Genomic DNA, 113465 nt, shown 5'->3' on the forward strand with positions numbered 1-113465 from the left:
TCCGCTGCTGCCCCCGACGCGCCACCGCGATCGTCAAAGCCATCCTCGCCCTACATCACGTCCAGACCAGCCAAAACCCACGATGAAAAGCGCTCAAGGTTGCCAAGGACTCGGCGGTCAAGGCTCGGGTGCAAGCCACGAACCAGCTCAAGTCCCTGCTGGTCACTGCCGAGCCCGCCGTGCGCCAGCCGCTGACCGGTCTATCGACGAAGGCACTGATCGAACGCTGCGCCGAACTCGACAGCCGGACCGCAGGTGATGACAACGCCGTCTTGTATACCCTGCGTACCCTCGCGCGTCGGATTCAGCACCTGGCCGCGGAGATAGCCGAACTCCTCGCCCGGATCACCTCCATGATCAAGGCCTGCGCGCCGGCGCTGCTCGATCAGTACGGCGTCGGCCCGGACAGCGCCGCCGTCCTGCTCGTCGCCGCTGGCGACAACCCCCACCGGCTTGGCAGCGAAGCCGCCTTCGCGGCGCTCTGTGGCGTCAGCCCGATCGAGATGTCCTCGGGCAAGACCAGCCGACGACGGCTGAACCGTGGCGGCAACCGAGAGGCGAACGCCGCCCTCTTCCGCATCATCCTGACCCGGCTTCGAGTGGAACAACGAACCAAGGACTACATCGCCAGACGAACCGCCGAAGGCCGCACCAAACGCGAGATCATCCGATGCCTCAAGCGCTACGCTGCCCGTCAACTGTTCCGAATCATCCACACGGCGCTCGCGCCGGCCACTTGACACCACATAGGGGCTTCTGTGAGTATGAGGATGTCACTCCGTTCCAGCGGCTTGGCCTTCACCTGCCCTGGGTCGCCACCCAACAGGTAGCCGCGCACTGGCTACGCCACACCCTGACCTGGGTCGAGCGGAACTTCGGCTACGCCGTCGCGCGAGCCTTCGCCGGGCATGACGGGAAAAGTGACGCCGGCACCACGCCTGAGCGCCCGACGTCATGCACACTGATCATCCCGCAGCCCTTGGTCCTGATCTTCTTCCCTCGACAAGAAGAATGATCAACCAAGGGCTGCGGCAATGATCAGCCAGGGTCGATACGGACCGACCACAGGTTAAAAATCAAGTTAGTGCTGGGGTAGACGTAGGTGGACGGTGCGGGCGCGGTGCGCGAGGCGGGCGGCGAGGTTGATGAGCCGGTCCGGATCGTGGTGGTTCGGGCCGCTGGCCAGGCCCGGCTGCGAGGTGCCCGACGGCGCGGGTGAGCCTGTGTGGGACCTCAGTGGTCAGGACGAAGTCCTGACGCTTGAACCGCGCCGCCTGGTTGTGTTTCGGAGGATTTGCCAACGAAACGCCCGTTAGGCGTGTGGAGAACGGCTGTCAGCGATGCCAGGACAAGTCCGTACGACAGAGCGGACGGGCAGCGAGATTGCCGGACACCGGCGGTCACCGCTGAGCAGCCCAGACGTAGGCATCCGGAGTGGTTTCTGGTAAGGGTTGCCTACGCGCCAACGTGAGCCGGATGGGCGCGGACACGGCCGATGAACTCCTGGCTGAGGTGTCCGACTAGGTCAGGCGCGAGTGGGGCAGGGTGCCTCAAAGGGGGTGTTCGAAGCGTAGTTGGACCACTCCGACGGGGTTATCAGATCTCCGATGGTGGCGCATATTTCGGCGGCGACGCGCTCGGCGTCAATTTCCCACAGCCGTACTACTTTGTCGGCTCCTGCGCTGGCGACGACGGTTGCCCGGTCAGGATGGAACTTGACGTTGTAGAGCGGGTCTGTTGACGCGTTGATCGCCGCCAGAACCTGTGGCCTGGCGGGCTCGGTGGTATCCCAGAACCACAGGGTGCCGTCGCCGCCAGCGGCGGCGAGCGTGCGCGAGTCGGGGCTGAACGCAACGGCGCGCACGTAGTTGTGTGGTCCCGCAAGTGGTGAGCCCAGTCGTCGCGGGTGTGTCCGATCGGTCGTGTCCCATAGGTGGACGGTGTTGTCCGCGCTACCAGCAGCGAGAAGGCGCCCATCCGGACTGAAGTCTACTGAGGTGATGTAGTTGGCCGCGGCCGCGAGGGGAGGCCCCAGGAGAGTCGGGGACTGTGGACTAGTGACGTCCCATAGCCGGACTGTGGTGTCGACGCTTCCGGATGCGAGGGTGCGCCCGTCGGGACTGAATGCGACGCTGTAGACGTAGTTGCTGTGGCCAGTCAGGGCACGGCCGGGCTTTGTCGTGTCATCGGTGTCCCACAGCCATACGTTGTGGTCATCGCTTCCGCCGGCCAGCGTGTGTCCGTCTGGGGCGAAGTCCAGCCACTGGACCAACGCCGTGGGGCCGGTCAGCACTGCACGCAGCGTCGGGGAACGTCCGCCCTGGTCGACGTCCCAAAGCTGAACCGTTCCATCGACAGAGCCGATGGCAGCTGTGTGTCCGTCGGGGCTCAATGCTGCCGCACCCGATGCTCGGGCCAAGTCCGCCGGTCCGACGATGGTCGACCGTTCCGAAACGGGCGCGCGCGGATCGGTCACGTTCCAGGCCGCTGTGGTGTTGTCGCTGCTGGCGAAGATTAAGCGGTCCCGGGGGCCGAACATGACTGTGAAGATCGTCTTGTCTGGTCCGGAGATGGCCGGTTCGGTGAGCCGCCACAGCCTAGCTGTCCCATCGGCGGCGGCGGTGGCCAACGCGCCGCCGTCTGAGGTAAAAGTCAGGGACGTGACCGGCGCAGGGTGCGGCATTTTCCGGATCGGTTGGCGCGTGCTGATCTGCCAGAACCAGACGTGGGCATCGGAACTCCCGGCTGCGAGGGTGGCCCCGTCCGGGCTGAACGCGACGGAGTTGATCCAACTGGATGCGCCGGTCAGCGGTGGGCCGAGCGTTCTGGGCCGGTGCAGATCGCTCGTGTCCCACAGCCAGACGTTGTAGTCCTTGCTGCCGGCTGCCACAGTCCGCCCGTCCGGGCTGAATACCACCGAAAAGACGGTTCCGGTGGGTCCGGTGAGTGGACGGGCGACGGGTACCGGCTGGTTTCGGTCGCTGATGTCCCACAGACGGACCGTGTTGTCCGCGCTTCCGGCGACCAACACGCGCCCGTCCGATCGGAATGCGACGGACTGCACGGCATCCATCGGTCCGGTCATTGGGGTGCCCAACACGATCGGCGCCGCGCGGTCGGTTAGATCCCATAATTGGATCGTCTTGTCGGCACCGCCAACTGCGAGGGTGCGTCCGTCCGGGCTGAACGACACACTGTAGATCGTGCCACCCGCCCCGGTCAGCGGCGGAGCCAGTGACTTGGCGGTATCGGGCACGGTTACATCCCACAGCCGGACGGTCTTGTCCTCGCCACCGGTCGCGAGCGTCGTGCCGTCTGGGCTGAACGAGAGGCCGTACAGGGGCCCGTTGTGGCCGGTAAGCGGCTGCGCGATGCGGGACGGTGGCGCGACGGTGAGATCCCAGAGGTAGACGTATCCATCCGGACCACCTGTGGCCATGAGGTGACCGTCGCTGCTGACCGCGACCATCTGTAAGTAGCCTCCGGGCGTCGTCAGACGGGTGACGGTCGGCATTCCATACGACTCCAGCAGGCTGGAGCGGGCCTCCATGGTTGGCGCGATTCGGTACGCGGCGAGGGACAGCTGTGCCGCGAGCGCGACGTCTTTGCTGCGGAGCTGGTCGGCCGTGATTGCGATTTGGCGCGAGACCGCCAAGTCGCGTTCGTGGGCGGCGGTTTGGCCCTGCTGCACGGCATATCCGGTCAGGCTCGCGGCGACGAGAAGAAGCACGACGAGTGACGCGACGAGCTGGTAGAGGCGGCGGGTCTGTCGGCGGGCAGCGTCCTGCTCCGTCGCGTCATACACGACGCTGGCGTCTAAGAACTCTCGCTCCAGCGTGTTCAGCAACGCATTGTGGCCCGGTTCGCCGACCCAGTCCTGTGTGACCGCAAGGCGCGTGCCGCGGTGGAGGCTGCTCACGTCCCGCGCGGTCTCTTGCCAGACGCGCGCCGCCTCGGTCAGCTGCCGGTGGATCCGGATGCCGGCGCGGTCCGCGTCGATCCAGGCGCGAAGCCGTGGCCATGCGGTAAGCAGCGCCTCGTGGGCGATCTCGACGTGTTCGATATCTGCAGTTAGTAGGCGCTTGTCGATAAATTTATCGACAACCGACTCCACTTCGTCGTTCTGCGTGCTGTCCGCCAGATGCTGGAGTTCGGATAAGGGCACGCGACGCCGTGTGTCGGAAATGTCCGGCGCGACCTGGACAAGGCGCAGGAAGAGCTGACGGGCGAGTTCCTGCTCATGCAGGCTGAGCGCCTCGTGTACTTCCTCGGCAGTGTGTGCAACGGCGTGGCTGATGCCGCCGGTTTCGCGATAACCGGCAACGGTCATCTTCCCGCGTTGTCCCCGCTCCCACGTTACGAGTAGGGCGTGGGACAACAGTGGCAGCGTCCCGGCGTCGTGCGCCGCTCCGGCATCAGCGGTCGTCGGTGCCAGTTCGCTAAGCAGGAGTGCGACTAGTCCGTCCTCTATGTCTGCCTTGACGCGTTTAGCCGGCTCGCTGATCGCGCGCTCGATCTCTTCCACACTCATTGGGCCGACCACCACCTGGCTGTCCTGCAAGGCAGGCACGAGCTGCTCGTACCGCAGCGCGTGGCCGTAAAAGTCTGCTCGCATACCTACGGCGATGAGAACTGGCATGGCGGCCGTACCGGCCTCGGCCAGTCTATATAGCGCCGCGATGAAGATCCGCCGCTCGTCTTGGTCCTGGCATACGGCGAACACCTCCTCGAACTGGTCGACGATGAACACGAGCCCGGACCGGGTAACAGATGCCACGCCAGCTACGGAGGGACACGGCGCCTCGCGGGTGGCTGGTACAGCGGGACTGTCCGGGTCAGCCGCGGCTGCGGCAAGCACAGTTTCCAGGCCGTCGCCTTTTCGGAGTGAGTTCTCGACTTCTACAGGGTCCGCGTTCGCGACGGCGGCGAGTCGCTCCGTCAGCTCGGCCAGTGGCTTCTCGCCCGGCGTGAAGAGGACCGTCGCCCACCGTTCTACGTCCGCCAACGAAAGGCGCCCACCGTGAATCGCAGGAATAAGGCCCGCACGCAGCAACGACGACTTACCCGAGCCCGACGGCCCAACCACCGCAATGAGATGCCGGCCGGCACGATGGCCGTCGCCAAGGCTGGTTACCAGCAGATCAGTGAGGCGCTCGCGGCCAAAGAACCAGTCGACGTGCTCGGGCTGAAAAGAAGACAGTCCCATGTACGGGGTGGGTGTGGTGCGAGCTCGCGGGCCAGGCTCGCGCCACACCCGCCGCAGCGCCTGCGTCCATGACTGGATCACCGCTGGATCGCCCACTCCGCAAGAACGCAAGATGCCCTCGAGGATGTGTGGCTGGTTCGTGGGTGGCAGGTGGCTGCCGCTGAAGTAATCCCCAACCGTGCTTGCGGGGAGCCCGGCCGCCTTGGCGACCTTCCGTATCGTCAGGTTGGCGCGCTTCCTGAGGCTCGTCAACTCGCCCGCGAAGTCCTTACGGGTGGAGATCCGGGTTGGATCGGATGAATCACAGCTGTCGTGGTCACTAGGGACCATGGGTCAGCACCTCCCTTGCACGCGAGGATAAGGCATTCATATCCTCAAACCTCGAACTAGACTCGTAGAGTTTCAGCCGTGGACGGTGGGCCAAGGTCTCTGCAAGGTAGGGAAATGGCCGGATGGCAAGGTTTGTCGTAGTCACGCCGGTATCGGGCGGTACGTAGAAGAGCGCGGTCTTCGATTGATCATTTAGGTGTCTAAAGGATGTCTCGTAACTCGGTGATGGCGTTGCCGCGCAACGGTTCCTGGATCAGCCGGCCAGGATGATGTTGTGGAGGTGGGCGATGCCGGATGCGGTGTCGGTCAATGTGTGCGGCGCGGTGGTAGTCGCGCAGGATCTTGAAGCACTTCATGCGGGCCAGGGTGTGTTCGACCTGCGCTCGGACCGTGCGATGCTGCTTGTTCAGGTCCGCCTTCCACTCGGGCAGATCACTGCCGTCAGCGGGCTTGCGGTACGGGATGATCACCTCAGGGTTGCCGCGGTAGGCGCCGTCTGCCATGACCGGTCGGCCGGCCAGCTTCTGGTCGATGCCGCTGGTGCGGTAGACGATGGTGTCGTTGCGGTTGCCGGGTTGAGGATCGCCGAGGGCCACGACGAGGCGGGTGTGGGCGTCGATGGCGACCTGAAGGTTCGTGCTGTAGCGGTAGTTCTTGCTTGGGGCAGCCAGGCGGTGGTCTCGGGTCGGGATGAGGGTGCCGTCGACGATGGTGATCTGGTCGACCCGACGTCGGCGCCCCGGCACGAGAGCGAGCAGGGGGCCGACGGTGTCGATGACCCGGTGAGCGGCGGAGTGCGACACCCCGAACAGGGGGCCGATCTGCCGCATCGTCAGGTTCGTACGCCAGTACGCGGCCACCAGCAACACTCGATCGGCGAGGTCGAGAGACCACTGCCGGCCGGGCCGGCCGTCAGCGATGGCGTCCCCGCCACGCTCGGCAACCAGCCTGACGAGGCGGCGGAACTGGGTGGGCTGCAGCCCAGTGAACGGGAAGATCCACTCCTGGCGGGCCGCCGAGATCACCTGCACGCCGACATGATCCACCATGGACCAACCGCCGAGCTACGAGACGTCCTTTAGGCCAAATGATCGAGTTCTGAAGGACCGCGATCGTGGCGTCATCATCGTTGATCGGGAGTCTGTCTGCACGTCTGCCGGGCGTGTCGGATGGTTTGTGTCGCGTTCCCGCGGGGCTGTTGCAGGCTTTGGCTTAGTACTCCAGCCGCACTTGCCTGATCTGGAGTTTCGCCAGGTCATCGGCGCAATCGACGCGTGAGCGGCGCCGGCCGTGCAGCTGCGCCTGTCGATGCTATTCGTGCAGTGATCCAGGGGATCGCACTGTCTGTCTGGTGTGGTCGATCACGGGCGGGCAGGCTCCCGGGCTTGTGTTGATCGATGAGATCGTGGGCTGGCGGGCGGGTCTGGATGATCTGCTGGCGCGGTTCGCGCACCGGTTCGGGCGGGCGGAGCCGCGCCGGCAGGCGCTGACCTACCTGGTCGGGCTGCTGTCGCCGTTGGGACCAAGAACGGCTGGACCTTGGCTGAGGCCGCCGGAGATACCACGCCGGACCGGATGCAGCGCCTGCTCAACAGGTCCGCGTGGGACCCGGACGCTGTTCGTGACGACCTGTTTGCCTACGTGTCCGAGCACCTCGGTCACGACGACGGGGTGCTGATCGTCGACGAGACCGGGTTCCTGAAGAAGGGGGTCAAGTCGGCTGGGGTGCAGCGTCAGTACTCGGGCACGGCCGGGCGGACGGAGAACTGCCAGCTCGGGGTGTTCCTGGCCTATGCCAGCCCGGTCGGGCGCACGTTGATCGACCGGGAGTTGTATCTGCCCCGCCGCTGGTGCGACGACGCTGCCCGCCGCGAGGAAGCAGGCATCGCCGCCAGCGTCGGGTTCGCCACGAAGCCCGCGCTAGGTCTGCGGATGCTCGAACGCGCCGTCACCGCCGGCCTGCCAGCGAGATGGGTGACCGCCGACGAGGCATACGGGCAGGACTCGAAGTTTCGGACGTGGCTGCAGCAGCAGCGCATCGGTTACGTCCTGGCCGTGCCCTGCAACCAGCGTGTCCCGACCTCGATGGGCAGTTCCCGTCCTGATGTCCTCGCCGCCGCCGCGCCGGCACTGGCGTGGAAGCGTCGCAACTGCGGCGACGGCGCCAAAGGACCACGGCTCTATGACTGAGCCGTGGCCTCCTTGCCCGGCGCGGTCGGCGGATACGGCCACTGGCTGCTGATCCGACGTAGCATCACCGACCCCACGGATCTGGCCTACTACTTGTGCTTCGGCCCCGCAGGCACCCAAGACGAGCAGCTGATCCGGGTCGCCGGGACCCGTTGGGCGGTCGAGGAGTGCTTCCAGACCGCCAAGACCGAGGTTGGTCTGGATCACTACCAGGTGCGTCGGTACGACGCCTGGTACCGGCACATAACTCTCGTTCTGTGCGCCCACGCCTACCTCACCGCCACCGCCGCGCAGGCCAAAAAGGGGGCACCGAATCCGATTACGGCCTCATTCCTCTCACCCTCGGCGAGGTCCGCCGTCTCCTGGCACACCTGATTACCACCGCCCGCCCCTTCGACCACATCCATCGATGGTCACAATGGCGACGGCGACACCAATACCGCGCCAGAACAGCCCACTACCAGCGAAGACTCCAGCTTCATCAGGTGCGGCTGGAGTATTAGCTCTGGCAGGCCGCGGACAACCTGTTCACCGCCGGCTGACCACGGCACACAGACCACAACCAGGCGGCCCGACCACAGGCCACGAACCTCGTCCCACCTCGCAACGACCACCCCCGGAGCATGCCGATCACGTAATCGGCGATCTCGCCGTGCCCCGAAACCGAACTCAGACCGAACCGCGTCGGTGGATCGAGGCTTAGCACTCGCATCGCCGCCTTCAGTGAGGCGCACCCGTCTGCACCTCCCAGTTGCGTCAACGACTGAGCCTCGATCCACCGGCGCAGTTCGGCGTTACTGTTGGTTGATCAACTCTCGTTTCGGGTGGTCTCCACTACTTGGTGGGCAGCGCTTCGGAACCGGCGCCAATCGGCGATGACATCGGCGTGCATCCGGAGGGTGGCGTAAGCGGTGGGGGGAAAGCTTTCCTCATACGCCCCCGTCAGTCCGGCCAGGCGTCGACAACCAGCGTCTGCGGGTGCCAACGCGGTGGTCGACGGGTAGGTCCTCGGCAGCGCGACGGCGTGGGGCAGATCCCGGCCCACGCATTCACGCCAGCGCCCGGCGGCGGCCTGCACCTGGTCCGAGGTGATGGTCAACTTTACGATCATCGGTAGAAGATTGGTGACCACCATGTCGGCGCGAATAGCAGCCGCCAAGTCGTTGCCGTAGATCTCGTACAGGCTCTCACCTAGACAGCCGCCGGTGGCCGATCCACCCTGTCCACCGCCGGGAAGGGAAAACAACACCTCCGTGCTGTTGTTCGAGTAGGCAACCTGCCACTCGTCCTGCTCAAATCCGCTGGCGTTCCGGTCGCTGCTCACCCCCTCCGGTGCTCGGGTCGCTGGCACTTCGGGACCTGGCCTGGGTCCGTAGCCGCCGGTGAGATCCACCGTCAGAGGCCTGTAGGGCACCCGGTGGTAGCGGAAGCCGGCTCGCCGCATGCATTCCTGGATGAGACGCTGCTGCAAATCCCAGAGCGCACCTCGGGGCGATTGTGGGTTGCTGAGGTAGTCATGGATGTCAAGGAGGGTGGTGCGGTCGGCCGGCGCCATGGACGAAAGCAGCCGCTGCACAAAATCGGAGGGCTTCGGCGGTATCGATTGGCCAGCGTCGCCGCTGGCCAGGATCAGGCAGGTTGCGATGGCGGTCAGCAGCCCGAGGGCCCGCCGCGCCGGAGCACGACGGACCCGCACCGCTCGAGCAGATGCTGTCATCCCCGGCAGACCGAGCTGGTTTTGTCGTTGTTGAACCACGACGCGTTTTGCCAGGTCCCCGAGCTCAGGACCATGGCGACGTTGCCGCTGCACCCGGCGTTCCAGTACCAGACCACGTTGCCGCCAGTGTTGTTCTGGAAGGAGGACGCCTTGTCGTTGTAGGCGGATGGCACGCCGTTGCTGAAGCTCGAGTACACCCAGTTCCCACCTCGGTCGGCGTCGTCCCAGAAGCAGGGGCTGTTGCTTGGGCAGGAGACTGCGGAGGCGGGTGCGGCGACGATTCCGGCCCCGGCCAGCCCGAGTGCGATGGCCATGACGCGGAGGATCAGTCGGCGGTTCGTCATCTTCGAATCCTTCCCGGATGCCCTCGTCCGTGTGACGAGCGCTACGGCAAGACAAACCGGCAGGTACCCACTGTTACAAGAGAGCTCGAATTAGTCGTACGTGTTCGTACGCGGCGCGACGAGAACGACGAGTTCCTCGTACGACCTCGGACAGCCCGACTCTTGACTCGTGCCGCGAGTACGAGAGCCGACCAGAATCCTCGGTGTCACGAACGTTGTGGGCGTCGACGGCGAACATTGTGCGGCGGCTGACCGGGACCAGTACACCCTCTTGGCGGCGCCGGTGAACCTTCCCACGGTCCTCGACCTGCTCGCCGACCGCGAAGCCACCGCGCGTCAACACGCCGACCCGTCACGCGAGCAGATCACCACGCTGACCGGCGAACTCTCCCACCTCCCTACCATCGCCAGCGCTCCCTACCAGCAGAACCTGGCCGTCCTTGGTGCCGAGCCCGCCGGGATGCGCGCCAAGTGCATCTGCCTCGCCTCGGCGTCGAACCCTCACCAAACACATCGAAGGCACCCGCGCGAAGCTGAAGCGCGTGGTCAACCGCCACGTCCTCACCGAAGACGAGCCCGGAGTGTTCACCCCTCACCCCGAAACGGACCTAACACTCCGAACCGCCCTCTTACTGGACGTTTGTTTCATCTTCGCGCCGGTAATAGCTGATTCGCGCCTCGACCTCGGTATCGCGAGATGTCCGACCCAATCCAGAAAGAGGCCATATCAGCGGACATAGACCTGACCGAGTTCAGCGGATATCGCCCCAGGATCGTGTCTGGTTCACTTCCGACCCCGCATCGACGGACATGACGTTCGCCGCACCGGGGCCGCGACACCGTACGCCTGCTGCATGACCGAACGACGCCCCTACCCGTCCGACCTGTCCGACGCCCGCTGGACCCTGATCGCACCCCGCCTGACCGCCTGGCGACAGGCCCGCACCGACGCCGGCGTCAGCGGACGCACCCCCACCCACGACCTACGCGACATCTTCAACGCCATCCTGTACGTCAACCGCACCGGCATCGGCTGGCGCTACCTACCCCACGACTTCCCACCCCACGCCACCGTCTACGGCTACTTCGCCAAGGTCGCAGCCTCTGATCCTGCTCTCGCGATCACCACTCGAACAACCAATCGGAAGCCTGCCGTCAGGTCCTCTAAGCGTCACCCAACAGCAACGGACACCGTTCCGCTACGCGAGTGGGTGTGACTCGTTGGTCAACGCCGCCAGGGCACGCGCCACCTCGTGCAGCGTTGCCCGCACGTAGGTGGCCGTCGTACCGGCGCTGCTGCCACTGTCGGAGTGGCCGGCGTACTCGCGGGCTACCGCGTAGCCGAAGTTGCGTTCCACCCACGTCAACGTGGTGTGCCGCAGCCAGTGGGTGCTGATCTGCTGCACATACACCCACGGCAGGTGCTCACCGATCCGCACCCACAGGTGGTCGTAACGCCGTCGGGTGATCGGTCGCCCGTCGCGGTACCGCAACAACTGCCCCGCAGGCGGGGCGTGTCGGTCGGTGACGTGCCGTTGCAGGTGCCGCATCAGCGTCGGTGACACCGGCTGCCACCGCGTCGTGTCGCCTTTCTCCCGCAGCAGGATCAGGCACTGCTCCGGATCCAGGTCCACCGGCCTCAACGCCAACGCGCCACCCCGCCGACACGCCGTCTCCGTGTGCAACCGCAGCAGCAGACTGTCCAACACCGGATCATCCCCCGTGCTGGCCGCGACCTCGTTGATCTCCGCCAACCGGCTGTCCGCCACCGCCCGCCGGGTACTCGGCAACCGACGCGGCTTGGCCACCTTCGCCGCCGGATCATCCGCCGCCGCGATGTAGCCGTCGGCTACCGCCCGCTTGTACAGGCACCGCAACGCCGCGATCAGATGTTCCACCGCACTACGCCCACCCCGCGCATTACGGCGAGCCACCACGTGCGCCTTGACGTACTCGCCGAGCTGCTCGATCTCCGACGGCGTCGGCTCATCCAGCCGACGCTGCCCCCACTGCTCCACCACCCGCTTCCAGTACGAGCCATACGCCCGCTGCGTCCCCACACTGACCGCCGCCGACACGACCGGCACATACTCCGCGAACGTCGGCGCCAATGGACGGTCCGCCGGGGCCCCCACGAGGTCCGCCGCCGAGATGCCCATACGCGCCAACAACAACCGCGCCGCATCCAACTCGTCCCGACTCGCACCACTCACGACACACCGCCAGCCAGCACAGCGGCGTGGGCCTGAGTGACGATCTCGTCCAGCGTCGCCATCGGACACACCAGCAGCAGCCCCACCGGTGGATCCGCCATCAGAAGGAGCCGGTCGCCCGGCGTCAGAGCGCACCAGTGCCGCACCGCCGCGGGAAGACGTACATGCCCCTGACCGGTCAGCCGGAACACACCCTGATCATCACCGCGCACGACGACGATCCCGGCGCGCTCCCGAATGTCCAACCGGGTACCCGGCCGCCACCCCAGGGCACCCACCACGAACCGATCCCGCAGCCGGCCACTGCCCTCCAACGCGGCCACACCGTAGACGCGGGGACTCGTACGAGGCTCCGGCAGCGACGACATCGGCAACGGACCACGACGCAACCCACCGCTCATCGAGCGCTCGGCCGCCGGCCCCAGGTCAGACAGGACCACCGGTGGAATCACCGGGCCTGTCGAGGTGTCAACCACGGCCACCACCACCCGGAACCAACCGAGCAGCCACCGTGAAGAAGAGAAGATTCGCGTGGTCAAGCATGCTTGACCACCAGCACGTAGAACTGGGCGCAAACGCCGCGTTTTTGTGTCCGAGGGGGGACTTGAACCCCCACGCCCTATACGGGCACTAGCACCTCAAGCTAGCGCGTCTGCCATTCCGCCACCCGGACTTGCTCTGTCCAGCCTACCGTGTCGACCTCGGTGATCCATCACCAGGAGGCCGCCCGGCGGGCCGCACGGGGAGTTACTGTACACGCCGCCGGTGGATCATGCACATCAGCATCCCGCGACCGATTCCGGCCGATCTGACCAGCCCTGGCGTGGCCGTCGGTGCGGGTCCGGCTGGCGTCGCGGTACCCGTACCCGGCAGCATGGCGGTGTGTCCCATGCCTCTCCCTTGGCCCTCGCCCAGCAGCGGGCTCTGGCGCTGCGCGGCGCGGGCAACCTCGCCGCCGCCCGTGAGCTGCTCACCGACGTGGTCGAGTCCGTGCCACCGTCGCTCGGCAAGGATCATCCGGACGCACTGAGCACCGCGCACCTACTGGCCAGGTTGCACCGGGAGGCCGACGATCCGAGCGCGGCGCGGCGGGTGCTGGAGGAGGCGTTTGCGGCCGGGGAGCGGCGGTGGCCGCACGCTGACCCTTTGATGTTGGCGTTGGCCTTCGAGCTGGGGTCCGTCGCGGACGAGCTGGGCAACCGCCACGAGGCGCGACGCAACTACACCCGCGTGGCCGCTGCCGGCCCCGCGGTGCTCGGTGCCGACCATCCGGCGGTACGTACGGCACGCGAGTATCTCGGCGACGCTGCTCCGGCTCCGCAGCCGGCGGTGCCCGCTCCTCGCCAACCGGAACCGGCGCCCACGCCGACGCACGGGGTCCTGAACGAGCCGACGATCTCGCTCGCGGTGCTGTCGACCGCCTGGAAGCCGCACGACGCCTCGACCGCCGCCGGGTCCTTCCGCCAGTCGACGTCCCCGTTCGGCGAGGGTGCCGCTGCCTCGTCCGCCCCGGCCTCGGCACCACCGGCGCTGGCCGTGCCGCACCCGCGCGCCGTACCGGGCTCGCATGCCCCTGGCGTGCCGCCGGCACCGCCGGTCGTGCCTCCGCCACCGCGCATTCCGCCGCCTCCGGTCGTGCCGGAGCCTCCAACGGTGCCGCTGGCCCGGACGGCCCTCCACGACCAGGCCGCTCCCCCGGTCGCGTCGCCGGAGGCAGCCGAGCCGACCATCGCGTTGAGGCTGCCGGTCGGCGAGAGCGAGGTTCCACCACCGCCGGTACCGCCCACCGTTGTTCACCCGGCACCATCGGCCGCACCGACGGCGCGCCTTGCGCCCGTCGAGGCCGACGAGGAGACGAGCGTTCTCCGGATACCGCCGGCATCTGACGCCTCGACGCCGGACGATGCCGACTCGGCCCCGTCGAGCAAGTCGGCAGCGCCAACCGAACCGGGAGCGGTGGCAACCGAGCCGGTGTCATCGGCGTCGCCAGACGCATCAGGCGAGGCCGACGGCTCATCGCTTGCAGGGATCCCGGCCGAGCCGAGGACGCCGGTCGGGCCCGGGTCCTCAGACAAGGAAAGGTCGCCCGACGGGCAGGCGACGCCGGAGGGGAACGGCTCGCCCGGTGGGCCGCAGTGGACGCGCCCGACCGTTCGGGTTCAGCAGATCGGCCCGCTGTTGGCCGAGGAGGCAGCGCGGGCTCGCCGCTCCCCCGAGACGGCATCGCCAGCCTCGGACGCGAACTCGGACGATGCTCCGCCGAGCGACGCCCCGGTAAGCGGAGCGCCAGCCAGCGGACCCCCCTCACCACCGACGAGTGCGGTCCAGACGAACAGTCCGTTCACCGGCGGACCGCCAAGCAACAATCCGCAGATCAGCGCACCACCGGTGAGCGGACCACCAAACAGCAGTCCGTCGATCAGCGCACCACCGACCAGTGGACCACCGACGAGCGTACCGCCGACCAGCGTGCTCCCGGTCATCCCGCCGCAGGTGAGCACCTCACCGACCAGTGCGCCGCCGACCAGTGCGCCACCGGCTGGTGCAATACCTGTCAGCGCGCCACCCACCAGCGGTGCGCCGAGCAGTTGGGCACCCGTGAGTGCGCCGCCGCCCCCTCCCCCGCACCACGGTTCAACGCATCAGCCGCCGGCACCGGGATTCCCCGGCATGCCCGCCACGGGCTCGACGTCCGGGCCGCAGGATCTGACCGCGCCGCTGCCCCAGCCGGGTCCGACCAGCGGACCGACCGGTTACCCGTCGCTCAGCTCCGCGCCCCCCGGTTATCCGCCCGCGAGCGGACCGCTTGGCTATCCGAGCATCAGTGGGACGACCGGCGACGGAGCGGCCCACGGCCCAGCCGGCCATTCACCGGCCGACTATCCGGCGACGGGTGGCTCACCTGGCTACGCCCCGGTCAGCGGAGCTCCGACCTACCCGCCGTCTGGCGGGCCCTTCAGCCACACCCCCGCTGTCGAGCAGTCGGGCTACCCGCAGACCGGCTACCCGGCGACCGGCGGACCGACCGCCCCGGGGCCTGTCAGCGGCCCACCCGGCCAGGTCCCCGCCAGCGGCCCGCCGGGTTACGCCCCGACCAGCAGTCCACCGGCTGGTGGGCCCGGATTCGCCCCGACGAGCAGCCCGCCAGCAAGTGGCCCCGGGTACGCCCCCACCAGCAGCACACCGGCGAGCGGGCCGGGGTTCGCTTCCGCCAGCAGCCTGCCGGCCCATGGCCCGAGCCACTCCCCCACCAGCAGCCCACCGATCAGCGGACCCGGATGGGCTCCCGCCAGCAGCCCACCCGCGAGCGGACCTGGGTACAGCCCCACTACCAGCCCACCGGTGAGCGGACCCGGGTACGCCCCGACCAGCAGCCCATCGACGAGTGGGCCCGGATACGCCCCGACCAGCAGCTCCGGGTACGCCCCCGCCAGCAGCCCACCGGCCAGCGGTTCCGGCTACGCCCCGGCAAGCAGCCCTCCGGCGGGCTACGGGCCGCCCGGCTACCCGGGTACCAGCACCGCGCCGACGGCAGGCACCGCCGGTTACGGTCCCGCAGGCGCACCGGTCCAGCACCAACCCCACCAATACCCGCACCAGCAGCATCCGCAGGCCGCTGGCGGGCAGCAGCAGTACGACTCAGCCGGGCAGGCGGTATACCCAGCAGGGCAGAGCGGCGCGTACCCGCCGCAGGCCTGGGGGCAGCCGGGTGCCGGGCAGCCCCCGTCGGCGGGGGGCATGGCGTTCCCGGTGGCACAGTCGGGGTCGGGGCGGAATCGGGCGGCGATCGTGGTGGCGATCGTGGCCGTAGTGGTGGCGGTGGTCGCGGTGATCGGGCTCGGGGTGTTGATCGTGAACGATCGGCGGGCGGCGTCGCCGACGGCGCCGGCCGAGTCGGCGGCGGCGGATCCGGGTCCGCCGCCGACGGGGTTGGAGTTGCGCGATGATGCGGCCACGATCAGGTTGACGTGGACGGATCCGTCGGACGGGTTGGTGCCGTTCATGGTGGCTGGTGGGCGGGCCGGGCAGGCGTTGGGGGTGCTGGCCACGGTGGGTCAGGGGCAGACCAGTTACACGGTGAACGGGTTGAATTCGCGAGTGGACTACTGCTTTACGGTGTTGGCGGTGTACGGGACGAACGAGTTCGCGACGTCCAGTCAGGTGTGTACGACACGGGAGTCGGGCGCGGGTCAGAACTGAGCGTCGCTCACGGTCGGTGGGCGGGCGGGTCCTGGTGGGACAGTCGGGGCGGGACACGCCGACGACACGCCACGCTGGGTGTTCATCGGCGGACGGTGTGGGTTCCCGGGGTGCGTGGCGTGACCATATGATGGCTCCCGGTTCAGGGGAGGGGTCGCCGTCTGGGGGCGCCACCGGCCAGGACGATACGAGAGGCAGCCGGTTGTGGCGAGCACCGACGAGGCCGTTCCGACCCGTACCGCCCGATCCCGGTCGCGGGTACGCGGTGGTCTGGTCACTGTGGGGACGGTGCTGGCGTTGCTGGCGGCGATGGGTCTGACCGTGCTGGGTCTGGGGTCGGCGGACAACGCGGTGGCCAGTTTCGACGCGAGTTCGTGGTTGTGGAGTTCGGCGCGTAGTGAGTTGGCGCGGGTCAACGGGGTGACCGCGCGGGTGGACACCCGGGTGGAGGTGCCGGCGGGTCGGCGGCACCCGATGCAGGTGACGCAGACGGACCGGGTGTTGGTGCTGCGGGATCTGCACACCGGTCAGATCAGCGCGTTGGACCTGGCGACGTTGCAGATCACGGCGACCACGCCGACCGCGCCGGGGCTGGGTGTGAGTGTGGCGTTGCACGAGGACGCGGCGTTCGTGGTGGACGCGGTGCAGGGTGTGGTGCGCCAGTTGGATCCGCGGTCGTTGGCGCCGGTGGGTGAGCCGGTGCGGTATCCGCCGGGGATTACCGGTGGCGCGTTCGACGGTAAGGGTCGGTTGTGGATCGCGGTGCCGGCGGAGGGCACGGTCTCGGCGATCACCCCGGCGGTGCTGCCGTCGAAGTCGGCCGGCGACGCGCAGGTGGGGCCGCAGCGGGTGGAGACGTACGACGTGGCGGGGGCCAGTCACGAGTTGGTGGTCTCCACGCTGGACGACGGTGTGGCGGTGTTGGACCGTACGGCCGGGGCGTTGGTGACGGTGGTGCGCGGTGAGACGCGGCGGACCGCGTTGGCGCAGACGTTGACCGGGCCGGGCATGATGCCGGTGCGCACGAGTGGGCCGGTGGTGCCGGTGACGGTGGCCGGACAGCGGCAGGTGCACGCGATCACCGATGCCGGTGAGGTGCGCTCGTTCACGGTGCCGGGCGAGGGTGACCGGTTGAGTCCGGCGGTGGCCTGGGCGGGCCGGTTCTACTGCGCGGACGAGGCGTCGGGCACGGTGTACGCGTTCGACGCGGCAGGCACGTTGGTGGACACCATCCGGGGCCGGTGGCGGGGGCCGCTGGACCTGGAGGTGCGGGAGAACCACCTGTTCATCAACGCGCCGGAGGCGGCGACGGCCCGGGTGGTGGACGATTCGCACCTGGTGCGGGAGGTCGACAAGTACGCCAACGACGTGCTCGGTGGTGATCCGCCGGCGGAGCCTCCGCCGCCGCCTCCGCCGCCGAAGAAGCCGCAGGTGGGTAAGCCGGGTGCGCCGCGCAACGTGAGCGCGGCGGCCGGGAACGCGCAGGCGCGGGTGAGTTGGCGGCCGGCGCCGGCCAACGGGGCGGAGATCATCCGGTATGTGGTGGAGGGTGCCGGGCAGCGTCGTGAGGTGGGTGCGAACCAGCGGTCGGTGCAGATCAAGGAGTTGACCAACGGGGAGACGTACCGGTTCGCGGTGCATGCGGTCAACGCCGAGGGTGCGGGTCCGACGCGGACCAGTAATCCGGTGACGCCGACGGCGGCGGTGCCGGACGCGCCGGCCAGTGTGTCGGCGCAGGCCCGCGCGGACGGCACGGTGGTGGTGAGTTGGCCGGCGGCGAACGGGCAGGGCAATCGGATCGCCCGGTACGCGGTGACGGCGATGTCGGCGGGGACCAACGCTCCGGTCGGTGAGGCGACCGGTGAGGAGTTGGTGGTCAAGGCCGGTGAGTTGGAGTACGGCACGCAGTACGCGTTCACGGTGGTGGCGGTCAACGACAAGGGTGCGGCGTCGGAGTCGTCGCCGGTCAGCGACACGGTGGTGCCGTTCACGGTGCCGGGTGAGCCGGTGGAGTTGCGGGCCGGCACGGTCGGGGACCGGTCGGGGACGGTGTCGGTGCAGTGGGCGCCGGCGGCGGCCAACGGTCGGCCGGTGAGCGGGTACGTGGTGGAGGTCGGTGAGCGGCGTACCGAGGTGACCGACACCCAGACCACGGTCAGTGACCTGGGTGACGGGCAGAACGTGACGGTGCGGGTGCGGGCGGTCAACGAGGCCGGTGAGGGTCCGCAGGCCACGACGACGGCGCGGACGGTGGCGCCGCCCCGGGTGACGGTGACGGGGTCGTCGGCGACCGCGACGTCGGCGACGGTGACGTTCACCGTGGACGCCGGTGGTGGGCAGGCGACGTGCACCCTGGCCCGGTCGGGTCAGACGGCGCGCAGTGGTCCCTGTTCCAGCATCACGATGAACGGCCTGTCGCCGGGGACGGACTACACGTTCACGGTGACGGCGACGAACGCGGCCGGTGAGGGTACGGCCCGTCGGGCGCAGGAGACGGACGCGTTGTTCGGGATCGCCACCTGCAACAACGGTCCGGAGCCAGAGCAGCGGACGTACTGCGATCGGGACCGGGACGGCCGCAACGGCAACGAGATCTTCGCGGTGCCGAGGCAGGACAACGACCGGCAGGTCGGGTGGGCGCGGCCGGGCACGCGGTTGAAGGCGTACTGCCGGGAGCGGGGCACCAACATCGACTCCTGGATCTACAACGACAACAAGCAGAGCACCTGGTGGGTGCAGGTCGAGTACAGCGGACGTAACTACATCCCCTGGGCCTGGCTCAACCTGGAGGGTGGGGACGACATCGCCGTCCTGCCCACCTGCTGATCCAATTCGGCCGAGGAGCACCACCGTGAACAGCCACGAACCGCTCACCCAGCAGGAGGTGCAGGGTTTCGCCGCCCTCGCTGCGCGGCTGGCCGAGAACGTCAACTCGGTGGTGCTCGGTAAGCCGCAGGTGGTGCGGCTGGCGCTGACCGCCCTGTTCGCGCAGGGGCACGTGCTGTTGGAGGACGTGCCGGGGGTGGGTAAGACGACGTTGGCGCGGGCGATCGCGGCGACGGTGAAGGGGCAGTGGCGGCGGATCCAGTTCACGCCGGACCTGTTGCCGTCGGACGTGTCCGGCGTGACGATCTTCAACCAGGCGACCCGGGGGTTCGAGTTCCATCCGGGGCCGGTGTTCGCCAACATCGTGATCGCCGACGAGATCAACCGGGCGTCGCCGAAGACGCAGTCGGCGTTGCTGGAGGTGATGGAGGAACGCACGGTCACCGTCGACGGGGTACGCCATCCGGTGCCGCAGCCGTTCCTGGTGGTGGCCACGCAGAATCCGGTGGAGATGGACGGCACGTACCGGTTGCCGGAGGCGCAGTTGGACCGGTTCCTGGTGAAGCTGTCGGTGGGGTATCCGGACGAGTCGGTGGAGGTGGAGGTGCTGCGCGGGGCGACTGTGCGCTCCCCCGAGGCGCTCGCGGCGGTCACCGACACCGCCACCCTGGGCGAGATGGTGCGGATGGCCCGCCGGGTGCACATCGCCGAGCCGCTGTACGCGTACGCGGTGCGGTTGGCGGCGGCCACGCGTACGCATCCGCAGGTGCGGGTGGGGGTGAGCCCGCGTGGGGTGATCGCGTTGACGCGGGCGGCGTGCGCGTACGCGTTGATCGACGGTCGGGGCTGGATCATGCCGGAGGACCTCAAGACGTTGACCGAGTCGGTGTTCGCGCACCGGCTGCTGCTCACCCCGGACGCCCAGGTGCGTGGCGTGACCGCCGCCGACGTGTTGCGTCAGTCCGTCGCCTCGGTGCCGGTGCCGCTGCCGTCGGGGCAGCCCGCCCCGGCGACCCCCTGACCGGCGGGCGCCTGTCGTGCGGATCACCGCCCGGGGAATCGGGCTGCTCGTGGCTGCGGTCGTGCTGGCCGGCGCCGGTTTCCGGTTCGCGTACCCGGAGTTGGCGCTGCTGGGCGTGGCGGCGGGCGGCGCGGTCGCGGTCGCGACGGTGACCGCCGCCCGGCGGCCGCGACTGGAGGTGCGGCGGGAGGCGGACCCGGATCGGGTGGGTCGGGGTGACCCGGCGTCGATGACGGTGACGGTCCGCAACGCGGGGCGGTGGGGTGCGGCGAACCTGCTGGCCACCGACCGCTGCGGTGACCAGGTGGTGCCGGTGCCGGTGCTGCGGCTGCGCCCCGGAACGGACACCGTGGTCCGCTACGACGTCCCGACCGTACGGCGCGGGGTGGTGCCGGTCGGACCGCTGCGCGTCACCCGCCGTGACCCACTGGGTCTGGTGGTGCTGGCCCGCTCCTACGGCGACAGCGTGCCGGTCTGGGTGCACCCACGGATCCACCCGCTGTCGGCGGTACCCACCGGCGCCGGGCGCAGCCTGGACGGACGCGTCGACGCCGTCCCGCACGGCTCGATCACCTTCGACTCGTTGCGGGAGTACGTGGTGGGCGACGAGTTGCGGCGGGTGCACTGGCGCACCAGCGCCCGGGTGGGTGAGCTGATGGTGCGGGAGAACGTGGACACCAGCCTGCCGCGAATCGTGGTGCTGGTGGACAACCGCCTCGCCGCCCATCCGGACCGGGTGGACGGGGTCGCCGAGTCGTTCGAGTCGGCGTGTGAGGCGGCGGCGTCGGTGGTGGCCGCCGCCGTCCGGGAGGACCTGCCGGTGGTGCTGCTCTTCGTCGCCGCACCACCCTCCGACCACGTCGAGGACGAGGGTGCGGTGGGGCCGCTGGACCGGTTGGCGGCGGTGTCGCTTGCGGCCGAGGGCACGGTGCAGCAGGCAGCGGCCCGGCTGCGCCGCGACCGACTCGGCGACACCCTGGTCGTCCTGACCGGCCCGGGTGGCCGTGAGGACCTGGGGCACGTCGGCGCGCTGCGTGGGGCGTACCCGTCGGTGGTGGTCGGGGTGTTCGGCGCGGCGGAGGCCACGCCGCCGGGCGCGGCCGGGCTGGTGGTCGTCGACGCGGCCGACGGCGCCGCATTCGCCGCCGAGTGGGACGGGGTACGGCGGTGGTGAGCCGGCTGCGGGCGGTGCCGGTGCCGCTGGCCCTGATCACCATGGTCACGCTGGCCGGGATGGTGCTCGGCCGGGTGTACGCCGACACGCTGCTGACCCTGCTGGTGGCCGGTGCGGCGCTCGGGTCGGTGCTGGTCAGCGTAGTGGCGCGGCGGTTGCCGTCGTGGCTGGTGGCGCCGGTGTCGGTGCTGGCGATGGCCGGATACACCGCGTGGTGCCTGCACCTGTCGGCAGACCGGGCGCAGCTTCCGGGCGGTTTCGCGGAGATCGTCGGCGACGCCGCCCGCAACGCGATCCCCCGGTTGTTGACCGCGATGATCCCGGTGGAACCGACCCCGGACACGGTGCTGCTGCCGGTGGTGGCCGCGTGGCTGACCGGGCTGGCCGGGGCGGAGGTGGCGGTGCGGGCCGGACGGGTGCTGCTGGGCTACCTGCCGCCGGTGCTGCTCTACGCCGGTGCCGTCTACGTGGTGGGGCCCAACGCCGCACCGGCGATCGGCGCCACGGTGGCGCTGGTGGCGGTCGCCGCGCTCGGACTGGCCGTCTCCGGCAAGGAGGCCGGCCCCGACCCGGTGGCGGCACTGGCCCCGGAGGTACGCGACCGGGTGCGGCTCCGGTTGGCCGCCGCCTCGGCGGCCGGCACCGCAGTGGTGGTGGCGATGGCGGCGGTGCTGGGCCCGGCGGTGGCGGCACTGGTGGACACCCGACCGGTGGACCCGCGCCGGTACGTGGAGCCGCCGCAGGTGCAGACGTTGGACGAGAACCCGCTGATTCGCATCTCCGGCTGGGCACTCAACCCGGACCAGCAGTTGTTCCAGGTGTCCACCGACCGGCCCGACGCCACCCCGCCGCCGGAGGGGGTGCGGATTCGGTTGGCGGTGCTCAGCGACTACGACGGAGTCACCTGGCGCGTCGGCGCCACCTACCGCAACGCCGGACGGATCCTGCCCGCCCCCGATCCCTCCCCGGACACCACCGTGGACACCCTCCGGCAGGACATCACCGTCGGTGAACTCAGTGGACGGCTCCTGCCCGCAGTCCCCACACCGGTGGAGGTGTCCGGGGCGCGGGTGGCGTACGACCCGGCCACCGGCACCCTCATCCGTCCCGACGGGCTCTCCCCCGGACTGCGGTACACGGTGACCTCAGCGCGGGAGATCCCGGATGTGAACCTGCTGGCCACCGCGAACACACCGGCCGGAGACGAGGTGGCACGGGTGCTGCACGTCGCCGACGGAGTACCAGAGCAGCTGCGGCGGTTGGCCGCCCAACTGGTGGAGGAGAACGGCGCCCCGTACGCGCGGGCGGCGGCCATCGAGCAATGGCTCGCCGAGCACTACCGGCTGGTCGCCGACGCCCCCAGCGGGCACGCGTACCCGAATCTGGGGTTCTTCCTCTTCGGGCCGCGCAACGCCGGTGGGCAGCGGGGCACCTCGGAGCAGTTCGCCGCCTCCTTCGCCGTGCTGGGCCGGTTGGCGGGGCTGCCGACGCGGGTGGTGGTCGGGTTCGCCGCCCCGGGTGCCGGTCCGGTGCGGGCCGCCGACGCGTACGCGTGGCCGGAGGTGTTGTTCGAGGGGTTGGGGTGGGTGTCGTTCGATCCGCTTCCCCGCCCCGACGAGGAGCCCCGGCCGGTGGAGGAGGACTTCCGGCCTCAGCCGGAGGATCCGCCCCCGTCGGAGCAGCCGGAGCCGACGCTGGAACCGACCGCCTCACCCCCCGCGCAGGCGGCCCCGGGCGGCCCTGAGGACTCGGGTGGGGTGCCGAGGTCGGTGCTGGCCGCCGGGACCACCGGTGGGCTGCTGCTCGTGGTGGTGGGCGTGCTGGCCACGCTGGCGGTGCTGCGGCGGGCGCAGACCCGGGACCGGTTGTCGCGGGGTGACCCCGGGCAGCGGATCGTCGGCGCCTGGCGGGAGCTGACCGACGCGTTGCGGCTGGCCGGGCAGCCGGTGCCCGCCGACCTGTCCGCCAGCGAGGTCGCCGCACGGGCCCGCCAGGCCCTGACCGACACCGAACCCGGTGCTGACAACCGATCCAGGGCCGACACCACACGTGGGACCGACACCGAACTCGGGGCCGACATCGCGCGGGTGACCGGCAACGGGACCGGGACGACCGGGGCCACCGGCGTGGCCGGGGATATCGAGGGCGGGCCGACGAATCTGGCGTACGTCGCCGTCGACGACCTGGCGCGGCTGGTCAACCAGGTCGGGTTCGCTCCCGGTGCGGTCACCGAGGAACAGGCCGCAGCCGCCGCCGGAGCGGCCGGGACCTACACGAGCCGACTACGGGCCGGGCGGTCCCGGTGGCGACGGCTGCTCTGGTCAGTGCACCCGGGGCCGTTGCGCTGGCACCGGTGACCCTCGACCCCACCTCCTAGCATCGAACCATGGATATGTGGCTGGTGGTGATCGGCACAGTCGTCGCGGTGACCGGGGTCGCCGTCGCATGGCAGATAAGGCGTCGGCGGCGGGCCGCGCGGCCGACGACGCGCGACCAGCGGTTGGCCGCCGCTGCGGTGGCCACCCGGCAGTTGCGCCGCACCGCACCGCCACGGCGCGTCGGCGGAGGCACACGGGTACCGGACCGCCACTCGGCGGCCATCGCCGAGAACGCCACCTACGGCGACGCGGCCGGCTTCGGCGACAGCGGCGGAGGCCGGGACACGGGCGTCGGTGACAGCAGCGGAGGCGGCGGCTACGGCGGCGGAGGCGACAGCGGCGGGGGTGGAGGCGGGGGCGGCGACTGATCGGCGGCCCGCAGCCGGCGCACCAGTTTGCGCAGCCCGGACTGCCAGCCGTCGGGGTCCTCGGCGCGACGGCGGGCGTAGTCGGCCACCTCGGGGTGCGGCAGGATCAGGAAGCGCTCCTCGGCCATCCCGGCCACCGCCGCCGCAGCCACGTCGTCCGGGCTGAGCACCACACCGGAGGCCGCCGTCACCCGCGCGCCCAGATGTCCCGCGGCCAGCCCGTCGGCCAGCATCGGCGTGTCCACGCCCTGCGGGCACAGGGCACTGACCCGGATGCCCTGGTCGCGGTAGGTCACCGAGAGCCACTCGGCGAACCCGACGGCGGCGTGCTTGGTCACCGAGTACGGTGCGTCGCCGACCGCCGTCAGCAACCCCGCCGCCGAGCAGGTGTGCAGCAGGTAGCCGCTGCCCCGGGCCACCATCGCCGGCAGCACCGCCCGGGCCGCGTAGACGTGCGCGAGCACGTTGACCTGCCAGGCCTGCTCCCAGACAGCGGTGTCGACCTCCACTCCCCCGCCGGTGGTCACCCCGGCGTTGGCGCAGAACACGTCGATGCGGCCGTGGCGGCCCTGCACGTCGGCGACCAGGGCCCGCACCTGCTCCTCGTCGGTGACATCGACGGTCACCGCGTACGCCTGCGGGCCGACCGACGCCGCGACGGTGTCGGCGGCGGCGCCGTCGACGTCGGCCAGCACCAGCGCGGCGGCGCCCTCGGCGGCGAAGCGGCGGGCCAACGCCGCCCCGATCCCCCCGGCCGCGCCGGTGATCACCGCGACCCGGTCGGTGAGGTTCACACCGCCTCCGCACCCGCGTCGGGGCCGAGCCGGGCCACCAGCGTGGCCAGCGCCGCCGGGTCGCCGGCGGGCACCTCCGGGGTGGGCAGCAGGGCCAGCACCGGTACCTGCACCCCGGCCTCGGTGTAGCGGCGTACCTGGGCGCGGCACCGCTCGGGTGAGCCGTGCACGATCAACGCGTCGACCACCTCGTCCGGCACCGCCGCCAGCGCGCCACGCCGGTCACCGGCCGTCCAGGCCCGCCACATGCCCTTCAACGCCTCCTCGCGGCCGAGCCAGCGATGGAACGCCGCGTACGCGGGCACGGTCAGATAGCTGGTGATCATCCGCCGGCCCAGGGCGCGGGCGTAGTCGACGTCCTCGGTCGGGCAGACGAAGATCCGCGCGACCACGTCGAACTGCGGGCGCCGCTCACCCAGCTCGGCCACCGCCCGGGGCACGTCGGTGGCGGCCAGCCAGTTCAGGATCACCCCGTCGGCCTCGGCGGCGGCCAGCCGCAACATGCCCGGCCGTAGCGCGGCCAGCAGCAGCGGCGGCGGCACCAGCGGCGGCCGTTCCAGCGTGAACCGGCGGACCGCGAAGGTGTCGAAGTCCCCGTCGACGGTCTCCCCGCGCAACGCGGCCCGCAGGAACGCCAGCACGTCCCGGGTCCGCCGCAGCGGCTCGGTGAACTCCACCGCGTTCCAGTCGGTGACCACCACCGGCGACGACGCGCCGATGCCGAGGGCGAACCGGCCGGGAACGACGTCGGCGAGCGCGGCGGCGCTCATCGCCAGCAGGCCCGGCCCTCGGGTGAACACCGGCGCGATCGCGGTGCCCAGCCGCAGGCGGGGCTGCCACGCCGCGGCGAGCGCCAGCGGGGTGAACGCGTCGGCGCCGTTGACCTCGGCGGACCACACGTCGGTGAAACCGGCGTCGGCCAGGGCCGCGTACATCGCGGCGTGGTCGGCGAGCGGGATAGCGCCCAACGGCACCGTCATTGCCCATCGCGTCGTCATCGGTCGATGGTGCCCGCTGCCGCGCCCACCGAGCAAGATCTGATCGGCTTCCCGGAATACCCCGCTGAGCTGCCCCGCACGATGCTACGACAGCAGGATGAGCTGGACCGGCGTACGGGGCAGCCGACCGTGACGCGTTTCGCCGGTCGGCTGGAACCGGTCTCCCAGCCGGGCCGGGCCACGTTCCTGGAACTCTTCTTCGACCTCGTCTTCGTCTTCGCCCTCACCCGCATCTCCGCCCGCACGTTCGAGGACCTGGCACTGGAACCCGGAGGCGCCTCCGGCTGGACCCCGGTGACCGGCGGGCTGAAGACCCTGCTGTTGCTGCTGGCGCTCTGGGCGCTGTGGCAGAACACCGCCTGGGCGACCAGCCGCTACGACCCGTACCACGGCGGGGTGCAGGTGATCGTCATGATCGCCCTGGTCTGCAGCATGGTGATGGGCGTGGCGATCCCCCAGGCGATCACCGCCACCGGGCTGGCCTTCGCGGTCGCGTACGTGGTGGCGCAGGTCGCCCGACCGCTGATCCTGCTCGCGTACGACACCCCCGAACGGGCCCTGAAGGCCCGCACCGCGATCACCTTCACCGCCTCGGGCGTGCTGTGGATCGTGGGCGCGCTGCTCCCGGTCAACCCGCGGGTGATCCTGTGGACCAGCGCGCTGGGCCTGGAGTACCTCTCCGGCCGGTACGGCTACCCCGTACCCGGGCTGGGTCGCTCCACGGTCTCCCGCTGGGACATCTCCAGCGAACACCTGGCCGAGCGCTACCAGCAGTTCTTCCTCATCGCCCTCGGCGAGACCGTACTGGTCGCCGGCTTCTCCTACAGCGGCGGCCCCTATCCCCCGTCACAGACCCTGGCGTTCGCGCTCGCACTGGCCACCTCCATCCTGCTGTGGCGCATCTACGTGCAGCGCGCCGGTCAAATCCTCGGCGAGGCCGTCGCCCGCGCCCGGCAACCGGCCGGGATCGGCCGTTCCGCCGCCGACACCCACCTGGTCATGGTGATCGGGCTCACCGCCACCGCCGTCGGCTACGAACTGGCCATCCAACACCCGCTCTACCACCCCGAACCCGCCTGGATCGTCATGATCCTCGGCGGGCCGGTGGTGTTCCTGCTCGGCCGGGCCCGCTTCGAGTACGAGGTGTTCCACCGCGTCTCCCCACCCCGCTGGATCGCCGCACTGCTGCTGGCCGCCGCCGTGCCGGTGGCCGTACACCACCCGCCGGTCTGGTCTCAGGTGCTGGTCCTCGTGGTGCTCGGCGTGGTCGCGCTCACCGACTCCCTGCGGGCCCGCAACAAGGCACCCGAACCGGCCGCCCCGCCCTTCTGACACCCCCGGTCCGGCATCGGCAACACGGCTCTGACCAGCGCTAACCTGGCTGTCGTGACCTTCTCGCTCGTCGCCCGCTCCACCGACGGCCGCACGCACGGCATCGTCGTGGCCAGCCGCTTCCTGGCCGCCGGCGCCCTCGTCCCGGCCGCCGAGGCCGACCTCGGCGCGATCGCCACCCAGGCACACGTGAACCTCGCCTACCGGCCGCAGGGACTGGCCCTGCTACGCACCGGCGTCCCCGCCGGCCACGTCGTCGCCGGCCTGGTCGCCGCCGACCCGGAACGCGACCACCGGCAACTCGGCGTGGTCGCCGCCACCGGCCCCGGCGCCACCTGGACCGGCCCGCACTGCCGCGACTGGGCCGGCGGCCAGGCCGGCGACGGCTGGGCCGCCCAGGGCAACATCCTCACCGGCCCCGAGGTCATCGACGCCCTACGCGACACCTGGCTCACCGGCACCGACCTGCCCTTCGCGCAACGCTTGGTCGCCGCGCTGCGCGCCGGCCAGACCGCCGGCGGAGACCGCCGCGGCCAGCAGAGCGCCGCCCTGCTCGTCGTCCGAGAAGGCAGCGGGTACGCCGGCACCGGTGACGTCGCCATCGACCTGCGCGTCGACGACCACCCGGACCCGATCACCGAACTGGAGCGGCTGCTCGCGGTGCACACCCGCTTGTTCAGCCGCCCCGACCCGGCCACCCTGCTCACCCTGGCCGGTGCCCTCGCCGCCGAGGTGGCCGGACTCCTCACCGCGCTCGGGCACCCGGCCGACCCGACCGAGCCGGAGGACGCCCTGGTCGCCTGGGCCGGGATGGAGAACCTGGAGGAACGCCTGGTGCCCGGCCGCATCGACCCGGTCGTGCTGGCCCACCTGCGTACCGCCGTCCCGCACGTCCCGGCCCCCCGCTCCCCCGCCTGACCGCGCCTCGCCTGGAACTTGTATCGACGCGCACAGTTGTCGCATGCTCCAGCGATGGACTTCCTTGCCGGCGGGGTTGTTGCCCTTTTCTTCTACGCTCTTGCATTCCTCGTGCTTTATGCAATTATTCGAGCGGCGGTGCACCACGGGATCCGCGATGCCGAACGCGATCGCGAGAAGCGGTCAGAATAGCCGACGCCACTGCTCACCGGACACCCTTTGTCTCAGTAGAAGGTGTTCATCTAGAAGATCGCGCTCGATCCAGGATCGAGTGGTCTCCTAGCGCGACGACAACCACTCGATCCTGGATCGAGCGCGATCATGCAATGAAGGCGAGAGCATGGACCTGGGCATCGATCACATCTGCCCCCGGGCCCGGCCGCGACCTCGCCGCCACCGATCCGGCGGTTGTCGGCGGCCAGCTCACCATGACCACCCACCCGTTCCACCGCGTCGAGCCGCAAGAATGGCGAGCGTGACCATCGATCTACTTGCTGACGTGGCCGAGACGTTCGAGAGAACCACCCGGGTCCGCATCTTCGACTCGGCCGGGCCGGGTGAACCTCATCGCAAACGGCATGGTCGTCGTCCCGTCCTCGCCGACCAGCGTGACGCAGAGGCGCTGACTCAACTGCGGACGGCACTGGCGCTACGGCCCGATACCGAGGTCATGGACTGGATGCAGTGGCCCGATCTCTGGCTCGAACTGCTCGGACCCGACGATGGGCGGTTGGCGGTGATCGGATATCTCCGCCCCGACTGGCTGAGGTGGGAATCCGACGGTGACCTTGAGCTGCGAGACCCGACTGCCTTCGTGCAGTGGTTGACTCACTGGGCCCCCGGAGCAGCGACGATTACCGCCGGCTGACTCAGCACCTCGCGCCTTGATCCGAACGGGAGACGACCACCCGCCATCTATGTAGACGGAGTCTACGTAGATTCAATCTACGTAGATTGAATCTACCTAACTCCGGCTGAAGGACAGCAGCCGCAGCCCCGCGCTGTCGAGCAGGGCCTGTTCGGCGGCGCTGCGCGGGCTGCGGCCGGTGGCTTTGGCGATCAGGGTCAGCCGGTCCCAGCCCAGCTCCGCCGGTACGTCCCGCCCGCCGGTGAGCAGGTCGGCAATCACCTGTGCGGCGGCCGGGGTCAGCCAGGCCGGTCGGTCCAGGGCGGCGGCCAGGTCCAGGCCGTGCACCCCGACTTCCAGCACCCGGGTACGCAGGAACTCGGTCACCGTCATCGCGTCACCGTGCCGGGTGCGCACCACCCGGTCCGGCGGGTACGCGTCCACGGCTGCCACCGTGGTCCGCCAGGCGCGGTCGAACTCGGCGGCCGCCCGGGACGCGCTGTCGACCTCTCCAGAAGCCTGCGCGGAGGCGATCCGGTCGGCATCGACCTGTGGGGTGAACTTGGCCGCGCCGAAGTACTCGGCGGCGTCGACCCGCGCCTGGGCGGGTGCCGGGTCGGCGAGCATGTCGGCCAGCCTGCCGACGCCGGTGTGGACGTGTGCCAGCAGTTGCGCCAGGTTCCAGGGCGGGCAGTCGGTGGGGCGGGTCAGGTCCGCGTCGTCGAGAGTGGTCAGCACCTCACCCAGTCGGGTGCACTCGTCGGCGAAGGCGTCGCGAACGCGCTCGAACGAGTCGGTGGGCACGGGTCAGCCCTGGTGGCGGGGGACGATGCGGTGCACGGAGGCCAGTACCAGTGCCATCACCACGCCCATCGTGCCGACGATGCCGGCGGCGCTGCCGGCGTACCCGAGGAACAGGGGGCGGCGGCCGAGCGCCTGTGGGGGTGTGCCGCGGACGCCGATCAGCCACCAGAGGGCCAGGGCACAGCCGGCGATCACCAGGAGACCGCCGACGCCGAGCAGGGTGGCGGTGAGGCGGTGTGCGTCGCCCGGTTCCACCTCGGCCTGTTCGCGTTGGGTGATCAGCAGCAGCAGTCCGGCCAGGGCCGCCCAGACGCCGACGACGAGGTAGGCCGCCGCCGCGTCGCTGGGGCGGTGCCAGCCGGCCGACAGGGTGGCGACTCCGGCGGCGGCGGCGTAGGCGGCGCCGATGACCGCGCCGAGGGCGCGGACCCGGGGTGGCAGCACCAGCACCAGGGCGACGGCCACGGAGGCGGCGACGGTGGTGTGTCCGCTGGGCAGGCTGTTGCCGACGTACGCGCGTTCGGGGTCGATGCCGTAGTCGGGGCGGGCCAGGCCGTACTTGAGCAGTTGGGTAGTGACGTTGGCGCCGGCGATCAGGGCGGTGGCGGCGACGGCGAGGGCGATCCGGCCGCGGATGAGGGCGATGAACCCGATGGTGATGGTGACCGCGAGTAGGGACACCACGGACATGGCGTTGAGGATGTGGTCGACGGGTTCCTGGATGTGGTCGCGGCCGATCCGGTTGCCGGTCAGGGCCACGGTGTCGATCCACTGGCCGAGCCCGGTGTAGAGGGCCAGGCGCCACACGGCGATGAAGGCCGCCACCTGGATGAGGACCAGGACGACGAGCCAGACCGCAGTCCCACCCCGGGGCGTCACGCGCACCCGGACAACTTAGCGGCACGGTGGGGCGGGATGACCGGTGGCCCGCCGATGTCGCGGGGATAGGTTGGGGCGCAGGTGAAGGAGGAGATGGTGACCGGTACGTCGGAACGCGACCCGGCGGCGGTGCAGCGGCCGGAGTCGTTGGCCGACCTGCTCGGTGGGCGGCAGGGGGCGATCGACGCCACGGTGCCTCCGCTGGCTTTCACTGTGGGGTGGCTGGTGGCCGGTCAGTCGGTGCACGTGGGGGTGGTGGCGGCGCTGGTGGCCGGCGCGGTGGTGGCCGGGTGGCGGCTGCGGCGTGGTGACCGGCCCCGGTCGGTGGTGATCGGGTTGTTGGCCGTCTGTGTGGCCGCGCTGGTGGTGGTGCGTACCGGGCGGGCCGAGGATTTCTTCCTCGTGCAGTTGCTGGCCAACGCGGCCAGTGCCCTGGCGTGGGCGGCCAGCATCGTGCTGCGGTGGCCGCTGCTGGGTGTGGTGGTGGGGACGGCGTTGGGTCAGCGAGGGCGGTGGCGCCGTGATCCGGCGTTGCTGCGGGCGTACGGGCGGGCCAGTTGGGTCTGGACGGCGACCTACGTGCTGCGGCTGGCGGTGTTCGTGCCGCTGTACCTGGGTGGACAGGTGCTGGGTCTGGCGGCGGCCCGGGTGGGGATGACGTGGCCGCTGGTGGCCGCGGCGTTGGCGGTCAGTTGGGCGGTGATCCGCCGGTCGCTGCCGGCCGGCCATCCGGGGGTGCGCCACCCGGTGGTGTCGGAGGCGGTGGCGTCGATTGCCGGGGCGGACGGTAAAGAGCCCGCACAATAAGGGAGAGGCCGCCACGGGGGGAGCGGCCTCTCCGGTGATGTACGTTACTCCGTCCCGGGCCGGGTTGTGATCCCGGGGCGGTCACTTTTTTCCGCGATCTGCGTACCCGCCCTCACGATCGGGGCGGTGGGGTGGGTCGACCGCTCCGCTGCGTCGGCCAGAGGGGCCGACCCACCCCGGCCTGACCGTGGGTGTCAGGCCGTCATTCGGCCGGTACCTGCCTCTACCCCCGAGGCCCGGCCGAAGCCTCCGGGTGGGTCACCGCCCACCCGGAGGAGTCTCGGTCAGCCGTTGGGGAACAACTTCCCGTAGTCGGCGTACGCCATGGCGACGTCCGCCTGTGCCCAGAACCGGTGGTAGCGGAACTCCGGCTCCGGCCCACCGTCGAGGTAGGCCTGGACCTTGGGCCATGCCGGGTCGTTCTTGTAGAACGACCGGATGTCGAGGAAGCTCTTGCCCGGGGCGATGACGTCACCGTTGGGCATCCGGCCGGTCCATCCCTGCGGGATGTAGAGGCCCTGCCCGGTGGAGGCGTTGTAGACGTCGTCGAAGCGGCGGTAGTCGCCCCGCTTCTCCACCGTCGAGACACCCTGCGCGTCGCTGTTGGCGTGCAGGGCGTCCAGCAGACCCTTGGCGGTGGTCTTCGCCGCCGCGTTGCCCGACTTCGCCGCGTACGCGATCAGCGTACGGGCGTAGGCGGCGGCGACGCCGACGTCCTGGCCCTTGACCGTCACCTCGACGTGCAGGTTGGTGTTCGGCTGCGGGTTGGTCGGGTTCCAGGTGGTCGGCTGTCCGGTCCAACGCATGTCCGACGGGATCGACCAGTTGGTGCCCACCGTGGTGTTGGCGATCGCCCACGGCACCCACTTGTCCAGCAGCGCCTTGGCCTTGGCGTTGCCGCTGACCAGGTACAGCTCGGCGATGCGCTGCATCGACCAGACCTGCATGCCGAACCACTGGTTCGACGGCGGGTCGTTGTAGACCGGGTCCTCGTCGTAGAACATGCCGTAGAAGGTTGACGTACCGGCCGGCGGCGTGCCGTAGTGCCCGCCCCAGCTGTTGGTCGCGCCACCGGCGATGCCACCCTCGGCCGACTGGAGCCAGGTGTAGAACTCCAGCTGCCGGTTGAGGCTGTTGGTCCAGTCCGCCGCCGCCGTGGACGAGCGCGGCTTGAGCTCGTTGACGTTGGTCAGCGCCCACGCCGCGAACGGGTTCTGGTAGCCGAAGTGGCTGTGGCTGGAACCGATGCGCCACGACCAGTTCTGGCCGGCGTCGTACGCACCGCCCCAGGCGTAGTACCAGGACAGCAGGTAGTGCGCGGAGTCGCGGCCGTTGCCGGCGGGGCACTGGCTGGCCCCGACGCAGTTGCCGATCCGCTTGAAGTACTTGTCGAACATGGCGTACCGCAGGTAGTCGCCCATCTTGGCGGCCTTGGTCACGGTGGCCGCCACGTCGGCCTGCTTGTTCTGCTCCTTGGCCCAGGTCAGCGCCCAGTAGGCGGCCTGCACGGCACGGGCGTCGGCGTCCGGGGCGTTGGTGTACTTCCACTGCCGCGCCGGTGCGTTGGACTCCTTGACGAACAGGTCGAGGTAGCCGTACTGGCCGCCGTGGCGGAACGTGTCGCAGGACGGCTGCGGCACGGTCTCCCAGACCGACTCCTGGGTGCCCCGCTGGAAGGTGTTGATGTAGGCCGGCCGGGTGGTGCCGTTGCCGCAGCGCCCGAAGCCGTAGGTGTTGTCGACGTCGAGCAGCCAGTGCATGCCGTAGATGTCGCCGGTGCCGTAGGTCTGCTGCAGCTCCGAGCGCAGCGGGTCGCGGCCCACCGGGACCGACGTGTCCAACTGCGACGGGTACTGGTTGGGCAGGTCGTGCTCGGCGGCGTAGCTGGCGTCACCGGCGGCGCCGGCGGTCGGTTGGTCGGCCGAGGACGGGATGATGTACTTCTCCATCACCGTCCAGGCGTTGTTGAACGGCGCCCAGTTCTGGGTCACCCGCCCGTAGTACGCCTCCAGCCACAGCCAGAAGCTGAACGCCTCGGAGGTGGTCTGGTGGCCGTGGTCCGGCGCCTCGACGATCAGCGTCTCGATCGAGTGGTACGGCACGCCTTCGGGGCTGAAGTAGCCCGAGTTCTTGATCTTGCCGTACTGGGCGAGGAACCGCTCCACGTACTCGCCGTCGCCGCCACCGGGCACGTCGTTGTCGATCTCGGTGACGGTGATCGCCAGCGGCGCGTAGCCCGTGGCCGAGGCGGTGATGGTGGCGGTGCCGCCGACGGTGTCGGCGTCCTCCGCCGCCGCGACGGTCACGTTGACGCCGGTGCTCCAGTTGCTCGGAGTCAGCGTCAGCGTGGACGGAGTCACGCTGATGTCCGAGTCACCGGTGCGCGCCAGGCTCACCGCCACGTTCGAGGTGGGTGCCCGGTCCAGCTTGAGGTTGAACGTCGAGGTGCCGCCCTCCGGCACGCTCACCGAGGACGGGGTGGCGACCAGCGCCGGCCCGGTGGCCGCGGTGACGGTGAAGGTCCGCTCGGCCACCGCCGAGAGGTTGGCGTTGTCGTACGCCCGCGCCTGCACCGTGTACGCACCGGCCGGCAGGTCCTCCAGCGTGTACGCGTACGGGGCGGTGGTGTCGGTGTTGACCAGCAACCCGTTGCGGTAGAACTCGACCTTGGTGATGGTGCCGTCGGCGTCGCTGGCCGTGGCGGTCAGCGGTACGTCGGCCGGGGCCACGAACGGGCCGGCGGGCACCGACAGGCTCACCGTCGGCGGCTGCTGCGGCACGCCGCCGCAGGTGACCCCGTTGACCGAGAAGGACGTCGGCTTGGGGTTGCTGCCGCTGTAGGAGCCGTTGAAGCCGATGGTGGTGCTGGCGCCGGTGGCCAGGTTGCCGTTGTACGACTCGTTGACGGCGGTGACCTCGTTGCCGCTCTGGGTCCACCGGGCCGACCAGCCCTGGGTGACGCGCTGGTTGCCGGGGAAGGCGAACTTCAGCGTCCAGCCGGTGATCGGGTCACCGAGGTTCTTGACGGTGACGTTGGCGGTGAAGCCGTTGCTCCAGTCGTTCGTCGCGTAGACCACGTCGCAGGCCGGTGCGGCCTGTGCGGCGGCGGCGGGGACGGTCACCCCGCCGATCGCCAGCGCCGCGGCGGCGAGCCACGCCATGCGCCGACGTCTTGCCAGATTCTTCATCTGCGCGGTGTCTCCTCGGGCAGGCCGGGGACGGTGCCGCCCCGGCGCGACGCCACGCCGACAGGGTGTCCGCGAAGCGCCAAGTGGATGGTGGTCTCTCTGTCGGCACGAGGCCGGGGGCGGCGGGGGCGCCGTCGTACGACTGCTGCTCCCCGCTGCGATCAGGACGCCGGACCGGACAAGCCGGGCTGCCCTCGGCAACCTGCACTCACGCGTATCTGGCTCCACGCGGTCGATCGACAGTGTGCCATGGAAGCGCTCCCAGATCCAGCACAGGAACTTCCGGAAACACCGGCTTGTTTCGATCTCGTTTTGGGGCTTTCACAAAGCCGTGACGGGCGTTACAGTCGCAACAACGTCGATGGGAGCGCTTCCATCGACAAGGTTCCAAAAAGAAGATCACCCGGGGCTGTGCCCACGGCGCCGGGGAGTAGACCAGAGGCCGACGGCGGGCCAGCCCGGACACCGCCGTCAGCCGCCGCCCCACCACAGTGGAGGGAGGTGGACCTCAAGCCACTCGCGTGGCCCGGCTCCCGCGCGACACGCACGACTGGGACGCCAAATCCGCCCGTGCGTGTACCGCAACACAGTGGGGACGGGGGTTGCCCTCCCCCGTCCCCACACTAAACCCCCGTTCACGATGGGAAAAGAGGCCGACGGGTCAGACGCGCGTCACACGCGCGCCCCGCAACGGCAGTCGACCCGCCCGCCGACCGTGCGACGCCCGCCGACCGCCCCGGGCGCGCCACCCCGGTCCGCGCCCTGCGGAGCTCAGCGCACCCCGGTCCCGCCGACCCGATGCCCGACCGGCCGCGCCATCTTTCCCACCCCCAGCCGTCCCCGCCGCCAAGGCAGCCCCGACCTGCGACGATCCGGCCCTTGGCGGGCACCGCCCACCCTTTACCCTGTATTGGGAGCGCTCCCGAGGGCTCAGGCGGTCAACCATCCACGAGGAGAACTCATGTCGATACTCACCCGGCGCGACCTGCTGCGCCACGCGGCGCTCTCGGCCACGGCCGTCACCCCCGCCGGCGCCGCCATCGGCACCACCGCCGCGGCCGCCGGCGCCGCGACCCTCGCCGGCTGCCAGCCCGGCGACACCGACCGCACCGCACCGGACACCAGCCCAGCGGTCCGGCTGCCCTTCCCACAGAACTTCGGCTGGGGCGCGGCCACCTCCGCCTACCAGATCGAGGGCGCCGCCAAGGAAGACGGCCGCGGCGAATCGGTCTGGGACACCTTCAGCCACGCACCCGGGCGCATCCGCAACGGCGACACCGGAGACGTCGCCGCCGACCACTACCACCGCTACGCCGACGACCTCGATCTGATGCGCGACCTGGGGCTGCGCAGCTACCGGTTCTCCATCTCCTGGCCGCGCATCCAGCCCGACGGCACCGGCCCCGCCAACCAACGCGGCCTCGACTTCTATCGCCGCCTCGTCGACGGCCTGCACGACCGGGGCATCTCCCCGATGGCCACGCTGTTCCACTGGGACCTGCCTCAGGCCCTGCAGAACACCGGCGGATGGGAGTCCCGCGACGTCGCCCAGCGCTTCGCCGACTACGCCGCCATCCTCTTCGACGCCCTCGGCGACCGCGTCCCGGTCTGGCTGACCATCAACGAACCCAAGACCGTGGTGCAGAACGGCTACCTCACCGGCCACCACGCCCCCGGCCTGCGCGACCCCGACGCCGCCTACCTGGTCGCCCACCACCTGCAGCTGGCCCACGGCCTCGCGGTCCGCGCACTCCGCGAGACCAGCAGCACCGGCCGCATCGGCCCGGCCTTCAACCTGCACCCCTGCTACCCCGCCGACGACTCCCCCGCCGCCGCCGAGGCCGCCCGCCTCTACGACGGCTACGAGAACCGCCTCTACCTCGACTCCGCCCTCAAGGGCAGCTACCCCGAGGACGTCCTGGCCGACCTCGGGCCGGACAGCCGCATGGTGCGCGGCATCCGCGACGGCGACCTGGAGATCATCTCCTCCCCCATCGACCTGCTCGCGGTGCAGTACTACACCCCGATCTACGTCACCGCCAACGGCGGCACCGTCAGCCGCTGGCCCACCTCCGAAGCGGAGTGGCAGCAGATCTATCCCGACGGCATGTACGACATCCTGACCCGGGTCACCCGCGACTACGGCCCCATCCCGCTCACCGTGACCGAGAACGGCCTGCCCACCCCCGACGTACTCGCCGCCGACGGCACCGTCGAGGACACCGGCCGGGTCACCTTCCTGCGCGACCACCTCGCCGCCGCCCACCGCGCCGTCACCGACGGCGTGCCGCTGGAGAGCTTCCACGTCTGGTCGCTGCTCGACAACTTCGAGTGGGCCGAGGGCTACGACCAGCGCTGGGGCCTGATCTACGTCGACTACGCCACCCAGCGCCGCGTCCTCAAGCGCAGCGCCCACTGGTACCGCCAGGTCATCGCCGACAACGCCCTCTGAGGTGTAAGGAGGGGTCCCCTGCTAACGCCTCGTGCATAGCAGGGGACCCCTGCTAACCGTCCACCTCCGGCCATGACCCGCACCGTTGCGGCAGCGACGCGGGACCGCGCCCGCCACCGGCCCTGCACTAGGGTCGGCCGCATGGTCGATCGCGCCCCGTTAGGGCGTCCGTTCTGGACGTTCTGGAGCGCCGCCGCCCTGGCCAACCTGGGTGACGGCATCCGCGTCGCCGCGTTCCCGCTGCTCGCCGCGGCACTCACTGACGCCCCGTTGGCCGTCGCCGCCGTCGCCGCCGCCCAGTTCCTGCCCTGGCTCGTCTCCGGGCTGCTCGCCGGCACCCTCGCCGACCGCCGCAGCGCCCGCACCCTGCTCGCCGCCGCCGACACCGCCCGGGTCCTCGTGCTGGCCACCCTCGCCACCGCAGTGGCCCTGGGCGGGGCCACCATCGCCCTGGTCGTCGTCGCCGCGTTCCTGCTCGGCATCGGCGAGACCATCCGCGACACCGCCGCCCAGACCGCCGTACCTCGGCTCGTCGCCGACGCCCACCTGGAGAAGGCCAACGGGCGGCTCGTGGCCGGGGAGATCGTCGGCAAAGAGTTCGTCGGTCCCCCGGTGGGCGCGATGCTGTTCGTCGTCGGCGCGGCCATCCCCTTCGCCGTCAACGGCGCCACCCTCGCCCTGGCCGTGATGCTCATGCTCTCCCTACCGCTGACCCTGGCCCACCGAGCCACCAGCGCGCCCACCACCGACGAGACGGCGAACGCCGAGGGCGACGGCATCCTGGCCGGCCTGCGGTGGCTGCTCCGCCAGCCGATGCTACGGACCCTGGTGCTGGTCACCGCCGCCGTGGCCGCCGCCGACACCGCCTGGTTCGCGATCTTCGTGCTCTACGCCCGCGACGCCCTCGGCCTCGGCGCGTTCGGCTTCGGCCTGCTGCTGGCCACCGGCGCCGCAGGGGGCCTGATCGGCTCGTTCGCCGCCGACCGGCTGGTCGCCCGCTTCCGCCACCGCCACGTGCTCACCTGGTCGATGGCCGTCACCGCCGGTGTCCCGGTGCTGCTGGCCGTCACCCCGCACCGCGCCGCCGCCGTAGCCGTGGTGGTCACCACCAGCGCGGCGTTCGCCGTGCTCAACGTGGCAGCCCTGTCCGTCCGGCAACGACTCGTGCCCGGCGGCCTACTCGGCCGGGTGATCGCCGCCTCCCGCATGCTCACCTACAGCTGCACCGCGCTGGGCGCACTGGCCGGCGGCGCGCTCGCCGCCGGCGCCGGCATCGAGGCACCGTTCGTGTTCAGCGGGGTCATCGCCGTCACCGCCACCGTCGCCTGGTGGCTCGCCTCCCGACGCGGCACCCCCGGCGCCCTCGGCCTGAGGTAGGCCGACGGGGCGCATTCGGGGCCCGGTCCTCAGCCGTCGTCGACGAGCCCGGCCTCGTAACCGGCGATGACCAACTGCGCCCGATCCCGGGCCCCGAGCTTGGTCAGCAGCCGCCCGACGTGGGTCTTGAGCGTGCCCCGGCTGATGTGCAACGCCGCCTCGATCTCGGCGTTGGACCGGCCCCGCGCGACCAGGGTCAGCACCTCGCGTTCGCGCGGCGTCAGGTCGTGCACCGGTCGCACCGCCCGCCGGCGGGTGAACTCGGCGATCAGGCGGCGGGTGACGCTCGGTGCCAGCAGCGCCTCACCGGCGGCCACGGTACGGATCGCGTCGACCAGCCGCGCCGGGCTGATGTCCTTGAGCACGAACCCGCTGGCACCGGCGCGCAGCGCGCGGTGCACATGGTCGTCGAGATCGAAGGTGGTCAGGATCAACACCCGGGCGGCGCCGGGCAGGGCGGTGATCTGGGCGGTGGCCGCGATGCCGTCCAGATCCGGCATCCGCACGTCCATCAGCACCACGTCCACCGGCCACCGTCGGCAGAACTCGACGGCAGCGGCACCGGTGCCCACCTCACCGGCCACGGTCACCTGCGGGGTCGCCGTGATCAGGTCCCGCAGCGCCTCGCGGAACAGCGGCTCGTCGTCGGCGATCAGCACGCGCACGGACACCCCGGTCATGCCGCGAACGGCAGGGTCGCCCGGACACCGAACCCACCGGCCGGCTCCGGACCGGCCGCGAACACACCGCCATGACCCGCGACCCGATCCCGCATCCCCGTCAGCCCCCGACCGGGCACCACGGACGGCTGCCCGGCGGCCCCGTCGTCCACCACCTCCACCCGCAGGACACCAGCATCGGCCGTCACCGCGATCCGGCACCGCCGGGCGTCGGCATGACGCCGAACATTGGTCAACGCCTCCTGCACGATCCGGTACGCCGACGCCTGCACACCCGCCGGCACCGCCGACAGGTCACCACGGTCGACCACGACCTGAAGACCGGCCGCCCGCGCCTGCGCCACCAGGGCGTCCAGGCCGGCGAGGTCCGGCAGGTCGTCATGTCCGTCGTCGAGCACGGCCCGGACGTCGTCCAACGCGGTCCGGCTGATCGTCTCGATCGTCTGCAACGTCGCCTCCCGGTCGGCGCCCACATGATTGGCGACCGCCGCCTTCATCGCGATCAGGCTCAGGTTGTGCCCGACCACGTCGTGCACCTCCCGGGCGAGCCGCAACCGCTCCTCGGCCACCGCCTGGCGGGTGCGGGCCTCGGCGAGTTGCGCGGCGTACCACCGGCGGGCGCCGACCCAGCGGCCCAGGGCCCAGGCGCCGACGATGACCACGAGCGCGTACCCGATCGCCGTGACCGGAGTGCTGCCGAACGACTCGACACCCGGCTCGGTCTCCCCGTACAGCGGCAGCCGCGTGCTGACGGCGTCGAGCACCCCGACCAGCAGCACCCCGGTCAGCGCGCCGGCCAGACCGATCACGGCGCTACGCCCTCCGGCGAGCGCCACCGGGTACAGCGCGTACGCCACCGCCCAGATCACCGCCTCCGGCCGCAGGCCGACCACCAGCGCCGCCGCCCCGGCCGCCGTCACCGCGACCAGCACCGGCACCGGGGCGGCCCGCCGCAGTGCGAGCGGCAGGCCGACGCACCCGGCCGCCACCCCGGCGACCAGACCCGCTCCGGGCGGCCGCATCAGCACACCCGCCGCGACCACCGCGACGGCCACCGCGAGATCGGCCACCACCAGCGACAGCCTGGTCGTCGCCTCCCCCACCCATCGCCGGTACGTCACGCCCTCACGGTAATCCCGCCCCCGTCGTCGGCGGATCGGACCACGGTCCGATGCGCCCGGGGACCGCCCGGCGGCAGTCTCCATCCCATGCTCGCCACCATCCTGCTCGCGGTCGCCCTCGCCGCCACGCCCACCCCCACCAGCCCGTCCGGCCCCGTCACCGGCCCGGTCGACGCGGCGGCCATCGACACCGTCGTGACCCGCTGGCGCGAGGCCACCGGCACTCCCGGCGTGGCCGTCGCCGTCACCCGGGGTCGGGAGGTGGTGCACACCGCCGGGTACGGGCACACCGCCGAGGGCGACCCGGTCACCGACCGCACCGTGCTGGCGGTGGCCTCGGTCAGCAAGGCGTTCACCGGCCTGGCCGTGGCGCAACTGGCCGACGCCGGCCGCATCGACCTCGACGCGCCGGTGCGCCGGTACCTGCCCGACTTCACCACCCGCGACGACCGGTCCGACCGGATCACCGTCCGGCAGTTGCTGCACCACACCTCGGGCCTGTCGGACACCACGTACCGGCCGTTCAGCGGTCCGGTCCCGCAGACGCTGGCCGAGGCGGTCACCCTGCTGCGCACCGCCGACCTGGCCGCCGATCCCGGTGCCCGCTTCGACTACCACAACCCCAACTACCAGCTCGCCGCCCGGATCGTCGAGGTCGTCAGCGGCGAACCGTTCGCCGACTACCTGCGCCGACACGTGTTCGGGCCGCTGGGCATGCACGACAGCAGGTCCGCCAACGTCTCGGCAGACCTGCCGACCGGCAGCCGTGGACACATCAGGATCGCCGGACTGTCGGTGGCCCTGCCCGAGCCGCCGGCCTTCGGCGCCGGCTCCGGCGGCGTCCTCAGCACCGCCCACGATCTGTCCCGCTGGCTGATCTTCCAGCAGGACCCGCAGTCCCATCCGGTGCTCTCGGCGACCGGCCTGACCGAGACGCACCGTCCGTCGCACTTCGGCCACGGCTTCGGGTGGTACGTCGGCACCACCGCCTCCGGGGCGCCGCTGCGCCACCACAGCGGGCACATGCTCACCTTCACCGCCTACCACGCGGTGCTGCCCGCCAGCGGATACAGCATCGCCGTGCTCAGCAACGCCCGCACCGGACACGCCGACGCCCCCGAACTCGGCGACCTTCTCGTGGATCTCGTCGAGGGCCGTCCGGTCGGGCGCCCCGGTCCGTCACCGGCGTGGATCGACGTGCTGCTGCTGGCCGCCGTACCGGCGGTCGTCCTGCTCGCGGCACGCGGCGTGCGGCGGGCCCGCCGCTGGGCCGACCGGCCACGACACCGTCTGGGCACCACGCTGCGGCTGCTGACGCTGACCGCGCCGATCGCGCTGCTGGTCACGCTGCACCGGATCGCCGGCTTCCTCTACCGGGGACGAGACATCTCGTGGTGGCAGACCACGTACCTGTACCCGGCGTTCGTCGCGCTGCTCGCCGTCACCGCCGCTGCCGGCCTGCTCGTGCTCGCCGCCCGGCTACGGCAGCTGCGCACGCGACGCGGCCGCACCTCGTGACGGGCCGTCGCCGCCCGCCGGTACGCCGGCCGCAGCCCGTCGGCCTCGGACCACGTCGGGCCGCCTGGCCCGCGAGCGACGCGAACAGAGCAGGTCAGCGCGGCAGGGCCTGCTGCAACTCGGCGCGCAGCGCCGGGGTCAACATGTCCCCGGCCTGCTTGGCCAACCGCGCCATCTCGTAGCCCACCACGCCGATGTCGGCGTCCGCCGCGGCGAGGGTGGCCAGGATCGACCCATCGCGGACCTGCATCACCAGGAAGTAGCCCCGGCCCATCTCGACGACGGTCTGCTTGACCACGTCACCGTCGAACATCTGCGCGGCACCGGCGGTGATGCTCATCAGGCCCGACGTGACGGCGGCGAGTTTGTCGGCGTGGTCCCGAGGCAGGTTGTCCGATATCGCCACCAGCAGCCCGTCGGAGGACACCACGATCGCGTGTGCCACTCCCGGCACCCGATCCGCGAATGCGCTGACCAGCCAGCTCAGATCCCGAGCCTGCTGCGACAAGGTGGTCACCTTCGTCCCCCTTCGTTCCATACGCCTGACGGTTGCACGGGAATCTGCATGGTCTCCTCGGCCTCGGCCCGCCGCACACCGCTGTACAACTTCGACAACATGCCGCCGACCGCCTCCGGGTCGGGGTCGTGCCGGACCGGCCGCTGCTGCTCCGGGCGGGCCGGCTGGGTCACCGAACTCAGTTGCGCCATCGGCACCCGCATCGGCAGGCCCTGGGCATTGGTGCCGGCGGTCACCGGCACCGTCGGCGGGGCCGGCTGCCCGACCCCCGTCGTCGGCACGGCCCCCGACGGTCCCTCCCGGGACCACCAGCCACCGCCGCCGGCCGGGACGGCCGCCGCCGGGGCGAGCACGGTCTCGGCACGTACCGGATGGGTCTGGCGGGGCACGGTGGTCGGCCGACGGCCGGCGACCGGCAGCTCTACCGGGCCCGGCCGTCCGCCCTGGTGGGCGGTCATCCCGGCCGGGATCCGCGGCGCCGGCGCCGGGTCGACGCTCGGTGCCGGGGCCGCCGCCAGCAGCGCGCCGGGCAGTCGGATCCGGGCCACCAGGCCACCGACACCGCCGTGCAGCCGCACCTCGATGCCGTGCCGGGCCGCCAGGTGACTGACCACGAACAGACCCATCCGCTCCACCGTCGCCACGTCGGCGGCTGGCGGGCTGGCCAGGACGGCGTTGGCCTCGGCCAACGCGCTCTCGGTCATGCCGATGCCCTGGTCGGCGATCTCGATCACCGCGCCGTGGCCCTCGACCCGGGCCATGACCTGCACGACGGTGTCGGGACGGGAGAAGGCGGTGGCGTTCTCCAGCAGCTCGGCCAGCAGGTGGACCAGTTCACCGACGGCGTGCCCGACCACGTACAGGTCCGCCACGGCCTCGTGCCGCACCCGCTGGTACTGCTCGATCTCCGCGCTGGCCGCCAGCAGCACCGCGCCCAGCCCGATCGGCCGGTTCCACCGCCGGGTCGACTCGGTGCCGGCCAGCACCAGCAGGCTCTCGTCGTTACGCCGCATGCGGGCGGCCAGGTGGTCCAGCTTGAACAGGTTCTCCAGCTGGTCCGGGTCGCCTTCCTCGCGCTCCAGGTCGTCGAGCAGTTCCAACTGCCGCTCGACCAGCACCTGACTGCGTCGGGCGAGGTTGACGAACATCGCGTTGACGTTGCGTCGCATGTTCGCCTGCTCGACCGCCACGCCGACGGCGCTGCGGTGCACGGCGACGAACGCCTCGGCAAGCTCACCGATCTCGTCGAGCGAGCGGACCACCGCCGGGGACACCTCGATGGGCGGCACGCCACCGGAGACCGACCGTAGCCGGGACAGCGCCTCGGGCAGTTCGACCTGGGCGATCCGCAGCGCCTGTGAGCGCAGCAGCCGGATCGACCGGGCCAACGACCGGCCGACCAGCACCGAGATCAGCACCGCCACCAGCAGCACCGTGATGATCGCACCGATCAGCAGCAGTGTCTGACGTAGCTGGGTGCTGCTGGCCGCCTGCGCCTGCTGCACCGCCTCGGCCAGCACCTCGGCCTCGTACTGGCGCAGCAGCTCGTGACGGTTGTCGCTGGCCTCCCACCACTGCCCGCCGGTCAACACCAACCGACCGGCCGCGATCTGGGCGATCGCCCGATCCTCCAGCTCACTGGTGGCGGCGAAGAGCGGGGTCACGGTCATCTCGTCGTAGCGGGCCACCTGCCCGTTGGTCGCGGCGATCCGGAACACACCCAGCGCGGTCAGCTGGCGGGCCCGCAGTTCGGCCAGCCGCGCCCCGCCGTCGGCGCTGTAGCCGCTGTCGCGCGCGGCGGCGTACACCTCCGCGCGGACCCGCGCGGACATGTCCTTGGCCCGGGCGAACTGCACGTACCGCAGCACCGCGTCGGCCAAGTCCGGGCGGTCGTTGCCCGGCGCCGGCTGGGCGAGCAGGGTCAGCAGCCCCTCGATGGCCCGGTGGTAGTTGCCGAGGATGGTGTCGTCGCTGAGCACCACGGTCGCCATGACACCGCGGATGTACTCGACCTGCTGCACCGCCTGCGCGGCCACCGAGTAGGTGTCCCGCCAGGCCGGGTCGGCCTCGGCCACCGGCTCGGCCACTTCCCGCAGCGCCCGCATCGCGTCGTCGGTGGCCTCCCGGTACTGCTGCAACGAGCCCAGCATCGCGGCGCGGCCGGCCTCGTCGGCGCTGGCGCGCAGCACGGGCAGCTCACCGGCGGTACGGTCGCGTTCTTGCTGCAGCATGTGCACCAGGTAGGTGATCTCCTCACCGACGGTGACCTGCGCGGCGAAGTCACCGAGGGTGCTCGCCCGCCCGACCAGGCTCTGGGTCTGCACCCCGGCCATGACCAGGAACGCCACCGACGGGATGACCAGCACGGCGGCGAGCTTGGTCCGCATCCGCCAGTCCCGCAGCCGGAACGCGGAACGACGCCGGTGGGGCACCACCCGGACGTCGAACCGCCGTCGGCGGTGCGCTGACACCTCGGGCGTCTGATGTGCTGCACCCACAGGGTCCTCCTCCCCACGCGTCCGCCGCGACCTCGGGGAGCGCGGTCCATCCAACCAGGCCCCCGAGCAGTGTCAACGCCCTGCCCTTACGAGGGGTTCAGGACGAGACCGCCGGTCGCCACCCTATGCCGGGGTCGCCGGAGCTTGATCATCCGTCCGGCTGATGTCGGCCACCACCACGGCATCGGTGATCCGGCCGGTCGCCACGAGCGCCGCGCCGGTGGCCCCGATCTCCGGGTGGCGTCCGAAGTCGACCCGACGGGGAGTGAGCACCTGGGCGAAGGTGCGGCGCCACCAGGGTGAGGCGGTCATCGCGCCGCCACCGAGGACCACGTCGGTGGGCCGGCCGACCATCGACTCCAGCCGCACCAGGTCGTCCACGACCTGCTCGCACACGCCGTGCATCAGCCCGGCCAGGATCTGCACGGAGGTGGTGCCGAAGCCGAGTCCGCGCAGCTCACCGGAGCCGGCCCGCCGGTCGCCCGGGGGACGGTCGCCACCGAAGCCGACGTTGACCGGTACGCCCTCGCCGGGCGGCAGCAGCGCCAGGGCCTGCTCCAGCGCCGGGCCGGTGGGCAGCCGCAGCACCCGGTCCGCCCAGGCGAACAGGTTCCCGCCCGAGGAGTACGCCGCCCCGGTGACGACGTGGTCGTGGTCGACGCGGTAGCGCCACAGCCGCTGCGGCAGCGGCGACTGCGGAGCGTGTGCGGGCATCCGCTGCAACAGCCGTACCGCCGAGGAGGTGCCGACGGTCACCGCCGCCCGACTGTCGTCGATGCAGCCGGAGCCGACGTTGGAGGCGGCACCGTCGCCGACCGGGGCCGTCCAGGACGCCTGCGCCAGGTCGGGCCAGCGGCGGGCGTACTCGCCGCGCAACCGACCCCGCCAGTCCCGACCGGCCAGGTCGGGCAGATCCTCGCCGCGGGTGTCGGCCAGCGTGCACGCCTCGGGATCCCAGTCCAGGGTGCCCAGGTCGAGCAGGCCGGTGCCGGATGCCTGCGACATCGACATCGGCGCGTCGGTGAGCAGCCGTCCCAGCGCGTACTCGACCAGGCCGGTGAAGCGGCCCACCCGGGTGCCGGCCTGCTCACGCAGCCACGGCAGACGCACGGACCAGTAGCAGCGGTGCCACCAGGTGCCGGTGCGCTGGTGGTAGTCGACCGGATCGACCGGCCCGCCCAGCGCCGACGACGGCTCGGGCCGGGTGTCCAGCCAGGTGAGCACCGGGCCGAGTGGTTCGTCGTCGACGCCCAGCGGCAGCACCGAGTGCCACTGGGCACTGACCGCGATCAGGTCCACCTCGCGCAGGTGACCGTGTTCATGCAGCTCGTCGAGGCACTCGATCAGGCAGGCCAGGTACTGCCGAGGGTCCAGGGTGCCGGCACCGTCACCGTCGACCGTGAGCACGGTCTTACGCCGCGCCAACGCACCCGGCAGGGGACGGATGTCGGCGTCCATCACGAGCCCCCGCACCGAGGAGGTTCCCAGGTCCAGCGCGAGAATGTTCATCGCGGTCAACGTACCCGCTGACGTCGCCGCCCGGCGTCACCGCCCACGCCAGTCCGCCGAACGGCTTCCCCACCTCTCGGACCGCGCGTAGGGTGTGCGCATGCCTACGCGCCTGTCCTGCTGGTGGCCCGCCGACCCGGCGGCCCTCCTGCACGCGTAGCGTCACCCACGCGGCCGCCCGACGAGGCGGCCGCCGGTTCTGGTTTCCGGCCCGTGGGCCGCCGCAACGGCGGCTCCCGGACCCAGGAGAGACCGATGAACCCACTGACCGACCTGCTCGCCGACGGCGCCGACCCGGGCCCGTTCGCCCTGGTACGCCGCGACGACGCCCCCCACCTCGACCTGTTCACCGGCACGGTGGACACCGCCGCGCGGCTGGCCGACCTGCCGCTGCCCACCGGCGTTCCCGGCCCGGCCACGCTGGCGCTGGTGCCGTTCCGGCAGGTCACCGAGCGCGGCTTCGCCTGCGTGGACGACGGCGTGCCGCTGGAGTTCCTGCGGATCGGGCAGCATGTCCGGGTGCCGCTGGCCGATGCCCTCGACGCCTTACCCGAGGGGCCGGTACGCACCACCGGCGCCGCCTTCGACGTCACCGACGACGCCTACGCCGCCGTCGTCGCCCGGGTGCTGGCCGAGGAGATCGGACGCGGCGAGGGCGCCAACTTCGTCATCCACCGCACCCTGCACGCCCACGTCCAGGGTGCGCCACTGACCGCCGCGCTGGCCGCCCTCCGGTCGCTGCTGCACCGCGAACGCGGCGCGTACTGGACGTTCGTGGTGCACACCGGCACCCGCACGCTGGTCGGCGCCAGCCCGGAACGGCACGTCAGCGTCGACGACGGGCTGGTCATGATGAACCCGATCAGCGGCACCTTCCGACACACCGGCGCCACCGCCGACCGGGCCGCCCTGCTGCGCTTCCTCGCCGATACCAAGGAGACCGAGGAGCTGTACATGGTCCTCGACGAGGAACTGAAGATGATGGCCACGGTCGCCGAACACGGCGGTCAGGTGGTCGGGCCGTACCTCAAGGAGATGTCGCACCTGGCGCACACCGAGTACCTGCTGGCCGGGCACGGCAGCCGGGACATCCGCGAGGTGCTGCGGGAGACGATGTTCGCCCCCACGGTGACCGGCAGCCCGATGGAGAACGCCTGCCGGGTCATCGCCCGCCACGAACGCACCGGCCGCCGCTACTACGCCGGAGTGCTGGCGCTGCTCGGTCACGACGACAACGGCCGGCAGACCCTCGACGCGCCGATCCTGATCCGCACCGCCGAGCTGTCCCCCGCCGGTGAACTGCGGGTACCGGTCGGAGCGACCCTGGTCCGGCACTCCACGCCCGCCGCCGAGGTCGCCGAGACCCACGCCAAGGCCGCCGGGGTGCTGGCCGCCCTCGGCCTGGGACCGCAGGCACCGCAGACCGGACCGCAGCCACCCCGCCGGCTGGCCGACGACCCCGAGGTACGCGCCGCGCTGGCCGCCCGCAACGCCCCGCTGGCCCGCTTCTGGCTCGACCAGCGGCCGACCGGCGCCCTGGCCCTGCCCGGCCTGACCGGCCGCCGGGCCCTCGTCGTCGACGGCGAGGACACCTTCACCGGCATGCTCGCCCACCAGCTCGGTGCCCTCGGCCTGACGGTGACCGTCCGACCGTGGCACGCCACCGGCCCGGTCCGCGCCGACGACCTGGTCGTCGTGGGCCCCGGCCCCGGCGATCCCACCGGCGACACCGCGAAGATGCACCGACTGCGTGACCTGCTCACCGAGCTGCTCGACGCCGGGCACCCGACCCTGGCGGTCTGCCTCGGCCACCAACTGCTCGCCGGCCTGCTCGGCCTGTCCGTCATCCGCCGCGACGCTCCCTACCAGGGGCTGCAACGCACCGTCAGTCTCTACGGCACGCCCCGCCGGGTCGGCTTCTACGCCACCTTCACCGCCCACGCCGACACCGACCGCCTCGACAGCCGGTACGGGCCGGTCGAGGTGGCCCGCGACGAGGTCGACGGCGCGGTGCACGCGCTACGCGGCCGGGGCTTCGCCGGGGTGCAGTTCCATCCCGAATCGGTACTCAGCCCGGACGGGGTCGCGGTGCTGGCCGACCTGCTGACGGAGCTGCTGCCGGCACCGGCCGGCGAGTTGTCCACCACCGGGCAGGCATAGCCGGCCCGATCCGGGGTAGCGGTGTTCACGGCCGGCGGTCCGGGCGGGTATGAGAGCCCCCGCCCGGACCGCCGGTCCCTGGGTCAGCCGGCCAGGCCCTGCTTGAGCGCCGCACCGATGCGTACCGCCCGCTTGGCCGTCAACGCCGTCGCCTCCAACGCCACGTGGTCCGGCGCGGTCTCACCGTTGTTGCTGGTGTGCGACGCGCCGTACGGGTTGCCGGAGACGAACTGGCTCGGCTCGGTGTAGCCGGGGGCGACCACGATCCCGCCCCAGTGATAGAAGACGTGGAACAGCGACAACAGCGTCGACTCCTGCCCACCGTGGTGCGTCGCCGTCGAGGTGAACGCCGAGTACACCTTGTTGGCCAGTGCGCCCTGCGCCCACAGCGGTCCGGTGGTGTCGATGAACTGCTTGAGCTGCGCGGCGATCAGACCGTACCGGGTCGGCGAACCGAAGATCACGACGTCGGCCCAGCTCAGGTCATCCGGCTGCGCCTCGTCGACGTCCTGGGTCTCCAGCCGGTGCGCCTCCCAGCCCGAGTTCGACCGGATCGCCTCGTCCGGGGCCAACTCGCGCACCTTGCGCAACCGGACCTCCGCACCGGCCTGCTCGGCGGCCTCCCGGGCCGACTGCGCCATCTGGTACGTGATGCCGGTCGCGCTGTAGTAGATCACCGCCACCTTGACCTGTGCCGCCATCGCCTACGTCCTTCCTGCCGTGATCGTCGGTAAGCTCCCGCGACTACCCGATGTTTGCGTCGACAAACATTCGTCGGACTCGACCGATCCCCGCCGACGCCCTGTCCACCGGTCGACGGACACCACGGTTCCGTCCACCGGTCGTCCCGCGACACCCCCGCGTCGACCGACGATCAGGACATGACCGACACCCCCGCCATCCGCGTCCGCGGACTGCGCAAGACCTACGGCGACACCCACGCCGTGGCCGGCGTCGACCTGGACGTCGCCACCGGCGAGGTGGTGGCCCTGCTCGGACCCAACGGTGCCGGCAAGACCACCACCATCGACATCCTCCAGGGCCACCGCGACCGCGACGCCGGTGACGTGCAGGTACTCGGCCGCGACCCGGCCCACGTCGACCTCGACTGGCGCGCCGGCATCGGCGTCGTCGCCCAGGACAGCGACGACCTGACCGAACTGACTGTCGCCGAGGCGGTACGCCACTTCGCCCGCTACTACCCCGCGCCCCGCGACCCGGCCGAAGTCGTCAAGCTGGTCGGTCTCACCGACAAGGCCACCGCCCGGGTCCGTACCCTCTCCGGCGGCCAACGCCGCCGCCTGGACGTGGCCCTCGGCGTCATCGGCCGCCCCCGGCTGCTCTTCCTCGACGAACCGACCACCGGCTTCGACCCGCAGGCTCGCCGCCAGTTCTGGACGCTGATCCGCCGACTCGCCGGCGAGGACACCACCATCCTGTTCAGCACCCACTACCTCGACGAGGCCGAGGCACTGGCCGACCGCGTCGCGGTCGTCGTCGGCGGCCGGATCGTCGCCGACGGCACCCCCGCCACCCTCGGCGGACGCGCCACCGCCCGCACCGTCGTCCGGTGGGCCGACGGCCGGCAGGAGACCGACGACCCGGCCGCCCTCGTCGCCGACCTGACCCGCCGCTACGGCGGCACCGTGCCCGGCCTGACCGTCAGCCGCCCCAGCCTCGAAGACGTCTACCTCGACCTGATCGGAGCGACCCCGTGACCGCCACCGCCCACCGCGCCGCCAGCCGCCGCCCCACCGCACTGCGGCTCGGGCTGCACCGCGCCGGCATCGAACTGCGGTGCTTCTTCCGGGAACGCGACGCCGTGGTGTTCACCTTCGCCATGCCCGCAGTCATCCTCGCCCTGCTCGGCGCGATCTTCGACGGCGTCTACGAGGGCAGCGACGTCACCTCGGCCCAGTACCTCGCCCCGAGCATGATCGCCGCCGGCATCGCCTCGACCACCTTCGTCAACCTGGGCACCGGCATCGCCGCCGACCGCGACGACGGCACCCTGCGCCGACTGCGCGGCGTCCCGATGCCCCCCTCGGCGTACATCGTCGGCAAGACCCTGATGGCCCTGGTGGTCAGCATCGGCGAGACGATCCTGCTGCTGGCCATCGCGGTGCTCGCCTTCGACCTGAAGCTGCCCACCGACCCCGGACGCTGGCTCACCTTCGGCTGGGTGTTCCTGCTCGGCGCCACCGCCTGCGCCCTGGTCGGCATCGCCGCCAGCAGCCTGGCCCGCTCGGCACGCAGCGCCGGGGCCGTGATGAACCTGCCCTACCTGGTGTTGGCCTTCATCTCCGGCGTCTTCTACACCCCCGTCGGGCAACTGCCCGAACCGCTGGTCACGATCGGCTCACTGTTCCCGCTCAAATGGATGGCCCAGGGCTTCCGCTCGGTGTTCCTGCCCGACACCATCCTCCCCCAGGAGGTCGTACCCTCCTGGGAGCACGGCCGGATCGCGCTCGTGCTCGCCGCCTGGTGCATCGGAGGAATGGTGCTGTGCCTGACCACCTTCCGCTGGCGAGGCCGACGCACCCGATGACCCCACCCACCGACACGTGGAGCGCACGCTTCCGGCTCTGGGACGGCTACTTCGCCCTGGCCACCGTCGGCGTCGCCGTGGCCGTGGCCGCCGACGGCAGCCGTACGCCCGCCGCCCGCCTCGGCTGCCTCGCGCTGTTCCTCGCCCTGACCGGCTGGTACCTCGGCGTCGGCCGCCGACTCATGCGCGACTCCGTCGAAGACTGGCGCAGCTACCTCTACCTCGCCGGAGTGGTCCTGCTCTACGTGCCGGCGGTCCTGCTCAGCGGCACCGCCTCGTTCCTGCTGTTCGTGCTCAACCCACAGATGTTCATGGTGCTGCCGGCCGTCCCGGCGGTCGGCGCGGTGCTGCTGCTCAACTCGGTGCACGTGATCGTCCTGGCCGTCCGCCTCCCGGACCTGGGCGACGTGCTCCCGCCGCTGCTGATCGCCCTGATGACCGTCCTCGTGGTCAGCGTGCTGGGCGTCTGGGCCCAACACACCGTCGCCGAGAGCGGCCGACGCGCCGAGCTGATCGCCCAACTGGAACAGACCCGGGCCGAGCTGGCCGAGGTGTCGCACCGCGCCGGGGTGGCCGCCGAACGACAGCGACTCGCCGCCGACATCCACGACACCGTCGCGCAGGGCCTGTCCAGCGTGGTGATGCTGGTCCAGGCCGCCGACGCCGACCTGGACCGCGACCCGGACCAGGCCCGCCGCCACCTCGACCTGGCCCGGCAGACCGCCCGGGAGAACCTGCTCGACGTCCGCACCCTGGTCGCCGCACTCACCCCGACACAGATCGACGGCTCCCCGCTGGAGCAGGCGCTGCACCGGCTGACCGACCGCTTCACCCGGGAGACCGGGGTCCCGGTCACCTGCACCGCCGACCTGACCACCGGCCGGACGCCGGGCACCGCCGTGGAGGTGGTCCTGCTGCGCGCCGCCCAGGAGGCACTGACCAACGTCCGACGGCACGCCGACGCCACCGCCGTCGCCGTCCTGCTGCACGGCGACGACGACCGGGTCACGCTGGAGATCGGCGACGACGGCGCCGGATTCGACCCCGCCGACGCGTACCCGGCCGACGACGGCGGCTACGGACTGACCGGGCTGCGCACCCGGGTCGAGCAGGTCGACGGCACCGTCGTCGTACGCTCGGCCCCCGGCGAGGGGACCACGATCCGGGTGGAGGTGCCGTACCAATGATCACCGTGCTGCTGGTGGACGACCACCCGGTGGTCCGCGCCGGAGTCGCCGGCATGCTCGCCGGCACCGACGACATCACCGTCGTCGGCGAGGCCGCCGACGCCGCCGAGGCACTCGCGGCCGTCCGCGCCCGCCACCCCGACGTGGTCCTGATGGACCTGCGGCTGCCCGGCGACGACGGCGCCACCGCCACCGGCCGGATCCTCACCGAACGGCCGCAGACCCGGGTGGTGGTGCTGACCACCTACGAGACCGACACCGACATCCTGCGGGCCGTCGAGGCCGGCGCCGCCGGCTACCTACTCAAGGACACCTCCCGCGCCGACCTGATCACCGCGATCCGCACCGCCGCCCGCGGCGGCACCGTCCTGGCCCCCTCGGTGGCCACCCGACTGCTGCACCAGGTACGCCGCCCCACCGCCCGCGACACCCTGTCACCCCGCGAGGTGCAGGTGCTGCGGCTGGTCGCCCGAGGGCTGTCCAACGCCGAGATCGGCCGCGAGCTGCACATCGGCGAGGCGACCGTGAAGACCCACCTGCTGCGGACCTTCAACAAACTCGACGTCTCCGACCGCACCGCCGCCGTCACCACCGCCATGGCCGCCGGCCTGCTCTGACACCGCCCCCGCCGACCGGCCCGGCAACCTGGCTGGCATGCTCGCGAGCATGCAGATCCGGACCGCGACCGCCGGGGACTGGCCCGGCATCTGGCCCTTCCTGCGCGAGATCGTCTCCGCCGGGGACACCTACACCTGGCCCCGAGACGTCGACGAGACCCGCGCCCGCGACATGTGGCTGGTCCCCCTACCCGGGCGCACCGTCGTCGCCGTCGACGACGACGGCACCGTGCTCGCCTCGGCGAAGATGACCCCCAACCAGCTCGGCCCCGGCGACCACGTGGCCAACGCCAGCTTCATGGTCGCCCCGGCCGCCGCCGGACGGGGAATAGGCCGGGCCCTCGGCGCGTACGTGCTGGACCTGGCCCGCGCCGACGGCTACCACGCGATGCAGTTCAACGCCGTGGTCGCCACCAACACCCGCGCCGTGGGGCTGTGGCGCTCGCTCGGCTTCGACGTGGTCGGCCGCATCCCCGACGGCTTCCGCCACCCCACCCAAGGCCACGTCGACCTGCTCGTCATGTACCAACGCCTCTGAGCCGCCCGCAGCGACCCCCGCCACCCCGGATAACCTGGGCCGGTGATGCTGCCCCTGCCCACCGGCGACTTCCAGGCGTACCTGTTCGACTGCGACGGCACCATCGTCGACTCCATGCCCCAGCACTACACCGCCTGGCGGCAGGCGCTCGACGAGTGGGAGTGCGCCTTCCCCGAGGAGCTGTTCTACGCCTGGGCCGGCCGCCCCACGCTCGACATCGTCGCCGCCCTCAACCAGCAGCAGGGCCTCAACATGCCGGTGGAGACCGTCGTCGCCCGCCGCGAGGAGCACTACCAGCGGCTGCTGCCCACCGCCGCCGGCATCCCCGGGGTGCTGCACCACATCGAGGACGCGCACGGACGCATCCCCTTCGCCGTGGTCTCCGGCAGCACCCGGGAAGCCGTCACCGCCTCCCTCGGCGCGCTCGGCATCCTCGACCGGTTCGACGTGCTGGTCTGCGCCGGCGACTACACCCGCCCCAAACCCGACCCGGAGCCGTTCCTGCGCGCCGCCGAGCTGCTCGGCGTACCGCCGCACGCCTGCCTGGTCTTCGAGGACGCCGACCTGGGCATCGAGGCCGCCGTCGCCGCCGGCATGGCAGCGGTACGCGTGCCCCAGCCCCGCCAGGGCGACTGACCCGCCGAAAAACCGCGCCCGTCTGTCGGTGCCCGGGCCTATGCTGCGCTCGACCGACGACGGAAGGCGACGCAGTGGCACCTACCGGCACGACGCTGACCGGATCTCCGGCGCTGACCGGCACCGAAGCGCTCACCCTGCGGATGACCAGCCTGCTGCTGAGCCCCACCCCCGCCACCACACCACACACCGTGACCGAGGTCGTCGAGTGGTTCGGCGCCATGCAGGCCCAGGAGATCAACAGCGGCCTGTGGTCGCTGGGCGTACGGTTAACCGGCGCCACCCAGACCGACGTGCACGCCGCGCTGGAGGGCCGGGAGGCCCTGCGGACCTGGCCGATGCGCGGCACCATCCACCTCGTCCCCGCCCGCGACGCCCGCTGGATGCTGGAACTGACCGGCGTACGGGCGCTGGCCGGCGCGGCAGCGCGCCGCGAGTTCCTCGGCCTGACCGAGGCCGAGGCGGACCGCGCCGCCGACGTGCTCGGCACCGCCCTGGCAGGCGGCGGTCGGCTGACCCGCACCGACTGCGTAGCCGCCCTGGTCGCCGCCGGCATCGACGGCGCCGGTCAGCGCGGCTACCACCTGCTCTGGTACGCCAGCCAGCGCGGCGTCACCTGCATCGCCCCCAACATCGGCACCGAGCAGACCTTCGCACTGCTCGACGAGTGGGCGCCCGGCCAGCACCGACCCGACCGCGACGAGGCGCTGGCCACCCTCGCCCTGCGCTACTTCCGCAGCCACGGCCCCACCACCCGGCAGGACTTCGCCGGCTGGACCGGCCTGACCGCCACCGACGCGAAACGCGCCATCGCCGCCGCCGGGGACGACCTGACCACCGTCCAGGTCGACGGCACCGAAGCGGTCCTGCCGCCCGCCCTGCTCGACGCACCCCGCACACCCACGCCCGACGTGCTGACCCTGCCCGGCTTCGACGAGTACCTGCTCGGCTTCAAGGACCGCACGCTGATGCTCGACCCCGCCCACAAACAGGCCATCATCCCCGGCGGCAACGGCGTCTTCCAGGCCACCGTCGTCATCGGCGGCCGGGTCGTCGGCACCTGGAAACGCACCCTGGCCAAGACCCGGGTCACGTTGGCCGTGAAGCCGCTGGTCCCGCTCGACCCGGCACAGCGCACGCAGGTCGAGCAGGCCCTGCACCGCTACGCCGACTTCCTCGCCCTCCCACCCCGCGTGACCTGGCCGGACTAGGCCGGGGCCGCCGCCACGGCGGCGTGCGGCCGACGGTCGCCCTCGCCAGGCCGTTGAAGGCGCTCGACCTCCGTGAAGCCGGCTCGCACCAGCCGCCGCGAGAACTCGTCGAGCGGCCAGCGGTAGGCGGTCAGGACCTTGTGATCGAAGGCCACGACCTCCTCCCCCACGAACAGAGCGGTCACCAACCGGCCGCCCGGGGCCACCACCCGCCGGAACTCGACCAGCACCGCGTCGAGGTCGGGCGGCGGCAGGTGGATCAGCGACCCCCAGGCCAAGATGCCGGTAACGGAATGATCGGCGTCATCGAGCTCCGCCATCGACCCCAGCCGGTACCGTCCGCCCGGGTGAGCCGCCCACGCATGCGCGATGAACTCCGGCACGATGTCGATCCCCGTGGCTTCCACGCCCGACGCGCGCAGGTGATCGGTGAGATGGCCCGGACCGCACCCCAGATCGAGCACCGGGCCGGCGCGGCCCGACAGGTGCCGCCCGATGAAGGCCAGATCGTCGGCGTGCACCTGCGCGCTCGTCCCGAACAGCTCGATGTACCGCTGCGCGACGGACCCGTACGCCTGCCGAACCTGCTCCAGATTCACCCCGCGACGATACGGGGCGTCGGACCCTCCGGAACGTGCACGCGCAGGTACGGGGACAGGGCGTCGAGGAAATCCGGGGGGTCGAAGACGGCATGGGCACCGCGACGACGCTGCGCCGCCACTTCCACCGCACCGTCGGCGTACCACCGGACACCTACCGCCGCACGTTCCGGACCTGACGCCGCCCGGCGGCCTCGCCGAAGGCGGCTGGCGGTGACCTACCGGCAGTTCCGAGCGAACAGACCTCAGGCGCGGGCGAGGTCTCGGCAGGCGGCGGCGATCAGCAGGCCCAGCCCGACGGCCATCAGCGGCAGCCCCAGCCCGAAGGGCAGTTCCGCGACGGAGTTCAGGTTGTCGCGTCGCCCGATGTTCCCGAAGCTGGCCGCCACCACCGCTACGGTCATCACCAGGGTGCCGATCCCGGCAGCCAGCGCGGCCATCGCCGCCTCGACGACGGTCCGAGCCCAACCCCCACCGGTGCTGCGGCTGGCGTACTCCCAACCGGAGTACCACCACTGGTGCCGTGGCGACTGCCGGAACCACGGAAGCAGGTACCCGAAGAGGGTGAGCATCGTCGCGAAGAGCATCACGCCGTCGAGACCGGCGAGCCTGCCGGGGCCGTCGACACCCTTGTCCTGAGTCACCTTCGGGATGCTAGCCACACCTCGCCAGGACCTCGGCGGTCAGAGCAACGAGTCGTCGTAGACGGCAGTCAAAGCACCACCGGCATCGCCGGTGTTCACCACACCGGTCGGCTCGATGAGAATCGCGTGCACCTCTCCGTCGGCGACCGGGCAGTGCTCGACGCCACGAGGCACGACGAACAGCTGTCCCGGCCGCAGGACCACGTCGCCGTCGCGCAACTGGATGGTCAGCTCCCCACTCACCACGAGAAACAGCTCGTCGGTGTCCTCATGCGTGTGCCAGACGAACTCCCCGCGCACCTTGACGACCTTGACCTCGTAGTCGTTCAGCCGGGCCACCACCTTCGGTGACCAGTGCTCAGAGAAGCGGGACAACTTGTCAGCGATGTCAACAGCCTCATGCGCCACGCCCACCATCCTGACATGGACGAACTCGCCTCACTGATGTCGTCACGATCGGCCTGATCGCGCATTCTTCCTAGGGGTGGGACCAGTCAGCCCCGTCATGTCGGGTCGGGTGCGTAGAACTTCGTGGTGGCCTGCACTGCGGCCGTGACGTGCTCCGGTTCACCACCGGCGGCCAGGTGAGCCTCGCCCCAGGCCGCGGCGCTACGCCGGATGAACTCGCGCCCTTCGGGCGACTTCTGGACCGCTTCGTGGTCGGCGGCGTCGCCACCGGCCAACAGTCGGGCAAGGGCGAGGAGAGCCAGGTCCCAACCCACGCCGCCGGCACCGGGGCCGTACGTCGGGAAGAGGGGCTCCTCGACGACCGCTGCGTGGATCAGCGCGAATTCGGTGTCGCCGGTCGGGCCCGGGGCCAGGCGTACCTCCACCTCGCTCGTGCCGGGCCAGGCGTCTGCGTCCGGCCCGTAGAGCCAGGACACCCGGAGCAGGCGCGGTGGTTCGCACCGGAGGATCTCGCCGTGCTCACCACCGTCCAACTCGAACTTCCCGCCGAGCCGCAGATCCCCGGTGACCGGTCTCAACCAGCGGCGCAGCCGCTCGGGGCTGGTGATGGCGTCCCAGACGTCGTCGATCTGCGCGGCGTATCGCCGCCGCACCTCGACGGTGTACGCGTCACCTGCGGGCAGGCTGCCCTTGCCCATCGTCCGCTGGGCGGCGGCCAGTTCATCCAGTACGTCTCTCATGTCCCGTTCCTTTCGCAGAGGGATCGATCGCGGCCGCACCGGGGCCGGACCCGGCCGGTCGGGTGGAATCCCCACCAGCCGAAGTGCGCGCTGCGCGCCTGCCCCGGGCCAGCTCGGTTCCCAGCGCGTCGAGGCGCTGTTCCCACAACCGGCGAAACCGGTCCAACCACGCGTCGACCTCGCTCAGTGGCGCGGGCTCGACGGCATAGAACCGGCGAGCACCCTCAGCCCGCACCGAGGCGAACCCGCTGTCCCGCAACACCCGCAGATGCTGTGAGACACCCGGCTGGGAGAGCCCGAACTCGGCCCGGATCACGTCCGTGACCGCGCCGGAGGTCTGCTCACCGTCGGCGAGCAGCTCCAGGATGCGCCGGCGTACCGGGTCGCCGAGGATGTCGAAGGCGTGCACGAACAAGGATCATGCCAGTCTTCACTTATATAAGCCAGCGCTGGCACATTCGACTCAGGTCCGGCCTTGGCCACGCCTCGCCCGACCCCGGGTTCGGTGACGCCGAATGGGTTCAGTGCGAGAACGGCTCCAGGCACCCGAATTCGGCAGCCGAGCCGGTGACCTCGACCATGACCCGCTCGGGACGCACGTCCCCGATCACACAGCCCACCTCCGCGAAGCGAACCGCGTACACCGCCCCCGGCGGGGGTTCGTCCTGCCCGATCGGCGCCCGCATGCCGGTGACCTCGATGACCTCCGCCTTGATACCCAGGTCGAGCAGCGCCCGCCGGGTGGACGCCGGGGCGAAGTCCCCCGCCGTGCGTAGCGCTTCGAGCTTGGGCCGGATCCGCGCGGCGAGCTTCTTCCCGGTGCGCTGGTCCGCCTTGGAGAGCTCGTGCCGTCGCTTCCAGCCGTTGTTGTCGCCATAGTGGGGAGGTGCGTCTGCCTGCGGACCGGTCGGCTCCGCCACCACGTCAGGCGACGCCGACGCACTCGTGGGTATCGCCTCCACGTCGCCGGCCCTGGTGCCGGGAGTCGCGCAGCCGAGCGGAAGCAGAACAAGCGAGGCAGCAGCCGCCAACCAACCGATCTTTCCTGCTCGCATCAGTGACCCCCGTCTATCAGATGCCGAGGACGTGATCGTACGACGTGCCCCCGCTTCAGACGCGGCCTCGAAGTCCCGCACGACGTAGCCGTGATGCTGTTGGCCGCCCTCCGGATGCTCGGCGAGATAGTCCCGGAACATGTTGTCGTCTCCGCAGCATTGAGATCCGCGGTGACCACGCACCAGTGCAGGACGCCGTGGACCCCGGAGGCGGGTTCTCATGGCCACGACGCTACGGGTTGTAGTTAACCTTGAAGTCAAGGGTTGTCGGGCCACGTCAGTGCCAGGCACAGGCGATCAACTGTCCGCGGAGTGGGTGTCGGCAAGGGCCTCGCCGAAGAGCCGTCCGGCGAGTTCCATGCAGCGCATCCGGGCAGGAGAGAAGTCATAAGGCATCTTGGTGATCGCCGTCGCGGCACTCATCTCTGTGCCCTCCTCCCCTTTCAGGTCGGCGTCGTAGATCTCGAAGATCTTCTCCTCGGCCGCGTCGAGACCAGCTGCCTCGATGGCCTGATTCAGGGCCATCAGGTGAGCGCATCGCTGTACGGCGAGCTCTTCGACGCGCGGGTCGTCGGGTTCGACGCCGTCGTCGAGGGCGGCCTCGGCCGCCTCAAGACGGTCCTCCTCGGCCCGCAGGTCGGGGTGGGTGGCCAGCACGATGAACGTGCCGGCCTGGATGGCGGCGCCCAGCGGCCCGAAGATCCGTTCTGTGACCAGCAGGGCGTCCAGATCGGAGGGGCGCAACGCGCCCGGGGGCAGGTGGCTGAGCCGGTCCGTGACCAGTTCAGAGAGCAGCCCCAGCGGGCTGCCCACCGCCTGCAGGCGCTGGACAGCCGCGCGCCGACATTTGATGACGGCCTCCTGTGCCGCCAAGTTTTCCTCCAGCCGGCTCAGGACCGACTCGATATCCGGGGCTTGGTCCAGGGCTTCGTCTCCAGCTTCGTCCCGGGCTTCGCCGAAGGCGGCCCGCATGTCGTCCAGGCTGATACCGGCATCAGCCATCTTGCGGATCCACAGCAGGCGGGTCATGTCGTCATAGCCGTAGCGGCGGCGGCCGTCCCCGCCGCGCTCGGGCTCCGGCAGCAGACCGATCTCGTGGTAGTGGCGGATGGCGCGTGGGGTGATCCCGGCGAACGCAGCGGCATCACCGATCTTGACCTGCCGGGGAGGCGTGAGAGAGGGGTACATCGCAGACAGAGCCTTTCGTGCTGTGGTGCCCCGACCTCACCACATGCCGCTACGGCATGTGCAACAACCTGATCCAGGTGCCACCGGAGCCAAGTACTAGACCGGTACGAAGGTGGCGGCCAACACCCGCCAGTCGCCATCCTCACGCACCCAGAGTCGGGTGTAGCGCAGCCGCGCGGACATCACGGCACCGCCCTGAACGGCATCCACCGCAGCGACCATGCGAGTCACCCCGGTCTGACCGTCTTCCTGGACGTCGAGCGACTCCTCCACCAGGCTGGTGATTCGCAGTGCACCGGAGCGGTAGCTCGCCAGGTCGTCTTCCTTCGTGAAGACCGCGCCGTCCGGTCCGGCACCCACGACCTGCGGGTGCAGTAGCGCGTCGAGGGACTCGACATCGGCGGCGCGCTGGGCGGCTTGGAGTCGCCGTTCCGCGGTGAGGAGATCCATCCACCGATCCTCCGCAGCGCGCCGCAACAGGACAAGCGGGTTCGCTCGCGGCAGAAGGATGGGAAGGACTCAGAGTGCTCGGGCCAGCATGATCGCCTGGTCGTCGCGTTCCTTGCCCTGCGCCCGTCGCACCAGGCGGCACACCTCGCGGAGACCGACGGCCTCGATGTACGAACTCAGTTCGTCCGCCGACAGAGAGCACGCCGCCTGAGTAGGTCTCGTCACGAGATCAGTCCGCCCCGCTGACCCGCCTGCGTGTGCGACAGTGATTCATGCCGTTGAGCGAGCATCACCTCAGGACGTCGATCGCCGTGTCCGACATTCAACGGGCGGTCGCGTTCTATGAAGGCAAACTCGGCCTACAGGCATTGCAGTCGGGCCCCAGCGCGAATATCGCCGACGGCAGCCGCGTCTATGGTGCCGGCGGCGTGGCGGCCCTGAATGTGTACCAGTCGGTCACTGCTGGAAAGAGTCCGGCGACACTGGCGACATGGTACGTCGACGACATCGACCGAGTCGTCGGCGAGCTCGTCTCGTCCGGCGTCGATTTCATCCGGTATGACGGCCTCGACCATGACGCCAAGGGAATCACCGCTCGGGCCGGCGGTGGACGCATCGCGTGGTTTCAGGATCCGGACGGCAACACCTTCGCCCTCGAATCCGATGTCTGACCGCTGGGCGTTCACCCTCTTCTGACCGGCGGGGTCCGGCGCCCCATAGCTCCGGATCACCGGCACCACTCCCCGAACCGGCGAGCCAGCATCCACTCGCACTACCTTGCCGCCAGGTACCTTGTCGTGGCAAGGTAGCTTGCATGCAGACCAATCCCAAGCTCGTGGCGTTGCGGCGCGGCCTGCTCGAGCCACTCGTCCTGGCCGCCGTCGAGACCCGGCAGCGGTACGCGGCGGAGATCCTCGCCGCGCTTCAGGAGGCGGGCTTCCCCGCCCAGGAAGGCACGCTCTATCCGCTGCTGAGCAAGCTCCGGCGAGACGGACTCGTCCACCACGAGTGGCACGAGTCGCCGGCCGGACCGCCCCGGAAGTACTTCTCTCTGACAGATGCCGGCAGAGACCAACTCGCCGCGTTCCGCGAGCACTGGGACGAGCTGACCCACATGATCGACACGATCGGACGCTGACCCATGGACGATTCGGTGGTCATCCGCCTTACCGGGCACACTGCGGCCTTTCCCGCCACCCCTGACGCACGCGACGCCCTGCGGCTGTACCTCGACGAGGCGCACCGCGCGCTGCGCGGCGACCCGGACGCCGACGAGATCGTCCGAGATCTCGAGTCCGCGATCGGTGACCGGTTGAGCACCCACACGGGCGACGGCCCGGTGACCAGCGCCCGGATGGCAGCCATCCTGGCCGAGTTCGGGCCGGTGAGCCCGGCACGCCCCGCGCCACCGCCCGCCGAGGGCAGGCCGCGTGGCCGATTCTGGTGCCGGATCAACGAAGGCAAGTGGTTCGGCGGCGTCTGTCTCGGCATCGCGGCGTACGGCGAGTTCCGCGTCGACTGGGTACGCACCGTCGTGCTGCTGCTGACCCTGTTCACCGGCGGACTACTCGCCGTGGCGTACCTGGTCCTGATGCTCGTGCTCCCCGTCGTCCCGACAGTCGCCGAGTATGAGCGCCGACGGGACGCCCCGCGATACCCCTGAGCCGCCGGGCGTCCGCGACGAACTGATCCTCTACCGGCAGAGGTCCCCGAAGCGGTGGAGAAGACCGTGAGCTTCCGGCTCCGCCCCACCCTGTACTGACCGGCACCTCGGCGTACCGGCTATCGGAGGGACCGCCGCCGATGCGCCGTACGCACATGCGGCAGACGGTCAAGGCAGGCAGCGCCCGGCGGCCTCAGTTCCGGGCCGAGCCCGAGGCGTCGGGCGCCCACCAGCGGGCCGTGCCGGGCGGGCCACCCTGCTGCGCCTCGATCGCCCGGATGTGCCGGTACGCGATCCACAGCGGCGGGAACGCCCCGACCGCGAAGGACAGGTCCACCACGGTCCAGAACCACGGGATCTCCCGCAGCGGCCCACAGATCAACGCCAGCGGCACGATCCCGACGCAGGCGATCATGCCGAGTTGCACCACCCAGACGTTTCGCACCGGGTCGCGCAGCGGTCCCCAGAACGCCACCGCGAGCACCAGGTGGGCGAACGCGAGCCAGTCGGTCCCGTATCGCATGAACGGATGGCGCTCGCCGGTCTCGACCAGCCCCACGTGGACCCGCTCGATCCAGCCGACCAGTGCCGGAAGCTGGTCGGCGAAGGGGTCGGCCGCCCGCAGCAGCCAACGCACCTCGATTTCGAGCGGGAACGCGGTCACCCCGCTGAGGAATAGTCCCACCACCACGACCCACAGCCAGCCACGAATTCGCCGTAGACGCGTCTCGATATCCACACCGTCAGGTTAGTGGGGTGCAGGAACGTCGGCGGTGCCGCGGCGAGGCTCAGGCGGCGACCCGGATGCTGAGCTGAACGCCGAGCTGACGGAATCCCAACGCCTGCGCCACCCGGCGCGACGGCTCCGGTCGCGCCCGCCACTGAGGCAGCAGACGGTGGTGCAGAGCGTCCGCGACTGCCGCCGAGGCGACGGCACGAGCCAGCCCTCGCCCACGATGATTCGGGAGAGTGAGGACGCACATGTGGGCCGCAGTCCCCGGCCAGCGACGGTAACCGGCCGCCGCGACTGGGCGGCTCCCGCGACGCACCACGAACGCGCGAGAGGTGATGTCGGCCAACCCGCATTCGTCGGCGTCGTTCACTGGGGCAGCGGACAGAAGCTCGGCCAGGTCGTCATGCCCACCGGAGGCCACCTCCACGGTACCGAGTCCGGCCGGCCGGAACTCGTCCTCGTCGAGATAGGCCAGGCTCGCCGGGCCCAGCACCTCGGCGACCGGCAGGACGGCGCGCAGCCGGTCAAGGTCGGTCAACACCTTCACGGGTACGACGCGCAGCCTCTCCCGTACGGTCCCGGCCCTGCTGTCGGCCGGCACCGTGACGATGCCGGCATCGCCCAGCCCGACGATCCCGATCCAGCCGGGTGGGCAGAGCCGCGATCCGGCCGAGACCGCTATCTCGACGCCGCCGTCAGCGGGGAACGTGATCGGAACGCCGGCCATCTCGTGCCAGACATCCCGAGCCCGGACGAGCAGCGGAACGCGCAACATCACCGCATCCTCACGCCTGGCCCGACGTTCACGCCACCGAGTTCACCACCGGCACGCCGTTCGTACTCCGAGAAGCCTGATCGCGGTCGGCGCGCGGCGATTCCTGATCGACGAGGATGGACCCATGCCCCGCCTTGTCGGCCCCGCTCTGCCCGCAGGCCTCCTCCGCGACACCGGACAGCCCCGCCTCGACGCCGGTGAGGGCATGGTCCTACGGCCGTGGCGCGACACGGACGCCGCCACGGTACGGGCGGCGTTCGCCTGTCCCGCCATTCAACGGTGGCACATGCGCCGAATGGACAGCGACGACGAGGCGCAGGAGTGGATCGCGGACTGGACCCGACAGTGGGCGGACGAGTCCAATGCGAGCTGGGCTGTGACCCGCGGCAGTGATGATCACGTCGTCGGTCAGGTCGGCCTCCGCACGATCCTGCTGTCGCAGGCGTCGGCGGAGCTTTCGTACTGGGTCCTGCCCGCTGCTCGCGGAACAGGTATCGCCGTGGGTGCGGTCCAGGCGCTGACATCGTGGGCGTTCGGCACCCTGCGGATGCACCGGATCTTCCTGGTCCACTCGGTGGCCAACTCGGCGTCGTGTCGGGTCGCGCAGAAGGTCGCCTTCGGCATCGAGGGCACCCTGCGCGGTCACCTGCGGCACGCCGACGGGTGGCACGATGTGCACGTGCATGCGCGACTGCGTACAGACACCGGCACCGTGGGGTAGATCTACCACCACCCCGGCAGCCGGCGTCGTCAGCCGTGAGTCAGTCGAGCCAGCAGATCACCGCATCACCGTCCTTGGCGGCTGCGGCAAAGAAGCTGCGGGCGTCCGGCAGGAAGTGGGCCGCCCACTCCAGCGTGCCGGGACGCTCCCAGATGCCGGGGTAGACCTCCGCCCGGTTCAGCTCCTGCGGGTCGACGCCTCGGACGAGGTCGTCCTCGGTCAGCGTGTCCAGGGTCGAGGCAGCAGCCGCCACCTGGTCCGGGGTCAGATACGAGGGCGGCCCGTAACCCCAGTCGTCTTCCAGGTTGTCCAGGAAGTCGAGCATCTCCTCACTGTCGGGTTCGACATCCGGCGACTCCACGAACTCCTCTGCGCCCAGCACCAGCGGAATCTCGAAGCCCAACCGGTCGAGGAGGAAGTCGAGGCCATGCCACGCCTTGTCGGTGGTGGCCCAACGGTCGGAGTCGTCGTCCCGCGCTGTCCTGGCGATGTCGTAGGCCCAGGCGAGGTCGGCCTTTGCCCGCTCCAGCTCGTCCGGAGAAACCCGCAGCCAGTTGCCGTTCATGCTCACGGCGCCACCCTAGGTGCCGCCTGTGACAGCACCCTCGCGGCGGGACGCAGCCTGAGCGGGACGGGTGGACCCTGCGGTACTTCACCCGGACGCCGACACAGACCGCCGACGCCGCTCCCACAGTCTTCCGGGCCACAGCCCACGAGACGGTACCGGCATTGTGGTGCACCCTGTGTTCCCAGCCGATCATCCCGGGACTCACCTGCCCGCGCGCTCGTCCGACGGGGTGAGACGACCAGCCTGCGGACGACAGGCCGCCGCCGCTCACCGGCGTCGCCGTGTCATCGACCGCCAGGACTGACAGAATCGTGGTCACGGAGCCGATGCACGGGGGCGAGGGGGATCCATGAGCGACTGGAACGAGAAGATCATCGCCGAGTTTCGCGCCAACGGTGGGCAGGTGGGTGGTCAGTTCGCGGGCGCACCGCTGCTGTTGTTGCACACGGTGGGCGCCAAGAGTGGCCAGACGCGCGTGAGCCCGATGATGTACCAGAAGCTGGACGGCGGTTACGCCGTGTTCGCATCCAAGGGCGGGGCTCCCACCAATCCCGACTGGTACCACAACCTGGTCGCGCATCCGCAGGTCCGGGCGGAGATCGGCACGGACACGGTCGGGTTGGTCGCCCGGGTCGCCGAGGGAGACGAACGGGAGCAGATCTGGAGCGCGCAGAAGGCCGCCTACCCGGGCTTCGCCGACTACGAGCGCAAGACCACCCGCCAGATCCCGGTCATCGTCCTGGAGCCTACGCCGTAGGCGGACACGACACCGCTCCTTGACCTCAACCTAAGTTGAGGTGCTTCACTGGCGGCCATGGATCTTGGCGGTACGCGCGTCGCCATCACCGGCGCGGCACGTGACACGGGCAGGCTTCTCGCCGAGGCGTTCGCCGCACGCGGTGCTCAGGTCTTCCTCTCGGCCCGCGACGTGGAGGCGGCACAACGTGTCGCGGAGGCGATCAACCGGCGAGGAGCAGGCCGGGCCGAGGCCTTTCACTGCGACCTCGCCACGCCGGACTCGGTGCGGAGATTCGCCGCTGCCCTGGCCGACCGGACGAGCCACCTCGACGTGCTCGTCAACAACGGTGCCCCCTACATCCACGGTGACGACCTGGCAGACGCCGACGACGACACGATCGAGAGCGTGATGGCCGCCGGCGGGACCGGCACCGTGCTGCTGACCAAGCACCTGTTGCCGCTGCTACGCGCGTCGGCACGGCCCGACGTCGTCAACATGATCTCCGCGTGTGGCGAGGTGGGCCAGCACCGGTCGGGCGCGCATCCCGCGTTCTACGCGGCCAAGCACGCCCACGCCGGATTCGCCGAGATCCTGTCGCACCGACTTCGCCCCGAGGGGATCCGAGTGATCTCCCTGTTCCCACCGGACTTCGTCCAGGACGGGCCCCGGCGGGCGGACAGCGACCTGACCGCACAGTCGGTCGTCGACTGCGTCCTCTTCGCCGTGGCGCAGCCGCGTGACTGTTTCATCCGCGAGTTCCGCTTCGAGCAGGTGACCGGTCCACACTCCTGAAAACCCATCCTTGCTGCCGTGGCCGAGACCTCGCGCAGGACAGGCACCGTCGGTCACGAGTCGCGGCGTAGTTCCCGGAGTACGCCGTGCCGGCGCAGGGCCCAGGTGAGGCGCCGGACGCTGGCGTGCCCGACGAACAGCACCGCCGCCCGACGGATCAGTCCGAACCGGTTGTTGCTCTTCTGGTCGTCGATCGCCTGCCAGATCAGCTCACGCACCCGGGCGCTGTCCAGGGCCGCGCGCACCTCGCGTCGCACCGTGGGGTCCTCGGCCGCCGACGCGATGGCCGCCGCCTGACCCGGTTGCCTGACCAGCGGTTGCACCGCTGCGACGAGAGGGCGACGCACCTCGCCCTTCTCCAGCAGCAGCAACACCGCTTCCCGGATCTCGGTCGTGTCCAGGCCGGTACGCAGCAGTTGCAACAGGCTGCGTTCCACCTCATGATCCTGGTCCGCCACGGACAACCTCGCCAGCAGGTGCGTCACCTCATCGAGATCGACCAGATGACGCAGCCCGTCCCGGAACTCCGGCAGCTCCCACGCCACCTGGAGGGCCTTGGCCAGATTGCGATCCATGGATAGCCGCTACCCGTTGCCACCGACCGCCGAAACCCCTCCGGCGGCCAGCGACTATCTGGGTTTCGTCGCGGGCCAGGACCCCGAGCAGTGGCTGCACCGGACGGCTGCCGGCTGACCCCGGGTCGAGGCTGGCGGCGCCGACCACGATCGGCCCGGGACCTAGGATGGTCTCGATGACCGTTCCCCAGGTACGACCCGACGACCTCCCCTCCGACGAAGAACGAGTCGAGGCGGCCCTGCGGCTGCTCTCCGGCGTACCGGTCGAGCTCGATGTCGCGACCAAGCGGCTCAGTCGGGGCAGCGGCGTCTACGCCTGGTGGGCCGACCCGCTGGTCCTGCCCGATCTCCCCGGGCCGCCGAACGAGCACGTCCCGTCGCTGCGGATGCTGTATCTCGGACGGGCGACCAGCCTGCGGGGCCGGATCCTGCGCAACCATCTGCGGCGGTCGGGCAGCTCGACGCTGCGCCGTACGCTGGCCGGGCTGTTGGTGGCGGAGGAATACCGGACGACGTGGACCGACCGGGTCGTCCTGGTCCCGGAGGACGAGGCACGGCTGACCGCGTGGATGACCGCGCACCTGCGGTTGACCTGGGCCGAGGACCCGGAGCCCACGACCATCGAGGCGGAACTCGTCCGGCGTCTGCACCCGCCGCTCAACGTTCACGGCGTCGGCCCGGAGCACCTTCAGGCGGCCGTGGTCGCCGCCAAGAACGCGTACCACGCCAGCAGCCAGCCGGACCAGCCCGCGCAGGCCCCCTGACCGGCAGGCGGTCGACGAATGAGCGGGGCAGCGACATGAGCGGCCACGCACACAGCGGCATCACCGACGCAGAGGTCCGCCAGGCGTGGGAGGGCCGGCTCGCACCGATCGTCCCCGCGCTGGTCCCGGCTGCGATACCACCGGGTACCCGCAGATTCCTCACCGAGGTCGGCCTACCCACGGTCGAGGTGCTCAACGTCTATTTCCCCGAGGGTGGCCACCTCCCTGACCCAATACGCCAAGGGCAGCTCCAGTTCCTCGTCGTCACCGCCGACCACTCGCACATCTGCCTCGCCGTCGAGTTGTCGTCCGAGCAGGCGTTCGAGTTCGCCGCTGCGGCAGCGCACCACACCCGTGTGATCAACTCCGACATCGCCGCACTGCTCTACTTCCTCGGCGTGCTGCGATCGACGATCTCCCGCCTGGACGACCTCGACGAGCAGGGACTACTCGATGCCGAGACCCTCGCCGAGGGCATGGCCGGCATCCGGGCGTCCCTGCTCGCCCGCGACCCCACGGCCGGGTACGGACAGACCCCGTGGACGCTCCTGTTGAACGACCTCGAGTCGCAGTTCGAGTGATGGCCGCCGGCTCGTGACGCTGTGCGGCCGGCACCGCCGGTCCGGTACGGCCATCGCCGCTGATGGAAGTCGTCCTCCCACCCGCACAGCGGGCAGAGTTCGTGGGATCCCGGTGGCGCCGAGAGCGACCGGTGTCCGCAGCACACACAGGGGTGACGGCTCCCCCGCTCAGCGTGCACTTCGGAGGTGTCAGGCAGGCGGGTCGGGGTCGGGGTCGGGCTGCGGTGGGGTCCGGGTCAGGATGACGTGACCTTGATATCCGGGGCCGAGGACGATGGTCGCCCGATGAACGGGCGGGGCGCCGTAGGCGCTGCTCTCCACCGCTGGCACCACCGGAGCGAAGTCCGGTCCGCCGAGGTCTCCGGCGTCTGCCGCGTCACCGTCGCCCATGACCACTCCCGCATCGTCGATTCCTGTTCCCATCATATCTTGTCTGCCACTATATTGGGTGGATGAGTTCTCGGGCGATGACCGAACCGGCCTTTTTCATCCTCACCGCACTGCTGGACGCCCCCCGTCACGGCTACGGGATCGTCGCGGAGGTCGCCGAACTGTCTCAGGGACGGGTGCAGCTGAAGATCGGCTCGCTGTACGGGGCACTGGAGCGGCTGGTCGGCGACGGCCTGGTCGAGTTGGACCGCGAGGAGGCATGGCAGGGACGACTGCGCCGGTACTACCGGCTGACCGAGCCCGGCCGCGAGGCCCTCGACGCGGAGGCCCAGCGGCTCGCCGCCAACGCGCGCCTCGCCTCGACCCGGCTGCGTGACCGGCGCAACCCGATCACAGGGACGTCCACGTGAGCCGGCTGGAGGAGCGCTACCGGCGCGTCCTGCGGCTGCTGCCCACCGCGTACCGGCAGGAGTGGGAGGACGACATGGTCGCCGCCTTCCTGGACAGCATGGACACCGGCGACCCCGAGACCACCGAGTACCTGGCCGACTACGGACGGCCGAGCCTGTCGGAGGTCGCCAGCATCGTGTCCCTGGCCGTCCGGCTGCGCCTCGGCGGCGCGGACGCGTCACCCCGCTCGTACGCCTGGGGTCAGGCCGTGCGCCTGGCGACCCTGATGACGATGCTGACCCACGCCGTCATGGTCACCGCCGGCATCGGCGTCACGCTCTGGCTCGCCGGGAAGATCGCCTGGCTGCCCGCACCGGCATCCGACTGGACACCCGCCACGTCGTCGAGCGTCTGGCTCACCACCTGGAATCTCGCCGGCTACGCCTGGCTGCCCGCCTACCTCGCGCTGGTCCTCGGGCAGCGGCGCGTGGCCCAGGCCATCGCCCTGATCGCCGTGGTGCCTCCCGTGATCACCACCGTCGTGACCCAGGCCGCCGGAGACACCCCACTGTCCGTCTCACCGTGGGCGATGCGGTTCGTCGACGTGCTGCTGCTCCTGGGCATGACGGCCTTCCACCAGGGCGCCCCACCGGTGTCGCGCCGACCGTGGCTGCTCGCCCTGCCGATCGGCATCCTCCTGGTTCCCGTACCGCTGTTCACCCTCCAGGCGGTCGAACCCGCGCTACGACTACTGGACTGGCCGGGCCTGTCCTGCGCCGCGGTCACCGTCGCCATCGCCGTCCACCTGACCGTACGCGGACCGCGTCGTCCCGCCCGTGCGCTGCCGTGGTCACTGGCGCTCACCCTGCTCGCCGCGGCCACCGTCATCCTGCGGGCCGCGACCCTGCCCGACTACCACCACCAGATCCAGCGCACCGCACTCACCACGATCGCGTCCGTGGAGGTCCTCGCCGTCCTGGCAGTGGGCGTACCCCTCGCCGTGCTGGCCCTGCGCGCGCTGCGCCGACTCCCGCCGGTCGCCGCCTCGACGTAGGGTCGGATCCATGCTGGAGTCGCAACGCGAAGGTGTCCCCCTCAACGACGGCGGCGAGCTGGACACGGCGCTGGCCTTCCTCGCCTTCGCCCGGTCCTGCGTCCTCAAGAAGGTCGACGGTCTGGACGACCAACAGCTACGACGCCGCCTGGTCGTCTCCGACACGACGCTACTGGGACTGGTCCGGCACCTGACCGACGCCGAACGGTACTGGTTCGGGTACACCCTGGCCGGCGACAATCGCCATGCCGACGTCGACTTCGACATGGCGGTCGACCCGGACCTCACCGGGGCGCAGATCGTCGACGACTACCGCCGCGCGATCGCCGAGAGCGACGCACACATCCGCGCGGCGGACGGCATCGACAGCCGCACCGCCCAGCCGGTGGACGACGGGCCGCGCACCCTGCGCTGGGTGCTGGCCCACATGACGAGCGAGACCGTGCGGCACGCCGGGCACGCCGACATCCTGCGGGAACTCGTCGACGGCGTCACCGGACGCTGAGCAGCCCTCGGTCAGCTCTCGGCGGCCGGGTCGGCGGTCGACTGCGTCGGCCAGAAGGGCCACTCCTCGAACGCGACGCAGCGACCGTCCTCGGCGAAACGCATGATCCACAAATCGCGGTACTCCTGGGGGACCCGGTCGCCGTAGCGGACCTCCAGCCGCGCCACCGCGGTGTCGCCCTCCACGGCGACGATCTCGCTGGCCATGTGGAACATCTCGTCGGGGCCGGTCCGCTCGCCCTCCCACATCGCGGCAATGGCCGGCAGGCCGACGACCGGCTTCCGGTACGGACCCTGCTGGTAGCTCGCCTGTGCCGTGAAGATCGTGGCGAGTACGTCCGTCCCCGGCGTCCGCCACGCCTGCTCGTAGGCCGCGAGCCAACCGGTCACCTGTTTCCTGTCCACGGATCTCAGCTTGCCACTCGGCCGGGCCGTCGGCGGCGATGTTCGCCCGACACCCGGGTCCGTCCTGAGGATCGCGACACATGACCGGCGACGCCCGTCGTGGGCAGTGCGGCGACCTCGACGCGTACGCGAGAAATATCCGGCGCGGTGAGACCCGGGCAGCCGATAGGTTGCAGCCCATGGGCAGAATCCTCTCTGTCAACCTGGCCGTGCCGGAGCGCAGCACCGCCAAACGGGTCGGCATCACCGGAATCAACAAGCAACCGGTTGACGGTCCCGTGACGGTCCGCGCCCCCGGGCCGAAGACCACCGGACTGCACAGTGGACTGATTGGCGACCAGATCTTCGACATCGCGCATCACGGTGGTGACGACCAGGCCGTGTACGCGTACGCCCGCGAGGACTACGACTGGTGGGAGGCGCGACTCGGCCGGGTGCTGCCCGGCGGGATCTTCGGCGAGAACCTCACGACGGTCGACGTCGACGTGAACGGCGCGGTGATCGGCGAGAGGTGGCTCATCGGCGACGGCCTCGTGCTGCAACCGACCTTCGGTCGCATCCCGTGCGTCACGTTCCAGGCCAAGATGGCAGAGCCCCACTGGCTCAAGACGTTCACCCGTGAGAACCGCCCCGGCGCCTACCTGCGCGTCCTGGAGCCCGGTGAGGTCCGTGCCGGTGATGCGGTGACCGTGACGGACCGGCCGGCCCACGGCGTGACGATCGCGGACGCCTTCCGCGCCTACATGACCGAGCCGGAACTGGTGCCCACGCTACTGGCGATCGACGGCCTGCCCGACGACCTCCGGGACGTCCTGAGCGGGCGGGCGTGACGTTCGGGATGCCGCGGGCCTCGGCGGACTCGCGCTGGCCGGTCCCGCCCCACCAGCCGAGGCGGGATACAGGGTCGCTGTCTCCAGCGGCCATGTGCCAGCATCACTTCCATGTCTGAGCTGACCGTCCGGAGCATGACCGAGATGGAGTTAAACCAGTGGTACTCCGGCCTCGTCCGCGCCTACGCCGACGAGCAGGTGGCGGCCGGCGAGGACGTCGTCCGCCGGCACGGCATCGCGGCCCTCGAACTGAACATGTTCGGTGACAACGACCGCGCACGGCGGCTCTATCAGAGTTCGGGCTACCGGGTGGTCACGCAACAGATGCGCAAGACGCTGACCGGTGAGGCGCGGTGAGCCGCCGCCACGATTGCACGCGGCGGTGCCGGCCGGCCCGAGGCGACGGTAGGTGACGGTGCCACTCCGGCGAAAGGGCTAGCCTACTGACATGGCGAGCGCTGAGCTGGATGAGTTGATCGTGGCGGACGCCGAGGAGCTACGCGCGTGGTTGTCGGCCAACCACGCCACGTCGCCCGGTGTCTGGCTCGCCCTGACCAAGAAGGGTGGCACGGTCACCACCCTGACCTGGCAGCAGGCGGTCGACGAGGCCCTGTGCTTCGGCTGGATCGACGGGCAGGCCAAGAAGCGGGACGAGGAGAGCTCCTGCATCCGGTTCACTCCGCGCCGGCCGCGCAGCATCTGGTCCCAACGCAACGTGTCGCACGTCGCGCGGCTGGAGGAGCAGGGGCGGATGCTGCCCGCCGGGCGTGCCGCCGTGGAGGCCGCGAAGGCGGACGGGCGGTGGGCCGCCGCGTACGCCCCGTCCTCGGAGGCCGAGGTGCCCGAGGATCTTCTCGCCGCGATCGCCGCCGAGCCCGCCGCCCAGGCCATGTTCGACGTGCTCACCAAGACCAACCGGTACGCGTTCGTGCACCGCCTCAACGCGGTGAAGCAGGCCCGGACCCGGGAGCGGAAGATCGTCGAGTTCGTCGCGATGTTGGCCCGGCACGAGACGTTCTACCCGCAGAAGGCCAAGCCGCCGCAGTCGGCGTCCGCCTGAGCGCCTGCTGCCGGTGGCGGACGGCCGGGCGCACTATCGTTGCGGCGTGCACATCCGTTTCGACATCCCCGCCGATCCCGCCTACCCCGGCCGCGTGGCCGCCGCGATGAGCCGTGACCAACTGCGCAGGTACGCCTCCGTCGGCGCGGTGCTGCTGACGGTCGGCGTGATCGGTCTGGTGGTGACGCGGGGGTCGTCGTGGGGCGAGCAGATCACGCCGTTGTGGATGGCGATGGCCATCGGTGGTCTGCTGGCGATGCTGTACTGGCCGTGGGTGCAGTGGCGGGCCCGGCGCCGCTCCGGCGGCTACGCCGTGGACGGTAGCTACGACATCACCGACGAGAACATCATGATGCGCAGCGGCTCGGAGTCCGGTGGCATCGCCTGGGCGGGTGTCTCGCGGGTGAAGGACACCCCGGAGTTCTGGGTCGTGTACGTCGACCGGATGCCGGCGACGGTGATCCCCCGCCGGTTGATGTCCGCCGGGGACGCCGAGACGCTGCGAGCCTTCATGGCCGCCCGTGGGCTACTTGAGGACGATGCGCACCGGCGCTGATCCGGCGCTACCCGGAATACTGGGCGTGGAGTTCGGCGTAGGGTCGACGCCGGTCGGGATGCCACCGGAGTCTGCCCATGCCGATCTCGGCGCAGCAGTGCGTCCCGGGTACGCGGGCTTGATGCGCCGGGCATTCCTCGGCCAGGGCGCGTACCTGCTCGGCCTCCCGCTCGAACGCTGCGCGGCTGCCGGTGAGCACCAACGTCTCGGCGGCAATGTCCCACCGCAGATGATCGCGGAACTCCTGATGCCAGCCCCGCCTATGCTCGGCGGTCGACAGCGAGGGCCACGCACCGGCGGGCAGGTCCACGGTGTGCGGCCGTCCCGGGCCCAGCCGCGTACGGACTTGTTTCCAGCGTGACGGCGGGAACGCGAGCCGGTGGTGCACCAGTATGAGGTCGAGCGGACGTCCCCATCCGCGATCGTCGCGCGAGCCGGTGCGGCGCAGCGGGAGAAAGACAATCGTGTACGGCGATCGGGCGGCCAGGCCCCAGGCCAGGGCGAACATCGTCGCGGTGGGCGCGTCGAGGCAGAACTGGGCGCCGAGACGGCCCTCGTAGAGGCCGGCGGAGCCCGGCACCCTCGCCGGGCGCACCACGCGGTGCTGCTGGTGCCCGAGCCGGACCGTACTGACCAGCACCCGCCAGGGGTGTCCGCCCAACCGTCGACCCACGCCCCATAACCTCCGATACCCGCCGTCCGGCCTCGCGTCGAGCATTGTCGTTGCAGCAGCCGCCACCCGGCCACGGAGTTTCCCTGTCGCGGGCTCAGAGGGGACCCAGGACCTCGTCGGGTGAGGCGTCCAGGGAGAGCGTTTCGAGCACCTGGAGCAACTGTCGCTCCTCGTACCGGAAATGGCTCTCCATGATCGCGGCGACACCCTCCAGGTGACGATCAAGCTCGGCGACCGGCGCGGCCCGGTCGATGGCGGCCTGCAGGCCGCCGAGCAGGTGCGCGATCATCGAATGATCCTGGCGGAGATAGCGCAGCACGGGCGCCAGCTCCGGGTGGGCCGCCTCGATCGCCGGAAACAGGGTGGCGTCCTCGCCCCGATGGTGTCCGTCGAGGGCAGCGCAGAACCCGTGGCAGTACAGCAGCAGGTCACGGGTGGCCGCCTCGCCGGATGTCCCGTCGGCGACTGCGGTGCGGACGAGGTCGAGCGCCTCACGGAGGCGGGTGTGGACCTGGCGAAGCTCGTAGCTCCAGGCGACGAGCCTGGTCGTCTCGCGCTCAGTCACGCGAAGACGAAGGATGCGACGTGAACACCGTCGGCCTCCCTCGGTAGGGCGCCTCCATGCCTGACACGGTCTGCCACCGGCACGCGACGCTCACCGGAGCATAGTTCATGGGTAGCCTGCCGTCGTGATCGATCTTGTCGCACGGCACACCGTCCTCGCGGTCGTGGTCGGGTCGCGGGCGTACGGGCTGCACGGCCCGGACTCCGACCATGACCGGCGTGGGGTGTTCGTGGCACCCACGCGTGCGTTCTGGCAGCTGGACAAGCCGCCCACCCACCTGGACGGACCGGCCGAGGAGCAGTTCTCCTGGGAGATCGAGCGGTTCTGTGTCCTGGCGCTGCAGGGCAATCCGACGGTGTTGGAGGTGCTCTGGTCCCCGCTGATCGAGGCGATCACGGTCGACGGGGAGGCGTTGCTGGCGACGCGGCGGGCGTTCCTGTCGCGGCGGGTGGCGGAGACCTACGGCAACTATGCCCGGGACCAGCTCGACCGGGTGACGGCACGGCGGGAGCGGACCGGCCAGACGAACCACAAGCAGGCCATGCACATGATCCGGCTACTGGTCGCCGGGGCGCACGTTCTGCGTACCGGTGAGGTGCTGGTCGACGTGCGGCATCTGCGTGAGGAACTCCTCGCGGTGCGGCGCGGTGATCTGGCCTGGGAGTCGGTCACCGCCTGGGCCGCCGACCTGCAGGCCGCCCTCGCCGACGCGGCCGTCGCCACCGCGCTGCCGGAGCAGCCCGACCGGACGGCCGTGGACCGTCTGCTCACCGCCGTCCGGGAGAGGAACCTGCGATGACCGTCGAGGTGCCGTCGTGGGCCGCCGAGGCCGCCCGATTACCGGCCCTGCCGACGACGAAGGGCAAGGAGATCTCTCCCTGCCCTTCTTAAAGATATAGCGCACCGGGGGGCTTGCGGCAAGGCCCCGGGTATGCCGCAGAATCGGCCGGCCGAGCCCACAAGCTGCGGAAACGGGGGCAGACGTGCGGGTGTTGATGTCGACTGGCGGCAGTCACGGGGAGGTCGGGCCGGGGTGCCCGACGGTGTCGGAGGTGTCGCGATGACCGAGCAGTACGTGGTGGATCTTCAGGAGGTCGACGCGACGCAGATCGCGATGGTCGGCGGCAAGGGCGCGCACCTGGGCGAGTTGTCCCGCATCGACGGCGTCTGGGTGCCGGCCGGGTTCTGCGTGACCACGGACGCCTTCCAGCGGATCATGGCGTACGCACCGGTCGGCACGCTGCTCGACGATCTGGCGGACCCGGCGGCGGACGACCGGGAGGTGATCGGCACGCACAGCGCGCGGATCCGCCGGATCATCGAAGGGGTCAGCGTCCCGGCCGAGGTCACGGCCGCGATCACCGGCGCCCTGGCGTGGTACGGGGAGCAGACCGCCTACGCGGTGCGGTCCAGCGCGACGGCCGAGGACCTGCCGTCGGCGTCGTTCGCCGGGCAGCAGGACACGTACCTGAACGTGGTGGGACCGTCGGCGGTCCTGGCGCACGTCCGGCGCTGTTGGGCGTCGCTGTTCACCGAGCGGGCCGTGGCCTACCGCCGACGCAACGGCATCGACCACCGGTCGGTGCGGATGGCGGTGGTGGTGCAGCAGATGGTCTTCCCGCAGGCGTCCGGCGTCCTGTTCACCGCCGACCCGGTCAGCGGCGACCGGACCGTCGCCACGGTGGACGCCGGCTTCGGTCTCGGTGAGGCCCTGGTCGCCGGGCTGGTGACCCCGGACGTCTACCGGGTACGCGCCGGCGAGGTCGTCGGCAGGTCGGTCGCCGCGAAGCAGTTCGCCGTGCAGGCCCTACCGACCGGCGGGACCGCGCAGGTGACGGTCGACGCGGCACGGCGTGCGCAGCCGGCGCTGACGGACCCGCAGGTCGTGGCGCTGGTGCAGCTCGGGCGGCGGATCGAGGCGCATTTCGGTCGGCCGCAGGACATCGAGTGGTGCCTGGCCGACGACCGGTTGCATGTCGTGCAGAGCCGACCGATCACCACGTTGTTCCCCGTTCCCGACCGCGACGACAGCGGTAACCACGTCTACGTCTCGGTGGGTCACCAGCAGATGATGACCGACCCGATGAAGCCGTTGGGCATCTCGGTGTGGCAGCGCACGGCCATGGCCCCGATGATCGAGGCCGGTGGCCGGCTGTTCGTCGACGCGATCCGGTTGTTGGCCGGTCCGGGCCGCGCCGCGTTCCTGGACATGATCGGCAGGTCCGACCCGTTGACCCGGGACGCGTTGCAGACCGTCCTGGACCGGGGCGACTTCGTCCCGACGCCGCCGGACGCCGCTGTCGCCGCTCCATCGGCCGGCGCAGCGCCCGCCCCGATCCCGACCGACCCGGCCGTCGTCGCCGAGCTGGTCGAGCGCAGCCAGGCGTCGATCGCGGCGCTGCGGCGGGACATCGCGCCGAAGACCGGGCCCGAGCTGTTCGATTTCCTGCTGGCGGCCTTCGAGGAGCACAAGCGTGTCCTCGCCGACCCGTTGAGCGGGCAGGCGATCATGGCGGGGATGGAGGCCACCTGGTGGCTCAACGACCGGTTGTGGGAGTGGCTGGGTGAGAAGAACGCCGCCGACACGCTCACGCTGTCCGTACCCGACAACGTCACCTCGGAGATGGGCCTGGCGCTGCTCGACGTCGCGGACGCCATCCGCCCGTACCCGCAGGTGGTGGCGTTCCTAAAGGGTGTCGACGACGACGGCTTCCTGGATCGGCTGCCCGAGGTCGCGGGCGGCGGCGAGGCACGCGACGCGATCGAGGCGTACCTGGAGCGGTACGGGATGCGGGGCGTCGGCGAGATCGACATCACCCGGCCACGGTGGCGTGAGCGTCCGAGCACCCTGTTGCCGGTGCTGTTGGACAACGTCCGCAACTTCGCTGCGGGCGAGGCCGGGCGACGCGTGGCGAACGGGCGGCAGCAGGCGCGGGAGAAGGAGCAGGAGATCCTGTCCCGGTTGCTGGCCCTGCCCGACGGGGAGGACAAGGCCGCCGAGACCAAGCGGATGATCGACCGGGTCCGCACCTTCGTCGGGTACCGGGAGTACCCGAAGTACGACATCGTCAGCCGCTACCTCGTCTACAAGCAGGCCCTGCTGGGCGAGGCCGAGCGCCTGGTGCGGGCCGGGGTGCTCGCCGAGGCGGAGGACGTCTTCTTCCTCACGTTCGGGGAGTTCCACGAGGTGACACGGACGCGCCGGGTGGACGCCGGGCTGATCCGGCAGCGCAGGGAGGCGTTCCGGTCGTACCACGCGCTCACTCCGCCCCGGGTGCTCACCTCCGACGGTGAGGCCCTGAGCGGGGCGTACCGGCGCGACGACGTGCCGGCCGGTGCCCTGGTCGGCCTGCCGGTTTCCACCGGGACCGTCGAGGGGCGCGCCCGGGTCGTCCTGGACCTCGGGCAGGCCGACCTCGCACCGGGAGACATCCTGGTCACCGCCTACACCGATCCCAGTTGGTCGCCGCTGTTCCTCGGCGTCGCGGGTCTGGTGACGGAGGTGGGCGGTCTGATGACCCACGGCGCGGTGATCGCCCGCGAGTACGGCCTGCCGGCCGTGGTCAGCGTCGAGGGGGCCACCCGGCTGATCCGGGACGGGCAGCGGATCCGGGTGCACGGCACCGACGGCTACGTCGAGATCCTGCCCTGACGCCGACCGCCGCCGACTCAGCCGCGAGCGGTGCCGGCCTGCGGTGGTAGCAGGCGAAGGTCGGCCTCGATGCGGGACGCGGCGGCCACCAGCGGCGGTATCAGGTCGCGTCGGATCGACTCGATGGAGTTGCGGCTGGCGTGTGCCGGGATGTTGACCGCTGCGACCACACTTCCGTTGCGGTCCCGGATCGGTGCGGCCACCGAGCGCAATCCCTCTTCCAGCTCCTGGTCGACGATGGCGTATCCCTGGTCGCGAATCCGGGTCAGCTCGTTGCGGAGCATCGTGGCGGAGGCGATGGTGCGGGAGGTGGGCCGTGCGAAGGGGACACGCTTGAGATGCAGTTCGAGCTCCTGTTCTGGCAGGTGGGCCAGCAGGACTCGGCCGACCGAGGTCAGGTAGGCCGGGAAGCGGGTGCCGACGGTGATCGACACCGTCATGATCCGGCTGGTCGGCACTCGGGCGACGTAGACGACGGCGTCGCCGTCGAGCACGCAGACGGAGGAGGACTCGTGTACCTCCTGGACCAGCCGTTGCAGGTGTGGTTGCGCGATCTCCGGCAGGCCGATGCTGGACAGGTACGCGTAACCCAGTTCCAGGATCTGGGGGCTGAGCCGGAACATCCGGCCGTCGCTCTGGACGTAGCCGAGATCGGTGAGGGTGAGCAGGAAGCGTCGGGCGGCGGCCCGGGTGAGGTCGCAGGCCCGGGCCACCTCGCTCAGCGTCAACTCGGGATGTGCGGCGTCGAAGGCGCGGATGACCGCCAGCCCACGTTCCAGGGACTGCACGAAGTGCGGCTCGCGGGCGGAGTCGGTCATCGATGGCCTTCCATGCAGTCCTGCTGATCCGGATCAGCGTAGCCGGGGGCGTGCCGGTCAACCGCCGTACCTGATGGTCGCGTGCGCCGCCCCACGGTCAGCCCTGGTCGGCGCCCGGTCCAGCCGTCGTCTGCAGTTCGCGCAGCGTCGCGAGTTCGACCGGCGTCGGCGCCGGCACGGGCTCCAGGGAGTCGGCCACGCGCAGCTCCCACCCCGTCTCGGCGCGCACCTGCTCGACGGTGACCCCCTGGTGCAGTTGGGTGAGGGTCAGTTCACGGGTGACCGGATCGGGTTCCAGCACGCCGAGGTCGGTGATCACACGTACGGGTCCACGCCCGCGCAGGTTGAGTCGCTCCCGGTCACCGGGCCCCTGACCGTGACCGACCGAGGTGACGAAGTCGACGCGTTCGACGAACGCACGCCGGTTGTGGCGCGCGACGACGAACACCTCGCGGCACGAGGCGGCGATCTCGGGCGCGCCGCCGGCGCCCGGCAGTCGCACCTTCGGGCGGTGGTAGTCGGTGCCGATCACCGTCGTGTTGATGTTGCCGTACCGGTCGATCTGGGCCGCACCGAGGAAACCGACGTCGATGCGGCCGGGCTGGAGCCAGTAGTTGAACATCTCCGGCACCGAGACCACCGTGTCCGCGGTCTCGGCCAGCACGCCGTCGCCGATCGACAGCGGCAGGTGGGTGGGCTTCGCACCGATGGTGCCGGACTCGTAGACCAACACCAGGTGGGGAGCGTGCACGCGGCGTGCCAGGTTGGCCGCGACGCTGGGGCGGCCGATGCCGACGAAGCAGCGGGCGCCGTCGTGCAGCGCTCGGGCCGCGGCGACGATCATCATCTCCTCGCCGGTCCAGGCGAGGGGCGTCGACGAGGGCTGTGCGGCAGCTTCCAGGGTCATCTCGGCAGACCTCCGTCCATGCTGGTCGTCCCGTACAGGTTGTCGTCGAGCCAGCTCTGGAAGGTCTCGCGGTTGCGGCTGACGGCGTCCCAGGCGACGTAGAAGTCGTTGTCCCGGTCGCTGTGGCCGTGGGCGTAGGAGGGGTGCGCACCACCCGGCACCTCGGCCACCATGGTGACCGCCCAGTGCGGGAGGACAACCGCGCCCGGGCGGTCCTCGAGCCGGTCGACGATCTTCTCCACGGTGACCAGTGCGCGGGTGGAGGCGAGGACCACCTCCTTGTGCACTCCGGTGATGCCCCAGAACTGGACATTGCCGGAGCGGTCCGCCCGTTGCGCGTGCACGATGCCGACGTCCGGGTTCAGCGCCGGCACCGCGGTCAGGGTCTCCCCGGTGAACGGGCAGGTGATCGGCTTGATGGTGTCGGTGAGTCCGACGAGGTCGGTGCCCGAGTAGCCCCGCAGCACCGCGAACGGAAGCCCGGACGCGCCGGCCACGTAGCGATTCGCCATGCCGGCGTGGCTGTGCTCCTCGATCTCCAACGGTGCCGGCCAGCCGCTCTGTACCGCGTCGCGGAACCGGTGCAGCGATCCCACCCCGGGGTTTCCCGCCCAGGAGAAGATCAGCTTGCGGGCACAGCCGGCACCGATCATCTGGTCGTAGACGATGTCCGGCGTCATCCGCACCAGGGTGAGGTCGCGGCGGCGCTGGCGGATGATCTCGTGACCGGCGGCCACCGGGATGAGATGGGTGAACCCTTCCAACGCCACGACGTCGCCGTCGTGAACCAAGGCCGCGACAGCATCACGCAGACTCGCGATCTCCCCCACCCAAGCCCCCTGTGCGCTATATGAACATTAGTTCGCTCTGCGCCTACCGTACGACTCACCAACAGCGACCGTCAAACCTGCGTGCCGGGGAGTGAGCACGCCAGGGCGATGCACCACCGCCGAAGTGGGTCAGTCATTGACCAAACATGAGAAGACTCGTACGTTCCCTTTGAGAACGATCGTGCGGATAAAGCACCAGCAGCCATCCGCGTCGGTGTCGGTCAGGGTCTCGCCGTCGTCCTGGAAGGAATCGGCTGATGAGTTCTTTGGAGCTGCCCTCCTACGAGCGTCCCCGCGGTCTGCACCCACCGCTGGCCAGTCCCGGTTACGGCTCCACCCTGTTGCGGGCACCGACCCAGCCACTGGTGCTGCTCCCGCACAACCTGACCGAGGTGACCGGCCCGTTGCTGGGCGAGGAACGGGTGAGCGAGGCCGACGCCGATCTCACCCTCGCCGCCGGAGGAGAGCCGCAGGGTCAGCGGATCATCGTGCAGGGCCGGGTGCTCGACGGCGACGGCCGTCCGGTGCCGCACACGCTCGTGGAGATCTGGCAGGCGAACGCGGCCGGGCGCTACCGCCACGCCCGGGACAACTGGGCGGCGCCGCTGGATCCGCACTTCACCGGAGTGGGGCGGACACTCACCGACGAGGCGGGCCGCTACCGTTTCGTCACCATCCGGCCAGGTGCCTACCCCTGGGGCAACCACCACAACGCGTGGCGGCCGGCGCACATCCATCTCTCGCTGTTCGGCCGGGCGTTCACCCAGCGGCTGGTCACGCAGATGTACTTCCCGGACGACCCGCTCATCCCGCTCGACCCGATCGCCAACTCGATCCCCGACGAGAAGGCGCGGCAGCGGTTGATATCCCGGTTCGACCTGGACGCCACCGTGCCGCACTGGGCCCTCGCGTACGAGTTCGACGTCGTGCTGCGTGGCCGCGCGGCGACCCCGATGGAGGAACCGCATGAGGACTGAGCTGACCGCGTCGCAGACCGTCGGTCCGTTCCTGCACATCGGTCTGCCCTGGCCCGACGGGCCGGACGTGGTGCCGGCAACGGCGGCCGGAGCGATCGTGATCAGCGGACGGATCGTCGACGGTGACGGCGCGCCGGTGCCGGACGCCCTGGTCGAGACGTGGCAGGCGGACTCCGACGGCAGGTTCGCGCATCCGGACGATCCGCGCGGCCCGGTGTACGGCTTCCGAGGGTTCGGCCGCTGCCCCACCGACGCCAACGGTGTCTACCGGATCCGTACGGTCAAGCCGGGGCCGCTGCCGACTCCGGACGGTGGCACCGAGGCGCCACACATCAACGTCTCCATCTTCGGCCGAGGTCTGCTCGACCGTCTCGTCACCCGGCTGTACTTCCCCGACGAGCCGGCCAACGCCGCCGATCCGGTGCTCACCGCGCTGCCCGACCCGGCCCGCCGGGCCACCCTGATCGCGGCCACCGCCGCCGACGGATACGTCTTCGACATCCGGCTCCGGGGCGAGCCCGAGACCGTCTTCTTCGATGTTTGACGCCCTGTTCTCCACGCCGGACGCGGTCTGCGCCACCGACTCCCGGGCGTGGCTGCAAGAGATGCTCCGCGTCGAGGCCGCCCTGGCTCTGGCCGGGGCGGCCATCGGGCTGATACCGCCCGATCGCGCCGCCGAGATCACCGCCGCCTGCCGACCGGAGCGGTACGACGTCGCCGACCTGAGCCGGCTGGCGGTCGCCTCGGCCTCGCCGGTCGTACCCCTGGTGGCGCAGTTGCGGGCCCGGGTGCCGGAAACCACTCGCCCTCTGGTGCACCTCGGCGCGACCAGCCAGGACGTCATGGACACCACCTTGGTGCTGGTCTCCCGCCGGTGCCTCGGTCCGCTCCTGGACGACCTGTGGGCGCTCGGTGACCGGCTCGCCGCGCTCGCCGACCACCACCGGAACACCGTCCAGATCGGGCGAACGCTGCTCCAACAGGCCGTGCCGACCAGCTTCGGCCTGGTCTGCGCGGGCTGGCTGGCCGGGGTGACGGAGGCCGCCAGCGGCCTCGCCCGGGCACACGACCGACTGCCCCTGCAATACGGCGGTGCGGTCGGTGCCCACGACGCGCTCGGTACGCACGGCCCCCGGATGGCCACCGCGCTCGGCGAGATCCTGGAGCTGCCGGTGCCGGCCCTGCCGTGGCACACCCGACGCGGCCCCGTGGTCGACCTCGGTACCGCGCTGGGCGCGGTCTGCGGTGCGCTCGCCACCATCGCCACCGCCGTGGTCTTGCTCGCGCAGAACGAGGTGGCCGAGGTGACCGAGGGCTCGCCCGGCGGTTCCTCGGCGATGCCGCACAAACGCAACCCCGCCCTCAGCACGCTGGTCATCGCCTGCGCGCACCAGGCGCCGGGCATGGTCGCCACCATCCTGGCGAGCCAACCGGTCGAGTTGCAACGCTCCGCCGGGCGCTGGCAGGCCGAGTGGCCGGCCGTCACCTCGCTGCTGCGGCTGACCGCGGCGGCGGCGCGACACGCGCGGACCGCCGTCGACTCGCTGCGGGTCGACGCCGCGCGGATGCGCGCCACGGTGGCCGGACAGGCCGGCGGTACGGCGGCCACCGACCCGCCCGGCGTACCGGCAGCAGCCGGGCAGCTCATCGACGACGCGTTGGAGGCGTACCGTGCCGCTCGCCCATGAGGTCACCGGGCCTGCCGACGCTCCCGTGCTCGTCCTGGGCGGCTCGCTCGGCACCACCCGAGCGATGTGGCGTCCCCAGGTCGCCGCGTTGTCCCAGCGGATGCGGGTGGTGACCTTCGACCACCGTGGGCACGGACGGTCGCCCACCGCCATCGGGCCGACCGGCCTCGCCGACCTGGGCGCGGACGTGGTCGACCTGCTCGACCACCTCGACCTGGGCCGTGTGCACTACGCGGGTCTCTCGCTCGGCGGCATGGTCGGCATGTGGCTGGCCGCGCACCGCCCGGCGCGGGTCGACCGGCTCGCCCTGCTCTGCACGGCCGCCCATCTGCCGCCCGCCGACGCCTGGCTGGCCCGGGCCGCCCAGGTCCGGGCGCATGGCACCGCGAGCCTGACCGACGTCCTGCTCGGTCGGTGGTTCACCGCCGGCTTCGCCGACCGTCATCCCGAGGTGGTGGCACCACTCGTCGCGGACCTGACCGCCGGTGACAGCGAGGGGTACGCGGCCTGCTGCGAAGCCATCGCCGCGATGGACCTGCGCCCGCTGCTGCCGACGATCACCGCGCCCACTCTGGTGGTCGCCGGTGCGGACGACCCGGCCACCCCGCCCCGCGACGCCCACGTCATCGCCGACGCCGTGCCCGGAGCACGGCTGGCGGTCCTGGACCGCGCGGCGCATCTGGCCAACCTGGAGCAGCCCGTGCGGGTGACCGACCTGCTGGCCGAACACTTTCTGGAGGAGTGATGGACGAACGCCGCGTGCAGGGGATGGCAGTCCGGCGGGAGGTGCTCGGCGACGCGCACGTGGACCGGGCCGTCGCCGAGACCGACGAGTTCACCGCCGACTTTCAGAACCTGATCACCCGGTATGCCTGGGGCGAGATCTGGACCCGACCGGGCCTGGACCGCCGTACCCGTAGCTGCATCACGCTCACCGCGCTGGTCGCCCACGGTCATCTCGGCGAGTTGGCGATGCACGTCCGGGCGGCGCTGCGCAACGGCCTCACCCCCGAGGAGATCAAAGAGGTGTTGCTGCAGTGCGCCGTCTACTGCGGTGTACCGGCCGCGAACGCGGCGTTCGGCGTCGCCGCGCGGGTGCTGCGGGAGGAGGCCGGCACCGGCTAGCCCGGGCCGCTGTCGCAGGACCAGGTCGCACCGGGCCCGACGCCCGGTGTGACGACATGTCAGGACGTCGGTTTCGGAAAGGGGAGAACAGGTGCGTACCCAGGTCGCGATCGTGGGGGCAGGCCCCGCTGGACTCTTACTGTCCCACCTGCTGCATCGTCAGGGCATCGACTCGGTGGTGGTGGAACGCCGCAGCCGCGAGTACGTCGAGCAGCGGGTCCGCGCCGGCGTGCTGGAGCAGAGCACCGTCGACCTCCTGCGCGAGATCGGGCTGGCTGACCGGCTCGACCGCGAGGGTCTGCCGCATCACGGCATCGCACTGCTCTTCGACGGCGTCGCGCATCGCATCCCGATGAGCGACCTGACCGGTGGGCGGGCCATCACCGTGTACGGGCAGCAGCACGTCGTCCGGGATCTGACCGAGGCGCGGCTCGCCACCGGCGGCCAGGTGTACTTCGAGGCCGACGACGTGACCGTGCTGGACGTGACGAGCTCGACACCGCGGGTCCGGTTCACCGTCGAGGGGCGGTCGACGGAACTGGAGTGCGACATCGTCGCCGGTTGTGACGGCTTCCACGGCGTCACGCGTGGTCTGCTGCCCGCGTCGGCACGATTCCTGGAGCGCGAGTACCCCTTCGGCTGGCTCGGTATCCTTGCCGCCGCTCCGCCCGTCGACGACGAGCTCATCTACGCCTATCACGAGCGGGGCTTCGCGCTGGCCAGCCTCCGGTCACCGACGATCAGCCGGCTCTATCTCCAGGTCGATCCGACCGAGGATCTCGCCGAGTGGCCGGACCAGCGCATCTGGGACGAACTCGGCACCCGGATCGGGCACGATGGCCGGAGTGTCAACGAGGGACCGATCCTGGAGAAGTCCATCGTCCCGATGCGCAGTTTCGTGTGCGAACCGATGCGACACGGGCGGCTGTTCCTCGCGGGGGACGCCGCGCACATCGTGCCGCCGACCGGGGCCAAGGGCCTGAACCTCGCGGTCCACGACGTGCACGTGCTGGCTGCCGCGCTGTCGCACTGGTACGCCACCGGCAGCGAGACCGGGCTCGACGAGTACTCAACCACCTGCCTGAACCGGGTCTGGCGGGTACAGCACTTCTCCTGGTGGATGACGTCGATGCTGCACCGCTTCCCACAGCACGACGCCTTTCAGCAACAGTTGCAGCGCGCGCAGTTGGAGTACGTCGTCTCCTCACCCGCCGCGGCGACCAGCCTCGCCGAGAACTACGTCGGACTGCCCTGGAGCTGATTCCGAAACGTCGCCGCTGGTCGTGTCGGCCGTGTCGCGGCGACCACGGAGACAGGCTTAAGGACGCCCGATCAGCTCACGGCGGCGACGGCGGCGTGCAGCCAGGTCGACGCCGGGGCGTGCCCGACGGGTTGCGGCGTGCCGTTGATGGTGGCGGTCAGCGAGTGGTACCTGCCGAGCAGCGCGACATGTCGGCTCACCTGCGGCCCGGGGTCGGCGGCGACGATCTGCCGCCGTACCCCGGTCAGATCCCGCTCGCCGCCGCGACTCGCGGCCAACGCCACCCACCGCGTCGCCAACCGCCGGGCCTCGCGGGAGTCGACCGGTACGCCGGCCTCGGCCGCGGCCCTGGCCTGCGCGAGGATTTCGACCTGTTCCGCGATCTCCGCCTCCGCCGCCGGGTCCTCCCGCTCGCGATCGGCCGCGCTGGCGAAGGTCTCCCCGAAGTACCGCCGGACCGCGTCCCGGAACCCGGCGTCGCGCACCATGTCGGCCAGCTCGATCCACGCGTCGAGTTGCTCGCCGGTGGGGTCCTCCGGCAGCCGGGGCCGCCACGGACGCAGGTAGTCGACGAACTCCCGCAGGTCGAGACCGGCGGTGACCTCGGTCCAGAACGCCTCCACGAGTTGCTCACGGTCGTCGTCGGACATCGACGCCAACCGGTGCACGAGACTCACCTGCCCGGCCTCGCTGTCCTGCCGCACGACCGCCCGCAGCACCGCCCGCCGGGTACGCAGCTGACCCATCTGCCGCTCGACGAGCGCCAGATGGGCGGCCGCGAGATCCCGCACCGTGATCTCGTCGGCCAGCAACCGACGGATCTCGTCCAGCCCCGCCCCCAGGTCCCGCAGCGTACGCACCAGTTCGAGGGCCGCCACACCCCGCGCGTCGTAGCACCGGTACCCGGCACCGGTGTACCCGGCCGGTGCGACGACGCCCTCGTCGGCATAGAACCGGATGGCGCTGACACTCAGACCCGTACGCCGGGCCGCATCCCCGATCGACAACCACTCGTCCATGGCCACCACCCTGGCGTCTCAAGCCGCTGGAGAGTCAACCGCGGACTCGGCTACTGCTCTGACCATGAACGTCACCGTGTTGGACGACACGCCGTCTGGCCTGTCGGTCGGGTGGGGTCGTGGCGGTCAGGCTGTGGCGATGTTCGTGTTCGGCGGAGACAACGCCGAAGTCCGACACCCGCCTACGGGTAGCGTCGCCCGCCGAGCGTGGATCAGTCGACGACCAGTGCCACCTTCCCCCGGACGTGGCCGGTCTCGACCTCGCGGTGTGCCGCAGCCGCGTCCTTCAGCGCGAAGGTCTTCCAGATCGGCAACTGCAGCTCTCCCGACGCGCAGAGCGCGGCGAGCTCGCCCAGCGTCTCGGCGGAGCGCGCACCCCGCAGACGCTTGATGCCGAGGCGGTTGGCCGCTTCCTGGTCGACCAGGGTGCCGATGCGCTCGCGGTCCTGCACCAGCTCGACGGAGGCGGTGATGGCGTCGCCGCCGATCCCGTCGAGCGCGGCGTCCACCCCGGACGGCGTCAGCTCACGTACCCGGTCGACCAGTCCGTCACCGTAGCTGACCGGCGTCGCGCCGAGGGAGCGCAGGTACTCGTGGTTGCCCTCGCTCGCGGTGCCGATGACCTTGGCGCCGAGTGCCACGGCGAGCTGCACCGCAACGGTGCCGACGCCACCGGCGGCGGCGTGCACGAGGAGCGTCTCGCCGGCGGTGATCCGCAGCTCCCGCAGGGCGTTCCAGGCGGTCTGCCCGACGGCCGACAGGCTGCCGGCGACCGCCCAGGGCAGGTCGGCAGGCTTAGGGGCAATCTGGTCGGGGGCGACGACCAGGTGTTCCACGTACGCCTCGGCGCTGGCGAACCCGAGCACCTCGTCGCCCACGGACACACCGCTCACGCCCTCGCCGACCTGGTCGACGACGCCCGCGAACTCGTTGCCGAGGGTCTGCGGGAACACGTCCGGACCGCCCATACCGGAGAAGGCGCCACGGCGGATCTTGCAGTCCACCGGGTTGACCCCGGCGGCACGTACGCGGATGCGCACCTGCCCGGGGCCGGCCTCGGGATCCGGCAGATCCACGGGCCGCAGGACGTCGGGATCGCCGAACTCGGTGAACTCGATCCTGGTGGTCACTCGGCAGCTCCAATATCGGGGGTGCGGGACATGGCGGCCGGTCGGCGCGGTTTGTCGAGCCGTGTCGGCTGTGGCCGGTTGGGCCTTGCGATACCGCCCGAAGTGCCGTGACGGCGACCCGATGCTAGCACGAAGCGGAGCGCTCCATTCTGCAACACGAAGGGCTCGCCACTGCTCTATGGTGAACGGAGCGCTCCACTTCAGACGGGGGGATCATGCCAAACCACCGCAGTCCTGGCCTGGCCGACGGCCAGGAGGACTCCACAACCGCCGCCATCCCGAGGCCCGCCAAGGTCGAGCCCACGACCGAAAACCGCCTCGATGGACGACTCATCCGGCTGAGCATGATCATCGTGGCCGGCGCCTTCATGTCCGCTCTCGACGCGACGATCGTTGCCGTGGCGCTGGACCGGATCGGTACGGAGTTCGAGAGTCCACTGTCGGCACTGCAATGGGTGACCATCGGATACTTGCTCGCGCTCGCCATGGTCGTGCCGGTGACCGGCTGGGTGGTGGAACGCTTCGGCGCCCGCCGCATGTGGCTGGTCTCGCTGAGCCTCTTCATCGTGGCCTCGGTGTGGTGCGGGTTCGCCTGGTCGATCGGCAGCCTGATCGCCTTCCGAGTGCTGCAGGGCCTCGGCGGTGGCCTGATCCCGCCGCTCGCCCAGGTGATCCTCGTGCGTGCCGCCGGGCCGAAGCGGATCGGCCGGGTGATGAGCGCGGTGAGCGTCCCGACCCAGCTCGCGCCGATCATCGGCCCCACGGTCGGCGGCCTGCTGGTGGACAGCGTGGGCTGGCGGTGGATCTTCTACATCAATATCCCGCTCGGAGTCCTCGCCCTGGTGGTCGCCGGGCGCGGACTGCCGAAGGACGAGCGGCTGTCCAGCCCTCGGCTCGACGTCGTGGGTCTGCTGCTGCTGTCCCCAGCGGTCACCGCGCTGGTCTACGGACTCTCCGTCGCCGGCGAGGGAGCGGGGTTCCGTTCGACCGGGGTGATCGTCGCCCTCTGCGCGGGTCTACTCCTGTTGCTCGCCTTCTTCTGGCACGCACGCCGTGAGCACCCCAGCCCGGTCATCGATCTCCGGCTGTTCCGGCACCGCCCGTTCGCGGTCTCCTCGGTCCTGCACTTCCTTGCCGGCGCGTCGCTGTTCGGCCTAATGTTCCTCCTGCCCCTCTACTACCAGCAGGTGCGCGGGGTCGACTCCCTACAGGCCGGGCTGCTGCTCGCCCCGCAGGGGTTGGGCATGGTGGCGGCGCTGATCGTGGCCGGCAGCCTCGTCGACCGGTACGGTGCCCGTCGTGTCGCCCTGGCCGGCATCCTGCTCTCCGCCATCGGCACCGTGCCGTTCACCTACTCCGGGGCGACCGAGGACGACATCGTCTCGGCGACGGTACTGGTGGTGCGCGGGTTGGGCCTTGGCATCGCTTCGATCCCGCTGACCGCGGCGGCCTACTACGGGCTCACCCAGGAGATGGTGCCCCGCGCAGCCAGTGCGCTGGTGATCGTGCAGCGGCTCGGTGGCTCACTGGGTACGACGATGCTCGCCCTCATCCTGCAGCGGCAGACGAGCCACGCGTCCGGCAACGTCCGGCCGCCCACGCCCGAGGCGCTCGAGACGGCCTACGTCCGGACGTTCTGGTGGACGGTCGTACTCACCGCGGTGGCGTTGCTACCGGCGTTCTTCATGCCGGGTAGGGCCGAACAGAACCGGGCCGGGCAGGCTGATCTCGAACGGCACACGAAGCGAACCTGACAACACGTGGTGGGCCGGCTCCGTTGAGGGGCCGGCCCACCAGGTGTCGGGGGGTGTTGCCGCGTTGACGTCTCCGCACCGAAGGGGGTGCGCCATGCCCGAGAGGGATTCGGTCAGCCCACGTAGGGCACTGCCTGGCGTGCCGTGCGAAGTGCGTGCGCCCACCACAGCAACTGCTCCATGAAGGTCTTGGCCGCCGTGTTGACGGCCTCGGCCTGGTGCGGCTGGCCGTCCTCGTCGAACTGACCGTGCGCCAGGTGGAAGCTGACGGTCTCGCGGATCGTCACCGCCTGCAGCTCCGCGAAGACCTGCCGGAGCTGTTCGACCGAACGCAGGCCTCCGGACAGCCCGCCGTACGAGACGAAGCCGACCGGCTTGGCCTTCCACTCGTCGAAGACCGAGTCGATGGCGAACTTCAGCGAGGCCGGGTAGCCGTGGTTGTACTCGCAGGTGACGACCACGAAGGCATCGGCGGCACCGATGCGAGAGGTGAACTCCACGATCTCCGGTGAGGGCTCACTCCGGTGCACGTTCGGCAGAGCGAGGTGAGCGAGGTCGATGACGTCGAGCTGCACGTCGTGCAACGTGGCCTGGCTTGTGAACCAGCGGGAGACAGTTTCGGCGAACCGCCCCTCACGGGTGCTGGCGACGATGACGGCAAGGCGGATTTGCTCCTGCGACATAGCTGAGATCTCCCGAACGGTAAGGGATTAGGGTGATTCGGCCGTGCCGCGGTCCTTGTCGGCCATGGCCTGCCACGCCCGTTCCACATCAGACCACGTGGCCGCAGGCGCGGGGAGCGTACTGGAGTTGCCGGCCCGCAGGCCGTCGAGCACGATGCCCAGGAATCGAATCCGGAGGGCCGGGTCGCGCTTGCGGTGGGCCACCCGCAGCTCCCGAAGAGTGTGCAGGAGCAGCACCAGGTCGTGCGCGTTCACGTCCGGGCGAAGGACCCCGTCATGCTGAGCCCGATCGACCAGTCGCTGCACGGCCTCCCGCGTGCGCTTGCTCGCCTGCAGGATCTCCTCGGTCACCTCGAACAGGCCCGACAGCCGTGGTGAGCCGTCGACCCCCGCTTCGACGCAGGTGTCGAGGAAGCCGGTCAGCCCGGCCCAGGCATCCGACGCCTCGAGTGCCGCCTCGGCGGCCAGACGAGTCTCCTCCATGTTCGCGAGCGACAGCTCACGCATGAGGTCGTCCTTGCTCGGGTAGCGACGGTACAGCGTGCCCATGCCGATGCCGGCTCGCTCGGCGATGACCGAAACCGGGGCGTCCGAACCCATCTCGCTGAAGACGGCGCGGGCAGCGGCCAGGATGCGGGCGTCGTTACGACTGGCGTCGGAGCGACGCGCAGGCGGCTTGTCGGGGGCGACCACGCGACGATGCTAGCACGGAACCGAGCGTTCCGTTTCGCTCCTCCGCGATCATCAGACGCGGCCACCGTCGACCTCCAGCACGTGGCGAAATCGCTTGATACGTCTGCCACGGAGCACGCCGTACCCGCCTGGTCGCCCCGCTCGTGTCGCTGACGCGAGGTGGGCGGTCGAGGAGAAGAGCGACCAGCCCTCGCGACGGCACTAGCCGGTGGCGTTGACGACGGCGGCGATCGGCTCGGGCAGCGGATACACCTGCTCGACCGGCAACCGGGCGGCGGCGGCCCGGTCGTCGCCGCTGCGCACCAAGTCCCGGATCTGCCGCACGTCGGCGGTCACGTCGCGGATGGCCACCACCCACTCGTCGACGTACCCGGCGACGGCCGGGCCGGAGAGACCCACCTGCAACGACCGGTACGGCAGCGCCGCCAGGCGCAGGGACCGTTCCGGATCCCACTGCACCCGCACCGGACTGGACTTGAGCTGTCGCGACCAGGCTTCCCGGTCGGCGTGCAGCTCCGGCACGTAGTGACTCAGGCAGGCCCGCTTCAGCGCCCACTCGAAGCCCTCCCGGCGCAGGTCCACGGCGAGCACCCGCTCCTGGCCCTCCTTGGTGGCCCAGCCACAGCGGTACATCATCCACAGGAACGACGGCTTGATCCACGTCATCCGTTCCCGTTTGAACGGGGCCACGAAGCGGCCCGCCGCCACCGCCGGCTCCGCGATCTGCGGCGAGTACGCCTGGTAGACGGTGATGGTGTCGGCCGAGTATCGGGCGCGGATCTGACGCAGGGGCACGGACATCCGCCGATCGTCGCCGACCCACCCGAGCACGAGCCACCGAATTCGGCGGCGCGGACCGTCACATCGAGAAGCGGTTCACCCGCTCGGGACGCAGCACGATCCGCACCACTCCCCCGCTGCGCCACTCGTCGACCAGGCTCTGACGCGTCGGGTCGCTCATGTCGTAGTACCGCTCGGCGAGCCGGGTCGCCAACTCCACGCCACCGTCGTCGTGCAGCGTGACCGGACCCTCCACCGACACCCAGTGCTCCGGCTCACCGGTCGGCGCCGCCACGACCACGGAAGCCCGTGGCCGTTCCCGGATACGGTCCAGCTTCGGCGCGTCCGGCAGCGAGAACATCTGCAGGGCACCGTCGTCGGTGACCTCGAACCACACCGGGCGCGGCGCCGGCCAGCGGTCGCCCCGGGGCGCCACGGTGAGGAAGGCGTGCAGCGGCCGGGCGAGCAGGGCGAGATCCTCGTCGCGGAACATGACATCCAGCCTAGAACCGGTGGCGTACGCCCGCAGGCTTCTGCCGTCGGCGAAGAACCTTGGCGTGCCGCGTACCTCGCTGCTTGGCTCACGGACATGGAGATGCTGGTGTTGGGCGGGACGGCATGGCTCGGGCACGAGGTGGCCCGGCAGGCGGTCGACCGGGGGTACACGGTCACCTGCCTGGCCCGGGGCGAGAGCGGGACGGTGCCGCCCGGCGCGGTTCTCGTGGCCGCCGACCGGGGCGACGCCACCGCGTACGACGGGCTGCGCGACCGCGACTGGGACGCCGTCGTCGAGGTGTCGTGGCAGCCGCGCTTCGTGCGGGAGGCGCTGAAAGCCCTGGGTGGCCGAGCCCGGCACTGGAGTTACGTCTCCTCGGTCAGCGCCTACGCCGACCACGACACCCCCGGTGCCGACGAGTCGGCGGCCACGCTGCCCGCCACCAGCCGCGACACGGTCGACCGCGACGAGTACGGCGCGGCGAAGGTGGCCTGCGAGCAGATCACCACGACCGAGGTGGGAGACCGCGCACTGGTGGCCCGCGCCGGGTTGATCGGCGGGCCGGGTGACCACAGCGACCGGTCCGGTTACTGGGTCGCCCGCGCCGCCCGCGATCCCGACACACCGCTGCTGGTACCCCACGCCCCCGACCTGTCGACCCAGGTCGTCGACGTACGCGACCTCGCCGCCTGGCTGCTCGACAGCGCCCGGGCCGGCACGGTCGGCACCTTCAACGCGGTCGGCCCGGTCGTACCCTTCGTCGAATGGATCGCCCGGTCCCGGGCCGTGGCCGGCCACACCGGTCCGCTCGTGTACGCGGACCCGGCGTGGCTGGTGGCGCGGGGAGTGGCCGAGTACATGGGTCCGGAGTCGCTGCCCATGTGGATCGCCGATCCGGCAGCGCGCGGTTGGGCGGCCCGCAGTGGTGCGGCGGCCGAGGCCGCCGGTCTCCGCCACCGCTCGCGGACCGACCTGCTGGCCGACACCCTCGATTGGGAACGAACCGAAGGGTTGCACCGGGATCGCCGCGCCGGGCTGAGCAGCGCCCGGGAAGCCGCGCTGATCGACGCCCTGCCGGACGCCGCCGGATGACCGGTGCCCGCTCGGGTGGGGTTCGGGTCGTCGTTCGCAGAGCGGTTTCCGTGCCGCGCACCGGCACACCCGCATCACCTCACGCCGACGAAGACACCTCTGGCGGTACGGTTTGGCGGTGATCGTCGATCCGACGCTCGTTCGCATCAACGAGGGTGTCCAGTTGCACCACGGTCAGGGACGACGTGACGCCGCCCGCGACCTGTTCGCGCAGATCTGGGACGAGATCGGCGGCGAACACGGCGACCCCCTGCACGTGTGCGTCCTGGCGCATTCGATGGCCGACGTGCAGGACGATCCACACCAGGAGTTGATCTGGGACGAACGGGCGCTGGCAGCGGCCGACCGGCTCACCGACGACCGGGCCGCGCAGGCCGGCGTACCGATGTCGGTTGCCGCCCTGTATCCCTCGCTGCACCTCAACCTGGGCGAGTGTCACCGCAAGCTCGGTGATCTCGGCCGTGCCCGCGAATGCCTCCAGCAGGCGCAGGCGGGTATCGGCGCGCTCGGTGACGACGACTACGGGCGACTGATCAAAGCCGGCCTGGAGCGCTTGACGCAACAGTTGACCGCCGAGTAGCCGCACCTTGTTGCATCCCGCAGCGTCGCTGCCAGCCGTTGCAGCACGGCTGCCTGGTCGGCGGTGGCGGTCAATGCCGCCCGATGAGGTCACCCACCTCGGTCCGGGACGAGACGCCCAGCTTCCGCAGAATGTTCGAGACGTGAACGGCGGCGGTTTTCGGTGAGATGTAGAGGCGCCGGGCCAGCTCGGCATTGGTCAGCCCGTCGCTGATCAGTACTGCCACCTCCCGCTCGCGGGGGGTCAGGGCGGTCGGACCTGTGACTGCGGGTGCCGCGTCGACCGGTGCCATGCCCAGCTGGGCGCGGACGTGGGCGAGCTGGGCCACCCGCCAGCCACGCCATTCGGCCAGCAGGGGTGCGGCCGCCTCCACCTGCGCGGCAGCCTCCTCGCGCTGGTCGTTTGCGAGCAGACAACGGGCGGCGCCGACGCGTACGGTGCCGCGGGTCGCCGGTGCCAGGATGTGGGCCTCGGCGATGGACAGGTAGCTGGCCAGCGCCTCGACGTGCTGGCCGCGTGCTTCCGCGAGCTGGGCGTCGACGAGGGTCCAGTAGGCGTCCCATACGCTGGCATCGAGTAGCGCGGCGGCCATCTGGTCGAGCCGGTGCGTCGGCAAGCCGATATGAAGCGCGGCAGAGATCAGATCGTGGGCCGTTTCATTGCTGCGCCACGGCTGCTCGGATAGGGCCGCGATGAGTTCCTCCAGGCTCGCTTCGGCGCGCGGGAGGTCGCCGCGACGGCACGCGAGGTGGAACGCGAGGCTGGGAATCGTCGCCGGCCAGTTGTCGGGCAGCGCCGCCAGGTCCGCGATGAGCTGCTCGACGTGGTCCAGCTCGCCGGCCTCCAGATAGAGCCCGGCGAGGAATACGCCGTGATAGTCGGCCCAGCGGCCCCGGCGTCGGTAGCTGCGGTCCTGCTCGCGCCCCTCCTCCAGCGCCCCGGTCGCGGCGCGCAGGTCGCCGGCCCGCACCGCGAGCCGGGCTCGGCCCTGGAAGTACGTGGCCACCGCGAGCGACTCGAAGCCGGCCCGCTCGGCGTCAACCCGCATCCGCTCCAGTGTTTCGGCGTGCTCGATCGGCGAGGTGGGTGGCTCGCCGTGCACCAGGGAGTCGAGGGCACGGGCAGCCAGCACCCACTCGCCCGCCTTTTCGGCCTCGTCGACGAGAGCGGACAGGATCTTGCGGCCGTCGGTGGCGGTCTGCGGGCGCTCGACAAGCGTCGCACCCTTCTCGATCAGCGCGGCCAGGCGTACGGCTGGCAGGTCGAATTCGTCCGCCAGCGCCAGCGCGCGGTCGGACCAGAGCAGCACGGCGTCGCAGTCGCCTTGCAGATACGCCGACTGCGCGATCGCGGTCATCGCCCGCGCCTGGTCAGCGCCGGGAGGAAGCTGCGCGATCAGGGTCCCGATGTCGTGCGTCAAAGCGCGCATCTCGTCGGTCTCGCGGGACTCCCACGCGATGCGGACCAGGAGGTACAGCGACTCAGCCCGGTCGGTCGTGGTGTTGGCGAGGTCGCGCCAGCGCCGGCCGTACCGCAGGGCGTCATCCAGCAGTCCGGCCAACCACGCCGCTCGGGCGGCGGAGGCGAGCAGGTCGGTGTCGTCGGGCATCTCGTCGAGGCCCATTTCCGCCAGTTGCAGGGCCTGGTAGGCGGAGCCGATGGAGAGGTAGAGCTCAGAGCCGCGGCGGGCCGCGGCGATCATGTCGTCGTACCGGCCGGCGCCGCGAGCGTGGTGCGCCACCATGGCCGGGTCGGAGGCACCGCCGTTCAGGAGTACGTCGAGTGCCCTCTCGTGAAGCCGGCGGCGCTGCCGGCCGAGCATCTGGTCGACGATCGCCTCGCGCACCAGTGCGTGCCGGAACGCGAACTCGTCGTCGCCGGACTCGACCAGGACGCCCTGGGTGACCAGGTCTCGCAACACGGCGATGAGCTCGTCCTCGCCCAGACCGGTCACGTCGGCGAGCAAGTCGAACGGGATGCGGTGGCCGAGCACGGTAGCCGCCTCGACGACGCGGTGGCTGACCGGGTCGAGGTCGTCGACCTGTCGGCGTAACACCTCGGCGAGACTCCACGGCAGTGGTTGCTCGACCAGCGCCTCCACGTCGTACCCGGGCAGCGCACGCAGCAACTCCTCCAGGAAGAACGGGTTGCCACCGGTGCGGTGGTGCAGTGCCGCCACGGCGCGCAGCGGCGCCGGAGCGCCGGTGGCCGCCGCCAGCAACGCTGCGGTCTGTGCGGGGGTGAGGCGATCCAGACGTACGTGGGTGACGGTGTGCCGGCGTTCCATCCGGGCCAGCAGGCCAGCCACCGGTTGGCGGCGGGTCACCTCGTCCGGCCGGTACGTCCCGATGAGCAGCCGCGGCCCGCGCTGGTCGGCGATCCGCTCGAACAGCGCCGCGCTCTCCGAGTCGGCCCAGTGCAGGTCCTCGAAGACGATGACCGCAGGGGAGTCGCCGATCAGGTCGGCCAGGATGGCAAGGCCGGTGTGCAGGCGCTCGACCGGGCTGCGACGCGGGTCCGCGAGGGCCGCAAGCTGCTCCTCGTCGCTGCCTGGACGGCCGTCGATGGCGCCCAGGAGCACCTCGTACGGCCGGGACAGCGAGCCGGGTTCCGCCTGGCCGACCAGCACCACGGTCTCCGCCGACACGGTTGTCAGCAGCTCGTGCACCAGCCGGGTCTTCCCGATGCCCGGCTCGCCCGCGATGAGCGCAACCGCCGGCTCACGTGCCGAAGCGAGCTGCGCCAACCGGCGCAGCTCGCTTTCCCGCCCGATCATCACTGGGCTGGCACCGCCGCGGATGGTTCGCACGACGTGAGGTTACCGTCGGGCTGTCCACGGGCGGCCAGGGTGTTACGGGCTCGGCGGGCTCGGCGGGCCCGGCGGGCGTTGGTGAGTAGGCGCTCGCTGTCGGCCTCGGCGATCAACTCGCGGCGACGATCGTTCGCCAGAGCCAGCATCGTGCCCGGGTCCATCAACATGGCTTGTCTCCTTGTCAACCGCTGATGGATCAATCGTCGGTTGACAAGAGTGCTGTCACATCGGGCAACGCTTACCTATCTTCACTGCTCACCGGGGTTTAGCGGCGTACGCGGGCCACCTAGGCATACCTAGTGCCTGCATCTTCGAGGGCGTCCACCAGTAGAGGCCGGCCTCAGCGGCCTTCTGCGTCGAGGAAGGTCGCGACGTCAGCGGCGATCTCGTCCGGGTGCTCGCCGTTGATGGCGTGGGAGGCGTGGGGAACGATCGCGACGCCAGCGACTACCGGCCCGACATCGACCCGGACGCCACCGCTGTGATCATGAACGGCGCCCTGGACGCGATCGTCTCGAAGAACCTGACCGCCCCGGACTTCGACACCGCACGGGCCGCCGAATACCTGATCGACCTGCTCCGCCGGTCCTGCACTAGCCTTTCGCGCGGTCCGAGCGGACGCGGGGCCGACTGAAGGCGATCCGGTCGTCTGATCAGTCGCGGACGATCGGGCGTACGTGGTTCTCGATCCCGAGTTCGACGAACACCTTCTGGAGTCGCTCCAGGGCCGCAGTGCGGTCTGCGCTCTCCGCGATCTCCAGGTCGAGGTTGCCGCCGTGCTCGCCGGTGCCCGCGCCGGTGACCTCGCCATCCAGCGCGAACTCCGCTGTCAACGCGTCCTCCAAGTCGTCCCGGTCGATCGGCAGCCCCGAAAAGATGATCTCGACGAACACCCTGTTCCTCCCTCTCCGCCCGGGCACCGTAGCGCCCGGGTGAGACAAGACTGGCGCCCCTCGACGGGGAACGTCGAGGGGCGCCGGGCGTACGCGGTCAGGCGTCCAGGGTGCCGGCCGCGCGGCCCTCGTGGAGGGTGAGGTTGCGGCCGTTGGACGGGTCGAACAGGTGGATCTTCTCCAGGTTGAACCAGACCCGCCGGTTCTCGCCCTCGCTCACCGTCGACTCGGCCGACAGGCGGGTGACCAGGTTCGATCCGCCACCGGCGAAGTCGGCGGCACCGGTGTCGGCGGCCAACTCCTCCAGCTCGGCGGCGGTGGCCCGCTCCCCCTCGACGGTCAGGTAGACGTACTTGTCCGAGCCCATCGACTCGACGATGTCCACCGGCGCCTCGAACTCCATGCCCCGGCGGCGGGTCTCCTCGTCGATCAGTTCGGCGTCCTCGAAGTGCTCGGGCCGGATGCCGAGGATCAGGTCGCGGGAGGCGTCGGCGGCCTCCAGTTCGCGGCGGATCCGGTCGCCGATCGGCACGTCACCCAGGGCGGTACGCAGGGTGCCCTGTTCGAGGGTGGCGGGTAGGAAGTTCATCGACGGTGAGCCGATGAACCCGGCCACGAAGAGGTTGTTCGGGTTCTCGTACAGCTCCTGCGGCGGGCCGACCTGCTGGACCGCCCCACCTCGCATGATCACCACGCGGTCGCCGAGGGTCATCGCCTCGGTCTGGTCGTGGGTGACGTAGACGGTGGTGGTGCCGAGCTTCTTCTGCAGCCGGGACACCACGGTCCGCATCTGCACCCGCAGCTTGGCGTCCAGGTTGGACAACGGTTCGTCCATCAGGAACGCCTTGGGTTGGCGAACGATCGCCCGGCCCATCGCGACCCGCTGCCGCTGCCCGCCGGAGAGGTTGGCCGGGCGCCGGTCCAGCAGCGACGTCAGTTCGAGGACCTTGGCCGCCTCGTCGACCTTGCGGTTGATCGTCTCCTTGTCCAGCTTCGCCAGCCGCAGCGGGAACGCCATGTTCTCCCGGACGGTCATGTTCGGGTACAGCGCGTAGGACTGGAAGACCATCGCGATGTCCCGGTCCCGGGGGGCCTTGTCGTTGACCCGTTCGCCGCCGATGCGCAGGTCACCGGAGCTGATGTCCTCCAGCCCGGCGATCATGTTGAGGGTGGTGGACTTGCCGCAGCCGGAGGGACCGACCAGGATCACGAACTCGCCGTCGGCGATCTCCAGGTCGACGTCCCGCACCGCCGTGGTGCCGTCCGGGAAATTCTTGCTCACTTTGTCGAGCACGATGTCAGCCACGAGTTATCACCTATCCCTTGACGGCGCCGGAGGTCAGGCCGGAGACGATGCGGCGTTGGAAGAAGAGGACGAACAGGATGATCGGTACGGTGATCACCACGGCGGCGGCGCAGATCGCCCCGGTGGGGTCCTCGAACTGCGACTCGCCGGTGAAGAACGACAACGCCACCGGCACCGTGCGCGAGCGTTCGGTGGAGGTCAGCGAGATGGCGAACAGGAAGTCGTTCCAGCAGAAGATGAAGACCAGGATCGCCGTGGTGAAGACCCCCGGCGCGGCGAGCGGGGCGATGACCCGCCGGAACGCCTGGCCCTGGGTGGCACCGTCCATCTTCGCGGCCTTCTCCAGATCCCAGGGGACCTGCTTGAAGAACGCGGACAGCGTATAGATCGCCAGCGGTAGCGCGAAGGTGATGTACGGCAGGATCAGCCCCGGCCAGGTGTCGAAGAGCCCCAACTGCCGTTCGATCTCGAACAGCGGCGAGACCAGCGACACCTGCGGGAACATCGCGATCAGCAGGGCGACGCCGACGAGCAGGCGCTTGCCGGGGAAGTCCAGCCGGGCGATCGCGTACGCGGCCATGGTGCCGAGCACCACGGCGATCGTGGTGGCGATCAGCGCGATGCCGATGGAGTTGATCAGCGCTCGGACGAACTGGTCGGTGGCGAAGATGTTGCGGTAGTTCTCCAGCGTCCACTCGCGCGGGATGAAGTTGCCGTCGGTGAGCGTGGCCGGCGTCTTGAACGACAACGACATGATCCACAACACCGGGATCAGGGCGAAGACGACCACGATCGTGTTCATCACGCCCCACTGGAGCTTGACCTTGGTGGTGTCCGCCATCTCAGCGCCTCTCCCCGTCGTCACTGCCGGGGGCAGCGGTACCGAACAGCTTCACGAAGATGAATGCGATGATCGCCACGGCGATGAAGATCAGCACCGACATGGTGGACCCGATGCCGAGGTTCAGGCCCCGGATCAGGTTGTTGTAGGCGATCATCGACACCGACGAGGTCTGGTTGGCCCCGTTGGTCAGCACATAGATGTTGTCGAAGACCCGGAACGCGTCGAGGGTGCGGAACAGCAGGGCGACCAGGATCGCCGGCTTCATCACCGGCAGCATCACCTTGGTGAACCGCTGCCACGCGGTGGCCCCGTCCGTGGAGGCCGCCTTGAGCAGGTCCTCCGGCACCAGCGCCAGACCCGCCATCAGCAGCAGCGCCATGAACGGCGTGGTCTTCCAGATCTCCGCCAGCATGATGATCGCCAGCGAGCTGGCCCGTTCGGTCAGCGGTGCGCCGTCGGAGAAGAGGTTGGCCAGATAACCGGTGCCGGGGGTCCAGGCGTACCGCCAGGAGAAGGCGGCGACGACCGTGACGATGCCGTACGGGATCAGCGCCGCCGTGCGCACGATTCCCCGGCCGACCAGCGTCCGGTGCATGACCAGCGCGAGCCCCATGCCGAGCACCAGTTCCACGGCGACGGTGACCACCGTGATCAGCATCGTCACGCCGAACGCGGTCCACCAGAAGTCGTTGGTCAGCACGGTGACGTAGTTGTCCAGGCCGACGAACTCCCGCTCGTCGGGGAAGCGCAGGTCGAAGCGCTGCAACGACAGCCACACCGAGTAGAGGATCGGATAACCGGTCACCGCGACCATGACCAGCGCGGCCGGCGCGCACAGCAGCCAGCCCAGTTTCCGTTCGGCCCGCTTGTTCTCGCTCAGCGGGGCCTTGCGGCGACGGTTGGACCGCTGCGCGGGCACCGTCGCGTGCCGGGGACCGTCGGTCGTCTCGTCGACCGTGTCCGTGCCGCTCGTCGTGCTTCGCTCGGTCACGGCAGCACTCCCCTCGACTCCAGCGCGTCCGCGACGGCGTCGCGCAGCTCGTCCGCAGTCGCGGGCGGGTCGATCGCCGACGGCGGCGACAGGATCGCCGACATCACCGTCGAGATGCTCTGGTACGCCGGGGTCAGCGGCCGGACCGCCGGGTCCCGCAGCTGTTCGAGGATGGTCTCCTTCATCGGGTACGCCTCGTCCATCTCCGGGTCGTCGTAAACGCTCTCGATGGTCGGCGGCACACCGTCGTTGATCGCCGAGAACTTCTGGCTCTCCGCGTTGCGCAGGCACTTGGCCGCCTCGAAGGACTCCGTCGGGTGCTTCGAGTGCGAGCTGACCGCGAGGTTGATCCCGCCGATGGTGACCCGGCCGGGCGTACCCTCGTCGATGCCGGGCACCCGCGCCCAGGCGACCTGCTCGGCCAACTGCGGGTTGGCCTCCTGCATCGCCGGATAGACGAACGGCCAGTTGATCTGGAAGGCGCCGTTACCGGCCTGGAAGTCCAGCCGGACCGGATCCTCCATGGCGTTGCTGAACGACGGCGAGGTCACGCCGGACGTGGCGAAGTCGCGGAGCTGCTCCAGCGCCCGCACCGCGCCCTCGTCCATCGCGGCCTCGGTGCCCTCGGCGTTGAGGATGTTGCCGCCGGCACTGGCCACCAGGGTGTTGTAGAGCACCACCAGGCCCTCGTACTGGGCGCCCATGGTCAGCACCTGATGCGGCTGGCCCTGCTCCTTGAGTCGCTGCGCCATCTGGATCATCTCGTTCCAGGTGGTCGGCGGTTCGGGCACCAGGTCCTTGCGGTACCAGAGGAGCTGGACGTTGGTGTTCTTCGGTGCGCCGTAGAGCTTGTCCTCGTACCGGGCGGTCGCAAGCGGCCCCTCCAGGGTGCCGTCCTCGACCTCAGTCCGGTCCTGCCCGGTCCATTCCAGGATCCACTTCGCGCCGGCGAACTCCTGCGTCCAGGTGACGTCGAGGCCGAGCACGTCCATGCCGTCGTCGTCGGCCGCGAGCCGGCGCACCATCTGCACCCGCTGCTCGTCGGCCTCACGGGGCAGCACCCGGTAGTCGATCCGGTAGCGCCCACCGGCCTGCGTGTTGCACTGGTCGACCACCTGCTGGAAGTTCTCCTCCGGCGGGTAGTAGAGGTTGATCGTGGGCACCCCGCCGTCGCCGCCGGAGGCGCAGGCGGCCATCGGTGCCAGCAAGGTCAGCGCGGCGGTCGCCGCCGCGACACGTGCCCGAGGTCGGCGTCTGCTCATACCGGTACTCCGCCGCGCTCCGGGGCGCCGCCCGGCACCACGGCGCCGGGCCTGCTGTACGGCTGATCCATGACCCCTCCCTCGGTCTCGACCAACAACCCGGGGAAAGAGGTCTCGTGCCCCGGCGCACGACGACGCGGCCAGGGCTTCTGACCTGCCGGTTCGCCGCCCTGGCGCCTCGTGGGTGCAACACTGCCCGAGCTGGGAAGCCGCGAAACCCACCGCGTGACACGACTTAAACGTCACTTTGCGTGGTCCAGGTCACACCGGAGGCCGACCCGAACGGTGGGCGTTAGTCTCGGGCGGTGGACGCCACCTTCTTCTTCGATCCCGCCTGCCCGTGGACCTGGCGCACGTCACGCTGGCTGGTCGCCGCTGCCGAAGCCCGTGACCTGCGCATCGAGTGGCGGGCGTTCAGCCTGAGCATCCTCAGCGGGGGCCAGGCCCCACCGGAGTACGCCGAGGCGATGGCGGCGTCGAGCCGGGCGCTGCGGCTGGTGGAGGCGCTGCGCGCGGAGGGCCGCCACGAGGACGCCGGCCGGTTCTACACCGAGCTGGGCACCCGTACCCACGACGCCGGCAACCCGCCCAGCGACAAGCTGGTCGCGGAGGCCGTGACGGCGGCCGGTCTCGACGACATGGCCGCCGCGCTGGACGACGACCGCTGGGACGCCGAGGTGCACACCTCGCACGCACTGGCGTTCGGCTCGGCCGGGCCGGACATCGGCTCGCCGGTGCTGATGGTCCCCGGCGCCGACCGGGGTCTGCACGGCCCGATCCTCACCGAGGTACCCGACCTCGACGACACCCTGCTGCTCTGGGACAGCCTGCTCCCCCTGTTCCGCATGTCGGCCTTCCACGAGGTCAAGCGCGGCCGCCGCTGACCTCTCCCCCGCCGCACACCCACCTTGCCGCCCCGCGCCGCTCGGTCACCCCGGGCGGCGCGGCCACTCTTTGCGGAACCTGCCCACCCCGCCCTGGTCGCCCCCACCACGTCGATCATGGTCGTGTGGCACCCGAGATGTCCGAACACTCCACATCGACGGCGACCTCAACTCCATGATCGGCGTGCCAGGGCAGGCAGCGGCGGACACGGTGCGGCGGGGCGGGGTGCGGCCGGGCGGGGTTGGGGGCAGGATCGGTGGCATGCTCGCGCGTTTCAAGGACCTCTGTCTCGACGCCGCCGACACCCGTGCCCTGGGCGGGTTCTGGGCCGGCATTCTCGGCGGAAGCCTGGTCGACACCGGGGACGGTGACGGCAGGGTCGACCCGCCGGTCGGGCGGTCCTCGGCCGAGGCGATCTGGATCAACCGGGTGCCCGAGCCACGAAGCGTCAAGACCCGCGTACACCTTGATCTGTGGCTGGCCGAGCCGCAGCCGACGGCGCTGCTGGCGGCCGGGGCGCGGATCGTCCGCGAGCCCGACTCGGAGATCGACTGGTGGGTGCTGGCCGACCCGGAGGGCAACCAGTTCTGTGCCGTCCCGCCCGGCGAAGATGCTGCGCCCGGCCCGTTCGAGCTGGTGGTCGACTCCGCCGACGCGGCCGCCCAGGCCGCCTGGTGGTCCGGCGTCGTCGGCGGCGAGGTCCGCCCCAGCGACGAGGGGTACGCCAAGATCGTCGGCGCGAGCGGGTTCCCGTGGGACTTCTGGATCTTCGACACGGTGCCGGAACGCAAGACGGTCAAGAACCGACTGCACTGGGACGTCGATCTCGTCGACCCCGAGCCGACCGCGCTGATCGCCGCCGGAGCGAGCCTGCTGCGGGAGCCGGACGACACGGTCAGCTGGTGGGTGCTGGCCGACCCGGAGGGCAACGAATTCTGTGCGTTCGCGCCGCATCCCACCACTTGAGTGATACCGGGCGGCCGTCGGGTCGACTAGCGTGACACCTGCCGTGCCGTCAGCGCGTACGCCGTCGCCGCCGTAACGCCACCGGCCCACCCCGATCCGCCGATCGGTGGGTTCTCGCGGGAACACCCCGTCACCGGTCCACCGGTTGGGCAGGATCGTCCCCAACGAGGAGGTGCCGTCGTGGTGCAGGACACCCGCGCTCTCGCCCTGACGTTCGAGGTGAGCGGCCTGCCACCGGTCAAGACCGAGGCGCTGTCCATCTTCGCCGCCGGCCACCGGCAGGCGACGAGGGTCCGCGCCCTGCTCCAGGCCGCCTGCGAGGCGGCACAGAAGACCGGCTGGACCCCGCTGTCCGGCCCGATCGAGGTGGACCTGACGCTGCGTTGCCCGCCCGGGCACCGCACCTCCGACGCCAGCACCCTGCTGGGCGGGGTGTGTGCGGTGCTGCAGGACAAGAAGCGCGTGACCAGCATCGGCCTCGCCCACCTCGGTGTCCTGGTCGACGTCGCCCTCTACGACGACGACAAGCAGATCCGCCGGTTGTCGTACGTGGAGGAGCCGGGCGAGGACTTCTCGTATCAGGTCCGCGTCGCGGCGGTACCGAACGTGGTTTGACGGACGGTGGCGGTCGGGTACCGCTGCCGCCGACGAAGGGAGCACCGATGTCGGAGCCACATGTCACGCTGGAACCTCGTGACCCGGTCCAGGAGAAACTGCGCGGGCCCTTGGAGCAGCAGCTGACATCGGCACTCCAGGTGGCCGCCGACCGGATCCGGGACTCCTACACCGGCGAGCCGGTGGAGCAGGTGTGTCAGCAGCTGCTCGACGAGACCCGCGCCGGTCTGCACCCGGACATCGCCGCTGCCTTCCAGCCCGACATGGACGAGTTCTGCCGGGTCGCCGTCGCCATCGTGCGCGGCGAGACCACCTGAGCCGGGCTCGACGACGACACGGGTCAGGACCGGACCCGCACGCTCCGGCCCTGACCCGTCCGGCGTGGGCAGCGCACCAGCCGCATGCCGGCGCGCGTGTCAGCAAGCCCCAGCACGGCAGCCGGCCCGCCAGCACTCAGCTCCACGGTGCCCCACGACCGAACCCGGTACCGCGACCCACCCCGGCGAGTCGCGGTACCTGGGGACGAGGCTAGGCACGCCGGGGCCGAGCCCGCGCGGGCCGGCACGGACTCTTGCCAGCAGCGGGAAAAGCGGCAGGAGCCTGTAACACCCGGCGGGCGCGAGGCGCTAACCCGGTCGGACCAGCCGGCCAGCGGAGCACCGCGCCACCGGCCCGGTCGGCGTCAGAAGTGCCTGAGCAGGTCGGGAAAAGCACGCAGATGCAGTACGCCCTCGTCGCTCGGGTCCAGCTCGTCGTGCTCCAACACCCAGGTGTTGGCGTTCGGGATGAACACCGCCCGCCAGCCGGCCGCCCGCGCCGGCAGGATGTCCGAGCGCGGAGAGTTGCCGATCATCCACGCCCGGGTCGGATCGACGCCGTGCTCCCGGCTCAGCCGGTGATAGGTCGCCACGTTCTTCTCCGGCACGATGTGCGCCGCCGCGAAGTGGTGCAGCAACCCACACGCGTCCAGCTTGCGCTGCTGCTCCTCGCGCTCCCCCTTGGTCAGCAGCAGCAACTCGTGCCGCCCGGCCAACTCGTCCAGCGCGTCGGCCACCCCCGGCATCAGCTCGACCTGGTGGTTCACCAGCGCCACCGCCAGCTCGTCGATCTCGCGGCGCTCCGCCTCGGTGGCCGGCCGTTCCCGCAGCCGCTCCAGGCACTCCCGCAGGCTGCGCAGGAAGACCTTGCTGCCGTACCCGTGCGCGACGGCGTTGGCCCGCTCGATGTCGTCGAGCACCGCCCGCAACTGCGTCCGGTCGAGCGTCGGATGGTCCACCCAGGTGAGGAAGTCGTCGATCACCCGCTCGAAGACGACGTTGTTCTCCCAGAGCGTGTCGTCCGCGTCGAAGACGAGCACCCGGCCCGGCTCGATCAACCCGTCATGCGTCACGCCCGCGACCCTAGGCAACCCGACCCCCCTCGGCCACCCGATTACCTTGCCCTGGAGGGCGGCGGCAGGCACCGATCGTGGACAGTTTCCGTTTCGCTGGCGGAAACTGTCCACGATCGCGGGCCTGAACTGCGGTGCGGCGTGCTGCGGGTCAGGCTTCGGCTGGTGCGAAAGTCACCCGGGCACGGATCCGGCGGAACCCGGTTCGTTCCAGGTCCGCCACCACGGCCACCCGGTGCGCGTCCACGTCGGCGATCACCTCGTGGGCACCCCCGGTGTGCAGCGTGCCGACGGCGTGGGCCAGCAGGTCGGCTCGCGCCGACTCCTCCCGCACGCCGAGATAGGCGATCATGGGGAAGCAGGCCCGACCCACCGGTGCCGCCAGACCGACCGGTTCGCCGCCGTCCAGCGCGACGCGCCAGTCCTGCACCGGGCCGGTCAGCCAGGACAGCGGATCGGTGGCCAGATCCACCCCCGCCACCGCCCGCGCGGTCTCCGCACCGGTGAGCAGGTCAGGCTCGCCGATCCGGGCGACCAGCGCGTCGATCTCCGCAGCGTCGGTCGCCGGGCGGAACGAAAACCGGCCGGCGGGCACCGGCAGCGGTCCGCCCGTCCACGAGCACCGAAGCCGCTCCCCCTGCTCAACCAGGCCGGCGAGCCGGGCCGCCGCCATCGGGGCCGCGACCACGGCGCGTACCTCCGGCTGCCGACGCCAGTACGCGGGCAGCGCGGCGTGGTACGTCTTCGGGCCACCGAGCGCCTCGTGCGCGGCGCTCAGCAGCGCGGCACCGTCCTGCGGCGCGGTGGCCAGGTCGAACCGGTCCAGCCACGGATCGCCGACGGAACCGGGCGGAAGTGCCCAGGCCGCTCGGGCGACCACTCGGCCGGCGCGCACCGCCACCCACGTGTGCTCGGGGCGGAAACCGCCGCAGGCCAGTCCGTCGGCGTAGCCGACCTGCCGCAGCTGCGGCAACGGGTCGGGCATCGATTCGAACAACTCTTCCTCGCCCGCGACGAGCGGGCGGATGACCAGATCGGCCATGGCGTGATCCTCCGGGACGCGGCGCCCCGGCTCAGATCCGCGTGGACGCCGGGTCGCGGAGGGGGCGCAGAACATCGGACATTGTTCTGACCTCCTTCCGGTTCGACGGCGTGCCAGCGAAGCTACGTGCCGTCCCCGACTGCCGCAACCCGATTCGTCGGTCGTGCGGTCCCCCGCCCCGGACCTGCGCCGCACGGTCCCCGCCCCGGACGGTGCCGCACGGTCCCCGCTCTCGGACCTGTCAGCAAGGGACCGGCAGGGTGAGGTCCGCCAGCGTCACCGGTCGCGGAGGCCGAAGAGATGGTTGCCGACGAGTTGTTCGCGTTGCTCCTGGGCCTCGGGACGCAACCGACCACCCCGGGTGAGCATCACCATGCCGTGCAGCAGGCTCCAGCCGAGTTCGGCGAGCGTGTCGTCGTCCTGGGCGGCGGCGGACGCGGTCAGCGCCGCCCGCAGCTCACCGAAGGCCGCCGCGACGGTCTCCGGCACCTCCTCGGCCCCGAGGGTGAGGTCCGGAGTGTGAGCGAACATCGCGTCGTAGATCTCCGGATGCGCGTAGGCGAAATCGAGATAGGCCGCCATCACCGCCGGCCACACCTCGGCCGGGCAGTCGACCGCCGTACGGGCAGCGGTCAGCGCGGCGGCCAGGTCGGCGAAGCCCCGCACCGCGACGGCGGCGACCACCGCATCCCGGTCGGCGAAGCGTTCGTAGAGGGCCCCGAGGTCGACGTCGGCGCGCTCGGCCAGCCGGCGGGCGGTCACCCCCGCCCAGCCCTCGGCCTCGGCCAACCGCCAGGCGGTGGCGACGATCGCGTCGCCGCCCGGCTCACCGTCTCCGTGCTCTGCTCCGGACACCCCGCCGAGGGTAGTCGCGGTGCCGCCCGGTGGACCCCTCGCGACGGAATGGCGACTCTGACCCGGCCGGTCAGCGCCGCAGCGTGAGGATGAGGTCGGCGACCAGCGCCGACCAGCCGGTCTGGTGCCAGGCACCGAGCCCGGCGCCGTTGTCGCCGTGGAAGTACTCCGGGAAGGCGATCAGGTCCCGCCAGTCCGGATGGGTCTGGAACAACTGCGCCGCGCCGTAGATCGGCCGCCGCCCCCAGTCGTCGCGGGTGAACAACGCGATCAGCCGGGCGGAGAGATCGTCGGCGATCTCGTCCAGGGTCTTCTTCACCCCGGAGCGCGTCGGGTACTCCACCTGGAGGTCCTCACCGAAGAACGCCGCGTAGTCCCGCAGCGCGCTGATCAGCAGGAAGTTCGTCGGCATCCAGATCGGGCCACGCCAGTTGGAGTTACCGCCGAACAGCCCACTCGTCGACTCGGCCGGCTCGTAACCGACGCAGAACTCCTGCCCACCCAGGGTCACCGCGAACGGCTTGTCCAGATGCGCGCGTGACAACGTCCGCAGGCCGTACTCGGAGAGGAACTCGTCGGTGTCCAGCATCCGGGCGAGCACCCGGACCACCTGCTCCGGACCGCACATGGACAGCAGCCGCTGCTGCCGCCCGTCCGGACCGATGCGTCGGGCACCGACCACCGAGGCGTACTCGGGGCGGTTGGTCAGGAACCAGCGCAACCGGGCGCCCAACTCCGGCAGCCGGTGCAGGGTCCGCGCGGGCAGCCGGGTGACCGCCGCCAGCGGCAGCAACCCCACCACCGAACGCACCTTCAACGGCACCTTCGTCCCGTCGGCCAGCCGCAGCACGTCATAGAAGAACGCGTCCTCGTCGTCCCAGAGCCCCTGGTCGTACGCGGCCGCGGCGATGTAGGTGAAGTGCTCGAAGAACTTCGTCGCGGTGTCCACCCAGGTGCGGTCGTGCTCGGCCAGCACGATGGCGATGTCCAGCAGGTTGAGCGCGTACATCGCCATCCAGCCGGTGCCGTCGGACTGCTCCAGCACCCCGGCCACCGGCAACGCCGCCGACCGGTCGAACGGGCCGACGTTGTCCAACCCCAGGAAACCGCCCTCGAAGACGTTGTTGCCGCCGGTGTCCTTGCGGTTGACCCACCAGGTGAAGTTCATCAGCAGCTTGTGCATCATCCGGGCCAGGAAGTCGTGGTCCCGGCTGCCGTCGATCTCGAACACCTTCAACGCCGCCCAGGCGTGCACCGGCGGGTTGACGTCGCCGAACGCCCACTCGTACGCCGGGATCTGCCCGTTGGGGTGCAGATACCACTCGCGCAGCAGGAGCAGTAGCTGGTCCTTGGCGAAGCCGGGGTCCACCCGCGCGATGCTCACGCAGTGGAAGGCCAGGTCCCAGGCCGCGTACCAGGGGTACTCCCACGGGTCCGGCATGGAGATCACGTCGAAGCTGGTCATGTGCCACCAGGCACTGTTACGGCCGTGTCGACGCCCGGCCGGCGGCGACGATCCCGGATCGCCGTCGAGCCACCGTTTGACGTCGAAGTGGTAGAACTGCTTGCCCCACATCAGCCCGGCGATGGCCTGCCGGGCGATCAACGCCTCGTCGGCGCTGGCCTTGGCCGGGATCACCCCGTCGAAGAACCGGTTCGCCTCCGCCCGCCGCGCCCACACCACGGCCTCGAAGCCGTCGCCCAGGTCTGCCGGAGGCGGGTCGACGGCACCGGGCGGCGGGGCCGTACGGGTCAGCCGCAGCCGGATCTGGCGCTGCCCACCCGCCGGCACGTCCAGCACGTAGTGCAGCGCGCCCTTGGTGCCGGTCAGCTCCGGGTTCACCGTCTCGGCACCGTCGACCACGTGGTCGTTGATGCCGTCCTTCGGGTACGGCGTCCGGCTCGGCAGCCCCCACAGCCGCTCGGCGTTGGTGTCGTTGTCGCAGAGCAGCGGGGTCGGGTCGCCGTCGCCTTCGAGCCGGACCTGCCCGAGCACCCAGTGCTCACCGACGAGCCGAGCACCCTCCCCGACGATCTGCGGCACCCGGTCACCGCCGGGCAGCCCCCAGGCCCAGGTGTTGCGGAACCACAGGTGCGGCAGCACGTGCAGCCGCTCGGCCCGGTCCCCCCGGTTGACCACGGTCACCACCATGCACAGGTCGGTCGGGGTGGCCTTGGCGAAGTCGACGGTCACCGCCCAGTACCGGTCGTCGTCGAAGATGCCGGTGTCGACCAGCTCGTACTCGGTGTCGTCCCGTCCGCGCAGCCCGTTGACCGCGACCAGCTCGTCGTACGGGAAGGCGGCCTGCGGGTAGTGGTAGCGCCAGCGCATCCACGAATGGGTGGGCGTGGAGTCCTCGTACCACCAGTAGTCCTTGACGTCCTCGCCGTGGTTGCCGCCGTCCCCGCCGAGACCGAACATCCGTTCCTTGAGGATCGGATCCCGCTCGTTCCACAGCGCGAGGGCGAAACAGAAGGTCTGTCGGTCGTCGCACACGCCCGCCATGCCGTCCTCGGACCACCGGTAGGCTCGGGACCGCGCGTGGTCATGGGGGAAGTAGTCCCAGGCTGTGCCGTGCTCGCTGTAGTCCTCCCGTACCGTCCCCCACGCCCGCTCGGACAGATAGGGACCCCATGCACGCCAGTCCTGCTCGCCGGCATCGGCCTGGGCGAGCCGGACCCGTTCCGCGTCGGGGGCCGGGGCGGAGGACGAACCGTCAGTGATCACCTTTACATCTTCGACGCCGCTGGGGTACTTCACCACAGCGGCCATTGTCGTCGTGTCGTGTTACACCTCGCCGCCGGTGGAGGAAAGTTGATCGAGATTCGCTTCGGCTCGCAGGTCTGCGGAGAGCTGACCAGCGCCGCCGGCCGCGAGTGGTTGGTGCCCGACGGCCTCGGCGGGTACGCCATGGGCACCGTTGGCGGGCTGCGTACCCGCCGGTACCACGGGCTGCTGGTGGCGCCCGGCGACACCCCGGCCGCCCGCAAGGTGGGGCTGGTCAGCCTCGACCCGGCGGTGCTGCTGCCCTCCGGCGCCCGGGTCCGCCTCGGCGCGCACGAGTGGGTCTCCGGCGACGTCGACCCGCGCGGCTTCGAGCTGCTGGAGCGCTTCGACCTGACCGACGGGCTGCCCCGGTGGCGGTGGCGCATCGGTGACGTGGTGATCGAGCGGGAGCTGGCCATGCTGCACGGCCGCTCCTGCGTCGCGGTGGTGCACCGGTTGATCAGCGGCGGGCCGGTCGAGCTGGAGCTGGCGGCGGCCTGCACCTGGCGCGACGCCCACGGCGAGCGGCGCGCCGACGGTCCGCCGCTGCGGATGGACCCGGTCGACGGTGGCGCGGTCATCGAGGGCGCGTACCGGTTGTCCGGGCCCGGCTGGTCCCCGCAGGGCCACTGGTGGCGGGGCGTCTACCACCGTGAGGAGGCCGCGCGCGGCCTGCACCCGGAGGAGGATCTCTGGTACGCGGGCCAGTTCCGCGACACCCTGCGCCACCCCGGCGACACCGTGTCGGTGCTGGCCTGGGCGCAGGACCCGGCTCCGGCGCCGCCACCGGCCACCGAGGTGGTCGCGGCGGCCCGCCGCCGCAACCGGGAGGTCGTCGCGTCGACCAAGCCCGCCGACGACGTCGAGGCCACGCTGGCGCTGGCCGCCGACGCGTTCATCGTGCGCACCAACGACACGCCCGTGGACGTGGTCGCCGGCTACCCGTGGTTCGGCGCCTGGTCGCGGGACACGATGATCTCCTACGAGGGTCTGTTCCTGCGGACCGGCTGGGCCGATCGCGGGCGTGAGCTGCTGCGCGCGTACGCGGCGACGCTCTCCGAGGGGATGCTGGCCAACACCGCCGACACCGGCCGGGTCGAGTACAACACCGTCGACGGCACGCTGTGGTTCCTGCACGCGGTCAGCCGACACGTCACCGTCACCGGCGACACCGACCTCGGCGACGAACTGCTGCCGGCGCTGCGTGGCGTCGTCGACGCCCACCTGGCCGGCACCCGCTACGGCATCGCCGTCGACCCGGCCGACGGGCTGCTCACCTCCGGCGCCCCCGGTGCCGCACTGACCTGGATGGACGCCCGCGTGTACGGGGTACCGGTCACCCCGCGCCACGGCAAGCCGGTCGAGGTCAACGCGCTGTGGGTCAACGGGGTGGCCGGGGTCGCCGAGCTGGCCGACCTGGCCGGGCAGGACTCCGACGGGCTGCACCGACTGCACGAACGGGCCGCCAAGGCGTTCCGGGACCGCTTCCCCACCCCGTCCGGCTGGCTGCACGACGTCGTCGACGCCCCCGCCCCGGCGTACCCGCTCGGTGGTGCGGCCTTCCACGACGACGACCTGCTGCGACCCAACCAGCTCCTGGCCTGGTCGTTGCCGTTCGCGCCGCTGGAGGCGGACCCGCGCGCGGTCGGCCTGGTCGGTGCCGGGCTACTCACCCCGCTCGGCCCGCGCAGCCTCTCCCCCGACTGCCCCGGCTTCATCGGCCGGCACCGGGGCGGACCGGCCGAGCGGGACAGCGCCTACCACCAGGGCACCGTCTGGCCGTGGCTGATCGGCCCGTACGCCGACGCCAGCCGACGCGCCGGTCTGCCCGTCGACACGCTGTTCACCGGGCTGGAGGCGCACCTGACCGAGTACGGCCTCGGGTCGGTCAGCGAGACCGCCGACGGCCGGGCCCCGCACATCGCCACCGGCTGCCCGTTCCAGGCCTGGTCGGTGGCAGAGCTGCTACGCGCCCGCCGGTGACCCGGGTGGTGGGGCACCCGCACGGGCGCCCCACCACGTCAGCCCAGGCCCACCGGGTCAGCCCAGGCCCACCGGGTCAGCCCAGGAACACCGGGTCAGCCCAGGCCCGCCGCCACGGCGGCCTGGCGGCCACCGACCACCGGCAGGGTGATCCGGGTGCTGTCGAAGTGCACGGTGATCTGCGCCCGGGTCTGCTTGGCCCGGCTGCTGTAGCCGGAGTAGGAGCCGAGCAGCACCACGCCGATCTGGTGGCCGGTCTCGAAGACGTAGTCCTCCGGCATCAGCGGCACGTCCACGCCGTACTTCGCGCCCGGCACCAGCGGCGTCGACACGTACAGCGAGTCGAGGTTCAGCCCGTCCACGACGCCCTTGGTCACCAACTCCTGCGGGTTGCTCGCCACGGTCTTGACGGTCTGCCGGTAGCAGCCCTCCTCCGCGTACCCGCCGAAGGTGGCCGCCTCGCCCCAGCAGTCCTCGGTGCTGCGGGTCTGGATGCCGTCGCCGCTGGTGCTGAACCGCTCCCGGGTGCCGTAGTCGACCAGCAACCCGGCGAAGCTGGTGTCCGTACCGTCGACCGACGCCTTGATCCGCACGATCGGCGTACCGGAGATGTGCAGCGGCGCCGTCAGCGGCGCGGAGAGGAACACCAGCCGGTTCTCGGTGTTGGCCGACGAATCCGACGGGTGCCGGATCGCGGTGGCCTGGCTCATCGTCGGGGTGTCCCGGAACGTCGCCGAGCGGTTACCAGGGCCCGATTTCACCGACAGCCCGCCGGGGCCACCGTCGGTGCCGGGCCGCAGGAACACCTGGGTGGGCCGGCTGCCGGGGATGGGCCAGTCGGCGT

The 113465-nt window shown here is 70.8% G+C and carries 112 protein-coding genes, 1 tRNA gene and 6 pseudogenes (1 of these 119 running past the window's edge); 60 read left to right on the forward strand and 59 right to left on the reverse strand.

The annotated features are described in order from the left end of the window. The first annotated feature begins 128 nt into the window (after positions 1–128). Positions 129–740, forward strand: coding sequence for a transposase (locus ABT008_RS26150; RefSeq protein WP_350699347.1), 612 nt, complete (start codon positions 129–131; stop codon positions 738–740). A 785-nt stretch (positions 741–1525) separates the two neighbouring features. Here ABT008_RS26150 and ABT008_RS26155 read toward each other — a convergent pair. Together ABT008_RS26155 and ABT008_RS26160 are read right to left on the reverse strand one after the other, a co-directional pair. Next, entirely contained in the window at positions 1526–5536 is a 4011-nt protein-coding gene (locus ABT008_RS26155) for an nSTAND1 domain-containing NTPase (RefSeq protein WP_350699349.1), read from the reverse strand. A gap of 253 nt (positions 5537–5789) precedes the next feature. Beyond that, a pseudogene (locus ABT008_RS26160) lies at positions 5790–6567 on the reverse strand (transposase family protein). A gap of 356 nt (positions 6568–6923) precedes the next feature. Between ABT008_RS26160 and ABT008_RS26165 the strand changes: the two are divergent. Next, positions 6924–8101 (forward strand): annotated as a pseudogene (locus tag ABT008_RS26165) (IS701 family transposase). Positions 8102–8534: 433 nt separating this feature from the next. Here ABT008_RS26165 and ABT008_RS26170 read toward each other — a convergent pair. Next, positions 8535–9422 carry a hypothetical protein gene (locus ABT008_RS26170; protein WP_350699351.1) on the reverse strand — a complete coding sequence of 296 codons (888 nt, stop codon included), beginning with the start codon at positions 9420–9422 and terminating at the stop codon, positions 8535–8537. 17 nt (positions 9423–9439) lie between these two features. Then, complete coding sequence (locus ABT008_RS26175) at positions 9440–9787, reverse strand: peptidase inhibitor family I36 protein (RefSeq protein WP_350699352.1); 348 nt, start codon at positions 9785–9787, stop codon at positions 9440–9442. A gap of 173 nt (positions 9788–9960) precedes the next feature. Here ABT008_RS26175 and ABT008_RS26180 point away from each other — a divergent pair. Beyond that, positions 9961–10074: pseudogene (locus ABT008_RS26180) on the forward strand (IS5 family transposase); the annotation flags it as partial. Positions 10075–10641: 567 nt separating this feature from the next. Beyond that, positions 10642–10878, forward strand: a pseudogene (locus ABT008_RS26185) (transposase); the annotation flags it as partial. A 108-nt stretch (positions 10879–10986) separates the two neighbouring features. On the opposite strand, the gene ABT008_RS26190 reads toward ABT008_RS26185, so the two are convergent. The 3 genes from ABT008_RS26190 to ABT008_RS26200 all read right to left on the reverse strand — a co-directional run bounded on the left by ABT008_RS26190 (position 10987) and on the right by ABT008_RS26200 (position 12673). Further along, complete coding sequence (locus ABT008_RS26190) at positions 10987–12000, reverse strand: tyrosine-type recombinase/integrase (RefSeq protein ID WP_350699354.1); 1014 nt, start codon at positions 11998–12000, stop codon at positions 10987–10989. Then, positions 11997–12488, reverse strand: coding sequence for a hypothetical protein (locus ABT008_RS26195; protein WP_350699356.1), 492 nt, complete (start codon positions 12486–12488; stop codon positions 11997–11999). The genes ABT008_RS26190 and ABT008_RS26195 overlap by 4 nt, the downstream gene beginning before the upstream one ends. Before the next feature lie 101 nt (positions 12489–12589). Further along, positions 12590–12673: transfer RNA gene (locus tag ABT008_RS26200), tRNA-Leu, on the reverse strand. Between the two features lie 209 nt (positions 12674–12882). Between ABT008_RS26200 and ABT008_RS26205 the strand changes: the two are divergent. Next, positions 12883–13321: pseudogene (locus tag ABT008_RS26205) on the forward strand (tetratricopeptide repeat protein); the annotation flags it as partial. Positions 13322–14159: 838 nt separating this feature from the next. Here ABT008_RS26205 and ABT008_RS26210 read toward each other — a convergent pair. Beyond that, the gene (locus ABT008_RS26210) at positions 14160–14570 is read right to left on the reverse strand and encodes a hypothetical protein (protein ID WP_350699529.1); all 411 of its coding nucleotides are present in this window, start codon (positions 14568–14570) and stop codon (positions 14160–14162) included. A gap of 513 nt (positions 14571–15083) precedes the next feature. After that, the gene (locus ABT008_RS26215; RefSeq protein WP_350699530.1) at positions 15084–15329 is read right to left on the reverse strand and encodes a hypothetical protein; all 246 of its coding nucleotides are present in this window, start codon (positions 15327–15329) and stop codon (positions 15084–15086) included. Between the two features lie 13 nt (positions 15330–15342). Here ABT008_RS26215 and ABT008_RS26220 point away from each other — a divergent pair, with 13 nt between their 5' ends. From ABT008_RS26220 to ABT008_RS26245, 6 genes are all read left to right on the forward strand, one after another. Next, positions 15343–16200, forward strand: coding sequence for a hypothetical protein (locus tag ABT008_RS26220; RefSeq protein ID WP_350699517.1), 858 nt, complete (start codon positions 15343–15345; stop codon positions 16198–16200). A 204-nt stretch (positions 16201–16404) separates the two neighbouring features. Further along, positions 16405–19026, forward strand: coding sequence for a fibronectin type III domain-containing protein (locus tag ABT008_RS26225; RefSeq protein ID WP_350699358.1), 2622 nt, complete (start codon positions 16405–16407; stop codon positions 19024–19026). 25 nt (positions 19027–19051) lie between these two features. After that, complete coding sequence (locus tag ABT008_RS26230; RefSeq protein WP_350699359.1) at positions 19052–20047, forward strand: AAA family ATPase; 996 nt, start codon at positions 19052–19054, stop codon at positions 20045–20047. A gap of 16 nt (positions 20048–20063) precedes the next feature. Then, positions 20064–21221, forward strand: coding sequence for a DUF58 domain-containing protein (locus tag ABT008_RS26235; protein WP_350699361.1), 1158 nt, complete (start codon positions 20064–20066; stop codon positions 21219–21221). A gap of 41 nt (positions 21222–21262) precedes the next feature. Next, positions 21263–23578, forward strand: coding sequence for a transglutaminase TgpA family protein (locus ABT008_RS26240; RefSeq protein ID WP_350699519.1), 2316 nt, complete (start codon positions 21263–21265; stop codon positions 23576–23578). Positions 23579–23607: 29 nt separating this feature from the next. Then, positions 23608–23967 (forward strand): hypothetical protein, encoded by a 360-nt coding sequence (locus ABT008_RS26245; RefSeq protein WP_350699363.1) that lies wholly within the window; start codon positions 23608–23610, stop codon positions 23965–23967. Here the strand turns inward: ABT008_RS26245 and ABT008_RS26250 are convergent. Both ABT008_RS26250 and ABT008_RS26255 read right to left on the reverse strand, forming a co-directional pair. After that, on the reverse strand, positions 23916–24761 hold the full coding sequence (locus tag ABT008_RS26250) for an SDR family oxidoreductase (RefSeq protein ID WP_350699365.1): 846 nt from the start codon (positions 24759–24761) through the stop codon (positions 23916–23918). The two genes, ABT008_RS26245 and ABT008_RS26250, sit on opposite strands and share 52 nt — an antisense overlap. Continuing rightward, positions 24758–25741, reverse strand: coding sequence for an LLM class F420-dependent oxidoreductase (locus tag ABT008_RS26255; RefSeq protein WP_350699521.1), 984 nt, complete (start codon positions 25739–25741; stop codon positions 24758–24760). Before ABT008_RS26255 ends, ABT008_RS26250 begins: the two co-directional genes overlap by 4 nt. 24 nt (positions 25742–25765) lie before the next feature. Between ABT008_RS26255 and ABT008_RS26260 the strand changes: the two genes are divergently transcribed. The 4 genes from ABT008_RS26260 to ABT008_RS26275 all read left to right on the forward strand — a co-directional run bounded on the left by ABT008_RS26260 (position 25766) and on the right by ABT008_RS26275 (position 28877). Continuing rightward, on the forward strand, positions 25766–27091 hold the full coding sequence (locus tag ABT008_RS26260; RefSeq protein ID WP_350699368.1) for a low temperature requirement protein A: 1326 nt from the start codon (positions 25766–25768) through the stop codon (positions 27089–27091). Between the two features lie 54 nt (positions 27092–27145). Beyond that, positions 27146–28009: a DUF1028 domain-containing protein gene (locus tag ABT008_RS26265; protein WP_350699370.1), complete on the forward strand. Its 864-nt coding sequence runs from the start codon at positions 27146–27148 to the stop codon at positions 28007–28009. A 54-nt stretch (positions 28010–28063) separates the two neighbouring features. Continuing rightward, complete coding sequence (locus ABT008_RS26270) at positions 28064–28201, forward strand: hypothetical protein (RefSeq protein WP_350699371.1); 138 nt, start codon at positions 28064–28066, stop codon at positions 28199–28201. 283 nt (positions 28202–28484) lie between these two features. After that, the gene (locus tag ABT008_RS26275) at positions 28485–28877 is read left to right on the forward strand and encodes a hypothetical protein (protein ID WP_350699373.1); all 393 of its coding nucleotides are present in this window, start codon (positions 28485–28487) and stop codon (positions 28875–28877) included. A gap of 96 nt (positions 28878–28973) precedes the next feature. Here ABT008_RS26275 and ABT008_RS26280 read toward each other — a convergent pair whose 3' ends face one another. Together ABT008_RS26280 and ABT008_RS26285 are read right to left on the reverse strand one after the other, a co-directional pair. Next, a complete protein-coding gene (locus ABT008_RS26280) occupies positions 28974–29660 on the reverse strand; it encodes a maleylpyruvate isomerase N-terminal domain-containing protein (RefSeq protein ID WP_350699374.1) in 687 nt (228 codons plus the stop codon). Between the two features lie 3 nt (positions 29661–29663). Then, positions 29664–30545 carry a phosphatase PAP2 family protein gene (locus ABT008_RS26285; protein ID WP_350699376.1) on the reverse strand — a complete coding sequence of 294 codons (882 nt, stop codon included), beginning with the start codon at positions 30543–30545 and terminating at the stop codon, positions 29664–29666. A gap of 90 nt (positions 30546–30635) precedes the next feature. Between ABT008_RS26285 and ABT008_RS26290 the strand changes: the two genes are divergently transcribed. Next, on the forward strand, positions 30636–31346 hold the full coding sequence (locus tag ABT008_RS26290; protein WP_350699378.1) for a DUF3159 domain-containing protein: 711 nt from the start codon (positions 30636–30638) through the stop codon (positions 31344–31346). A 284-nt stretch (positions 31347–31630) separates the two neighbouring features. On the opposite strand, the gene ABT008_RS26295 is transcribed toward ABT008_RS26290, so the two are convergent. Further along, entirely contained in the window at positions 31631–34534 is a 2904-nt protein-coding gene (locus ABT008_RS26295; RefSeq protein WP_350699380.1) for a glycoside hydrolase family 48 protein, read from the reverse strand. A gap of 961 nt (positions 34535–35495) precedes the next feature. Here ABT008_RS26295 and ABT008_RS26300 point away from each other — a divergent pair. Continuing rightward, positions 35496–36986: a GH1 family beta-glucosidase gene (locus ABT008_RS26300; RefSeq protein ID WP_350699382.1), complete on the forward strand. Its 1491-nt coding sequence runs from the start codon at positions 35496–35498 to the stop codon at positions 36984–36986. Positions 36987–37127: 141 nt separating this feature from the next. Then, a complete protein-coding gene (locus ABT008_RS26305) occupies positions 37128–38363 on the forward strand; it encodes an MFS transporter (RefSeq protein WP_350699383.1) in 1236 nt (411 codons plus the stop codon). Between the two features lie 29 nt (positions 38364–38392). Here the strand turns inward: ABT008_RS26305 and ABT008_RS26310 are convergent, their stop codons facing one another. Both ABT008_RS26310 and ABT008_RS26315 read right to left on the reverse strand, forming a co-directional pair. Next, positions 38393–39043 carry a response regulator gene (locus tag ABT008_RS26310; protein ID WP_350699384.1) on the reverse strand — a complete coding sequence of 217 codons (651 nt, stop codon included), beginning with the start codon at positions 39041–39043 and terminating at the stop codon, positions 38393–38395. Then, positions 39040–40164, reverse strand: coding sequence for a sensor histidine kinase (locus ABT008_RS26315; protein ID WP_350699386.1), 1125 nt, complete (start codon positions 40162–40164; stop codon positions 39040–39042). The genes ABT008_RS26310 and ABT008_RS26315 overlap by 4 nt, the downstream gene beginning before the upstream one ends. Before the next feature lie 87 nt (positions 40165–40251). On the opposite strand from ABT008_RS26315, the gene ABT008_RS26320 reads away from it, so the two are divergent. Further along, positions 40252–41682: a serine hydrolase domain-containing protein gene (locus ABT008_RS26320; RefSeq protein WP_350699387.1), complete on the forward strand. Its 1431-nt coding sequence runs from the start codon at positions 40252–40254 to the stop codon at positions 41680–41682. Between the two features lie 94 nt (positions 41683–41776). On the opposite strand, the gene ABT008_RS26325 is transcribed toward ABT008_RS26320, so the two are convergent. The 3 genes from ABT008_RS26325 to ABT008_RS26335 all read right to left on the reverse strand — a co-directional run bounded on the left by ABT008_RS26325 (position 41777) and on the right by ABT008_RS26335 (position 46206). Beyond that, entirely contained in the window at positions 41777–42220 is a 444-nt protein-coding gene (locus ABT008_RS26325; RefSeq protein ID WP_449948927.1) for a roadblock/LC7 domain-containing protein, read from the reverse strand. Then, positions 42196–44697 (reverse strand): sensor histidine kinase, encoded by a 2502-nt coding sequence (locus tag ABT008_RS26330; protein WP_350699388.1) that lies wholly within the window; start codon positions 44695–44697, stop codon positions 42196–42198. Before ABT008_RS26330 ends, ABT008_RS26325 begins: the two co-directional genes overlap by 25 nt. A 123-nt stretch (positions 44698–44820) precedes the next feature. Further along, on the reverse strand, positions 44821–46206 hold the full coding sequence (locus ABT008_RS26335) for an FGGY family carbohydrate kinase (RefSeq protein WP_350699390.1): 1386 nt from the start codon (positions 46204–46206) through the stop codon (positions 44821–44823). Between the two features lie 255 nt (positions 46207–46461). Here ABT008_RS26335 and ABT008_RS26340 point away from each other — a divergent pair, with 255 nt between their 5' ends. After that, positions 46462–48366, forward strand: coding sequence for an anthranilate synthase family protein (locus ABT008_RS26340; protein ID WP_350699392.1), 1905 nt, complete (start codon positions 46462–46464; stop codon positions 48364–48366). Between the two features lie 83 nt (positions 48367–48449). On the opposite strand, the gene wrbA is transcribed toward ABT008_RS26340, so the two are convergent. Beyond that, positions 48450–49067 carry an NAD(P)H:quinone oxidoreductase gene (wrbA, locus tag ABT008_RS26345; protein ID WP_350699394.1) on the reverse strand — a complete coding sequence of 206 codons (618 nt, stop codon included), beginning with the start codon at positions 49065–49067 and terminating at the stop codon, positions 48450–48452. 180 nt (positions 49068–49247) lie between these two features. Between wrbA and ABT008_RS26350 the strand changes: the two genes are divergently transcribed. The 7 genes from ABT008_RS26350 (at position 49248) to ABT008_RS26380 (ending at position 55103) form a co-directional block, all read left to right on the forward strand. Next, positions 49248–50084 (forward strand): ABC transporter ATP-binding protein, encoded by an 837-nt coding sequence (locus ABT008_RS26350; RefSeq protein ID WP_350699395.1) that lies wholly within the window; start codon positions 49248–49250, stop codon positions 50082–50084. After that, a complete protein-coding gene (locus ABT008_RS26355) occupies positions 50081–50914 on the forward strand; it encodes an ABC transporter permease (protein WP_350699397.1) in 834 nt (277 codons plus the stop codon). Before ABT008_RS26350 ends, ABT008_RS26355 begins: the two co-directional genes overlap by 4 nt. Further along, entirely contained in the window at positions 50911–52101 is a 1191-nt protein-coding gene (locus ABT008_RS26360; protein ID WP_350699399.1) for a sensor histidine kinase, read from the forward strand. Before ABT008_RS26355 ends, ABT008_RS26360 begins: the two co-directional genes overlap by 4 nt. Next, positions 52098–52718 carry a response regulator gene (locus tag ABT008_RS26365; RefSeq protein ID WP_350699401.1) on the forward strand — a complete coding sequence of 207 codons (621 nt, stop codon included), beginning with the start codon at positions 52098–52100 and terminating at the stop codon, positions 52716–52718. The genes ABT008_RS26360 and ABT008_RS26365 overlap by 4 nt, the downstream gene beginning before the upstream one ends. A 49-nt stretch (positions 52719–52767) precedes the next feature. After that, positions 52768–53256, forward strand: coding sequence for a GNAT family N-acetyltransferase (locus ABT008_RS26370; protein ID WP_350699403.1), 489 nt, complete (start codon positions 52768–52770; stop codon positions 53254–53256). Between the two features lie 45 nt (positions 53257–53301). Next, on the forward strand, positions 53302–53892 hold the full coding sequence (locus ABT008_RS26375) for an HAD family hydrolase (protein WP_502890510.1): 591 nt from the start codon (positions 53302–53304) through the stop codon (positions 53890–53892). A gap of 74 nt (positions 53893–53966) precedes the next feature. After that, on the forward strand, positions 53967–55103 hold the full coding sequence (locus tag ABT008_RS26380; protein ID WP_350699405.1) for a winged helix DNA-binding domain-containing protein: 1137 nt from the start codon (positions 53967–53969) through the stop codon (positions 55101–55103). Here the strand turns inward: ABT008_RS26380 and ABT008_RS26385 are convergent. Beyond that, positions 55100–55702 carry a class I SAM-dependent methyltransferase gene (locus ABT008_RS26385; RefSeq protein WP_350699406.1) on the reverse strand — a complete coding sequence of 201 codons (603 nt, stop codon included), beginning with the start codon at positions 55700–55702 and terminating at the stop codon, positions 55100–55102. The genes ABT008_RS26380 and ABT008_RS26385 overlap by 4 nt on opposite strands. Before the next feature lie 35 nt (positions 55703–55737). On the opposite strand from ABT008_RS26385, the gene ABT008_RS26390 reads away from it, so the two are divergent. Continuing rightward, complete coding sequence (locus tag ABT008_RS26390; RefSeq protein WP_350699531.1) at positions 55738–55881, forward strand: hypothetical protein; 144 nt, start codon at positions 55738–55740, stop codon at positions 55879–55881. Positions 55882–55947: 66 nt separating this feature from the next. Here the strand turns inward: ABT008_RS26390 and ABT008_RS26395 are convergent, their stop codons facing one another. The 8 genes from ABT008_RS26395 to ABT008_RS26430 all read right to left on the reverse strand — a co-directional run bounded on the left by ABT008_RS26395 (position 55948) and on the right by ABT008_RS26430 (position 60412). Then, complete coding sequence (locus tag ABT008_RS26395) at positions 55948–56346, reverse strand: hypothetical protein (protein ID WP_350699408.1); 399 nt, start codon at positions 56344–56346, stop codon at positions 55948–55950. 39 nt (positions 56347–56385) lie between these two features. Then, positions 56386–56763 carry a cupin domain-containing protein gene (locus tag ABT008_RS26400; RefSeq protein WP_350699410.1) on the reverse strand — a complete coding sequence of 126 codons (378 nt, stop codon included), beginning with the start codon at positions 56761–56763 and terminating at the stop codon, positions 56386–56388. An 86-nt stretch (positions 56764–56849) separates the two neighbouring features. Beyond that, positions 56850–57494, reverse strand: a complete 645-nt coding sequence (locus tag ABT008_RS26405) for an SRPBCC domain-containing protein (RefSeq protein WP_350699411.1) — start codon at positions 57492–57494, stop codon at positions 56850–56852. After that, the gene (locus ABT008_RS26410) at positions 57475–57903 is read right to left on the reverse strand and encodes an ArsR/SmtB family transcription factor (RefSeq protein WP_350699413.1); all 429 of its coding nucleotides are present in this window, start codon (positions 57901–57903) and stop codon (positions 57475–57477) included. The genes ABT008_RS26405 and ABT008_RS26410 overlap by 20 nt, the downstream gene beginning before the upstream one ends. 112 nt (positions 57904–58015) lie before the next feature. Further along, the gene (locus tag ABT008_RS26415) at positions 58016–58690 is read right to left on the reverse strand and encodes a hypothetical protein (protein ID WP_350699415.1); all 675 of its coding nucleotides are present in this window, start codon (positions 58688–58690) and stop codon (positions 58016–58018) included. Between the two features lie 156 nt (positions 58691–58846). Further along, the gene (locus tag ABT008_RS26420) at positions 58847–59737 is read right to left on the reverse strand and encodes a MerR family transcriptional regulator (RefSeq protein ID WP_350699417.1); all 891 of its coding nucleotides are present in this window, start codon (positions 59735–59737) and stop codon (positions 58847–58849) included. A gap of 96 nt (positions 59738–59833) precedes the next feature. Continuing rightward, positions 59834–60187: a nuclear transport factor 2 family protein gene (locus ABT008_RS26425; protein WP_350699418.1), complete on the reverse strand. Its 354-nt coding sequence runs from the start codon at positions 60185–60187 to the stop codon at positions 59834–59836. Positions 60188–60256: 69 nt separating this feature from the next. Then, positions 60257–60412 (reverse strand): hypothetical protein, encoded by a 156-nt coding sequence (locus ABT008_RS26430; protein ID WP_350699419.1) that lies wholly within the window; start codon positions 60410–60412, stop codon positions 60257–60259. Positions 60413–60459: 47 nt separating this feature from the next. Here ABT008_RS26430 and ABT008_RS26435 point away from each other — a divergent pair, with 47 nt between their 5' ends. From ABT008_RS26435 to ABT008_RS26445, 3 genes are all read left to right on the forward strand, one after another. Further along, complete coding sequence (locus ABT008_RS26435) at positions 60460–60858, forward strand: VOC family protein (protein ID WP_350699420.1); 399 nt, start codon at positions 60460–60462, stop codon at positions 60856–60858. A 143-nt stretch (positions 60859–61001) separates the two neighbouring features. Then, positions 61002–61325, forward strand: coding sequence for a PadR family transcriptional regulator (locus tag ABT008_RS26440; protein ID WP_350699421.1), 324 nt, complete (start codon positions 61002–61004; stop codon positions 61323–61325). A gap of 15 nt (positions 61326–61340) precedes the next feature. Beyond that, positions 61341–61850, forward strand: a complete 510-nt coding sequence (locus ABT008_RS26445) for a PspC domain-containing protein (RefSeq protein ID WP_350699423.1) — start codon at positions 61341–61343, stop codon at positions 61848–61850. A gap of 193 nt (positions 61851–62043) precedes the next feature. On the opposite strand, the gene ABT008_RS26450 is transcribed toward ABT008_RS26445, so the two are convergent. Next, positions 62044–62589, reverse strand: a complete 546-nt coding sequence (locus ABT008_RS26450) for a hypothetical protein (RefSeq protein ID WP_350699425.1) — start codon at positions 62587–62589, stop codon at positions 62044–62046. Positions 62590–62638: 49 nt separating this feature from the next. Then, on the reverse strand, positions 62639–63358 hold the full coding sequence (locus ABT008_RS26455; RefSeq protein ID WP_350699426.1) for a GNAT family N-acetyltransferase: 720 nt from the start codon (positions 63356–63358) through the stop codon (positions 62639–62641). A 124-nt stretch (positions 63359–63482) separates the two neighbouring features. Between ABT008_RS26455 and ABT008_RS26460 the strand changes: the two genes are divergently transcribed. Further along, positions 63483–64079, forward strand: coding sequence for a GNAT family N-acetyltransferase (locus ABT008_RS26460; RefSeq protein WP_350699427.1), 597 nt, complete (start codon positions 63483–63485; stop codon positions 64077–64079). 40 nt (positions 64080–64119) lie between these two features. Here the strand turns inward: ABT008_RS26460 and ABT008_RS26465 are convergent, their stop codons facing one another. Then, positions 64120–64644 carry a YfbM family protein gene (locus tag ABT008_RS26465; RefSeq protein ID WP_350699524.1) on the reverse strand — a complete coding sequence of 175 codons (525 nt, stop codon included), beginning with the start codon at positions 64642–64644 and terminating at the stop codon, positions 64120–64122. 352 nt (positions 64645–64996) lie between these two features. On the opposite strand from ABT008_RS26465, the gene ABT008_RS26470 reads away from it, so the two are divergent. After that, entirely contained in the window at positions 64997–65404 is a 408-nt protein-coding gene (locus ABT008_RS26470) for a nitroreductase family deazaflavin-dependent oxidoreductase (RefSeq protein ID WP_350699428.1), read from the forward strand. A 57-nt stretch (positions 65405–65461) separates the two neighbouring features. After that, on the forward strand, positions 65462–66178 hold the full coding sequence (locus ABT008_RS26475) for an SDR family NAD(P)-dependent oxidoreductase (protein WP_350699430.1): 717 nt from the start codon (positions 65462–65464) through the stop codon (positions 66176–66178). Between the two features lie 53 nt (positions 66179–66231). Here ABT008_RS26475 and ABT008_RS26480 read toward each other — a convergent pair whose 3' ends face one another. Further along, on the reverse strand, positions 66232–66753 hold the full coding sequence (locus ABT008_RS26480; RefSeq protein ID WP_350699432.1) for a hypothetical protein: 522 nt from the start codon (positions 66751–66753) through the stop codon (positions 66232–66234). Between the two features lie 176 nt (positions 66754–66929). Between ABT008_RS26480 and ABT008_RS26485 the strand changes: the two genes are divergently transcribed. After that, complete coding sequence (locus tag ABT008_RS26485) at positions 66930–67517, forward strand: GIY-YIG nuclease family protein (RefSeq protein ID WP_350699434.1); 588 nt, start codon at positions 66930–66932, stop codon at positions 67515–67517. 35 nt (positions 67518–67552) lie between these two features. After that, complete coding sequence (locus tag ABT008_RS26490) at positions 67553–68098, forward strand: SUKH-4 family immunity protein (RefSeq protein WP_350699435.1); 546 nt, start codon at positions 67553–67555, stop codon at positions 68096–68098. 35 nt (positions 68099–68133) lie between these two features. On the opposite strand, the pseudogene ABT008_RS26495 reads toward ABT008_RS26490, so the two are convergent. Then, a pseudogene (locus ABT008_RS26495) lies at positions 68134–68277 on the reverse strand (CPCC family cysteine-rich protein); the annotation flags it as partial. Positions 68278–68287: 10 nt separating this feature from the next. Next, positions 68288–68488: a hypothetical protein gene (locus ABT008_RS26500; protein ID WP_350699437.1), complete on the reverse strand. Its 201-nt coding sequence runs from the start codon at positions 68486–68488 to the stop codon at positions 68288–68290. Between the two features lie 62 nt (positions 68489–68550). Here ABT008_RS26500 and ABT008_RS26505 point away from each other — a divergent pair, with 62 nt between their 5' ends. From ABT008_RS26505 to ABT008_RS26515, 3 genes are read left to right on the forward strand one after another with little or no spacing between them, the layout of a single operon-like run. Beyond that, positions 68551–68898 carry a PadR family transcriptional regulator gene (locus ABT008_RS26505; protein ID WP_350699439.1) on the forward strand — a complete coding sequence of 116 codons (348 nt, stop codon included), beginning with the start codon at positions 68551–68553 and terminating at the stop codon, positions 68896–68898. After that, complete coding sequence (locus ABT008_RS26510) at positions 68895–69932, forward strand: hypothetical protein (RefSeq protein ID WP_350699440.1); 1038 nt, start codon at positions 68895–68897, stop codon at positions 69930–69932. Before ABT008_RS26505 ends, ABT008_RS26510 begins: the two co-directional genes overlap by 4 nt. 10 nt (positions 69933–69942) lie before the next feature. Continuing rightward, positions 69943–70437 (forward strand): DinB family protein, encoded by a 495-nt coding sequence (locus ABT008_RS26515; RefSeq protein WP_350699441.1) that lies wholly within the window; start codon positions 69943–69945, stop codon positions 70435–70437. An 11-nt stretch (positions 70438–70448) separates the two neighbouring features. Here ABT008_RS26515 and ABT008_RS26520 read toward each other — a convergent pair whose 3' ends face one another. Then, complete coding sequence (locus tag ABT008_RS26520; protein WP_350699443.1) at positions 70449–70841, reverse strand: nuclear transport factor 2 family protein; 393 nt, start codon at positions 70839–70841, stop codon at positions 70449–70451. A gap of 179 nt (positions 70842–71020) precedes the next feature. Here ABT008_RS26520 and ABT008_RS26525 point away from each other — a divergent pair, with 179 nt between their 5' ends. The 4 genes from ABT008_RS26525 to ABT008_RS26540 all read left to right on the forward strand — a co-directional run bounded on the left by ABT008_RS26525 (position 71021) and on the right by ABT008_RS26540 (position 73287). Then, a complete protein-coding gene (locus tag ABT008_RS26525) occupies positions 71021–71671 on the forward strand; it encodes an MOSC domain-containing protein (RefSeq protein ID WP_350699445.1) in 651 nt (216 codons plus the stop codon). Positions 71672–71782: 111 nt separating this feature from the next. Further along, entirely contained in the window at positions 71783–72028 is a 246-nt protein-coding gene (locus tag ABT008_RS26530) for a GNAT family N-acetyltransferase (RefSeq protein ID WP_350699447.1), read from the forward strand. Between the two features lie 91 nt (positions 72029–72119). Beyond that, positions 72120–72731, forward strand: a complete 612-nt coding sequence (locus tag ABT008_RS26535) for a YdeI/OmpD-associated family protein (RefSeq protein ID WP_350699449.1) — start codon at positions 72120–72122, stop codon at positions 72729–72731. A gap of 46 nt (positions 72732–72777) precedes the next feature. After that, positions 72778–73287, forward strand: coding sequence for a YcxB family protein (locus ABT008_RS26540; protein WP_350699451.1), 510 nt, complete (start codon positions 72778–72780; stop codon positions 73285–73287). A gap of 7 nt (positions 73288–73294) precedes the next feature. Here the strand turns inward: ABT008_RS26540 and ABT008_RS26545 are convergent, their stop codons facing one another. Together ABT008_RS26545 and ABT008_RS26550 are read right to left on the reverse strand one after the other, a co-directional pair. Then, on the reverse strand, positions 73295–73960 hold the full coding sequence (locus ABT008_RS26545) for a hypothetical protein (protein WP_350699452.1): 666 nt from the start codon (positions 73958–73960) through the stop codon (positions 73295–73297). A 94-nt stretch (positions 73961–74054) separates the two neighbouring features. Beyond that, the gene (locus ABT008_RS26550) at positions 74055–74525 is read right to left on the reverse strand and encodes a hemerythrin domain-containing protein (RefSeq protein ID WP_350699453.1); all 471 of its coding nucleotides are present in this window, start codon (positions 74523–74525) and stop codon (positions 74055–74057) included. A 124-nt stretch (positions 74526–74649) separates the two neighbouring features. Here ABT008_RS26550 and ABT008_RS26555 point away from each other — a divergent pair, with 124 nt between their 5' ends. Then, on the forward strand, positions 74650–75324 hold the full coding sequence (locus tag ABT008_RS26555) for a nucleotidyltransferase domain-containing protein (protein WP_350699454.1): 675 nt from the start codon (positions 74650–74652) through the stop codon (positions 75322–75324). A 261-nt stretch (positions 75325–75585) separates the two neighbouring features. Beyond that, positions 75586–78177, forward strand: coding sequence for a rifamycin-inactivating phosphotransferase (gene rph, locus ABT008_RS26560; protein ID WP_350699455.1), 2592 nt, complete (start codon positions 75586–75588; stop codon positions 78175–78177). Between the two features lie 17 nt (positions 78178–78194). On the opposite strand, the gene ABT008_RS26565 is transcribed toward rph, so the two are convergent. The 3 genes from ABT008_RS26565 to ABT008_RS26575 all read right to left on the reverse strand — a co-directional run bounded on the left by ABT008_RS26565 (position 78195) and on the right by ABT008_RS26575 (position 80732). Further along, positions 78195–78995, reverse strand: coding sequence for an IclR family transcriptional regulator domain-containing protein (locus tag ABT008_RS26565; protein WP_350699456.1), 801 nt, complete (start codon positions 78993–78995; stop codon positions 78195–78197). Between the two features lie 97 nt (positions 78996–79092). After that, on the reverse strand, positions 79093–79902 hold the full coding sequence (locus ABT008_RS26570) for a CoA-transferase subunit beta (RefSeq protein ID WP_350699457.1): 810 nt from the start codon (positions 79900–79902) through the stop codon (positions 79093–79095). Beyond that, on the reverse strand, positions 79899–80732 hold the full coding sequence (locus ABT008_RS26575; RefSeq protein ID WP_350699458.1) for a CoA transferase subunit A: 834 nt from the start codon (positions 80730–80732) through the stop codon (positions 79899–79901). The genes ABT008_RS26570 and ABT008_RS26575 overlap by 4 nt, the downstream gene beginning before the upstream one ends. A gap of 257 nt (positions 80733–80989) precedes the next feature. On the opposite strand from ABT008_RS26575, the gene pcaH reads away from it, so the two are divergent. The 6 genes from pcaH (at position 80990) to pobA (ending at position 85783) form a co-directional block, all read left to right on the forward strand. Further along, on the forward strand, positions 80990–81709 hold the full coding sequence (gene pcaH, locus ABT008_RS26580) for a protocatechuate 3,4-dioxygenase subunit beta (protein WP_350699459.1): 720 nt from the start codon (positions 80990–80992) through the stop codon (positions 81707–81709). Continuing rightward, complete coding sequence (gene pcaG / locus ABT008_RS26585) at positions 81699–82253, forward strand: protocatechuate 3,4-dioxygenase subunit alpha (protein ID WP_350699460.1); 555 nt, start codon at positions 81699–81701, stop codon at positions 82251–82253. The genes pcaH and pcaG overlap by 11 nt, the downstream gene beginning before the upstream one ends. Further along, positions 82246–83397: a lyase family protein gene (locus ABT008_RS26590; RefSeq protein ID WP_350699461.1), complete on the forward strand. Its 1152-nt coding sequence runs from the start codon at positions 82246–82248 to the stop codon at positions 83395–83397. Before pcaG ends, ABT008_RS26590 begins: the two co-directional genes overlap by 8 nt. Beyond that, positions 83381–84142, forward strand: a complete 762-nt coding sequence (gene pcaD, locus ABT008_RS26595; RefSeq protein WP_350699462.1) for a 3-oxoadipate enol-lactonase — start codon at positions 83381–83383, stop codon at positions 84140–84142. Before ABT008_RS26590 ends, pcaD begins: the two co-directional genes overlap by 17 nt. Beyond that, positions 84142–84522, forward strand: coding sequence for a 4-carboxymuconolactone decarboxylase (pcaC, locus tag ABT008_RS26600; RefSeq protein WP_350699464.1), 381 nt, complete (start codon positions 84142–84144; stop codon positions 84520–84522). The genes pcaD and pcaC overlap by 1 nt, the downstream gene beginning before the upstream one ends. 91 nt (positions 84523–84613) lie before the next feature. Continuing rightward, positions 84614–85783 carry a 4-hydroxybenzoate 3-monooxygenase gene (pobA, locus tag ABT008_RS26605; RefSeq protein ID WP_350699466.1) on the forward strand — a complete coding sequence of 390 codons (1170 nt, stop codon included), beginning with the start codon at positions 84614–84616 and terminating at the stop codon, positions 85781–85783. 71 nt (positions 85784–85854) lie between these two features. Here pobA and ABT008_RS26610 read toward each other — a convergent pair whose 3' ends face one another. Then, positions 85855–86802, reverse strand: coding sequence for a helix-turn-helix domain-containing protein (locus ABT008_RS26610; RefSeq protein WP_350699467.1), 948 nt, complete (start codon positions 86800–86802; stop codon positions 85855–85857). Between the two features lie 212 nt (positions 86803–87014). Next, positions 87015–87932, reverse strand: a complete 918-nt coding sequence (locus ABT008_RS26615) for an NADP-dependent oxidoreductase (RefSeq protein ID WP_350699468.1) — start codon at positions 87930–87932, stop codon at positions 87015–87017. Positions 87933–88147: 215 nt separating this feature from the next. Between ABT008_RS26615 and ABT008_RS26620 the strand changes: the two genes are divergently transcribed. Further along, positions 88148–89686: an MDR family MFS transporter gene (locus tag ABT008_RS26620; protein WP_350699469.1), complete on the forward strand. Its 1539-nt coding sequence runs from the start codon at positions 88148–88150 to the stop codon at positions 89684–89686. Between the two features lie 113 nt (positions 89687–89799). Here ABT008_RS26620 and ABT008_RS26625 read toward each other — a convergent pair whose 3' ends face one another. From ABT008_RS26625 to ABT008_RS26640, 4 genes are all read right to left on the reverse strand, one after another. Next, positions 89800–90369, reverse strand: a complete 570-nt coding sequence (locus ABT008_RS26625; RefSeq protein ID WP_350699471.1) for an NADPH-dependent FMN reductase — start codon at positions 90367–90369, stop codon at positions 89800–89802. A gap of 27 nt (positions 90370–90396) precedes the next feature. Further along, positions 90397–91062: a TetR/AcrR family transcriptional regulator gene (locus ABT008_RS26630; RefSeq protein ID WP_350699473.1), complete on the reverse strand. Its 666-nt coding sequence runs from the start codon at positions 91060–91062 to the stop codon at positions 90397–90399. Between the two features lie 201 nt (positions 91063–91263). After that, positions 91264–91863, reverse strand: coding sequence for a DUF4291 domain-containing protein (locus tag ABT008_RS26635; RefSeq protein ID WP_350699475.1), 600 nt, complete (start codon positions 91861–91863; stop codon positions 91264–91266). A gap of 58 nt (positions 91864–91921) precedes the next feature. Continuing rightward, positions 91922–92335 carry a pyridoxamine 5'-phosphate oxidase family protein gene (locus ABT008_RS26640; protein ID WP_350699476.1) on the reverse strand — a complete coding sequence of 138 codons (414 nt, stop codon included), beginning with the start codon at positions 92333–92335 and terminating at the stop codon, positions 91922–91924. Positions 92336–92431: 96 nt separating this feature from the next. Here ABT008_RS26640 and ABT008_RS26645 point away from each other — a divergent pair, with 96 nt between their 5' ends. Continuing rightward, entirely contained in the window at positions 92432–93430 is a 999-nt protein-coding gene (locus ABT008_RS26645; RefSeq protein ID WP_350699478.1) for a Rossmann-fold NAD(P)-binding domain-containing protein, read from the forward strand. Positions 93431–93548: 118 nt separating this feature from the next. After that, positions 93549–94010: a tetratricopeptide repeat protein gene (locus tag ABT008_RS26650; protein ID WP_350699480.1), complete on the forward strand. Its 462-nt coding sequence runs from the start codon at positions 93549–93551 to the stop codon at positions 94008–94010. Between the two features lie 70 nt (positions 94011–94080). Here the strand turns inward: ABT008_RS26650 and ABT008_RS26655 are convergent, their stop codons facing one another. Both ABT008_RS26655 and ABT008_RS26660 read right to left on the reverse strand, forming a co-directional pair. Continuing rightward, positions 94081–96819 (reverse strand): helix-turn-helix transcriptional regulator, encoded by a 2739-nt coding sequence (locus ABT008_RS26655; protein WP_350699481.1) that lies wholly within the window; start codon positions 96817–96819, stop codon positions 94081–94083. After that, positions 96786–96989 (reverse strand): hypothetical protein, encoded by a 204-nt coding sequence (locus tag ABT008_RS26660; protein WP_350699483.1) that lies wholly within the window; start codon positions 96987–96989, stop codon positions 96786–96788. Before ABT008_RS26660 ends, ABT008_RS26655 begins: the two co-directional genes overlap by 34 nt. A gap of 254 nt (positions 96990–97243) precedes the next feature. On the opposite strand from ABT008_RS26660, the gene ABT008_RS26665 reads away from it, so the two are divergent. Next, on the forward strand, positions 97244–97456 hold the full coding sequence (locus ABT008_RS26665; RefSeq protein ID WP_350699484.1) for a TetR family transcriptional regulator C-terminal domain-containing protein: 213 nt from the start codon (positions 97244–97246) through the stop codon (positions 97454–97456). A gap of 19 nt (positions 97457–97475) precedes the next feature. Here the strand turns inward: ABT008_RS26665 and ABT008_RS26670 are convergent, their stop codons facing one another. The 5 genes from ABT008_RS26670 to ABT008_RS26690 form a co-directional block, all read right to left on the reverse strand. Next, entirely contained in the window at positions 97476–97715 is a 240-nt protein-coding gene (locus ABT008_RS26670) for a hypothetical protein (RefSeq protein WP_350699486.1), read from the reverse strand. A 97-nt stretch (positions 97716–97812) separates the two neighbouring features. Further along, positions 97813–99021, reverse strand: a complete 1209-nt coding sequence (locus ABT008_RS26675; protein ID WP_350699488.1) for an ABC transporter ATP-binding protein — start codon at positions 99019–99021, stop codon at positions 97813–97815. A gap of 10 nt (positions 99022–99031) precedes the next feature. After that, entirely contained in the window at positions 99032–99862 is an 831-nt protein-coding gene (locus ABT008_RS26680) for a carbohydrate ABC transporter permease (RefSeq protein WP_350699490.1), read from the reverse strand. Position 99863: 1 nt separating this feature from the next. Beyond that, complete coding sequence (locus tag ABT008_RS26685) at positions 99864–100856, reverse strand: carbohydrate ABC transporter permease (RefSeq protein ID WP_350699492.1); 993 nt, start codon at positions 100854–100856, stop codon at positions 99864–99866. Further along, positions 100853–102118: an ABC transporter substrate-binding protein gene (locus tag ABT008_RS26690; RefSeq protein ID WP_350699494.1), complete on the reverse strand. Its 1266-nt coding sequence runs from the start codon at positions 102116–102118 to the stop codon at positions 100853–100855. Before ABT008_RS26690 ends, ABT008_RS26685 begins: the two co-directional genes overlap by 4 nt. A 305-nt stretch (positions 102119–102423) precedes the next feature. Between ABT008_RS26690 and ABT008_RS26695 the strand changes: the two genes are divergently transcribed. The 4 genes from ABT008_RS26695 (at position 102424) to ABT008_RS26710 (ending at position 104901) form a co-directional block, all read left to right on the forward strand. Next, positions 102424–103002: a DsbA family protein gene (locus tag ABT008_RS26695; protein ID WP_350699496.1), complete on the forward strand. Its 579-nt coding sequence runs from the start codon at positions 102424–102426 to the stop codon at positions 103000–103002. A gap of 262 nt (positions 103003–103264) precedes the next feature. Continuing rightward, positions 103265–103969 carry a VOC family protein gene (locus tag ABT008_RS26700; RefSeq protein WP_350699498.1) on the forward strand — a complete coding sequence of 235 codons (705 nt, stop codon included), beginning with the start codon at positions 103265–103267 and terminating at the stop codon, positions 103967–103969. Between the two features lie 183 nt (positions 103970–104152). Next, the gene (locus ABT008_RS26705; RefSeq protein ID WP_350699525.1) at positions 104153–104584 is read left to right on the forward strand and encodes a RusA family crossover junction endodeoxyribonuclease; all 432 of its coding nucleotides are present in this window, start codon (positions 104153–104155) and stop codon (positions 104582–104584) included. Positions 104585–104631: 47 nt separating this feature from the next. Next, positions 104632–104901: a hypothetical protein gene (locus ABT008_RS26710; protein WP_350699500.1), complete on the forward strand. Its 270-nt coding sequence runs from the start codon at positions 104632–104634 to the stop codon at positions 104899–104901. Positions 104902–105266: 365 nt separating this feature from the next. On the opposite strand, the gene ABT008_RS26715 is transcribed toward ABT008_RS26710, so the two are convergent. From ABT008_RS26715 to ABT008_RS26730, 4 genes are all read right to left on the reverse strand, one after another. Beyond that, complete coding sequence (locus ABT008_RS26715) at positions 105267–105941, reverse strand: HAD family hydrolase (RefSeq protein ID WP_350699527.1); 675 nt, start codon at positions 105939–105941, stop codon at positions 105267–105269. A gap of 184 nt (positions 105942–106125) precedes the next feature. Further along, positions 106126–107016, reverse strand: a complete 891-nt coding sequence (locus tag ABT008_RS26720; RefSeq protein ID WP_350699502.1) for an acetyltransferase — start codon at positions 107014–107016, stop codon at positions 106126–106128. A 276-nt stretch (positions 107017–107292) separates the two neighbouring features. Further along, complete coding sequence (locus ABT008_RS26725; protein WP_350699503.1) at positions 107293–107871, reverse strand: TetR/AcrR family transcriptional regulator; 579 nt, start codon at positions 107869–107871, stop codon at positions 107293–107295. Positions 107872–107941: 70 nt separating this feature from the next. Then, positions 107942–110644, reverse strand: coding sequence for an MGH1-like glycoside hydrolase domain-containing protein (locus ABT008_RS26730; RefSeq protein ID WP_350699505.1), 2703 nt, complete (start codon positions 110642–110644; stop codon positions 107942–107944). 42 nt (positions 110645–110686) lie between these two features. Between ABT008_RS26730 and ABT008_RS26735 the strand changes: the two genes are divergently transcribed. Continuing rightward, entirely contained in the window at positions 110687–112621 is a 1935-nt protein-coding gene (locus tag ABT008_RS26735) for an amylo-alpha-1,6-glucosidase (protein ID WP_350699507.1), read from the forward strand. Between the two features lie 95 nt (positions 112622–112716). On the opposite strand, the gene ABT008_RS26740 is transcribed toward ABT008_RS26735, so the two are convergent. Beyond that, positions 112717–113465: the 3' portion of a Xaa-Pro dipeptidyl-peptidase gene (locus ABT008_RS26740; protein ID WP_350699508.1), read on the reverse strand. Its footprint extends 1165 nt past the window's final position; only the last 749 of its 1914 coding nucleotides appear in the window; its start codon lies beyond the right edge, outside the window; the stop codon is at positions 112717–112719.

It is taken from the genome of Micromonospora sp. NPDC002389 (assembly GCF_040296095.1).
GTDB lineage: Bacteria > Actinomycetota > Actinomycetes > Mycobacteriales > Micromonosporaceae > Micromonospora.

Coding starts and splice junctions, on each gene's coding strand:
- ABT008_RS26155 (WP_350699349.1), bottom strand. CDS start 5,536: ATGGTCCCTAGTGACCACGACAGCTGTGATTCATCCGATCCAACCCGG.
- ABT008_RS26175 (WP_350699352.1), bottom strand. CDS start 9,787: ATGACGAACCGCCGACTGATCCTCCGCGTCATGGCCATCGCACTCGGG.
- ABT008_RS26240 (WP_350699519.1), top strand. CDS start 21,263: ATGGTCACGCTGGCCGGGATGGTGCTCGGCCGGGTGTACGCCGACACG.
- ABT008_RS26245 (WP_350699363.1), top strand. CDS start 23,608: ATGGATATGTGGCTGGTGGTGATCGGCACAGTCGTCGCGGTGACCGGG.
- ABT008_RS26255 (WP_350699521.1), bottom strand. CDS start 25,741: ATGACGGTGCCGTTGGGCGCTATCCCGCTCGCCGACCACGCCGCGATG.
- ABT008_RS26260 (WP_350699368.1), top strand. CDS start 25,766: ATGGTGCCCGCTGCCGCGCCCACCGAGCAAGATCTGATCGGCTTCCCG.
- ABT008_RS26270 (WP_350699371.1), top strand. CDS start 28,064: ATGGACTTCCTTGCCGGCGGGGTTGTTGCCCTTTTCTTCTACGCTCTT.
- ABT008_RS26295 (WP_350699380.1), bottom strand. CDS start 34,534: ATGAAGAATCTGGCAAGACGTCGGCGCATGGCGTGGCTCGCCGCCGCG.
- ABT008_RS26300 (WP_350699382.1), top strand. CDS start 35,496: ATGTCGATACTCACCCGGCGCGACCTGCTGCGCCACGCGGCGCTCTCG.
- ABT008_RS26305 (WP_350699383.1), top strand. CDS start 37,128: ATGGTCGATCGCGCCCCGTTAGGGCGTCCGTTCTGGACGTTCTGGAGC.
- ABT008_RS26310 (WP_350699384.1), bottom strand. CDS start 39,043: ATGACCGGGGTGTCCGTGCGCGTGCTGATCGCCGACGACGAGCCGCTG.
- ABT008_RS26320 (WP_350699387.1), top strand. CDS start 40,252: ATGCTCGCCACCATCCTGCTCGCGGTCGCCCTCGCCGCCACGCCCACC.
- ABT008_RS26325 (WP_449948927.1), bottom strand. CDS start 42,220: ATGGAACGAAGGGGGACGAAGGTGACCACCTTGTCGCAGCAGGCTCGG.
- ABT008_RS26335 (WP_350699390.1), bottom strand. CDS start 46,206: ATGAACATTCTCGCGCTGGACCTGGGAACCTCCTCGGTGCGGGGGCTC.
- ABT008_RS26340 (WP_350699392.1), top strand. CDS start 46,462: ATGAACCCACTGACCGACCTGCTCGCCGACGGCGCCGACCCGGGCCCG.
- wrbA (WP_350699394.1), bottom strand. CDS start 49,067: ATGGCGGCACAGGTCAAGGTGGCGGTGATCTACTACAGCGCGACCGGC.
- ABT008_RS26350 (WP_350699395.1), top strand. CDS start 49,248: ATGACCGACACCCCCGCCATCCGCGTCCGCGGACTGCGCAAGACCTAC.
- ABT008_RS26360 (WP_350699399.1), top strand. CDS start 50,911: ATGACCCCACCCACCGACACGTGGAGCGCACGCTTCCGGCTCTGGGAC.
- ABT008_RS26365 (WP_350699401.1), top strand. CDS start 52,098: ATGATCACCGTGCTGCTGGTGGACGACCACCCGGTGGTCCGCGCCGGA.
- ABT008_RS26370 (WP_350699403.1), top strand. CDS start 52,768: ATGCAGATCCGGACCGCGACCGCCGGGGACTGGCCCGGCATCTGGCCC.
- ABT008_RS26375 (WP_502890510.1), top strand. CDS start 53,302: ATGCTGCCCCTGCCCACCGGCGACTTCCAGGCGTACCTGTTCGACTGC.
- ABT008_RS26400 (WP_350699410.1), bottom strand. CDS start 56,763: ATGGTGGGCGTGGCGCATGAGGCTGTTGACATCGCTGACAAGTTGTCC.
- ABT008_RS26405 (WP_350699411.1), bottom strand. CDS start 57,494: ATGAGAGACGTACTGGATGAACTGGCCGCCGCCCAGCGGACGATGGGC.
- ABT008_RS26415 (WP_350699415.1), bottom strand. CDS start 58,690: ATGTTCCGGGACTATCTCGCCGAGCATCCGGAGGGCGGCCAACAGCAT.
- ABT008_RS26420 (WP_350699417.1), bottom strand. CDS start 59,737: ATGTACCCCTCTCTCACGCCTCCCCGGCAGGTCAAGATCGGTGATGCC.
- ABT008_RS26425 (WP_350699418.1), bottom strand. CDS start 60,187: ATGGATCTCCTCACCGCGGAACGGCGACTCCAAGCCGCCCAGCGCGCC.
- ABT008_RS26435 (WP_350699420.1), top strand. CDS start 60,460: ATGCCGTTGAGCGAGCATCACCTCAGGACGTCGATCGCCGTGTCCGAC.
- ABT008_RS26440 (WP_350699421.1), top strand. CDS start 61,002: ATGCAGACCAATCCCAAGCTCGTGGCGTTGCGGCGCGGCCTGCTCGAG.
- ABT008_RS26455 (WP_350699426.1), bottom strand. CDS start 63,358: ATGTTGCGCGTTCCGCTGCTCGTCCGGGCTCGGGATGTCTGGCACGAG.
- ABT008_RS26460 (WP_350699427.1), top strand. CDS start 63,483: ATGCCCCGCCTTGTCGGCCCCGCTCTGCCCGCAGGCCTCCTCCGCGAC.
- ABT008_RS26465 (WP_350699524.1), bottom strand. CDS start 64,644: ATGAACGGCAACTGGCTGCGGGTTTCTCCGGACGAGCTGGAGCGGGCA.
- ABT008_RS26470 (WP_350699428.1), top strand. CDS start 64,997: ATGAGCGACTGGAACGAGAAGATCATCGCCGAGTTTCGCGCCAACGGT.
- ABT008_RS26475 (WP_350699430.1), top strand. CDS start 65,462: ATGGATCTTGGCGGTACGCGCGTCGCCATCACCGGCGCGGCACGTGAC.
- ABT008_RS26480 (WP_350699432.1), bottom strand. CDS start 66,753: ATGGATCGCAATCTGGCCAAGGCCCTCCAGGTGGCGTGGGAGCTGCCG.
- ABT008_RS26485 (WP_350699434.1), top strand. CDS start 66,930: ATGACCGTTCCCCAGGTACGACCCGACGACCTCCCCTCCGACGAAGAA.
- ABT008_RS26490 (WP_350699435.1), top strand. CDS start 67,553: ATGAGCGGCCACGCACACAGCGGCATCACCGACGCAGAGGTCCGCCAG.
- ABT008_RS26500 (WP_350699437.1), bottom strand. CDS start 68,488: ATGGGCGACGGTGACGCGGCAGACGCCGGAGACCTCGGCGGACCGGAC.
- ABT008_RS26505 (WP_350699439.1), top strand. CDS start 68,551: ATGAGTTCTCGGGCGATGACCGAACCGGCCTTTTTCATCCTCACCGCA.
- ABT008_RS26515 (WP_350699441.1), top strand. CDS start 69,943: ATGCTGGAGTCGCAACGCGAAGGTGTCCCCCTCAACGACGGCGGCGAG.
- ABT008_RS26525 (WP_350699445.1), top strand. CDS start 71,021: ATGGGCAGAATCCTCTCTGTCAACCTGGCCGTGCCGGAGCGCAGCACC.
- ABT008_RS26530 (WP_350699447.1), top strand. CDS start 71,783: ATGTCTGAGCTGACCGTCCGGAGCATGACCGAGATGGAGTTAAACCAG.
- ABT008_RS26535 (WP_350699449.1), top strand. CDS start 72,120: ATGGCGAGCGCTGAGCTGGATGAGTTGATCGTGGCGGACGCCGAGGAG.
- rph (WP_350699455.1), top strand. CDS start 75,586: ATGACCGAGCAGTACGTGGTGGATCTTCAGGAGGTCGACGCGACGCAG.
- ABT008_RS26565 (WP_350699456.1), bottom strand. CDS start 78,995: ATGACCGACTCCGCCCGCGAGCCGCACTTCGTGCAGTCCCTGGAACGT.
- ABT008_RS26570 (WP_350699457.1), bottom strand. CDS start 79,902: ATGACCCTGGAAGCTGCCGCACAGCCCTCGTCGACGCCCCTCGCCTGG.
- pcaH (WP_350699459.1), top strand. CDS start 80,990: ATGAGTTCTTTGGAGCTGCCCTCCTACGAGCGTCCCCGCGGTCTGCAC.
- pcaG (WP_350699460.1), top strand. CDS start 81,699: ATGAGGACTGAGCTGACCGCGTCGCAGACCGTCGGTCCGTTCCTGCAC.
- ABT008_RS26590 (WP_350699461.1), top strand. CDS start 82,246: ATGTTTGACGCCCTGTTCTCCACGCCGGACGCGGTCTGCGCCACCGAC.
- pcaC (WP_350699464.1), top strand. CDS start 84,142: ATGGACGAACGCCGCGTGCAGGGGATGGCAGTCCGGCGGGAGGTGCTC.
- ABT008_RS26610 (WP_350699467.1), bottom strand. CDS start 86,802: ATGGACGAGTGGTTGTCGATCGGGGATGCGGCCCGGCGTACGGGTCTG.
- ABT008_RS26620 (WP_350699469.1), top strand. CDS start 88,148: ATGCCAAACCACCGCAGTCCTGGCCTGGCCGACGGCCAGGAGGACTCC.
- ABT008_RS26625 (WP_350699471.1), bottom strand. CDS start 90,369: ATGTCGCAGGAGCAAATCCGCCTTGCCGTCATCGTCGCCAGCACCCGT.
- ABT008_RS26635 (WP_350699475.1), bottom strand. CDS start 91,863: ATGTCCGTGCCCCTGCGTCAGATCCGCGCCCGATACTCGGCCGACACC.
- ABT008_RS26640 (WP_350699476.1), bottom strand. CDS start 92,335: ATGTTCCGCGACGAGGATCTCGCCCTGCTCGCCCGGCCGCTGCACGCC.
- ABT008_RS26645 (WP_350699478.1), top strand. CDS start 92,432: ATGGAGATGCTGGTGTTGGGCGGGACGGCATGGCTCGGGCACGAGGTG.
- ABT008_RS26660 (WP_350699483.1), bottom strand. CDS start 96,989: ATGTTGATGGACCCGGGCACGATGCTGGCTCTGGCGAACGATCGTCGC.
- ABT008_RS26680 (WP_350699490.1), bottom strand. CDS start 99,862: ATGGCGGACACCACCAAGGTCAAGCTCCAGTGGGGCGTGATGAACACG.
- ABT008_RS26690 (WP_350699494.1), bottom strand. CDS start 102,118: ATGAGCAGACGCCGACCTCGGGCACGTGTCGCGGCGGCGACCGCCGCG.
- ABT008_RS26700 (WP_350699498.1), top strand. CDS start 103,265: ATGCTCGCGCGTTTCAAGGACCTCTGTCTCGACGCCGCCGACACCCGT.
- ABT008_RS26710 (WP_350699500.1), top strand. CDS start 104,632: ATGTCGGAGCCACATGTCACGCTGGAACCTCGTGACCCGGTCCAGGAG.
- ABT008_RS26720 (WP_350699502.1), bottom strand. CDS start 107,016: ATGGCCGATCTGGTCATCCGCCCGCTCGTCGCGGGCGAGGAAGAGTTG.
- ABT008_RS26730 (WP_350699505.1), bottom strand. CDS start 110,644: ATGGCCGCTGTGGTGAAGTACCCCAGCGGCGTCGAAGATGTAAAGGTG.